Below are 115,343 nucleotides of genomic sequence, written 5' to 3'. Positions count from 1 at the left end.
GAGCGGGAGATGCGAAAGCTCTCCTTTGCGGACTTCCACGTTGGAAAAATCCTTGAGTCGCTTACGAGCGGACTGCAACATGGTCGACGAGCCATCGACCGCAAACACCTTCCGCACCCAAGGAGCCACGAAATGGGAGAAGGCGCCCGTGCCGCATCCCAAATCACCAACGATCAGATCCGGATTGGCTAGAGAGGCGAGAACGAATGCGTCCAACCGGGTTCCGAACAAGTCGCTGCGCATTCGGTCCCACTTTTCGGCGCTGGAGGAGAAGAACGCCTGGGAACGTGAACGCCTCGCTTCGATAACCTGCTCCAATCGTGCATCGTCTTGTTCTGCCGTGGACTCCAGAACACTCTGTAGTTTCACGACTTGCCAGAGTTTCTTTTGTCCCGCGTCAATTTCGGAATTTCGCATGCGGTAGAGGTTGCTGGTCCCATCCCGGCGAGAGGATATCCACGCTTCATCTACCAGGACTTTCAAGTGCCGGCTCACCGTGCTTTGCGGCAGTTGCAATGTGGTGCACAATTCCGCCACGGTTAACTCCGATCGGTCCAGCAACCTCAGCAGGCGGGCGCGGATCGGATCCGAGAGGCTTTGCATCCAAGTAATCATTGGCGGTGTATTCATCCAGGCAATATACCAGCCGCCTATCCGGATGCAACGATGCACAGTGTTCGGATCAAGGGAGGAGTTTTTGGCGAACTCGGTCGATGCACCGCAAGAGCTCGGGATCGCTGGCAATAGCATCCTCGATTTTCTTGCACGCATGCATGACGGTCGTATGGTCTCGGTCTCCGAATAAACCGCCGATCGCTTGGTAGGAGGCGTCTGTCCACTCCCGGATCAAATGCATGGCTAGCCCTCGAGCCCGAACCACGCTTGCTTTGCGGCTTGGGCCTCTCATTGCTTCCATGGTTTGTCGCATTTCCCTCGCGACCGACTTTGCAATCTCGAGGGGAGTTTTCGGAGAGGGGGTTTGCGACTCCACCAACGATTCGATGACTTTTGACTTGTTCGGCTTCACACGTCCCTCGTGGGCTCGATGGTGATGCCGCCAACGGAGCAATAACCCTTGGAGTTGATGAAGAGATTGATTGTCACCCAGCTGGGAGTTGATTTCATTTCTCTCTTCTTCCGAAATAGGAAGCGACTGTGCATCGCTCAATCTTTTGATCAGTTCGGAACGGGTGGTTGCACCCGGGTGCTGCAATTCCAAACTGTAACCCGCGATCATTCTGCTAGCCAACGCATGGTTCCAACCGGGAATGAAGGCCGGCAAGGTGAGTGAGGTTAGAATCACCAATGAGTCCTGGCCCTCATGAGCGTTGAGGACCTCGATCAATTCGTTCTGCGAGCCCTCTTTTCCGCTGAGCTCGTGGGCATTGTCGATCACTAAACAAGAGACTTGGCGGTACTGTTCGCGGAAGCGGGGCATGTCATCGGATTCGATAGCGAGCACCATCGACCTTGCGAAGTCCAGGGCGGAGACGATCGCATAAGTTCGATTGGGGGCATCGTTGATCCAACGCGTCGCCAGGGTCATGGCGACCGCGGTTTTTCCAACACCCGAGGACCCCAACAGGAGCAATGGACTTCGTTCGTGAAGTTTGGCAATCGAAGTGGCTTGCGATAGCTCCCGCAAGGCCTCGTTTTCAGGTCCGATCAAAAAGCTGTCCAACAACGGTTTAAAACCGGGCAAGATCAGAGTGCTGTTTTTGCGCGGACGAGGCGAATGAATAGCCAGGGACGTGAGCGGATCAGCAGATGCTGGCATGGCCATCGATGGATTATTCCGCAGTATCGAGATAGGGGTCTTGTCCCATTTCTCTCTGAATCTTAGTCCGTTCCTTTTCGTGATAAAGGAGGGCCATCCGATCTCGGAAGTGTTTCTTCTCGACTTTTCTTTGAGCCCGTTTGAATTGGGAAGCGAATCGATTGAGTTTGTGGATCGCTCGAGGATTCTGAACCTCGGCGGCTCCGATCTTCTTCATCTTTTCGGATACTTTTGCGCCCAGCCCATTCCGGAGGATTTCATCGTCCATTCCGAGATATTGACGGTAGGAGCCAGGGTCGCCTTGCCGACCGCATCGTCCGATGAGCTGGCGGTCGATGCGCGCCGCATCGTGCAGCTCCGTACAGATAACGAACATCCCTCCAATCTCTCGGATCTCATCTTGTAATTTGATGTCGGTTCCCCGACCTGCCATGTTGGTCGCGACAGTGATTGCGCCTCGTTCTCCGGCGCGCGAAACAATTTCTGCTTCCCTTTCGACTTCATACGCATTCAGGACTTGAACGCCCAAACCTTCGTCGCGCAGAAGATTTGCCAAGATCGAGGATTTATCGATCGAACGGGTCCCAATCAATATCGGCCTCCCTTTGGCGTGAATGCCCTTTACCTCTTCGACAATGGCGTGGAATTTGGTCATCATGTCGGGGCAAACAATGTCTGGCAGTCGAATCCGTTTCGGGGGTCTATTCGTAGGAACTTGCACGACAGGCGTTTTATAGATGCGGCGCATCTCCCCCGCGCTGGTGGCTGCCGTCCCGGTCATTCCACCGAGACGCTTGTATCGCAAAAAGAGGTCTTGGACGGTGATCCTCGCTGCCTGGCCTGTGGGGACGGAGACATCAATGTTTTCTTTGGCCTCGATGGCTTGGTGAATACCGTCTCGCCATTTGCGCCCCTCGGCAAGTCGCCCGGTGAATTCATCGACGATCACAATTTCGCCATCTCGGACAACGTACTGCCGATCCAGCGAGAAGTCGCGATGAACTTTGATCGCCCGTTCAATATATTCGTAAAGGTCGACCAAGGCCGCGAGTCGAATGACTTCATCGCGTGGCAACGCCCGAACAAACTGCCGTCCCTTCCCTGTCAGCTCAATCTTTCGATTGTCCTCTTCGATGGTGAAATGCTCTTTCAATTCAAAGAGGGGAGCATGTTTGGCTGCCCATTTGTAAGTGGCAATCACCACTTCCCGGGCTTCATCACCGAGGGAGCCGATGATCAATGGAGTACGGGCCTCGTCGATCAGAATGCTGTCCGCCTCGTCGACCAGAACAAAATGCATGCCACGCTGAACCGGCTGTTCCCCCGAGGAAGACCACCGCTCGCTCGACCCTGCACCGAGGAAATCATCCACCGCGCGGCCCTGCGCACGCATCAACAAACGATCTCGCAGAAAATCGAAGCCAAACTCTTTCGCGGTTCCATAGGTGACGTCCGCGGAGTAGGCGCGGCGACGCTCGTCCTGATTGTGATTGGTGAGAACGATGCCGACGGATAATCCCAATGCGTCATAGAGAGGACGCATCCAATCGGCGTCCCGTTCCGCCAAATAATCATTCACGGTGGCCAAGTGAGCACCTTTACCTACCAAGGAATGGAGCACCATCGGTAGGGTGGCGGTGAGCGTTTTTCCTTCCCCTGTTTGCATTTCGGCAATGCAACCGTAGAACAGGCAGGTACCACCGAGAATCTGAACATCGTAATGACGCATGTTCATCGCACGGCGGCCCGCTTCTCGAACGAGCGAATAGGTCTCTGGGAGCAGATCTTCGAGCAGTTCTCCACTTTTGGCTCTGTAGATAAGCGAAAGCGCTTCCTTGCGGATCTGGCTATCGCTCAGCCCCCTGCGCTGCGATTCCCACGAATTGACCAAGCGGACTTGTCCCAGCCACTGATTGACTTTGTATTGGGCGACCCCGGGTAGTTTCCAACCTGCCGAAACGTGTGGCTTGTAGGGGAGGTGTAGTTTCTTTTCCGATGCGGCCTTCGTGGTCGGGGGAAGACCGGGCGTGGGTGGAACCGCTGCAGAAGTCTCTTTCGGATTTCGATTTCGCGTTGGCGGCGGGGGGGAACTCGCCGAGGGGATGGGAGGCGTGTTCATGAAGCTATCCCCGTTTGAATCCCCTGTTGCGTTTTGGCTGGATGGAATGCTGCTATTCATAACGGTTGGAGCTCGGACGCGAAGAGGGTAAATGCGAGTTCATCCTAGGATGCTGCGCGGTCTCGAAAAAGGGGAATGGATTCGATTTCAGCGCTCGGTGGGGCCGCCGCAAGATCTCCAGCCCGACATTCTAACGCTTCAACCGATCACATTCCCCCTCTTCGGGCGGTTTCTACCCCTGAAATCCCACGGATTGAGTCTGTTTGGTGGGATGGGGGGAATGGGCCGAGTTTGCGTGATGTAGCATTTTTGTCTTAGCTTCTGAGGATTCCGGCCGATCTGATTATTCGAACAATACGCAAGGCTCTGCTTAGCGAGAAGGAACAAATGAAAATCAATCGTAAGACCCTATCTTTGATTATTGCCTCTCTATGCGGAACGAGTGCGTCTGCGTATGCCGTAGGCCAAGACGTCCCGCAATCCTCCCCTCTCGCTAGCAGCGGTCGCATTGCAGACAACTCTGCTTCAGGCGAAGGGACCGTCGGTAGTGATCCTCGTATGGGGAACATCCGGTCGATGGAACCGTCCGTTCCATTCGCCCAAACGACGAACCATCCGGTCTCATTTCAGCCAGCTGAATTTCATGTTCCTGGCACTCTCGCCAGCCATCATGCCAGCAGTTCGCGAAGTTGCGAATCGGGCTCCGGATGCGAGTCGATGGCTAGCTGTGGTGATTTGGGAACCAGCTGGGTCGAAACCGAAGCGATCCTATGGTGGGGCAAGGGCTTTACCAACACACCATTGATCATGTCGGGCAACACTCCTGGCGGTCTCCCAGTCAACGTGCTGAGCGGTGGCGAAGACAATCCAGTCGGCAACGAAATGTTCGCCGGCATGCGTGTCACCGCTGGCAAGTGGCTCGATTGCGACAAGAACTATGGTCTGCAAGGCCGCGTTTATGGTCTCTTCGGAAGTGAAACGTCTCAAACGTTTGGCAACACCGGAGTTTCCAACGGTGTCGCTTACTTCGACGTGAACGCAGGACCATCCTTTTACTTGGTCAACCTGGACGCATCGCCCAACGGTGCGAACACCGGTACCATCACCGAATCGACCGACCTCAACTTCATCGGGGCGGACGCGTCGCTTCGCACATTGATGATCGGCGACTCCGCTCACCGCATCGATCTTCTAACCGGCTACACGTTCATGCGACTCGATAGCGGATACACGCTGGAGACCTCGGTAACCGATGGAATTACGAATCCGATCCAGAATGGTACCGTGATCGTAACCCGCGATAACTTTGGGACCAAAAACACGTTCCATGGGGGGCACATCGGATTTGCAAGCGATCTGACATCGGGTCGCTTCACCATGAGTCTCCTCGGGAAAGTCGCGTTGGGGAACATGGAGCAGAGAACCCAAACCTCAGGCTTCTACAGCGAAACGCCTCCCAACTCTCCGGCTGCTACCGAAGATCGTGGGCTCTTTGCTCAACCGCAAAACAGCGGAACAACCAGCCGCGATCGATTCACCTTCCTTCCTGAAGCAGGTGCGAAGCTGAAGTATCGACTGGGACGAGGTCAAATCGGTGTCGGATACACTCTGCTCGTGATGCCAAACGTTGCATTGGCTGCAGACCAAATCGATACCACCATCGACTTCGCCAATATCAATGGAGTCATGAGCCGACCGCTCCCGAGATTCCAAACCGATACCTACTTCCTGCATGGCCTGGATCTGGGATACACGGTCCAGTTCTAACTGAACGCGAACAGTAAACGAAAGGCCCGCGAGGGCCTTTCGGCCATTCTCGATCTCGTACTAAGAACACTGGATTCTCATGGTTCCAACGCTTCTTCACCAAATCGGACTGTGGCTGGATCGGTTTTCGGACGCCCTCCATCTGTGGGAGTCCAAACTGCAGGAGGTCGAAAAGGCGTACCTGCAATCCGATCTGGACTCCATGGCACTCGCCTGCACCGAAGCGGAATTGATCCACCTCGAGATCGCGGATTGCAAACGCGAAAGGCAAGAGCTACTGGATCAGGCGGCCGCGATGGGCCTTCATGCTCGCAATTTCAAAGAACTGTCCCGCCATATGGACGCCCAATGGCCAGCGCTTTGGACCCATCGCATCTCCCAATTGGAGCTGCAACTGAACCGAATCCAAAGACTGAGCATCACACTATGGATGAGCGCGTACCAGAGCAAGTCGCTGGTATCGGAAATGCTTCTCGTGCTGGCCACCGGTCGCGCTGATACCGCTACCTACGCACCTGGAGAAGCGCGGAGCATGGAAGGTGGATTCTTGATGAACGAAGCCGCCTAATCCCTTAGGATCATTCTACGATGAGTCTATTCAGCGCGATCCAAGGTTCTGCCAATGCACTTCGGGTGAATCAACTCGGTCTGCAAGTCGTCGGCAATAACATTGCCAACGTCAATACGCCTGGATATGTCCGCCAGGATCTCGTCGTCGCTCCCGCCCTGGGATACCGAGCTGGCGATTTGATTATCGGCCAGGGCGTCCAAGCTGTCGCGGTCGAACAAAAACTCGACAACTTTGTTCTCGAACGACTGCGACAGACGCAAAGTCAACTTAGCTATCAGGAAGTCCTCGAGTCAGCCAACGGCGAACTCGAATCATTTTTGAACGAGCTGACCGGGAACGATATCTCGACCCGGATGAGCAACCTCTCCTCCGCCTTTCAAGAGGTCGCGAATCAACCCGGAAGTGAATCGATCCGCGCCTTGGCGATCCAGCGTGGGCAAGAACTCGCGTCGCAGCTCCGATCCGTCTCCGATAGCGTGACCAAAGCGTCGCTCCGCAATCGGGATGAAGTAGGACAGGCCGTTCAACAAATCAACCGATTGGTGGATTCCATTGCCAAGCTAAATCTACGGATCGTAGAAATGGAAGGAGGCTCGATGTCCGATGCCGTCGGCCTGCGCGACGAACGACTCAAAGCGATGGACGAACTCTCCAACTACGTCGACATCACGACGCAAGAGCAACCTAACGGTGCGGTCACCGTGTTTGTCGGAGGGGACTATTTGGTCACCGATGCCATCCCTCGCAAAGTCAAAGCCGAATTGGTGGACGATGGCGAATTCTCGAATCTTGAGTTGCGGTTCGAAGACACCGACGCGCGTGTCAACGTATCAGGTGGAAAGATTCGCGGATTGTACGAAGCGGCCCAGATGGCAACCAGCCAAGGATTTCTCGGCAAATTGGACTCGCTGACCCGGGACATCATTCACGTTGTGAACCGAATCCACTCGCAAGGCCAAGGGTCCCAAGGATTTCGAAGTCTCCAGAGCGAGGTCATCGTTAACAAGACCGATGTACCATTGGAAGTTTCCAACCCTGACTTCAATATCGAGAACGGCTCGTTCACGATCACGCTGACCGACCGACGAACCAGTAGTTCCACCACTTACGAAATCCCTGTTCGCCAGCAGGGAATGACGACCGATACCACACCCGAACAGCTCGCGGCAGCCATCGACTCGATCGTAGGGCTATCCGCTTCCGTTACCAATAATGGTCGATTCGAAATCCGCTCCGAATCCGAAGCGTTAACGTTCAGCTTCTCGAACGACACCAGTGGTGCTCTGGCATCCCTGGGAATCAACACGTTCTTTACTGGAGATACCGCCAGTACCATTCAAGTCCGCTCGGAGATTACCCAAGACCCGACCAAGCTCGCGATCAGTACCAGCGGTGTCGGAAACGGTGCAGCGAACGCCATTCGATTGGCGGAAGCCTTCAATAGTCCCTCCTCCCTCTTGGGCGGTCGCAGCCTGAACGGTATCTATGATGCGATCATTTCGGATACCACCCGCGAGATCAATACTCAAAAAGGGATCGCCGATGGACTCCGTAACTTTCAACAGACTCTCGAGTCCAAGCACCTGGGGATCTCCGGGGTGAATCTCGATGAAGAAGCGGTCAAGATGATGCTCTTTCAGAGAGCTTTTCAAGCGCAATCGCGTCTCGTGTCGGTCGCTTCCGACCTCCTCGAAACTCTCGTTAACATCATCTAAACCATGCTAAGCTCCTTTTATCCCGTCGTAGCTGGACGAACTAGCGATGCCGCCAATCGCTATCGATCTCTCTATCAGGTCCAGATGGGAAAGATGGGACTTCAGGACTTGGAGTCGCAGCTCAGCAGCGGTATGCGTTACACGCTTCCGAGCCAAGATCCAACGTCTGCACTTCGGGTCATCAGTTTGCAACGTGAGCTCGAATTCCGAGATCAGACGATCAAGAATCTCGACTCTTCACAAAGTTACCTCAACGCAACGGAAGCAAACCTTTCGAATATCCAAGACCTTATGACGGAGCTTCGCGGCTTGGGTGTCGAAGCATCGACGAACGTTGCAGGCGTGGAGGAACGAACCGGCTGGATCAACCAGATCGAGGCTTCCATCACGCGATTGCAATCCTTGGCCAACGCAAAGCATATTGACCGCTACCTCTTTTCCGGTGGGTTGGTTGGGACTCCGACAGTGACGAATAGTCGCGAAGGAATCCAGTACAACGGAAACGATATGAGTTTGCTCACTCTGACCGACAGCGGTGACTATCTGGCACATAACGTGACCGGCCAAAAGGCATTAGGCCTCCTCTCCGATGCGATGATCGGACGCAACGATTTGAATCCCATTGCAACGGAAACAACTCGCATCGCCGATCTGAATCATGGGCAAGGCATCGCTCCGGGGGCAATCCGTCTGTCCGATGGCGTGAATCAAGTTACGATCGACCTCGCCAAGTCCGAGTTCGTCGGAGATATTCTCGATCGCGTCAACGGTAACGTTTCGTTGAACGGCCGAGAAGTGTCGGCGACCTTGGTCAACGGGAGGTTGGCGTTCCAGTATGCCGATGGAGACCCAGGAATCCTACGGATCCAAGAAGTTGCAACGGGACGGACCGCGAGCGACTTGGGGGTGGTTACGAACGAGCCCGCTCCGACATTACCGATTATCGGCCGACCCCTCGAACCCGCCATTCGATTGACGACCAAGCTTTCTCAATTGAACGATGGCGCAGGGTTGCCATGGGGTGATGGGCTTCGAATTTCGCAGGGTGGCAGGAATTTTGATGTCTTGTTCACCGGCGCTGAAACAATCGAAGACGCTATCAATCTGATCCATCGCTCGGAGGCTCCCGTCATCGCTTCCATTTCGCCCGACGGACGAGGGCTTCAGATCAAATCTCGGATCAGCGGAACCGACTTTTCGATCGGGGAATTGAATGGGAATCTGGCAGAATCACTGGGACTGCGCACCTTCCACGGTCAAACCCGAATCTCCGAGCTGAACTACGGCCAAGGAATGGAGACGATCCAAGGTGCGGATCTGATCATTCGCCGCAATGACGGAACCGAACTCGGGGTTGATCTAGACAATGCAACGACCATTCAGGACGTTCTCGATACGATCAACAACCATGTGGACAATCAAGTGATCGAGACCCGGATCACCGCTTCCCTAGCTTCCACCGGAAATGGAATTGTGCTGACGTCCGCCATACCGAGCGTCCCTTTGGATCCTGACCCAGGACCGATCCGGATCCGCTCGGCGGGAGGCAGCCAAGCTGCTTCGGTGCTGGGCTTAGTTCCGCGTGGCCAATCGGAGTCAACCGCACAACTGGTGGGGTCGGAGTTCGTCTACACAGGTTCCGATCCTAACCCACAAGAAGTTCGAGGAATCTTCAATTCCCTGACTCGTCTCCGGGACGCGATCGACCATCAAGATTTAGCCGAGATCGCGAGATCCGTCCAACTCATGGACCAAGACTTGGAAAGGCTTAGCCTCAGTCGAGGTTCTCTAGGTGTCGAGCAGCAACGCATCGATAACTTGAAAGCGATCAAAGAAGAATCTCGAGTCGCTCTGAAAGCGGACGAATCGAACCAGATCGAAGCGGATATGGTTTCGGTCATTTCGCAGTTGAATGCTCGGCAAGTCTCGTACGAAGCCAGTCTTCGACTATTGGCGAGCGCCAATCAGCTATCGCTTTTCAACTACTTGTGATGGACTTGGCATAGGTCGAGCTGTCTGTGGGTAGAGACAGCAGTTCGCTGGACAAAGATCGTGACTTGGCCCATAAGTGCCAACAAACGGCCTCGCCGTACCAGTCGCCAGTCGCTCTTCGATCAAGTCGACGATCATCGAAACGAACTCTGGGTGAATACCCACGGAATGGGCGCGCACAAATCCGATCCCTTTTTCCTTGCAAAGTTGTGCTGCCTCTTCATCTAAATCGTAGAGGACCTCCATGTGATCGGAAATAAACCCGAGCGGTACAAGAACCACGCTTTGGAGGCCTTCCTCGTTGGCGAGTTGCTCGATTCGGTCACACACATCGGGCTCGAGCCAAGGTTGCTGAGGAGGCCCAGAGCGACTTTGGAACACCAGCTCCCAATTTCCGTGCCCCACGGCCTCGGAAACTAGTCGAGCCGCTTCACGCAACTGTTCCACATACCGAGAGTATTGCGACATTCCCATTGGAATACTGTGGGCGCAATAAAGCAATTTGGTCGTGGCGAGCTCGGGTGCAGGGATTTGTTCCAAACCTGCACGGACACAGTCTGCTTGGGCGGCGATGAACTTGGGATGGTTGAATCCCATACGCACCTTCTCGACCAAAGGGGCATTCTCTCCGACCGCAGTCTGAGCATCGGCGATGTTTTCGCGATATTGTCGGCAGCCGCTATAGCAGCTAAACATCGATGTGAAAAAGGCGATCGCCCTTTTCTTTCCCTCGTTTGCCATCTCGCGAAGCGTGTCGGGCAGCAGGGGATGCCAATTGCGGTTACCCCAGTAAATGGGCAAATCGATGCCGCGCGCTTGGCACTCCCCGCGTATCGCCTTCAAAAGATCACGGCATTGCTGATTGATCGGGCTGATGCCACCAAAGTGTCTATAGTGATCCGCTACCTCCAGCATGCGTTCCTTCGGGACATTCTTACCGCGGAGAACATTTTCCAGAAACGGTATCACATCATCCATCCCTTCCGGCCCCCCGAAGGAGACGAGAAGAATCGAATCAATGGGGACGGCGTCCAGAGAGGGCAACGGCCCGGTCGGAGCGGCGGGACGGGTCGGTACTGGCGGGGCAGAAGCGTCGGACAACTCAATTCTCCAAGCAATCGTGGCTACAAACTGGGGACACCGAAGGATACCCGAATATCGGTCGATTTAGTATGCCACGCGATCAAGTCCCCAAAGGTCTGAGGAGCCAGGCGCTTCGGGGCTGAGATTTCTCGCAGGAGAGGTCAGGCCAGGATTTCTTGGATGACTCGCGCACTGGGGTTTTCGACCAACGATAGTTTTTGCGCTCCCACTTCGAAATGAAGCGACTGGGCGTCGAGCCCAAATCGATCGAGAACGGTGGTGAGCCAATCGTGATGGGTGACGAGGTCCTTTACCGCATAGTGCGAGAACTCGTCGGTCTCTCCATGCACGTATCCGCTCTTGATTCCAGCACCGGCGACCCACATGCTAAAACCGTATGTGTTATGGTCGCGGCCCACTTTCTTGAGTTCGGTGTCCCCGACTGGGACTTGGATGGTCGGCAGTCGGCCCATCTCTCCGCCCCAGTGAACCAACGTGCTGTCGAGCAAACCCCGCTGCTTCAAATCCTTTACCAACGCCGCAGCTGGTTGATCGATCTCCCGACATCGTGCGGGAAGTTCGGTGGCGATCGACGAATGGTGGTCCCAGGATTGACCATTATTAAAGATCTGCACGAAACGTACCCCTCGTTCCACCAGCCGACGGGCGATCAAACAACGTGTTCCGTAGTCGCGGGTCGTGTCGTTGTTTATTCCATACATTTCCAAAGTCTCGGCTGTTTCCCCAGAAATGTCGAACGCTTCTCGCGCTGACAATTGCATCTTGGCCGCGAGCTGGTAGCTGGCGATCCGAGCCTCCAAATCATGATTGCCAGGGTACTGTTCCAAGTGTTGACGGTTGAACTCCTCTAGAAACCGCAATTGCTCAACCTGAGCCGCACCTCGCAGATGGGGGGGAGGATTCAAGTTGAACATGCGAGGCTCGGTCGGTCGAACCACCGTCCCTTGGTAGATGGATGGCAACCCACCGTTGGTCCAGCTGTCACCGCCACAGATGGGCAATCCAGAGGGATGCGTCAATGCGACATAAGCCGGCAGCTCCTGAGTTTCACTTCCGAGGGCATAGCTTAACCAGCTACCTAACGTGGCCCGTCCTCCCACAATCCCTCCCGTGTTCATGGCAAAGAACCCAGGGAAATGATTGTTCACCGCCGAATGCATGGAGCGAATCAAGGTGATATCGTCGGCGATGCCAGCGGTGTGGGGGAGGAGCTCCGAAATCTCCATGCCGCACTCCCCACGCGGTTTGAACTCCCATCGAGGGGCCATGATCTGACGGCTTGCTTGCGCAGCGTTATCAAAACGAATATCCCCTTCGAATTGCTGCCCGTCCCGTTTGACCAGCTCTGGCTTAGGATCGAACAGATCGATCTGGCTGGGGCCTCCCATCATAAACATGGAGATCATCGCTTTCGCCTTGGCGGGCCGCGGCGGCTGCTTGGGCGATAGATCGTATACAGGTTTCTCCAACGGAGGTTTCTTGAGCGCTCCCTCTTGTGCGAGCAAACCATCCTGTTCGAGCAACATGGCGGCAGCCACCGAACCCAATCCGTATGCTGAGGATTGTAGCCAATGGCGCCGTGAACAAAGTTTTCCCATGCCAGAACTCGTGATTCGGGTGTGGGGCGTATGATTGACTGGATTGCGCATCGATAAAGTCCCCTACTCCAAATACAAGAATCGATTGGAAGCGATCAACATCTGACAAAGGCTGGCGAGCCCCCGACGGTCCGGTGCATCCGGTTGTTCAGCGATTTTCTTTTGCCACTTCTCGTCGGTGTCTTTTCGGAACAAGTCGCTCTGGTGCAGAACGAACTCAAGGCATCCCGCCAACTCCGTCGGCTTGGGAGCCACACCTAGGGCCAGCTCAAAAGCCGTTTGAGCGCGAGCCTCTGGAGCCCCCCCCTCCGACCAAATACGCTCGGACATCTGCTCGGCTGCTTGGACCACCCAAGCGTCATTCATCAATAGAAGCGCCTGCGGTGTCACGGTCGAAACCGTTCTTTGCTGGCAATTCGGTTTCATTTCAGGAAAATCGAACGTTTGCAACAAACTCAATTGCATCGATCGCTGCGAGCTTAAATAGATACTGCGACGTTTGCCGTTTTCACCTGGATCCTTGATTCCCGCGAACAACCCATCCCGGAGAATACGCGATCCAATCACGGCCTTCCCTTCGTCGTCTTCTGCCACCGGAATGCTCGGCCCACCCAGCTCCGGATTCAATTGCCCGCTGACTGCGAGAACGGCGTCGCGAACCGCTTCCGCATCCAATCGTCGAAGGGACATGCGAGCCAGAAAACGATTCTCTGGGTCGTCGTGCCAGCTGTCGCGAGCGGGTGCGACACCCCCCGGTGCATCCTGCGGGTGCGCTGACGCCTGCCGAAAGGTTTGGGAGTGAACGATTTGACGGTGCAACCATTTGAGGCTCCAACCATGGGCCATGAACTCATAGGCTAAGTAATCGAGCAATTCGGGATGCGTAGGAGGTTGTCCATTCAAACCGAAATCACCCGGCGACCGAACCAATCCTGCACCGAAGTGGTGCATCCACACTCGATTGACAATCACGCGCGCAACAAGCGGATGATTGCCATCGGTCAACATCTCCGCGTACGCGAGCCTTCGTTTCTCCCCTGATATCGTTCTGCTTGCGTCGGCAGGTCGGTTTTGCAAGAGGACCTCCAGTTCGCTGGGTTCCACTTCTTGCTGCGGCGACTCCGGGTTGCCGCGGAAAAAGACGTGACTCTTCACGCTCTTGTCCCGGTCCTGCGCAGACATGACCAATCGAGCGAGCGGTTTGCTATCCCGGATCTCTTGGACTTTCTTTTCCTCTTCTTGGAATTTGCGGTGAGAAGGGCCATCGTATTCCACCAATTGACCGACAATCCAATCGACCGTTCGAACCTTGGGGTACGACTCCAGGAGAGCTTTTTGTTCCGGAGTCTGATCCTTAGCCGCTGTTTGAACGGCCGTTCGTAGCGTCTCGCGGACTTCCTCGGGAGCTGCGTTGATTTCTCGATCTTGAATGGTCTGGCAATGAGCTCTGCGACGCGCGTTAATGTCTTCTTGCAATGCTACCGCTTGCTCCTCAATCTTCGCTCTTTCGGATTTGGTCGCATCGTTGGTGAGATCGATCAGACGCTGCGTGGGTGCCTTCCATTGATGAAGCGGTAACGCCGGGTCAAAAATCGCTCGCAGCTTGTAATAGTCAGCGATAGAAATGGGATCGTAGCGATGGTCGTGACATTGGGCACACGCCACAGTCAGGCCCAAAACCGATGAGGTCACAGTCTGAATCGTGTCGGCGACGGTCTGATTTCGATTGAGAATCGTGTTCTCGGTTTCGGAAAGATCGGGAGCCATCTGCAAGAATCCCGTTGCTGCCATCAATCGGGCATGCTCGTCATTGTTGGGATCGATCGTTCCCTCCACCATCTGATCTCCGGCGATCTGCTCCCTCAAAAACTGACTGTACGGGAGATCTCGATTCAACGCGTCAACCACATAATCGCGATACCTCCAAGCATGCGGTCTGGCTCGATCACCCAAAATCTGACCATCGCTTTCCGCATATCCGGCCACATCGAGCCAGTGCCTGCCCCATCGCACGCCATAATTCGGCGATGCCAATAAGCGATCGACCACCTTCGCGTATGCCTCGTCACTTTCGTCCGCTAAAAAGCTTTGTAGCTCCTCACGGGTCGGAGGGAGTCCGGTCAAGTTGAAACTCAATCGCCGAAGCAGCACATGGCGGTCTGCAGGAGGAGCAAGTTGGAAGCCGTTTGCTTCCGCTGTTCGGGATACCCATTGATCAATCCCCTGCGCCACGATTCGTTGCGCCGAAGCTTCATCGCCCGACGCGGGGGCCATCGATTCCGGACGACGAATGGGTTGAAAAGCCCAGTGGCTTAGCTCTTCGTCGGTGAATCGAACATCTTTGGGATTCTCGGGTTCTGGGCGTCGAGTCTTCGCCCCTCCCTGCAACCACTCTCGTATCAACTCCTTCTCGTTGGTCGTCAGCTTCTTGGGGCCCGGCGGCATCTCATCGGCGAGGATGCGTTGCAGAAGCAGCGATTCTGCCGGATTACTCACATCGATCGCAGGCCCGGATTCTCCCCCCTGCTGCATGAGGCGAACCAGTCGCAGATCCAGTTCCCCACCCTTCTCCGCTTCTTCACCATGGCAAAGGAAGCAATGGGCTTTGAGGATTGGCCGAACTTGCTTTTCGAAAACGAGACTGGCAGGGGGATCGTTCGATTGGGCTTCCGTCGCGACGACTGGCTTTTGCGATTCCTGTTGGGACAAACCAGGGATTGGAAAAGTGCCCAGCGCGGAGACGAAAAACGAGACGAACAACAAGTGCCTTGTTGCAATACGTGCCATCGGAGGGACCTTGAAAGGCGGGGCAGGGAAGGCGGGGGGGAGGGCGTAGGTCAAATCAATCTTCAGTCAGCAAGGGGCGAGCCCCCTACGAGAGGCTCGCCACCACACAACTCTATTCTAAACCAAAATCACGGCCCTTGGTGAGGGATGCGCGATCGAAACAAGTCGGAATTTCCGGCTGACTACTCCGCTTGGGTGTAAACCGAACGTGTCACCGTTTCGCCATTGCTCCCGATCGAGGTGGTGCTGGAGATCTCGCCCAACGCCTCGACCGTACTCCAAAGACTCAAAAGATCGTTTGCAGTGAGTGTGTACTCTTGGAGCATCGGATCTGGTGCGTCGAGGAGAGACGCGTCCGTATCGGGAATGGTTTGGGTGAACGCGTAGCGCGCCCAAGGCCGAAACATCGCGAAGAGTTTTCCAAAGTGAACGTAAGACGCATTCGCAAGTGGCTTCGAAGCGTCGATCACACCCTTTCCAACGGCTAACGAAGTCGATTTCGCGAGGGTTTCGGTCTGCACGTCGGAATACGAGATGATGAGGTAACCGTCGTGGATCAAGGCTTGGGGCATCATGGTCTTCGGAACCGGGCAGTCCTCGGGAATGGGATAGCCGTACTTTTCTCCTACCGTGGAGGCAACCTCGGTCGGTCGTGGAACGCGGTAGTCGCTCGGAATCGCGTCGGGATTTGTTTCTCGAGCGAGTGCGACAACCTCATCGAAGACATCAAAGACCTCCAGAAAACCTTCCTTCAATTTTTCCGAATCGGTAACCTTCGTGATGGTGGCTATCTCGGGCAATGGAAGGGGAACATCGGACGGTGGCATATCCTGCATCCACTGTTTCGCAGCCAGATTGCCATAGGAGAGAACCAAACCGCTTTCACCATCGAGGGATGGAGCAAACGAGTTCTCCCAAGCGTTGGAGAGGCGAACCACCAACGGCCAAGCCTTGTCGAGGGCTTCTTTTGATTCCCGAAGCTTCGCTTGGTCGTCTCCCTCCAAAAGCTCGAGCTCCACGAATTGATCCAAGTACTTTTTCCCTTTGGACACAATCGTTTTCACCAGTTCAAAGTGCTCGGGGTGCTTTTGGACACGCGTCACGACCATCACGATGGGAGAGCCACCGACATGGTTCAACCCGCTCAATGCTGCGGTTCCATCGAGCAAGAGGTTCTTGGTCCGTGTATGTGTGACTTGCTCCCAACCCTTAGGCGTAAGGAAAGAATAGGAGGTCGCTCCTTTGGATGGCGGAATCAGTTTCGCCATTTCCGTGTCGAGCCACGCCAGATCGCTTCGAACGTCCTTCAAAATATTCGCAATCCCAGGGGATTCGCTTTGGATTCGTTCGAGCTGCATCGTTACCGCCGCGAAGTTCTTGGTGAAGAGATCCTTCACCTGGGCCTCGTAGTTTGCCATGGCAAATGCATCGGAAACATAACTGATCGAAGTGATGGGATTGGAGCCAGCATTGCGAACGGGGCTCAAATCGGGATGGCTGGCCAAGCTTTCGGCCTTCCCCAGATTGAGAAGATCTTTGCTGCGTTCCGAGAAGGCAACGATGAAGTACTTGTCGAGCGTTCCGATCGTCAGCGCCACCGTTCTCGAAGCGAGCGCTTTTTGAAGTTGTGCCTTGGTCTCTTCGTCGAACCCTTCATTGGTGGGGATGGTGTCCCACGGAATCTGCTTGCCACTTAGTTCAACGGTCAATCGGGAACCGCGATCGTCGTCGACTCGTTTGACAAATCGTCCAAAGGGGGCCGTCTCCGGGTTGAATTGAGTTCCCAGTTGGATGAGCGCTTCCAGCTGATCCACCTTGGTCATCGCCAAATCTTCGTCATCGCACTTGGCGCCCATCACCATCGTAGGAATTTGAACGCTTTCGATGCGGCTCACCCAAATCTTGAATAGTTTCTTTGCTGTTTCTTCTGGTGGTGCATCGGGTTGTTCGGCAAGTTTACGGATTTCATCGTTGAGCTCCCCGCTTACCTTGAGCCAGGCTGAAAGATTTTTGTCGATGAAGAAGAACGATTCCTCGGATGCGAGTTTCGACATGAATTCGATGGCGTCTTTTGCGTTGGGGTTCTCCAACACCATGCGTGCGGTCGCCATTTGACCATCGCGTTCATTCCATTGGGAAAGAAACGTCTTCCAGTTTTCTTGCACCACGGGCAAGCTCAAAAACTTCTTTGCAACCGGGCCATTGACGAATGCCTGCCATTGTTGCGATTGCTTGTACGAGCCTACATAGAGATCCGCGTCTCGCGGGACAAATCGAAGAGAGGTATTCTCGGCGAATTCTTGGGCATGCGAGTGGGTCGCGCCCACCGCCATCGCACTTTGTGCGATCAATCCACAAGCCAACCATTTTTGCAGTCCACGCATGAGCGACACTCCTTTTTCTAAGTGGGTAGAACAGATCTAGATGAGAGGAAGAGAATTGTAGGGCTAAGTGAGGGTGGTCAGAGATCGAATTCGTCGAGCTCTCGAACCAACGAATCGATGTTCGGAAAGTCCTCATCCATCTTGGAAACCACCGGCGTGTTTGTCTTGGCCGCGGGAGGGGCTACGGAAAAGGCACCTATTGGCGCGGCGGGGGGGATCTGACTCGGTTCCCTTTGTGGAGTCAAGACAGATTGCACGACCCGAACGGCTGGATTGTCCAACTCCTGCGTCGGAGTCGGAACCGCTGTCGTTTTTACTCCTGCTCCTCCGCGCGCACCAGGAGCAAGTGACTGAAGCTGAAATACTGGAGTGGACAGGGATGACAGCAATCCTCGGAGCTCTCGAACCCCCGCGTCGATCGACCGCTGGAGATCGAGGTGCATGTAGTAAACTCGCTTTGAAGAAGGAGTTTCACGAAGCAATGCCAGCGTGGGAGGGGACTCGGATTGCGATGGCTCCATCGCGATCGCGATTTTCGGACCCCCTCCAACCGGGATGAGATCGATTGGTACGATTCCTAGTCGCTGCAAGTGCTCGGCGACGGATTCTGCAGACTGCCACGACAACAAAAGAAAACCACCCTTGAATCCCTCCAAACAAAGTTGATCGGTCGAGTCACGCGGGATGGTTCCCAAATCGGCGATCAGGGTCGCATCGAGTCGCTCTTCGAAAAGGAGTCGCGTGATCCAGGTTTCCTCGTGCTCCGAGTGGGCCCCTGATCGTCGGGGGTGCTGGCAGAGTACAACAGGCAGGCGAACGGCCATAGATTGCTCGGTAAGGCGATCGGGATAAGGGATTACAGGGATCCGTACGAGGTTTCAAAAAGCTTCATCATCCCTTGGAGATCCCCGGTCTCAATCCCTTTTCTAAGATAGTTGACCCGCTGTTCGGACGTACCGTGTGTGAAGGATTCTTCGGAGACGTAGCCTTTGGCTCGTTTTTGTAGGAAGTCATCGCCGATGCGACTGGCTGCATGGAGGGCCTCCTCCAAGTCACCTTTTTCCAAGATCCGTTTGTTCATCTGGGCGTGATGCACCCATACGCCAGCCAAATAATCCGCTTGCAATTCGAGGCGAACGCTGAGTTGATTGGCTTCTTCTTTACTCCCCCGAGCTTCCAACTGCCGAACCTTGTTCGAAATACCAAGCTGGTTTTGAACGTGGTGAGCGACTTCGTGGGCGATGACATAGGCCATGGCGAAATCACCCGGTGCTCCCAGCTCGTTTTTGAGCTGTCGAAAGAAATCAAAATCCAAATAGACGTTATTGTCCCCGGGGCAATAGAAGGGTCCGACTTGCGAGGAAGCGACGCCGCAAGCCGATCGAACAGCACCGGTGAAGAGGACGAGCTTGGGCTCCTGATAGCGTGCCCCCAACTGTTCCTTAAAGAGTTTGTTCCACACATCCTCGGTATCTTTCATGACGACCGAGACGAACCGCTTCAGATCGGCATCTTTGTCCGATTCGGGTGAGAGCGGGGGCGCTGTATTGTCTTGGAATGCAGGTCGGTCGCCGGCTTGCTCGATGATCTGCTGCGGATTGGCTCCGAGCAACATGAGGATAATCAGCAGGACCACCGATCCGAGACCTCCACCCAATGCCATCCCGCCGGCAGGCAATGCCATGCCCCTACGGTCTTCGATATTGCTCGATTCTTCCCGGCCTTCCCATCGCATAGTTGTACTCTCACAATTGGCCACTATTGGCAAATGAATTGGAACATCGCAATATAGCAGAAGTTGTCGGCGATGCGACTTACGATGGGCCTAGCAGTATTTGCTTTCCCATTGGGTGCGTTCTTCCGCAAGTTCACCATCGTTGGGAATCTGATGGAGTTCGCGCCCCTCGATGAAACGGCGCTCCAGTTTAGCGATATCCTCGATCAGAGGGCGAAGGGTTTCGTCCGCCAATCGGTCGATGAAGAGCATGCCGTCGAGATGATCGAGTTCATGCTGAATGATTCGAGCGAGAAACCCATCGACTTCTCCTGCGATCTCGTTGCCGGAGAGATCATACGCATTGACCTGCAAGGATTTACTGCGCTTGACCTGCGCGTTGATGCCGGGGAGCGACAGGCATCCCTCTTCGGCTTCGACACTCCCTTTTGGTTTGTTGATCACCGGATTGATGAATACCATCTCCTGATCTTTTTCATCGGGATCCCCGGTCGGATTCGCGATGAAAACTCGGATGGGCAAGTTCACTTGGTTGGCGGCTAGACCAACGCCTTTGAACTCATACATGATTTCGAACATCTGCTCGATCAGATCTTTAAACTGAGCATCCACCCGTTGAATCGGTTTCGAGCGGTGCCGAAGGATCGGATGCGGATAAGTGACGAGCTGTAGTTTCGACATACGGTGTAGTGAAAGGAGTTAGGATCAGGTAGGCTAAAGATTGTTTTCGGAATCGGCCAACTCGTAAACCTATGATGCTCCGAGTTTCACCTTTCTTTTTGAGTTTCCTCGTCGCCTTGGCGGGGATCCCTTTCCGCGGGTCTGACGCACGGGCTCAAGAATCCACGAGTCCCAAAAATCAAGTTTTGGAGTCGCGGGGGGAAGATTCTACGGCTCTCGATTCCAGCGAGTTGTACCGTCAAGCCGTTGCTCGTTTCCAAGGACCGAGCACCATTCATCGTATCGAATCGCTCGACTCGTCGCTGAAACAGTGGAATTCTCCAGACGTGACGGTCGAAAACGCCGTGGTGCTCGATTGGAACGACAAAGATCTCATCGTCGTGCGACGCGATTCGTTAGATAAAGTCGTTCTGCCCTCTCCCAATGTCGTGCGAATCGAACCGAAATGGGAAAATGACCTTGCCGCGACCCTACACGCTGACTTTATGGCCGGCCGGTTCGCGGACGCGATCGCGAAGGGAGGGCGTCTGCTAGGGCAGAAATCGGAGCAACCGGGAACCCCGCGCTGGCAACAACGGGTCTTGATCGCCGAGCTGGTAGAGTGCTCTATCGCCATGAATCGTTGGGAAAGGGCTTGTTTGCTATACGCAGCCTTGGCAAAGGACCAGCCTCCTCCGCTGCTCCTGACTGCTATGCCAATTCCTTGGACAGCGACTTCGGCGGAGATCAAGGACCGCGCGAAAGTGCAGGAACTGGCGGTGGGATGGCTCGAGGACGCTCGGCCCCCGTTACAACTGATGGGTGCGGCGTGGCTGCTCGATTCGGATCGACGCGATGAGGCGGTAAGAACCCTGCAACGCCTATCGCAGTCTCCTGATAAAAGTGTCCTCGGAAACTACGCCGCGGCACAGCTTTGGAAAACGTACGCGCCCAAAGAGCTCTCCGCCGAGCGACTAGGGCAATGGACCGGACTTCGCGATTCGATGCCTCTCCCCTTTCAAGCCGGTCCCACTTTTTTGATGGCAGAGAAACTATTGCGATCTGGGGATTCGCCAAGAGCATTGGAGGAGTTCCTCCGCGTCGGCATTTTGCATCCCGAAAAGCCTTATCTCGCTAAGCCGGCTCTCGCTCAAGCCCAACAATTAGTACAATCCACCAACCGATCGCAAGACGCAGAACGCATCCAAGACCTAAGCAGGAAATTAGGACCGTGAATTTCAAACCGCAGCCATCTCTTTCGTCTAGTTCCTTGCTGCGGTTTGTATTCCTTCTGCGCTGGGGCACCTATGTCTTGGCTGCCTTGACAGTGCTGCTGTGTGTGTTGGTATTCAAAACGCCTCTCTTCGGACAAACGTCAGCGACCGCCACGAATCCCCCCTCCACGAATCTCCCAACCGGGGCGACGCCAGCTAGCAACGCTCCGACTCCAGCGGGTGCAAGTTCTCCGTCCAAGCCCAATGCGGCCGACGACAGCTTGATGGAGATCATCTTCAGCGGCGGGATCATGGGAATCACGATCATGGTGATCCTGATCGTTCTTTCGGTCGTTTCGGTCTATCTCGTCGTCGATCAAGCGCTCGGGCTTCGTCGCAAGGATTTGATTCCTGCCGATTTAACGGAATCCGTTCGAACACTGCTCGCGCAAGGGAAACTGAAAGAGGCCGATCAACTTTGTCGCGAACGACCTTGTCCCCTGTCGTTTGTCTTGCTTAACGGGATTGCTGAAATCGAATTCGGGTGGCCCGCCGTGGAAAAAGCGTTGGAGGACTCGACGGCCGAGCAAGCCGCTCGCTTGTATCGCAAGCTCGAGTACTTGACCGTCATCGGAAACTTAGCACCCATGCTCGGGTTGCTCGGCACGGTCACAGGGATGATTCTCGCGTTTCGGGAAGTCGCTATTTCCGCAGGTTCGGCTGGGGCTGCAGATTTGGCGAGCGGTATTTACTCCGCGCTGGTGACGACTGTCGCGGGACTCTCCATTGCGATTCCCGCGATGGGGGCCTTTGCTATTTTTAGAAACAAGATCGATGAGATCATCTCGGAGCTTGCCTACTCCGCCCAGCATGTATTCGCGTCGGTGCGACGCCGGTTGCCAGGTGCGGCCCCTCGACCTGTTTCGCCTCCTCGCGCCCCCTGATTCGATGCCGATCTTTTCGGTTCAATCGTTGCAAACCCACCTTTTCTCTTTTTTTGAAGTGGTGCAGGGGCTCAAGTCGATGTCGACGATGTGAAATTGTCGACCTGCTGCATGGATGTAGCGACTCACTTCTATGAGGATCCATGCGCTATGAGCCGAAAGAAATCACCCCCAGCACCACCTCATGTAGATGTCCCGCCGCGCAAGCCTTGGACGCTCGGCATACTTATTGTGGCTGCCGGTTCGTTCAGTACTTGGTATTGGTATAAGCCTCTTCCCCCGGATGCAGGCCAAGCGGCTTACTCGAACTGGGATCACACACCCTCTCCAGATGTATGGGATGAAGCCGAGTTGGTCAGGCCAGCGCTGGATGTCGACACGACCTTGCAGGGAACAGGTAACACCTTATCCAATGCGTCGGGTGAATTAATCCCGTCGGCGAGGAACGGACTTCTGCCCGTCCCTTCCTACAAAAAGAACTTGGGCGAACTGGCGGCAACGGAACCAATTCCATCTCTTCCCACGATCGCTCCGATCGGAGGGGATTTGAGTCGCGACCTCTCTCGTCCTCCTGAACCGTGGGTCAGCGGAAAAGAAAATCGATCGGGAACCGGAATGCTAACGTCTTCCCCCCAACCCAGCCGTGGGACATCGCAGGCCGGCCAATGGCCAGACCATGCGTATGAACCCCCGCGTCTGGACATGCGAGAAGAAAGAGGAGCTGGGATTCCCTCGTTATTGAGCTCCACTATTCCGACCGAGCCCGCTTCGATTCGCACCCGAGAGGAGTCCGAAAGGCGAGGGGGACCCGAGACCCATTCCTCGCGCAGCGGAACCCTTTCGGTCGAAGCGATACGAGAGGAAGCAGCCCGCAAACCGATGTTCATTCGGCAACCAAAACGGGAAGAATAAAGGGGGGGAGACCGCAATAGTCCGTCTCGATGCGGAACAAGCATTCGGATGAAACCGAGCGCAAAAAATGGTGTATGATTTGCAAATCGTCCCTCTTTCTCGATCACTTTTCGCCTTGAAAGCCCGTGAGAAACCAATGAGTTCAAACCCCTACGCTGTGCAATCCACCGAATACATGACCGGCCCGACTGTCGGGGATGCCGAGAGCGTGCGCCGAATGTATCTGAATCATGAAGCCTCCGTGAAATCGATCGGGACCTTGTACTACTTAGGTGGCTTCTTTGGTTTGTTGGCTGGCGTTCTCTATCTGGGGATAGGATTCGTTGCACTCACCGGCGGATTGTCAGGACAGCAAGCTGGCGAAAATGAACGGATGATCTTCGCTGTCACCATGTGGGTGTTCAGTCTCTTCGTACTCACGCTGACGGGTGTGCAACTGTGGACCGCCTATGGATTGCGAAGGCTACGTCCTTACAGCCGGATCGCAGCAAGCGTGATCGCGGGAATTGGATTGCTCGGCTTTCCGCTTGGAACCCTGATCGGTGGATACGTCCTCTACCTAATGCTTTCCGCCAAAGGGGAGTTTGTTTTCTCGCCCCAATACCGAGCCGTGATCGAACAAACGCCGCATATCAAATACAAGTCATCGATCATTGTCCGCATTCTCGTAGGTATACTGATCTTCTTCTTGCTGTTAGGCTTGTTTGGAGCCGTCCTGTCGCTTATCGGGCGATAAGGAACAGAGCCACAAAATAGTCGCATCTCACTTGTAAAGGTTAAGTTGAATGTCCAATCGGTTCCTCTCCGATCAGGTCTTGCTCTTGAGCCGGACGTCAAGCTTGATGGTGTGCGCGTTGCGTGCTACGGGATTTGTTGGAGCTTTCGTAGCGCTCTGCGCGGTCTCGTTCGGTCAAGAGTCGTTGGCTTTTGACAATCCACAGGAAGGAAAGCTGTATCAATGGAAAGTTCGGTCGAGCGAGGTCGACCCGGAGGCGAAAGCCCATCCGGAAATCGATCACTTCTTTGAAAAGGATGGGAAGCCAGCCGATTTCGAGAATGCATCGGTCGACACACGTGTGAAGCCGACCGGCAAATTGGTGATTTGGTTGATGGGCTACAATGCTCCGTTGTTTGAGCGTCTCAATAGTTATGGTCATCACGCGATCCAAGTTCATTACGCCAATGGCTGGTTCAAACGACTCAATCGTGAACCGCCGCCCGATGACAAATACCTGGGTCGGATTCGCTTGGAAGCCGCCATCGGCGAGGATGTGAGCGAAACGGTATCGATTCCGAAACCCGATAGCATTATGGGGCGGACGCGATCTATGCTGCGATGGTTGGATCAAAAGAATCCCGAGGGGAAGTGGGGATACTTCTTGGATAAATCCACGGGGGATGTTCGTTGGGATCGAGTGATCCTCGCGGGAGCTTCCCACGGATCGACGACCGCGTGTCGATTTGCTCTTCATCAAAAGGTAAACCGAGTCGTCATGCTCTCCGGGCCAAGAGACCAAAATGAGAATTGGTACGCGCTCCCATCCGCGACTCCCAAGGATCGTTTCTTTGGGTTCACTCACGTCTTGGACACAGGTTGGACAGGAAATCACTATCCGAGATCTTGGAAAATGTTAGGCTTGGATGCATTCGGACCGATCACGGATGTCGATCAGGTTCCCCCGCCTTTCGGAGGATCGCACCAACTGGTCACCAACGCGGATGTCAAAGGGGACAAAGATCGTGCTCACGGGGTTTCCGCACCAGGAAAATCTGCGATCAAGAACCCGGATGGCACCTTCGCCCATGAAGCGGTCTGGCGTTATTTGTTTGTCGAGTAACCTTCGCTTCACCCCTTTTCTGCAACACGTTTTTAGCAAGTCAGGTCTCAAATGATTGTCGTAATGGAGAACTCGTGCACGGATGAGCAAATCGAAAGAATTGCCAACCGCGTCACGGAACTCGGGATGAAGTCTCATGTGATTCGAGGGACGGAACGCACCGTCATCGCAGCGGTTGGCGATGAACGGAAGATTAAAGTCGAGTCGTTTGAGAGTTATCCTGGTGTTTCGGAAGTCCTCCCAATTCTGGCTCCTTACAAGATGGCATCAAAGGAAGTTCGTCCTGAGATGTCGCAAATCCAGGTCCTTGATTTCAAGGCAGGGAGAGGAGCAGTTGGCGCAATCGGGGGGCCTTGCTCCGTCGAAAGCGAAGAGCAGATTATGGCCTGCGCACGCGCTGTGAAGGCAGCGGGCGCAACGGGGCTTCGAGGGGGCGCATTCAAACCGCGCACCAGCCCATATTCCTTCCAAGGGATGAAGGAAGAAGGTCTGAAGCTCCTCGCCTTGGCCCGGCAAGAAACGGGATTGGCGATCTTCACCGAAGTCATGAGCACGGAAGATGTCGACCTCGTTGCCAAGTACGCCGATGTGCTGCAAATCGGGGCTCGCAACATGCAGAACTATCGTCTGCTTGAAGCGGTCGGTCGGTCAGGCCGCGCCGTTCTCCTCAAACGAGGGCCCAGCGCGTCGATGGAAGAATGGCTCCTCGCGGCGGAGTACATTCTCAATGAAGGAAACCCCAATGTCATGCTCTGTGAACGGGGAATCCGAACGTTTGAAACGCACACGCGATTCACGCTGCCCTTGGCGACCATTCCTTACCTCCACCGGAAAACGCACTTGCCTGTGATCATGGACCCATCCCATGGTACGGGACACTCCTACATGGTTACCGACATGGCGGTCGCCTGCGTAGCAGCCGGGGCGGATGGACTCATTGTCGAGATGCATCCGAATCCGGAGAAAGCCATGAGCGATGGGTACCAATCCCTCGATTTCCCCCAGTTCGAAGACATGATGCAACGCTGCCGAGTCGTTGCGAATGCTTTGGGCAAACAGTTTGGTTAAACGGTTAGCCGGCGGGCGATTGAATGCCATCATGCGCCGGCCAACGTTTTTGCTTTTCGCGCTGGGACGCAATCCATGGATGCATCGGTGACAGTCGGATCCCATCGGGTTGCGTCAGGCGACGAGGCGGATCGCTATTGGATGGGGCTCGCTATCGAGTTAGCGAAGAAGGGGCGAGGGTTCGTCGAGCCAAACCCGATGGTTGGCTGCATCGCCGTCGCGAATGGGCATGCCATTGCGCAGGGATTTCATCAGAGGTATGGTGGCCATCATGCTGAAGTCGAAGCCTTAGCGGGGCTAGGTCCTGCAGATCTCCGAGAGGCAACCGTTTATGTCACCTTGGAACCATGCAGCCACTTTGGAAAGACGCCCCCCTGCGCCCCCTTTGTGCTGGAACGACGTCCTAAGCGAGTGGTCGTCGCCATGCCCGATCCCTTCCCCGCCGTATCCGGGCGCGGTATCGCCTTGCTTCGTGAAGCCGGCATAGAAGTGGATGTGGGAGTCCATCGCTCCGAAGCCGAACAACTCAATGCACCCTATCTCAAGCTGCTGCATTTTAAAAGGCCCTGGGTGACCGCCAAATGGGCCATGAGCCTCGATGGTGCGATCGCGACGAAGTCCGGCGACTCGAAATGGATATCGAGCGATCGGTCGCGCGAGCGCGTACACCAAACGCGCGCGAAAATGGACGCCATGATAACGGGCATTGGAACCGTGCTGGCCGATAACCCAATGCTGACGGCGCGACCTAAGCAATACAACGGTCCGGTTCGAAACCCGATTCGCGTTGTCCTCGATCGAAATCTTCGCATACCACTCGAATGCCAGTTGGTGGCATCTGCGAATGAACATCCAACCATCGTTGTCACCCTCCAGCGTTCCTCTTCTCGAAAAATCGAAACTCTGCGATCAACGGGAGTGGACGTCCTCGTGCTAGAAGAAGGGGAGACTCGGAGCACCTTGGAGTTTGCCCTGGATCACCTGGGGACCCATCGTTGCACCCATGCAATGCTCGAGTGCGGTCCCGCACTGATGGGGCATGCGATGGACCGAAATTGTGTCGACGAAATCGAGTGCTTTGTCGCGCCGATTGTTTTAGGCGGAAATTCCATTCGACCTGTGGGCGGCAGCGGTATTGAGAAGTTGTGCGATGCCCAGCATTGGGTTTTGTCCTCCTCCACCCCTTTTGGCGATGATATCCTGCTCACCTATCGCCTCGCGAATTCCTGACAATCATTCCCGTTGCGTCTGAGACTCTATCGTCCTGCGACGTCGAGCCAAGTTGTATGACGCTTCAAAAGGCGCAGCGCTACATATTGCGATACCCCGACTGCCGCGATCGCAATCCAGATGGGCTCCATAACAAATCGATGCTCAATCACGAGATGCTCAGCGATTTCGACAATAACGAAACCGATACAAATCTGCCCCAATGCGGTGTATTCGCGTTTCAACACGTTTCGAAGCGAAAAGGGCAACGCAGGACGTTGCCAGCCCCAGAGGCGAGGAAGGAATGCGGGGGTTCGCGACGCCCAGTCCCGGTATCGCGCTCCGAATTGCTCCGTTAAAAATGCCTCCTCCGCAATCATTATCCGCTCGTAATAAACCGTGAACGCGAGGATATAGAGAATGGGTAACCACCAAATAAGCGGCAGCATCATGGGCCCCAGGCCAATCAGGAAGTTGCCAAGATAGAGTGGATGCCTCACCACCGAATAGATTCCGGTGGTATTGAGTTGCCAAGCCGATTGCTGTGTGGTGTTGCGGCCCGAAGTCCCTCGAGGAGTATGTCCTATCGTGATGATTCGCACCGCCAAACCTGATAGCGATACGAGCATACAAACGGCTTCGGCGACTTCATGGTAAGCGTGACTTCCCAACGGCCAAGCCATATTCATGACGGCGATCGTCAGCGGAATCATCATGATGACAGGAAGATAACTCCGCCAGCGAAAGAGAAAGTTGCCTTGTTCCTTAAGAAGCTCATTCATCCTGAATTCCCAACCTTTCAAACACTCTGTGGATCCTAGATCGACGATGCAACATAGCGATGAAGATGCTGCTTGGTCAATCGCATGCGAGGGGGACGAAAAAGAATTAACATACGACCAATCTGTAAGCGAATAATTGCATGGTGTGCAAGAAAATGCAGAGGTCCGGAGAAGTTCGATTTCCGATAACCTTCCCCTTGCATCGTGGACCGTCTCACGACTATCGTCGCGTCTTTACTGCTGGTTAGAAAGATTGGCAATTGGGCCAGACGGTCACTCGCACTTCATGAACCCCTCCTGTTGTCTGTCCCCTCTCCGATCTGTTGCGAGTGTCTTGATTTCACTATTGTTTTTGACGGGATGTAGAGCTCCACTCCCGTTTCAACCCAGCGGCCGAGAAACACAGGGAGTCGCGCGCGGAAATGAATTGAATCGCGTGAGTGCCGAGTTTCAGACACATCGCGGCGAGCGTTTGCCTGTCCAAAGAGTCGCTTTGATCTCCTCTGTATCTCTGGTGCACCCGTGGGAGTGGAGAGAGGACTTTGAGGAGGGTTGGCTGGAGCGGGAAGTGGAGGGGACTTCGAGCCCGACTCCTTCAGAGTCCCTTTGGGTGCGGCTTTGGAGCGATCAAAAGAATTTTTATTCGCCCGAGTCTCTAACACTGCTGGGGAGCGGATTTGTAGTGGGTGGGGCGATGGCGAATACATCGATGGACGAAGGAATCCAGCGGCATTTTCAAAGCAGCGTTCGCGGGGCGACGTCCGACGAGTGGTTTGAGTCACTCCATGCAAGCAAGGAGCTTGGGAATGGTATGGTGACGCTTCCTGTCTTTGCATCGGCATGGGGGCTCGGTGAGGTGTTTCCCAACAACGCGATGGCAGCATGGGGAGGTCGCTGGGGAGAACGATCGTTACGAGGATTTGCGGTTGGGGCGGCTCCCTTGGTTGCGTTGCAACAGATTACAGGTGGATCGAGGCCAACCGAAAGTGTGGAAAACTCGGAGTGGCATCCCTTTCACGACAACAACGGCGTCAGTGGTCACTCGTTCATGGGTTCACTCCCATTTATCACCGCGGCGAAATTGACCGATAATCCAGCTTACAAAACACTCTTCTATGCAGGTTCGGCCATCGAACCGCTTTCGCGAGTGAACGACAACGCGCATTATCCATCGCAAGTCGCTTTAGGGTGGTGGGTAGCCTACCTGGCGGCGAGTGCCATCGACGCAACCGATAACCCCAATGCTCGATGGAAGTTCTCGCCGCTCATCACGAGGGAAGGTTCAGGGGTCCAAGCTGAAATCCGTTTCTGACCCCTTATTTCCCCGCTGCAGGATGCAGAAATCAGCATGCACGTGCAATTCCTTGCAGTGCCGCCCGGTTAGAATGGGGCAACTGAAAAAATCGGAATCACTTGGACGGGGCGCAGACTCAGGAATCTCCTGCGTTTTCTCCTAGTGCGTGCAAAGAAACAGTGGCCGGCGCGCACCCGATTCGATTGGTACGAGTTATGCGATAGAGTTTCGTTTTGTCGATGAACCTCGCGAACAGCGGCGGGTGAGGAAATGCAGAGCGAAACAAGCCTGGAAAAGGTTGGGACGAGGATGGAACGAGCGGGACGATTCGGCGTATTGATTGTGGATGATGAACCGAACATCCGTTCAGGGTTCGCCAAGGGGTTAGCGACGGAAGCCGACGTGGTGGACACAGCAGGGAGCGCGATCGAGGCACTGGAGAAATTCCAAACGCACGAACATGCTCTCGTGATCGTCGACGTCCGGCTGAACTGTGAGATGACAGGGCTCGAGCTGCTCCGAAAAATCATTCATTTGCGACCGCAGACGGCTGTCATTGTGATCACTGCCCACGGAACGGTCGAAACCGCAGTGGACGCCATGCGATCGGGGGCTTTCGACTTCATTCTGAAGCCCGTCGATTTGAATTTGGTTCGTCAGCAAGTCCGCAAAGCGCGATTGCACTTTGAACTCCTTACCGAGAACGCGCTGCTGCGCCACCAATTGGCGGAGTCGGGCGAAATATCTCGAATCGTCGCGGGTGGGGCGGCCATGGAGGAGGTTTTTCGACAGATTCGTCAGGTTGCGGCAACCGAAGCGACGGTCATGATCCATGGTGAAAGTGGAACAGGCAAGGAGCTTATCGCGCGTGCGCTCCATGATCTCAGCGATCGAAGCAACGGTCCTTTCATCGCTGTGAATCTCGGAGCACTCCCTGAAACACTTCTGGAGAGTGAGTTGTTCGGCCATGAAAAAGGGGCCTTCAGCGGGGCCATCCGTCAAAAACCGGGCTGTTTCGAGCAAGCGATCGGGGGGACTTTGTTTCTCGACGAAGTCACCGAGATGTCACCGAAGAGTCAAGTCGATTTGCTCCGCGTGCTGGAGACAGGGGAGTTCAATCGCATTGGCGGTGAGAACCGGTTGCAGTCCGACGCGCGCATCATCTCTGCTACCAATCGCTCCGTACAAGACCTCATCGATGACGGAACGTTTCGCGAGGATCTCTTTTATCGATTGAATATCATTCCGATCGAAGTCCCTCCGTTGCGACAGCGACGAGAAGACATCCCACTGCTCGTGCAACATTTTCTCGAGCATTTCTGCAGCCGTCACAGGAAGGATCTCAAGACGATCTCCTCCGAGGCCATGCAGATCCTCACGTCGTCCCCGTGGCCAGGGAACGTGCGCCAACTTCGCAACGTGATCGAACGGATGGTCATCGTCGGTGCCGGCAACGTGATCGATGTACCGGACTTGCCCTCCGACTTGCGCAAAGCCTCTCGTCCTAATCCCACGCAACCCACGTCGCTCGCGGAAGCATTGGATGAATGCGAAAAGGTCACGATCCAAGCCGCTTTGGAAGCATGCCAAATGCACCGCGAGCATACCGCGAAGCTGCTAGGTGTCAGCGTTCGCACGTTGCATTACAAGATGAGCCGACATGGTATGCACTAAAAGATGCTACCATGCCTGTCGCTACTGTTGATAGCGCTGCCGTTCTCAGCGCTACCATTCTCAGCGTTGCCGTCTTCAATACTACCATGCACAACCAGGGTTTCGGTTCCGCACTAGCCTTCTCGAAGCTCGTGTCCCATCTGACGCTGCGCGTCGAGCTTGATTCTCAGGTTTTCACATTCTTCTTCGCTGCACTGCAATGGACCTGCCGTGGTATCCTGCCGTGCACTTTGGCTTCGCAAAGTAACGCTTGGTTGCGTCCATTCCGAACCTAGCATTGCGGTTAAAAAGGAAATTAGGATCGAAGCGCGAAACTTAAACATATTGCTCTCCCTGTTCATCGAATAAATCGTACCGACCGTCCCGCCGACCATCCATTCTGAAGACCGACGGGCAAGTCGAACTCAAATCGAATCGCCTATTCCGATCTCCGTGGGATTTGTACTGAGAAGCAGGTGGCGTGCCACATGGAGTAGAAACAGGAAGAACGTCAGGAACTCGCTCCTTCGCTGGAAATTGCAATCGCGCGGGACATGCCACCAGCGCAAGAAAGGTACCTGTCGTCCTCTGGCGACGCCGTGTCTGCAACGAACGACTGCAGGTTCTGCAATCGTTTTCCTATAGCTCCCCTTGAAATTTGTATGGGCCCGAGCAGCTTGCTGTCCGTACAGGTATGATTCGTCGGGCCCACGGATCGCCCCGTGGGATCCGCTTCGCAACTATTCCCTCATTCCCCGACCAGCCTTTTGACTGCTTATGTTTGAGACCAACAGCAGCCGGAGCGTTAAAGCGTTTGCGTTTGTGCTCGGGCTTTTAAGCTTGTTTGCGCTGATCGTCACCGCTTGGGTGCTCCTCAATGTTCGACATGAGCAAGCGATTGTGGCTCGACTCGTCAGTCATTTGCAAGGAAGCGATCTCGAGGTGGCAGGGGAATTATCCAGTGAACTTGGATTACAACGAAGCCTTTCCTTTCTCTTGGTCTTGAATGTCATCGCGGCCGGAATCGCCTTTTCCTTGGTCCTCCGCGGTTATTTCAGCAGCGAACGCAATCTTCAAGACGTAAAGGTTTTGTCAACGGATATCTTGGCCAGTATGGATGCGGGAGTCATGACCACGGACATGGAGGGACGCATCACTAGCTTGAATATTCGCGGTGAGGAATTGCTGGGAAGCAGCTACACGGGGCTCATCCAGACGATTGAAGGACTCGGTTCGGAACACGCCTTGCTAGCATCCATCTGCCGTGAGCTTCTTGAACATCATCAACCCATTCGAGACCGAGACTATCAGATCCTTCGCCAAGGCCATCGAAAAACGTACCGGGCCGGCTGTACAATCCTTCGCAACCGACAAAAGGAGGAAGTTGGGATGGTGATCCACGTGCGCGATGTCACGGAAAAGGCATTTATGGAAGAGCGATTGAGGCGAATGGAACGCTATGTCGGTCTCGGTTCCTTGGCAGCCGGTCTCCAGCACGAAATCAAGAATCCCCTCAACGCCCTTTCACTTCATATTCAACTCCTTTGCGAGTCTCTGCCTCAAGAATTTCGAACGGCGGATATCAACGAGACCCTCGAAATTTTGAATACGGAGGTGAAGCGAATTAGCGAGGTGCTCGACGGATTCCGAAACTACGCATCCATCGACGAAATTCGTCACGCGCCTGTCGATGTCGCTAATCTGATTGAAAAGCTAATCCGTCTTCTGCGCCCCGATGCGGAGAACAAGAAGGTCACGATCGAATTTCAATGCGATGAGAATTCCACGACACAGATCATCGCAGATGGTGCAAAGCTGGAACAGGTTTTGCTGAATCTAGCCTTGAACGCCGTGGCGGCGATGCCCGATGGGGGGACCCTCCGATTCCATCTAGCCTGCGACTTGGAAATGTTGGAAATCCAAATTAGCGACACTGGAAACGGAATCCCCCCTGAGATCCGAAACCAGATCTTCAATCCCTATTTCACCACGCGCAAGGACGGTATCGGAATGGGGCTCGCCATCTGTGAAAAGATCGTTCGACAGCACGACGGTCGAATCGATTTTCAAACCGAAACGACCGGCACGACTTTCACCATCCAACTTCCCGTGGACCAAGGTCACTAAGATCGCTTGCCCTGCCATTGTTTGCACGGGAAGTGCAATTCTTTGCATGAGCCTTGAAGGTTTTTTTCGATGTTCACGGGATTTGTCAAAAAAGAGGATGAATTCATCGACTGCGATGCTTGGGAGACCGAAACGAATGGCATCCCGAAATGGCAAGAATTGCAGGGAATAACAGCAATTCATCGCGATGGATCCATCTGGCGTCGCGATGCAAATCGAGCTGCGAGCCCTGGGAGCCTGCTATTGGTCCGAAGGTTGCATACCAGAGTTTGCATCACCTGCAGACCGGGGTGTCTCCAGTATTCCATCGACTCGCTGGTCCCGCTGCACCTAGAAAACCAATCGCTCCGTTACCATGCGACGATCCTTGAAACGTCTCCTGCTTCTGTTCCTTGTCTTCATTGCACTCCCCGGCTGCGACGCGGTTAAAAACCAGCTCGCTGGCGATTCCGGTCGCCACGCGAAACAAGGTGAACATCGAGACGACGATGACGATGATGACGACGATGACGATGATGACGATGATGACGACGATGACGACGACGACGATCATGAACACCCTTCGAAGGGGCATGCTTCGGCGACTGGGGGGGCATCGGAACACGGCCCTTCTTCCCACGGGGCAGCCGGGCACGGGGCAGCGGAACACGGGGAGGCCGCGCATGGTCATCACACCCACAAAATCGTAGCGACCACTTCAGTATCGCGCGATGTTGTTAGCACGCAATCCTATGTCTGCCAGATCCACTCGTGCCGACATATCGAAGTTCGAGCGTTGGAGCGTGGCTATCTCGAGGAGATCTTCATCCGAGAGGGGCAACAGGTTCAACAGGGAGATGTGCTCTTTCGGATCCTCCCTCCTGTGTTCCAGGCGAAGTTGGAAACAGATATTGCGGAAGCCAAGCTGGTGCAGATCGAATTCGACAACGCCAAACGGCTTTTCGAGCAGAAGGTGGTATCGGCTCAAGAAGTCGCGTTGGCGGAGGCCAAGCTTGCGAAGGCTCAAGCTCAAGTGAAGCTGGCACAAGCCGAGTTGAACTTCACGATCATCCGTGCGTCGTTTCCAGGGATCGTCGATCGCTTGAGAAACCAGCAAGGTAGTTTGGTATCCGAAGGGGACGTTCTTACTACCCTTTCCGACAACAGCACCATGTGGGTCTACTTCAACGTCCCTGAAGCACGCTATTTGGAATACCGCGCGCAAGTTGCTCAGCACGATCCTGAAATGTCCGTCGAGCTCGTGTTGGCAAATCACTCCAAATTCAATCAGCCAGGAAAAATTGGAGCTATCGAGGCGGACTTCAATAACGAGACCGGGAACATCGCGTTTCGGGCGGACTTTCCCAATCCAGAAGGACTTTTGCGTCACGGCCAAACGGGGAATGTTCTTATCCATCGCCAATTGCTCAATGCGACGGTGATCCCTCAGCGTGCGACCTTTGAAATTCTCGCGAATCGCTATGTCTATGTGATCGACGAAAACAACGTCGTCCAGCAAAAGCAAATTACGATCAAAACCGAATTGGAAGATATCTTCGTCATCGAGAGTGGGATCGACAGCGGGACGAAGATCGTTCTCGAAGGGGTTCGAGATGTGAAGGTCGGGGACAAGGTGGAATACGAGCTCCGCGACCCCAGCGAAGTGCTTCGTAACCTCAAGAACAGAGCAGAATAGGAGAGAGCGAACATGTTTGTACGATTTCTCCACCGCCCTGCGTTGGCTATTGTTATTTCTCTGCTCATCCTGTTTATGGGCGGACTTTCCATCCAATCGCTACCGATTTCACAATTCCCATCGGTAGCACCACCTAGCGTCGTCGTATCCGTTTCCTATCCTGGTGCCAGCGCCAACGTGCTGGTTGACTCGGTGATGGTGATCCTGGAACAAGCCATCAATGGTGTCCAGGACATGCGTTACATGATCGGTGACGCGACGAGTGCAGGGGAGGGGACGATTCAGGTCATCTTTGAACCGGGCACCGATCCCAACGTCGCCGTCTTGAATGTGAACAATCGGATTCAAGCGGTTCGTAACAATTTGCCACCCATCGTCGACCGCGAAGGCATCATCGTCATGCAAAACATGTCGAGTATGCTCATGTATGTCAACGTTTACAGTACCGAGCCCGGTGTCGATCAAAACTTTCTCTATAACTACGCGACCGTCAACATTCTGCCCGAGATCAAACGGATTCAAGGGGTGGGCCGTGCGAGCATCTTAGGTAACCGTGCCTACGCCATGCGCGTGGAATTGAACTTAGATCGTATGCGGGCCTATAGCCTGTCGTCGGATGACGTCATGAAGGCCATCGCAGAGCAGAGTATGATCGGCTCACCCGGCCGGCTTGGACAAGCCACGGGTCGAACTTCGCAAACTGTTGAATACGTTCTGACATGGGTTGGCCGGTACAACAAGCCGGAGCAATACGAGAACATCATCTTGCGTGCCAATCCAAATGGAGAGATCGTTCGGATCAAAGATGTCGCCACCGTTTCGCTGGGGTCATCATTCTACGATTTGTACTCGGATATCGATGGGCATCCTTCGGCGGCGATTGTGCTGAAACAGACACCAGGCTCTAACGCAACTGTCGTTATTGAAAAGGTAAAGGAGCGGCTCGAGCAAATCAAAAAGGATTCGTTCCCACCTGGTATGGACTTTGAAGTCAGCTATGACGTTTCAAAATTCCTTGAGGCATCGATCGAAAAAGTTCTTCACACCTTGGTCGAAGCCTTTATTCTCGTGTCGCTGGTAGTGTTCCTCTTCTTAGGTGACTTCCGAAGCACGCTGATTCCTACCCTTGCGGTTCCCGTCTCCTTGATCGGTACCTTCTTCTTTCTGCTGATGTTCGGGATGTCCATTAATCTCATCACGCTCTTCGCCTTGGTGCTAGCGATCGGGGTCGTGGTGGATGATGCGATCGTGGTCGTCGAGGCGGTCCACGCAAAGATGCATGAGAAGCATCTTTCTCCCTACGCTGCCACTAAAGAGGTTGTTCATGAAATCAGCGGCGCCATTATTGCGATCACGTTGGTCATGACCGCCGTTTTTATTCCAGTCACCTTCATGACAGGCCCGGTCGGAGTCTTCTATCGGCAGTTCGGTTTGACCATGGCGATGTCGATCGTGCTCTCGGGGGTCGTAGCGTTGACGCTGACGCCTGTGTTGTGCGCAATCATTCTCAAGCCGCATGGACATGGGGATGCCCCCAAGGGACTTATCCCTCGATTCTTCGTCTACATGGATAAGCTCCTGGGCGGTATAGGTGGAACAGCTGGATTCGTCGCCCGCTGGATCTGGATCCTGCTCTTGAGTGCGGCATGTGGTTACGGCATGGTCCGATTCCTTAGTCTGGAGTCGATCATCCATGCGACGCATGACATGTTTATGCTCACACCTATCCGAATCCAATTGATTGGGATCGCGACCACAATCTGGATGATGTTGACGATTCGATCTGTTATGTCACGCGGACGCCCCGCTGAGAAAATTGCTCTCGGTCCGATGGCCATCTTCATCGCGGGAATCAATCAGATCATCGAAGGCATCACCAATGCCTATGCTGCGATTCTCCGGAGAATCGTCACGTTTCGGACCTTGACCATGCTGGTGATCACCGCCTTTTCCATAGGTATTTATATGGTGAATCATGTTCTTCCATCCGGGTTCATCCCGCTGGAGGATCAAGGCATCATTTATGGGGTGATCCAAACGCCTCCCGGCTCGACCTTGGAGTACACCAATTCCAAAGCGAGGGAACTACAAGCAATCTGCGAAGAGTTGGATGAAATCTCGTCGGTCTCCTCGCTTGCAGGCTATGAAGTGCTCACGGAAGGTCGTGGATCGAACGCGGGTACGTGTATTATCAACTTGAAGTCGTGGGCGGACCGAAAGAGAACTTCGAAACAGATCATTGAGGCTTTGGAGGAAAAAGGACGAGAGATTTCTAATATCAAATTGGAGTTCTTCGAACCACCGGCCGTTCCAGGGTTTGGTGCAGCGGGGGGATTTGCCTTGAATCTGCTCGATAAGACGAATTCGGGAGACTATGAAGCTCTCGGGGGGGTCACCGACAAATTCATGGCGGCCCTCGCGAAGAGAAAGGAATTAAAAGGTCTCTTTACCTTCTTCGCAGGAAACTATCCCCAGTACGAGATCATCATCGACAATGATATCGCGATGCAAAAAGGGGTATCGATCGGGGAGGCAATGAATAACCTGTCGATCGTGATCGGCAGCACGTGGGAGCAAGGATTCGTTCGCTTCGGCCAATTCTACAAGGTGTATGTGCAAGCGGCGCCAGAGTTTCGACGCTACCCCGAAGACTTCGCAAACATGTTTGTGAAGAACGACCAAGGGGAAATGGTTCCCTACTCGGCCTTTATGCGACTGAAAAAGAAGCAAGGCCTCAATGAAATCAGTCGATACAACCTTTATCCGTCGGCACCGATTCAAGGTTCTCCGGCGGCCGGCTACAGTAGCGGGCAAGCTATTGCTGCCATTCGAGAAGTCGCGGCGGAAACCCTTCCTCGCGGTTACGCAATCGACTGGCAAGGCTTGTCCTACGATGAAGCCAAGAGCGGAAACACAGCGGTGTACATATTTATCATCGTTGTGGTCTTCGTGTACATGGTTTTGGTGGGGCAATACGAGAGCTTTATCCTCCCATTGGCGGTCATTGTTTCCCTACCTGTTGGGATCTTCGGCTCGTTCTTGTTTTTGCAAGCGATGGGACTGGCGAATGATGTCTATTGCCAAATTGGATTGGTGATGTTGGTAGGTTTGCTAGGTAAGAATGCAATCTTGATTATCGAGTTTGCGATCCAGCGAAACCGAGAAGGAGTTCCTATCAAGGACGCCGCCATCGAAGGGGGGAAACTTCGCTTTCGCCCTATCTTGATGACGTCGTTCGCATTCATCGCAGGGTTGGTACCTCTGGTGAGGGCGACCGGCCCGGGTGCAATTGGAAACCGAACCATCGGTACCACCGCGGTGGGGGGAATGCTTTTAGGTACGGTCATCGGAGTCCTTGTGATTCCGGGACTTTATTACCTCTTCGCTAAGATGGCGGAGGGGCGGAAGTTAATCAAGGATGAACATGATGAGCCGTTATTCGAAATCTTGGAACGGACGAATTAAGCGAAACGCCTTCGCTGCATTGATTGCGGGAACGACATTGATTCCCGGGTGCAAGATTCCCGAAATCTGCCGGCCCGAATCGATGCGTCCCCTGCCACAGACCTTCGACCGCAATAACGATCCAGCTCAAGGAATGGTGAGCGATCAAAACTCCGCATGCTTGGGTTGGCGGGAATTTTTCAATGACCCCACCCTGCATCAATTGATCGCCGATTCGCTCGCGGGCAACCAAGAGCTTAAGATTCTCGCTCAGGACATCCGCATCGCCAACAATGAATATCGAGCCAGGCGAGGCCTGCTGTTCCCCTTTGCTTCGATCGGAACCTCCGCTGGCATCGAGAAATCAAGCCGCTTCACACGCGACGGTGCTGTGGAGGACCAGCTCCAAGCAGCCCCTGGGAAAGGTTTTCCCGAGCCTCTCCCCAATTTCTTGATTGCCGCCGATGTTACTTGGGAGATCGACATCTGGCGCAGGCTGCGCAATGCCCGCGATGCTCAGGCCCTGCGATTCCTGGGAACGCAAGCCGGGCGAAACTATGTGGTCACTCGCGTCGTGGCGGAAGTTGCCGAAAACTACTACGAATTGCTCGCTCTCGACAATCGACTCGAAACACTCGATCGAACGATCGCCATCCAACAACAAAGCTTGGATACCGCCAAAGCCCTGAAGGATGCGGCGCGAGGTACAGAGCTTGCCGTCCAACGCTTTCAGGCGGAAGTGCAAAAGAATCAAAGCGAGAAGCTGATCATCCAACAGGAGATCACGGAGACGGAGAATAGAATCAATTACTTGGCTGGTCGGTTCCCGCAAAAGATCGATCGCCCCAGTGTTGAATTCCTTTCCCTCTACCTGCCTGCGATCGGAGTCGGATTTCCATCTCAGCAACTGCTCAACCGATCGGATATCCGTCAGGCAGAAAGGGAAGTCGCTGCCTCGGGGCTCGATGTCCGCGTTGCCCGCGCTCAATTCTTCCCCTCACTCATCCTATCGGCGGGTGTGGGTTACGAAGCGTTCAACACCAAGTATCTCTTCTCAAGTCCCGAATCGCTGATCTACAACGCAGCCGGTGGACTTGTCGCCCCTCTCATCAACCGCTCCGCGATCAAAGCAGACTATCTCAATGCGAACGCTCGCCAGTTGCAAGCGGTCTACGAGTACCAACAGACCGTTCTCAATGCCCACATCGAAGTCATTAATCAACTCTCCTTGGTCGAGAACTATACGCGAAGCCTCGAGGTCAAGACCCAGCAACTGCAGTCGTTGGAATCGTCGGTCGACAATGCAACCAAACTCTTCCAGAATGCACGGGGGGAATACATCGAAGTCCTGCTGGCTCAGCGGGACATGATGGAAACGCGATTGGTATTGATCAATACAAAGCAGAAGCAACTCGGAGCGGTTATCAAAGCCTATCAGGCGCTCGGGGGTGGTGGTCGTCCCGGAGACTTCGTCGTCGACGAACTGGAATCGTTGGAGGATCCAATGATCGATACCGACACAACGCAAACCACGGAATCGGTTCCAATCCAGATCCACTCGGCACCTGGCAAACAAGCCTTCGGTCGATCGGAGCCAGCTCCCATTGCGATGGTCCAAGAAGCCCAGTCCGCAACGTTTGATATCCCAGCAAACCGTTAGCCAAAATGCCAAAAGTGGGGATCAGACCAGGGCCTGTCTGAAGACTATTTCCTGCCAGGCTCTGCGTTAGCCGGATCATCAGGCCACGAGTGTTTCGGGTATCGACGTTTAAGCTCCTTCTTGACTTCGGGGTAACCATTTGCCCAAAACGAAGCGAGGTCATCGGTGATCTGTTGGGGACGCATCGCAGGGGAGAGTAGATGTAGCAATAGCGGCACTCTTCCTCTCGCGATGCGGGGTGTTGCTCGCCAGGAAAAGACCTCCTGAATTTTCACTGCCAACACCGGCGGCTTGCCCTGTTCGTACTCGATCTTGATTTGGCTCCCACTGGGAACTTGGATTCGCGCTGGCGCCTCTCTCTCGATCGCCTGCAATTGCTCGGGTGTGAGTTTGGCACGCAGCCAGTCCAGCCAAGGCGCATTCCGGATTTCCGACAGCGATCTTCTACCATCGCAAAGCTCTTCCGCTACCTCCTCGAGTAGAGGCAACCCGATCTCAGGTAATTCCAACTCAGGCATCCACTCCCGCAGACATCGTACGCGTTCAATGAATCCGCAAAGACTCTCGTCATCCTTCGGGTAGGCCTGATCCCAATACTGACGTACCCCTTGCATCAAGATCGCTTTGGCTTTCGCGTTATCAGAAATGGCAGTCGGCGTTTCTTGCAGGACCAAATCCAACCAACGCGTCTGCTTGCGTGCAACGACCTGTTTCTGGCTTGGGTGAAAGAAGCACTCTTCGGATGTCACCAGTTTGTCCAGAATCCAGTCGACCTCGACGCCGCTCGCCTGTCGAACGATCGCGTCGCTTCCCTTCCCACCATCCATTTCAATGCACAGGAAAAACTCGGGTTCTAAGACCCCGCTCTGCGGATGCAGTGATACACCCTTTCCCCCTACCATCAATCCGTTGCTTTTACCCGCTTGCCTGCGGCGAGCCAAACGATCGGGGAAGCCCGCCAAGAGTGACTGCAGAATCGCCTCGGGTGCAGTGTTTTGATCGCAGTCATGCGCTCGATCTCTTTCCAGGAGAGATCTTGTTTGCGTCGAGATCTGTTCGGCTGCGCTGGCGATCGTTCTCAGTGCGCTAAAGTTGAGCTCGCCAAAAGGTGATTCAAATGGCTGCCGATGGAGAGCACTTTCTAGAATCAGCAATCGCTCCATACAGTCGCTGAACCACTTGGACGTATGTTTGGTGTGAATCGAAGGCGACCGGTCCCGCTGCTCGCGGCGATCGAAAGGATCGCGTTCCGCGAGCATCGCAGCGAGCAACGCGCTGCGTGACAAACAACCTCGCTCAGCCGCATCGAGCACCATCCTCGCCAATCGTGGATGGATCGGCAGTTGGGACATCTGGATTCCGATGGGCGTGATTTTGCCATGAGATATCGCTCCAAGACATTCCAATAGCTTTTTGGCCGCAGCCCAAGCATCCTCCCTGGGCTTTTCGAGCCACGGAAAGTCCTCCGACTCCCCCTCACCCCATGCGTACAATTGCAACGCGGCCGAACAGAGGTCTAACCGGCGAATCTCTGGTTCCAAATGCGCAGCTTTAGCGCGGTCGGCCGCTTCCGACCACAGACGGATACACGTCCCCGGAGCGACGCGACCTGCGCGACCGGCTCGTTGCGTCGCCGACGCTTGACTGATGCTCTCCAAACAAAGACGGTCCAAGCCTACATCCGGAGTGAATCGCATCACTCGGGCTTGCCCGCTGTCGACTACGACCCGAACCCCTTCGATGGTGAGCGATGTTTCAGCAATGTTGGTCGCGAGCACCACTTTGCGGCGAGGCCCGGTTTGCACGACGCGAGACTGCTCTTCCAGCGTCATCGCACCGTAGAGGGGCAGCACATCACAATCGCGCGCCACAGAGGTCCTGTTCAGTTCCTCGGCGGCGCGATGTATTTCGCCAGCTCCCGGCAGGAAAGCGAGGATATCACCTTCGTACTGCTGGACGGAGTCGCTGACAACCCGAACTAGATGATCGACCATACGGTCCCTTGGGTTCATCGGCTTGTAAAGATTCCGAACCGGAAAGGTCCTGCTCTCAATTCGAATGATCGGAATCTCGCCCAGCGATTCTCGGATGAGATCGATGTCCAAGGTAGCAGACATGATGACGATCCGCAGATCCTCCCGCACTGTATCTTGGACGCGACGAAGCATTCCTAGTAGTAGATCGGCATCGAGTGAACGTTCGTGAAACTCATCGAGCAGAACTATGGAGACGTCTTCCAACGCAGGATCGGATTGAAGACGCCTCAGGAGTATCCCTTCGGTTGCCACAATCAGTTGGGTATTGCGGCTGATTTGGTGATCGAATCGAACTTGATACCCAATCCTCTCACCGATCGTAGACGCACTCTCTTGCGCGATTCGTTCGGCAACCGAACGGGCTGCCAATCGACGCGGTTGCAGCAGATAGATCCGCCCACTAGTTCCCGATTGAGAAATCATCTCGAGAAGCGATGGCGCAACTCGCGTCGTTTTCCCCGAACCCGGAGGAGCTTCGACCACGACGATTGGATGGCCGCGCACGGCGTCGAGGATCTCATGCAGATAGGAATCGATCGGTAGTGGTTGCATAGCAAATAGTTAGAGGGCAAGTATCTTGGTTGCCGCTCGCAGACCGCTTTGCACAGCACCTTCGATGCTACCGCTTACGCAGTAATCTCCACATCGATAAATCCCATCCGAGACGAGCGGATCCGGAGTCTCATCTATCGCTTCGCGGGTCTGATTCGGCAGCGCGTAGGGGATACGGTAGGTTCGGAGATGCCGCCACGTCGCCACCGACGATCCAAACCAATCGGTGAGTTGTTCTCGTACCGATGTTTCCAGCGGCATGTCGAATTCTTCCGCGTTGCCGATCGTGTTCACACTGACCAGCGACAGGCCTTTCGGTGCATAGGATGGCTGCGCGAAACTTACAAAGGACAAATGATTCACAGGACCAACGCCGTCGCCGTTGAGCAGCAACATGGAATCGTGCAACGGAGGTCTCTCGACCGCATAGTAAAGGGTGCATGTCGAACGGGGAGGGAAGTGGCACGAGGATTGTAGCCCGAGCAGTCGATCGGCAGCGGGTTGCTCTACTGCAACGAGAACAGCATCCCCCTCTAGCTTCGTACCATCGCAAAGTGTGACGCGTCCCTTTTCAACATGCTGCACCGTCGTGTTCGTGTGCAGGGAACCGGAGGGGAGGTCTTGCGCGATCGACTCAGGAATGGCACCCATTCCCTGTTGCGGTAATGCAGCAAATCCCAATGAAAATGTCCTGAATACGAAGTCCATCCTATCGGACGAAACCGCCAATTCGGGCTCCAAGAATATCCCGCCGAAGAAAGGTTTGAAAAAGCTATGGATGATTCGATCGGAGAAGCCCAATTGGCGCAACCGATCCCTCGCTGGGACCCTCGCGTCATGGCTGATGTCGAGATTCGACTGGTTTTGCATCAAGCTTCTGTACCGGAGCATCTGCAGTTTGTCCCGCAGTCCACCGATCGGCGCCAACGCGGTGGAGATGCAATCCCGTACGATCGCCCCCATCGAGCAACGAAGTGGATCGCCGACACGATACCGCTTGCCTCCCAGCTGAATCCATGCTCCAGCGGGTAAACATCGCAATCTTAAACTCGACAGGTCCAACTCCTGTCCGGCTGTTTCGTAAGCGGTCAAGTAGACTTGGAAGCCATGGTCTAGAAGGAATCCGTCTATCGCATCGGTTTGGATTCGGCCGCCAATCCTATCGCGAGCTTCGAGGATACTCACGCGCCAACCTGCACGATGCAATTTCCTCGCCGCGGTCAAACCGGCAATCCCAGCGCCGATGACGATTGCATGTTTGCCGTGCGATGAGTCCCCAGTCGATTCCTTCGGATTCATGATGCAATACTCAAGCGTCCGTCGGAAAAGATTCCGCGTTGCTATTCGCACGCCCGCGGAGTTTGGGGTTTTCAATGTAAGCCAACACCAAACTGATATCCGCGGGGGTGATTCCGCTGATCCGACTCGCCTGGTCGAGGTTGATCGGGCGAATCCGACATAGCTTTTGTCTCGCTTCCGCTCTCAAGCTGATTATTGCTTCGTAGTTGAAGTCCACGGGGATCGCTTTATCCGCCATCCGGTTTTGACGTTCGACCTGCACTTGCTGGCGAGCGATGTATCCGGAGTACTTGATGTCATTCTCGACTTGCTCGGCAATTTCTTTCGAGAAGTCCCCCAGGGTTTCTGGAAACTGCTCGACCATGTCGGACCAAGTCACCTCGGGACGTCGCAAGTACTTATCGCCAGGAACGTCTCCGATCCGGAGGCTGCGCACAGCTTCATTCGCACGCTGAATGTCCGCGAGCTTTTTCTGATAAACGGTGTAGCGCATTTCGTCGACCAAACCGATCTGGTACCCCAACTCCGTCAGTCTTCGATCTGCGTTGTCTTGCCGAAGCATCATCCGATATTCCGCGCGGCTCGTGAACATGCGATAAGGCTCATCGACACCGCAGGTCACCAAATCATCTACCAATACACCCATATAGGCGGCATCTCGAGTGATGGTGAATCCGTCCTTTCCCTGCGTGCGAAGAGCCGCGCTGGCCCCAGCGATCAACCCTTGTGCGGCCGCTTCTTCGTATCCCGTCGTTCCGTTGAGCTGACCCGCGAAGAAAAGACCTTCGACCGCCTTGGTTTCTAGCCAAGGATTGAGCTGATCCGGTGGGCAAAAGTCGTACTCCACCGCGTATCCATATCGCATGATCTGAGCTTTCTCCAAGCCTGGAATCATGCGCAACATTTTGTCTTGAACATCTCGGGGTAGCGACGTTGAGATGCCGTTCACGTAGACTTCGCACGTATTCCTGCCTTCGGGCTCTAGGAATAATTGGTGGCGGTCTCGATCGGCGAATCGCACTACTTTGTCTTCGATGGAGGGACAGTAGCGCGGGCCCGTTGACTGGATCTGCCCCGAATACATCGGCGCTCGATGGAGATTAGCTCGGATGAGCTCATGCACTTCATGGTTGGTGTAAGTAATCCAGCATGGGACCTGGGGTTCAGGGAGGCTTTCTGTCAGATACGAAAAGGGTTGGGGGGATTCATCGCCTGGTTGAATCTCCGTCTTGGAGTAGTCGATGGTGCGGCTGTTCAATCGAGCGGGCGTTCCCGTTTTGAATCGCTCGATCCGGAAACCAAGCGATGCGAGGGTATGACTGATACCCGACGTCGTTCCTTCACCGGCTCGGCCTCCGGGAGTCTTCGCTTCTCCTGTGTGCATTATGGCTTGTAAAAATGTCCCGGTGGTGAGAACGACCGACCGAGCATAATAGAAAGCGTCTCCTCGAACTCGGACACCCAAGATACGTCGGTTGCCGTTTGTACCCGAGGCTGAATCTTCTGTCAGAAGCTCTTCGACCAGTTCCTGTCGCAAATCCAGACCGGACGTCTCCTCAATCACCCGTTTGATTTCGAACTGGTAGGCTTTCTTGTCAGCCTGCGCGCGCGGGGAGTGCATCGCCGGACCCTTGCGACTGTTCAGCAATCGGAACTGGATGCCGGTCTTATCGATGGCGGATCCCATCAATCCCCCGAGGGCATCGATCTCCCGTACAATCTGTCCTTTAGCCACACCGCCGATGGCAGGGTTGCAACTCATTTGCCCGACGGTGTCCAAATTCCCCGTCAGCAGAACCACGCGTGCTCCGAGGCGTGCAGCCGCCGCAGCTGCCTCGGTTCCGGCATGCCCTGCACCCACAACGATTACATCGTATTCGTAACGATTCATCCCAACTCTCGGTAGAACTTTTTCAACATTCCTGGGTTTTCATAGACTTCTGAATCCGTATCGTACCTCCACTTCCCTGATTTGACGAGGAACAGCTCATGCAGGAAACATTCATGAACACAAAACTTCGGTCAAAAGTCCGAGTCGCCCTCCTTTCGAGCCTCGCCTACCTGGTCATGACCCCTTTCTCGCCAAGCTCGATCGGGGAAGAGCGAGATTGGCCCAATTGGCGCGGACCGCTCGGAAATGGTGCATCCCTCGATGCCACACCTCCTACGTCCTGGGGGCGTGACAAGAACATCGCTTGGAAAACCCCCCTCGATGGCATGGGGAGCTCGACCCCTATCGTTTGGGGGAATCAAATCTTCATTCTCACTGCGATCAGAACCGACAAAACAGAAGTGATTCAAACATCACGCCCTTTTGTGGAACGCGATCTGGAATTCCAAACGGTTGAACCACCCAAACAGCTTCCACCCCGTGCCAACGACGGCAAACCCGCCCAACCATCGAATCCACCCGGGGGTGCTGATCGCCCCGGACCTCCCCGCCCTCGAGTTGCAACCGCCGGGGTTTACGATCCTGAGACGGCAAATACCGAATCTCGACCCAACAACCGCGGCTCCGCCCTTCCAGGAGGAGGACGGCTATCCAAACCTCGTCCGAACAATGTTTATCAATTCTTGGTCTCTTCCTACGACCTCGAATCCGGAAAGAAGCTTTGGCAAACAACCGTGACCGAAGAACTGCCTCATGAAGGTGGGCACGGCACCAACAACTTCGCATCCGCATCACCTGTGACCGACGGAAAGCACTTGTACATATTCTTCGGTTCGCGAGGGATTTTTTGCCTCGATCTGCAAGGAAAAGTGATCTGGAACGCCGATCTGGGTGAACAAGTCACTCGCAATGAATTCGGTGAAGGGGCATCCGCAGCTCTCTATAAAGACTACCTTATCGTTCCCTGGGACCACGAAGCAGACTCGTTCATCGCTGCACTCGATCCAAAGTCCGGCGACTTGAAATGGAAAACGGCGCGTGCGGAACGAACAAACTGGTGCACCCCCATCGTGGTGGAACACCGCGGCGTCGAGCAAGTCATCATGAACGGGAGAACGGTCCGAAGCTACAACCTCCGAGATGGAAGCTTGATCTGGGAATGCGGCGGACAAACAGAAAATCCGATCCCCACCCCGTTTATCCACGAAGGAAAGGTCATTGCGACCACCGGCTTCCGGGGCGCTGCATGCTACGCAATTTCGCTGGACGCAAAGGGTGATGTTTCCCAAAGCAAGGACTTCGTGAAGTGGACCTACCACCAGAACACTCCCTACGTCCCGTCGGCCACGCTCTATAAGGGCCAAGTCTACTTTCTCTCGGAAAACAAAAACATCTTGACCTCGTTGGACGCCTCGACTGGAATGCCTGTGTTCGCCCGTAGCCGGATCAATGGCCTCGATACGATCTATTCCTCGATCGGTGCCGCGGCGGACAAACTCTATGTGACCGGACGAAACGGTACGACGGTGGTGATGAAAGCAGGCGCGGAACCTGAGATCTTGGCGACCAACGAACTCGGCGAAGAAATCGACGCGTCCCCGGTTTTCATCGGCAAACGTTTGCTGCTTCGCAGCGCTGGACACCTTTACTGCATCCAGGAATAACACCCCACACGGTGCTTCGTTCGTTTTCATCGCTCGTGCGCTGGCTTACGAGCCAGTTCGCTAGCTTACGAGCCCTAACCTAGCGCACGGCGATCTTTCGCCATACTCAGGCTCACTTTGCCTTTTGCAGCGTCGTGAGGTACTCGACGAGATCCACGAGTCCTTGATCCGAAACCAGTTCATGAAGGTTTTCGGGCATGAGCGACTTGTCTTGCTTCTTGAATTCATCAACATTAGGCCGCGCGACCGTGTGCTCGATCCCCTTTGCGTCCTTCAGGGTGATCGATTGCGCGGTTTCCGATACGAGCAACCCCGTGATCACTTCATCCTCGTCCGTCCGGAGGGCGTAGGCTTCGTACGCGTGACTTATCCCCGCGCTGGGGGCCAAAATGGACAAGTACATCGCGTCCTTCGAAAGTTTGCTCCCAATCTCACTCAAGTTCGGGCCGACATTCTTCCCATCGTTTCCAACGATATGGCATTGTGAACAGGTCGCTGCACCAAAGTAGATCCCTTTTCCTCGATCCGCATTTCCTCTTCGCTTCACCAATTGGTCGATCGAAGGTAATTCTTTCTGGGACCCTTCGGCCTTGGGAAATAGCTTTTGAGCTTCCTCTCGTATCGACGCTTCGCTCGAGCTTCTCAGGGTGCTCGCAACCAATCCCAGTGCTTCCGACGGAATGGCCTGCTTTTTCGCCAGCTCTAAGATAAAGGGTTGCGTGCTCTTGTTACGAGCCAATGCGATGGCCGCCTCCGCCTTCACTCCTTTGGTCGCGGTATCGGACTCCAAGAGCGATCGTTGCAGTTCCAGCCATTCACGCTTTGTTCCCAAGGAAACGATTCGGGCAATCGACAAATCCAGTTCGGTCGGCTTGTCGGAAGCAAGCCGATTCAATAGGGACTGGCGATTCTTGGCATCCGTCGCGTAAATTTCGAGCGCTTGCAATCCCTGGGAAGTGGCCCCCCAAGCGGCCGCTCGTTCCAGAATCAACGCGTCTAAACGCGGGACTCGTACCTTCCGCAAAACCCGCAATTGAGCAGGATCATCCCCCATCCGTTCGACATACCGTGCGACACTCGCGAGAAGGAGAGGATCCAGATCGTTCGCAACGCGATCGGTTCGCAAAAGACCCTCGACAACCAGTGAATCGGTTCGTTCGCTCGCCGGCGAAGCTTTCATCGCGTTCAAAAGAGATTCGATGCCCTTTTCGCGAGCGCTTTTCTCTTGGAAGTCCAGAGTGCGGAGCATCGGCGAGATTTGTGAATCGGGAAGGCTCGGTGATTGCAGGGCTGCAATTTGCAGTCCTGCTCCTTTGCTACCGCGCGCCCGCCACACGATACCACGAGACGATGCGGAGGCCATATCCGGTTTGGTGGCCAACCAAGCATCGATGCACTCGTCCCATCGATCCATCGCAGCGATCCCCAAGGCCTCTAAATACCATCGGTCCTTGCCATCGAATCGAGCCGCCAATTTTGACCAGTAGCTGGGTCCCTCTTTCGATTTGTCTTCGCGCAATGCAACACATAGTTCGCGAAGAACCGCTGTATCGGAATCGTCCAACAAAGTTGGAACGAATTCGTTCGTTGGCAAGCGATGCTGTCTAGCGATACGAATACCGGTGATCCTCACATTCGGATCGGTGTCACTCGCCGCTTGATCGACAATCTGCTTGGGAGACTGGATGCGAGCCAGAATCCAAAGTGCACGAGCGCGATAGCGAGGGTTGGGATCCTTTGCCATCGATTGCAACGATGGGACGGCTTGCTGTGCCATGCCGGTCAAGGCTTTGAAGGCCATATACCTAGCCGAATTGTTGGGACTCTTCAACGCCTCGATGGCTCCCTCGGCCGTGCGAAAGTCATAGGTAGGAACTCGGTAAGGTGTCTTCGGAGGAGCTACACGGAACAATCTTCCTCGCTCCATGTCCTCCATATTGTGTCCGCCTACTCCTGGGTCATACCAATCGGATACGAAGAGTGATCCGTCGGGCGCGACCGATACGTCCGCAGGCCGAAACCATCGATCGAACTCGCCGACAATGATGTCCTCAATCGTAGCCGAGTAACCCGCCCCTTCTTTTTGAGCGACATAAGCTCTCACCACATTCGGCCCCGCATCGGTGTGAATGACCTGATTGCGATAGCGTTCAGGAAGCAGCGAGCCCTCGTATACGGTTATCCCGGTTGGCGATCCCGCCCCGGTGATCAACATGGTCGGAACCACGCCGGGATCGTTGAGGTGCCAATGCCGTTGTGGGATCTCTGACTCCCAGTTGGTTCGCTCTGCCTGCCAGCCGGCACCCGTGGCCTCGTCCACATAGCCGTAATTGCCAAACTCCATCACGAAATTGATCCGCGTCGCACGGTTTCCATCGTCGTCGTTATCCGATTGCCACAGCGAACCGAACGAGTCGACGGCAACTTCGTAGTTATTTCGAAAGTTATGCCCGAGAACTTCCATGTCGCTCAAATCTTCATTGCATCGGAATACCATCCCTTGGCGATAGGGGGTACCGGAGTCGTTAATCTTCCTTCCCCATCGATCCAAGATCGGGTTTCCCGCGGAATCGCAAAGTTGTTGACCGGTGTTCCCAAAATTGAAATAGAGCTTCCCGTCGGGCCCAAAAACAAAGGAGTGCACCGAGTGATCGTGCTGGGGTTGCCCCGTTTTGGTCAAGATCTGAGACTTTCGATCGGGCACGTCATCTCCGTTTTCATCGATGAACTCCAGTACGTAAGGTGCCGCACTCACGAGGATTCGATTACCGAGGACACACAATCCGAGGGCGGAGTCGATATCGCGTCCCTGATAAAAGACCTTGGTCGTATCCACGACACCGTCGTGATCGGTGTCTTCCAAAATAAGAATTCGATCTCCTTCCGGTCGATCGTTTTGGTGGCGGCGATAATTCACCACTTCGCAAACCCAAATTCGTCCGCGATGGTCGATGTCAATATTCGTGAGGCTCTTTAGCATGGGCTCCGATGCAGCCAAGGATGCTTGGAGCCCATCGGCTACTTGTAACCCCGCGACGGCTTTGTCGGGCGTTCGATCCACAGCCTGCACCGATCCGTTCCTGCCCCAATCATTGATTCCATCGGGAACCCCTTCCGCTGCAACATGAAACCGCACCGAAGTTGTCTGCCCGTTCTGCTGCGAAACGCCCCCGTCGTCGAGCGCGCAACCCGCTTTGAAGGTCTCGTAACCAGCAGGAAGATCGAATCCGATCACGCTGAACGCGTGCGTTCCGATGCCGGAAACGATTCGGCCCCCGACCTGCATTGCCCCTCCTTCCGCGTTCGCATTCTTGCGCGGCTCTCCCCATTCTGCCGACCCCGTAAACCAATTCAGGTCGAGCAATGACTTTTCGCCAGAAGGACCGGCCAACTTCGGTTCCACCCAGTTCGACCAGTCGCATGCCATTCCATCGCGTCCCGATGACACGATCAAATAAAGCTTTTTGACGCCTCGAATGTCGACCGCTGCATCGACGCGATGTCCAGGTGTTTTGCTGGTCAAGGTATCCGTTGAGAAGAGAAGCTTTGCGACCGAAGCCTTGTCGGATCCAGCAACCGGTGCGGACGTCAATCGAAATGATTCCGCGATCTTTTTCGGATCGAAGCCTCCCGGAACCGTCTCGTCCTGATTCTCTTTGAGTTGCTCCACCGACTTCGGTGCAACCACCGCCCCCTCATCAGGGATCTTTGCTTTTGCCGTCCAGAGAATGGCGTTGGCAACCAGTTTGGTCTGTTCGGTGCGGCCCCAATTCCAGTGGAAATGTCCGCCGGTGAACCCGAACGAACGACCGCCATCGGGACGCTCTGTAGCCCACGCGACATGCTGCGGCACTTTCATCGCGACCTCTTTGCGGACGTCTGGATTTCCGCTGTGAGGACCATCGGGCCTCGACATGGTGTGCTCGGGAGCAACGGCGGAAAGGATCGGTGTGACTCCCTTCATGCCCTCGGGGAATCGCATGTGGAAGTACCATTCATCTCGGGTTTCGAAAGGCTTCACTCCTGTGGTGATCGGATGCTTGGGTAACGTGTCGAACTTCGCATCCCAATGGGGATTCACAGACCAGTTCGTTTCAAAATACCCACCCAGCCACTTGAGAAACTCGGGCCCGCCGCGATCCTTGGGAACCTCGACTGCATAATGAATACAGACGAACCCCGCTCCCCGTTCCATCTGCTTTTGAAGCCGCGGCAGGTGCGGCAAAGAGGGATGTCCGCCCCCGCCATCGGAGTAGATCACAATGGCGTCGGCTTGATCGAGCAACCTGTCGTCTTCAGGCCAACCGTTTCGCATGACGGTACAGCGGACATTGGAATCCGAGTTCTCGACCACCTCCGCGAGAATCTTGGAACCTGCAAAATGCTCATGCGACCCGTAGTCATGGCTCTGACGGCCGGCGATGAAGACCACATGCTTCTTACCGTCTTGAGCATAGCCTGCTGAACGAAGGCCCGCGGTGTGAATGCAAAGGGTTGCGACAACCGACAGGACAAAAGCGGGGATTCGTATTCGCATCGTACACAGGACTCTATTGGGAGGGCTCGGGGTTCGGGAAGGGACTGCGAGGTGGCGGAGGAAAAGGCCGGCGGAAATCGGATAGACCAACGGCCAACCCCTCAATCTGCATCGATTAGGGTATCTGGAGAAGGGGAAAATCCCAAACCACTAATGACGCGTTAACGCAAAATTGTCCTCCAACCCTGCGGCTTTCGCAACAGGTCTCATAAAAGTTGCCTGTTTGGATCGCTCCTGAGCAATTGCCCTGGATTCGAGCGATTGAGGTTTGCTAATGTCCGCGATCAAACGGTTTGTTTCCCATCTCCCCACGGGGCTTGCGTACGTGGAATTCTTAGCTTCCCAACGAAAACGGGTTTCCTCCGCCATCGCGAGCGGCTTATTGCTCGCGATCATCGGATGTACCGACGGCCCGTTTTACGAACTTAAGAAGCTGAACCCGGTCATTCAGGATCAATGGAGAAAGGATCGCGCTCGGCGGCCGGTCTACCATCAACGGGTGGAAGAGTTCCAGCTGCTTCGTACGGCGATAGCAAAATACCCGGTCGAAGAGCAGCGCCGATATATCGAGCTCCTAGCCAATACAGCCAAAGCGGAAACCAGCCCCGATATTCGTCGGCACATCGTTCTGGTGTTGTCTGAAGTGCTGGAACGGCCAGACGCTATGATGGTCGTGACGGAACTATCGAAGGACAAAGAAAGCAAGGTTCGGCTCGAGGTCGCCAAGGCGCTTCGAAATAGCAGTGATCCGATTGCCACCCAAGCTCTCTTGTCCATGGCTGCATCGGATAAGAGCGATGTGGTGCGAAACATGGCGGCGGAGTCGTTGGGAAATCATAAAACCGAGGATGTGAAAAGCTTCCTCGCCAAACAATTGGACTCGAAGCAACCCGGGGCTCAATACGCTGCGTATCTCGCTCTCAAAGAGCAGACCGGAAAAAGCTTCGGTGGCGATGCGGCCAAAATGCGAGCCTATCTCCAGGGGGAACCGGTCGACGAAGACTCTCCGAGCTTTCTCGCTTCCCCCATCGACTTCTTCTTGGGGCGATAAGGCCCACGGTGTGTCCTGGGTCTGCTGTTCGAACGCGCCAGTAACCGTTTCATCTTGGCTCCCGCTTCCAGCCGAGGAGTCGATGTGCCCATTCCTGGTATACTTCACTGCGAGTGAGATCTTTCAGGGGATGAACGCCGTGCGCAATCCAAGGACTTAAAATATGCAGTGCAAATTCTATGCGATCGCGAACGTCTTGCTGGTTTCTGTTCTCGGCTTGCGATTCGCAGGCGCGGACGACGGGCCTACGAGTCCGTCGATCGATCGAGCGACGAAGATGGAAGTCATTCAAGTTTCGAAAGACAAAAAGGGTTTTGTGTTGCACCCTTCTGGCGAGAGGTTTGTTCCTTGGGGGCACAATTACGCTTCCGTGGATATTCTCAAGCGGCTGGAGGAGGACCCGGCTCGCGTCCAGCGCGAGTTCGAGGAGATGAAGCAGTCAGGCACAACAGTCGCGCGCATCCATCCCGAATTGCCACGCATTCTCGACAAGCCCGATGTTGCCAGCGAAAAGGGGATCGCCGGAATTCAGCAGTTGCTGGCCATCGCGGAAAAGACAGGCATCTACCTCAAGATAACCGGGCTTGCTAACTACACGATCGCGGACCGTCCGGAGTGGTACGACAAACTTACTGACGACGATCGCTGGCGGGCTCAAGCGTTCTTCTGGGAAACGATCGCTCGAACTTGTAAAGATAGTCCTGCTGTCTTCGCCTACGATTTGGTGAACGAACCGGCGGCAGCGGGCAAGCCTGAAGATGGCTGGTATTCGGGGCGCATGGGGGACGTGGAATTTTGTCAGCGATTGAGTTTGAACGCCGGCAAGCGAACGGGGGACGAGATCTTTCGCGCGTGGATCGCACGTATGGTTCAGTCGATTCGCGCGCAGGATTCGTCTCACATGATCACAATGGGGTTGCTCCCGTTTCCAACTGCTTACCAATCGTCTGCCGAGGAACTCGACTTTGTTTCGCCCCACCTCTATCCCAAAACCGGCAAGGTTGCTGAGGAACTGGCGCTGCTCAAGAAATTTGCGTGGGACAAGCCGATTGTGATCGGTGAGACATTTCCACTGAGTTGCAGTCCTGAGGACTTGCGAGAGTTTCTGCTGAAAAGTCGAGGGGTTGCTGCAGGTTGGATAGGGCATTGGCCAGACGAATCTCCGGCGGCATTAATGGAGCTAAAGCAATCCGGAAAAGCAACCATTCAGAACGCTATCTGGCTAGCCTGGGTAGAGCTCTTTCGCGAGCTTGGGCCATCCATGCAGTCCGAATGAGTGGAGATCGGGGGGGGCTTTAGAAACGAAGCTTGAGTGACCGACGGGGGTTTGTTGAAACGATGGAAAGCATGGCAGTTTGGAAAACGGGGCTCGCGTTGGCGCTGGCGATGTGGATTTGCGATCTGTGTTTCCTGTTCGGGCTCGCCGTTTTGCAAGCCACTTCCTCGATGCGCATCCCAGTTCCCGGTTGGATTGGGTTGCTCATTGTCTTGCCTGTGGTGGAGATTTGCTTCTTGATCGCCGTCGTTCTCGCCGGAAGAAGCTGCTCGCGAAAGAGCGCTTGAGAGAGGCGAAGTTCTCGAATTGGATTGGGATCAACGGCGGCCGTAGTAGCCGCCAGTCGAGGGGGGGATGGTTTGCGTGGCGGGGTTGGTCCATCCACCTGGTCCCTGTGTGGGGGGCGCGGGATAGGTGGGCTGTGTCTGCCGCTGCTGGAGAACATTCGATGTGCTTCCTGCGGGCACGAACGACCCAGGGTTCGCTAATGTTTGGTAGTTGGAGGAATATCCTCGAACGAGGTTCGGGGACGGAGCACCCGCGGCGGGGCTTGCAGGTGCGTTCAAGTAGGACGCTCCGCTAGGAAGTTGCGCCGAATACGTGGCCCCCGAGGTTGAGGGTAGGGGTGCGGCGTAGGGCTGTGAGTAATTTGGCGGCGGAACGGTGGAAGGTGTCCCTGTCGAAGGGAGGCCCGCGGACGGTTGGTTCAATTGCCAGCCCCCTGCATAGCCATTCGATGCACCGAACTGCGTTGAAGATTGGTACTGGTAATTCGGGTAGCTCGCTGCGTATGGATTTGCCAGCCCGGCCGTCGAGGGGCGGAGGTCGGGAGTTGCAGATGGAGTCTGTTGGCTACCCCACCATTGCGATGCTGAGCCGGAAAGATACTCTCCGACCCGAGATGCCAAGAGTTGGATATCGGGTTGAGAAATCAACCCCCCTGCAGTTTGCGGATTCGCGTAAGAGGACTGAGGGAAGTAGGCAGTGGGTTGGTAGTTGGGGGTCGCTCCGTGCCAACCATTGTCCGTGTATGGATTACCCGGATACGCGCCGTAAGGAGCCGAAGTTGGCGGAGGATAACCATACAGTGGCTGCGAAGGGATGTTCTGAGGAACGGGAACCGTGGAGCCGATTAGGAGGTCGGTTAATAATGAAGGATTGAGTCCAACAAGTCCGAGCGCTAAGAACCCCAGCTCGGCCCAATAGAACCGGGAATTCTTCTTACGAGTTTTGTTGATACTCATCGCTCCATGTCCTTGCCAACATTCTTTGGGTATAGCGAGTCCGAAAAGGGGAACGTTCCAGGCAGGCTGCGCTATTGCCGCGCGATAGTACAGAATGCCATGTCGCGAATCCTAGACCAATCTGAACGGTGTTGGTCAAAATGGAGAGAAAAGCGGGTTCCAACGGAAGGGAAACGAGACCGTAATCCTGTTTCCAAGCGTTCTGCATCCCCAACGTTCCCTTTGCATTCCGAATTCATCCGACTTACGATGGTGCGCGTTCGTTCACGCAGGTCGGCACGAGTGGAATGATTTCCTTTTGTGTTGCCCTCTAGCCTTTCCAGATCCCCCAATTTCTCTCCGTGAGGCCACTATGCAACGTTGCTCAGACAAACTTCGTTCCGTTTCAAAACAATTTGGAGCGCTCGCCGCCCTCTTCGCTCCTTGCCAAATGGTGACTGCACAGGAATACATCAACGGGATTGAATGGAAGGAACCGTCTCTCGTCACGCCTGGAGCGACGAACGATTTACCACCTTCCGATGCCGTCGTTCTATTCGACGGAAAGGATCTTTCGCACTGGAAAAACGCATCGGGTTGGAAAGTGGATGCGGGATCGATGGTCGCAGGCAAAGGAGCCGTGACCAGTGTCGAAGAGTTTGGAGATTGCCAAGTGCACATCGAATGGTCTGCCCCAACACCTCCCAAAGGGGACGGACAAGGGCGGGGCAACTCCGGGGTATTCCTGATGGGAATTTACGAGTTGCAGGTCCTCGATTCGTACCAGAATAAAACCTACTCCGATGGCCAAGCGGGTGCGATCTACAAGCAAACGCCACCGATGGCCAACGCCATGCGCAAACCGGGCGAATGGAACACCTACGACATCTTCTGGACCGCACCTCGGTTCAAAGAGGATGGTTCGCTTCAATCTCCCGCTTACATCACCGCCATGCACAACGGCGTCTTGATCCTCAATCACTTCGAATTGAAAGGCGATACTCCCTTCAATCGTCCGCCCGCCTACAAAAAGCATAAAGACAAAGGACCTATCACCCTACAAGATCACGGCAATCCCGTTCGCTTTCGCAATATCTGGGTCCGAAACCTGGAACCGGTCGAAGGTAAACAAACTCGCAAGCCGTTCTTGCGAAATGGCAACAAGGAAACCGAAATCGAATAGTTATTTCGCGTAAGCGCTACGGGAATGGGTGAACGGCTTCGTCCCACGACGAGAGCCCAATCACTTTGAGATAGGGCATCGACACGTTTTCTTGCGTGTCGGTGCCCAACGATCGATACAAATGCCAAATCGGTTTTTTGCCCAAGGGTCCCTCGGGATCATTCGGTAGCTTTCTCAATCCGATTTTGAGTCCCCCTTCGTCGGGATGGTCCACCCAGTTGTGATAATGCCAGACTTGAATGGCAGGCAATCGCTGGATCTTGTGCCAAGCCAATGCCATCCCAGCCGCTTGATTCGCTAGGTCCGAGTCGGAATAGCTCCGGGAATTGAATCCGTTTTCGCTCAAATGGATCTTCCGTACTGCACCCTCAAATCGCATCGTGTCGCGACGCATGAAGGCATCGAGGACTTCTAGATTTTTCGGCGTAATCTTGGCCGTGTTCCAATCCCAAGTGGCTTGGCTGTCTTGCCAAGTCTTCGGCTCAAACAAGTCCTGCGGGTAGGGATGGAATGCGAGCCCCCATTTAAATTCTCCCTCCGCCTCCTCAAAGAGATCGAGAAGTTCCAGCATGCGTCGAGAACCATACGCATAGGGCTCACCCGGAATCGACCAGTGATGGGTGAGAGAGATGAATGCGTCCCCGTGCGGATCGTATTGGCGCGTGGCAAGGTGCATCAGTCGCATGGAACGTTGGTAAAGATCCATGTACGCAAGATCGGACTTCTTACCAGCGTTGGTCCATACCCATCCGAAATCGACTTCATTGTGCATGATCCAGTGGTGGACACGTCCAAATTTGCCATCGGTACGCGACCATCGCTCCGCGATTAAATTGTAGAGCGCGGCGACGTAGTTTTCTCCTTCCGGCGTTGCGACATTCGGCATCGCATAGGTTCCATCGGCGGTCGCATCGGGATGCGCGAGCAGACTTCCTTCCGCTTGATTCGGATCGCGAATGTTATTGATCAAGAGGATAGCGGAGACCATCACGTTGTTCTGCTGCGCTAGTTGAAAAGTCCGGTCGTAATCGTGCAGAACCGACTCTCGGAGGTGATAGGTTTTACCATCCCAAATATAGGGCACCGTATCGGACGCCGGTTCCAGTCGCAGTGCGTTATGGAGTCCAGCCACATTAACGGTAACAGATCCGATCCCCAATTCTTTTAACTCATTCTCCAGTCCCGGGCCGCGATTCGGAGTCCACCCACCGAGCCCCTTTTGCGTAGTCGGTCTTGCCGCAGGCAAATCCGGAGCGCGGCAATCGATCTCGTCCGCATATCGGCCTCGCGAAGCGATCGACCATTGTTCTCCCTTTTGCTTTACAACATGCCAACGACGAAATAGTCGATCCCGTCGATGGGCAGGATCCCCCTCCAAACGCTTGACTTTCCATTCGAAAGCGCCTTGAGCATCGAAGCGGATCGGCTCAACATTCGCATCGAGCGGGAGATCGATCCGCGATGCGTGCAGTGGAAGTGCTGCGAGCCCGTAAGCAGTCGCATCCGGCTCGATTGCAATACTCCCCCGGACCGAGATCGAGTCCGAAGCTACTGCAATCCGATCGATCTTCCCATCAAACTCTCGCTTCATAGATTCGAGGATCGCTGGGTCTGAATCCGTCCAAGCGTGCGCTGTGATACATGGCAACCACAGAATTAACAAAAAGATGCACCGAAAAGCTTGCGGCATTATTGGCTTTCTTCTCGATACTTGTCGAGCTTGCGGTAAAGGGTGCGAGCGCCGATACCGAGGATTTTGGCTGCCTCTTCTCGGTTACCTGCAGTGATTTTCAGCGTTTCTTCGATGGCCCATTGTTCGATTTCATCCATCGTCTTCCCCACCAACTCCGAATTACCAATCGCCAGCGGCATGTTAGGCATTTCGATCGTGTTCGTCGCGCCTAGCGTATTGAGCGAAGAATCACTGTCGTCCATCAACTCGGGAGGCAAGTCGTCGATGTCGAGTTTTCCGTCGGTATCGAGGACAACCATGGTTTCGACAAAGTTGCGTAGCTGACGAATGTTTCCCGGCCAGGCATACGCAAAGAATTTTTTCGTCACTGCGGGCGTGAAGTTGCATGGCGCGTGATTGTGCCGACGAACGAATGTCTTTCGGAAGTGATCCATGAGTGGGATGATGTCGTCACGCCGATCTCGCAGTGGAGGCAGATGCACTGTGACTACTTTTAGACGATAGAAAAGATCATTGCGGAATTGCCCCTCTTCGATCATCGCCTCGAGGGGCCGGTTGGTTGCAGAAATCAATCGCACGTTGACCTTGATCGGTTTGTTATCTCCGACGCGCGTGATTTGATGCTCTTCGAGCACACGCAGCAGTTTGATCTGCGTGCTCATCGGCATATCACCTACTTCATCGAGAAACAACGTACCGCCGTCGGCGTATTGAAAGGCTCCTTCGCGATCGGTCACCGCGTCGGTAAACGATCCACGAACGTGACCGAACATTTCGCTCTCGACCAAGTTTTCGGAGACGGCGCGCACATTCAATGCGACCATGCGCTTCCCTTTACGAGGACTATTTTGATGGATCGCGCGGGCGATCAATTCTTTCCCCGTACCGCTTTCCCCGGTGATCAGCACCGTGGCGTCAGTGGGGGCAATTCGCTTCAATCGATCGATGAGTTGCTGCATTTGCGGGCCGGCGTAGACGATCCCTTCGAAGCCGAATTTCTCATCCAGGCGCCGCCGGAGCTCCACGTTCGTTTGTTTGAGCTGTACCGCTTCGATCGCTTTCGCCACGATCGCTCGAAGTCGATTCGGGGTGATTGGTTTTTCCAGGAAATTGAAAGCACCCAGTTGCATCGCCTCCACCGCTTTGGAAACGGTCGCGTGCCCCGTAACCATGATGACTTGGCTCTCGGGAAGCAGTTGTCGGGCCATGGCCAGCACCTGCATGCCGTCAAAGTCGTTCATCATCAAATCGGTGATGATGACATCGAAGGTGTTTTGTTCGAGATGCCGCTTCCCCTCGGGGCCGCTCGTCGCGACGGTGCATCGATAGCCTGTCTTTTCCAAGCTCTCGAACATGGCTTGGGCGAGCGCAGGATCATTGTCGACCACCAGGATCGAGAAGGACTTGGGATCGAGTTCGGCGAGCGTTCCGGATTCGTTCGGACCGGATTGCGTAGTTTCGTCGATTTGCATGGCAAGTTGACTTTGCAGGGCGACTGAAAGGTTGTACTTTGACGAGATTGAATTTTCGTCAATTGCAGGGATTTGAAAAGGACAAACGGATGGACGGGGGCAAGCTTTGTCGCGGCGTACGCGGGGCAACGACTGTCGAGAGCAACTCCAAAGAAGCGATTCTCAAAGGAACGCGTCAGTTGCTGGCACTCATGATTCGCCGAAACGAAATTGCCCAAGAAGACGTAGCGAGCGCAATTTTTACCGTCACTCGAGACCTCAATGCAGAGTTTCCCGCCCTCGCGGCGAGGCAAATGGGCTGGATCGATATCCCCCTTCTATGCGGGTACGAAGTCGACGTTCCCGGTTCGCTCGGGGCATGCGTCCGAATTCTATTGCATTGGAACACGTCGAAGTCCCAAAAGGAAATCCACCACGTTTATATTCATGACGCGATCGCACTTCGCCCGGATCTCAACAAACTACCACCCGTCGATTGGAACGAACTGGAGGAGTGGATCGCCAGCCAACTCTCCACCGGGAAGTCTGGCAAACCTTAGTCGATAGGGTCGGACTTTCCAAGAGCCCATTTTCCAATCGTCCAGCTCCGTACAGGAGCCCTCAGTAGGGGGCCTGCCCGGTAACAAGACTCGCGAGTGCCTTCCAGACCGAGGTGACGGCATCGCAAATCAATTTGGAGGTACCCCACTGACCTCCCCAAGCGGGCATGATCAAGATCGAAAGCAGAATCGTCCCCAAAAAGACGACGGCAAGCGTCCCGTCCAAGGGGGTCGTCGAGGCGAGCGGCGTCGATCGGCCGAACCATCCATCCTTTTGAATCTTGGGCGCCGTCAATTCTCGAAGCGGTTCAAATTCCAAGTCAACAAGTTCGTTCTGGCTGATCCATTTGTGCTTGCACAATACCGACCACAACATGTCTTGATAGAAAAATCGAAACTCGCCGCCTACTCTTACTTTTTGTGCGAGGGATCGTGATACGCGAACCGTAAACATGTCGCGGCTCTGCTCCACCACCTGAACAGGCTTCTTCCTCGAACCTAGCTTGAGCCATGCACCCGATTGCGTGTCCGCAATCTTGCATCGATAAGCAGGCGAATGATCGATCATGGTAAAGCTCCATAAGGCAACTCGATTCAAGCAGTGAAACCTGCAACCGTCCTCCTAACCTTGGGTTTCCCAGCACGCGAGGACGTAGCTTCGGGACAAAAACAGGTGAATTTTCCTGCTTTGATTGGAAAGCTTTGCCGGATATAGAACTTGGGGTAGTTGAGGGACCCCTGTCGCTTTTTCCTGTCGTGCTTCATGTAGTAGGAATTCTGTGGATAACGGGTTTGGCGGTCGATCGAATTGAACGGATCGTGTGCCCCTTCGACCTCCCGGATAGCCGATGACCGCAATGCCCCTGCCCCTTCGAACTGTTCCATTCGCCTTGTTGCTGGCTTGGCAGCTCGCATCGTGCAGCTGGGCACAAGTGCCTGGGATTTGTACTTCGCCAGACAGGAACGCTTGGACCGCCGACGAACAGGTCCTGAGGAAATGGCTGGAACAGCGAAAAGATCCTGCAAAAGCCTCGGGGCCCGCTATGATCGTTCAAACTCCGGCACCGCAGTCCTCGCCGTTTGCTCCACCTACTTTTGCACCACCTACTTTTGCTCCGCCAACGTTTGCTCCGCCAACGTTTGGCCAAGCGACGGCGGTCGGCCAAACGCCCATTCACCCCTCGGGGACGATGGTCGCACCCCACTCGATCGCACCCCACTCGATCGGGGCCCACTCGATCGGGGCCCGAAGCATTTCGTATTCAACGGGGCAAGACGACGATTTGCTCGTGACTCCGACTCCACAGGCCGACGCGGACCCGCTATCAGGTCTTGGTCCCGATGCCAAACAAGAGATGGAACGGGCTCAGTCCGCCGGCAGCGCACCGAACACACCGGACGGAGTGGATCCTCACTGGGAAATCTTCGCCAAAGAACGTTACCCCTCTGCCATCCAGTGCGCCAAATGCCACCAGAAGATCTACGACGAGTGGCGTGTGAGCGGACACGCCTATGCGGCGGTTTCGCCCATGTTCACGCGGTTTGAACAGAAAGTTGCAGAACTGACCCGCGGGACTTCAGGTACGTTTTGCCTTCGCTGTCACGCGCCCGTCGCAACCCAAACCGATTTCCCACGCGATGCGGCAATCTTCGATGGCCCTGCCGTCTTTCGTGAAGGAATCACCTGCATCGCATGCCACCGCGTCGTCGAACGCTACGGACGAGTCAACGGTGAACGACGAATTGAAACCGGGAGCGAGGTCGACCCCGTTGTCGGAAATCTCGGTGGAGACGGAGTGCAAGCAGTCATCGCAGACAAGGACCATTTCAAAGTCAAAACGACCCTCGAGGACAAGCGATCGCTCCAACCCATTCACAATGGGGCGATTCAGTTTGAACAACTCTCCGATAGCTCGTTCTGCGCTGGCTGCCACCAAGTCGTCGTGCAACCCGGTATCGGTCTGGAAATTGTTTACCAGCAGTACCGACAAGGACCCGCGTGCAAAAAAGGTGTTTCTTGCCAGGACTGCCACATGGGTGCAGTCCCTGGTAAAGCGATGGGGTATACCTACGGCCCGGCTGCAGAAGTCGACAAGAAAACAATTCATCCGCAGCGTAAGCATGCGAACCACGTTTTCTATGGCCCCGCCTATCCCTTAGCCCATCCAGGCCTGTTCCCGCACAACGAGAAATCGTTTCGTTGGAAACCAGATCAATGGTTGCAATTTGATCATCGCCAAGGCTGGGGGACCAAGGACTTTGAGGAGTGGGTCGCGCGCAATCCTTCATCCTACGCTTTCCCCGATGCTTGGAAATTGGCGCAGGAACGCATTGATGCTCGCAAAGTCATCGACGAGAACCAAAAGCTTCTCGACTACAAGCGACAGACGGCAGTGGAGATCCTGGAGAATGGATCGCAAATCAATGGACCCTTCTTCAGCGGGTCACCCATGGCAGGTAAAAGTCTCGACTTCCATTACGTAGTGTGCAATACAAGCGAAGGCCACAACATGCCGAGCGGCTCCCTCGGTGCACAACCTCAACTTTGGCTCAATGTGGTCTTGATCGGTCCTCAAGGAAACAGGATCTGGGAATCAGGTGACCTCGATAGCAACGGCGATCTCCGCGATCTCCATTCTCTGGATGTTCGGGCGGGACGTATTCCACGCGATCCCCAGCTCAAGAACTTCCAAACCAAGTTCCTGATCACCAATATCAAAGGGACCGAACGCGAGATGTATTTGCCGGTCAATGTGGACATCGATCCGTTGCCATTCTTTCGGCCCGGCACGGTTCCATACACGGTTCTCAATCACCCACCGTTTATTCGGATGGAAGCGCATAGCATTCCACCGCTTGACTCGCGAACCGCCAAATACTCGGTGCCAGCGGACCTGCTCACGCAAAAAGGTACCTATCGTTTGAGCGTTCGCCTGCGAAGCCGTGTGGAACCTCCCTACTTCTTGCTCTTTTGCGATGGAACGCCCGATATGCTCACGTCGCTCAACGAGGCCATCTTGGACGTACATCCTTATTCCACGGAATTCACCATCCGGTAAAGGAACGAGGATCCCAACGTGCCACCACTATCGATTCAACATAAAATCGCAGAGATGCACCGAAGTATTTCCTGCGGTGCAATGCGGTCTTGGATTGTCGCAGGTCTAGCCTGGGCTATTGCGTCAACACCGGCCACGGCGCAGAACTCTGCCGCGGATCCTTATGGATCGATACAAACGGATCTTCCGATCAAGCCACCTTCTGGTCAGACGCTGCCGTGGAAATCAAAGGATTCGAATTCGTTGCCGAGTGCCTCGTTTCCCTCTTTGTTGAATGGTTCCGACACATCATTGGTCGGAGCCCCAAGCAATTTGCAGGAAGGGGAACTGCTCGAAGAGGGCGACGCGAAACCGGTGCCGGCAAGCATTCCGAGACTCGACGAGCCCATGCTGTTCACATTGCCTGAACAACGGGTGGCGACGATGTCGCAGCGTGCGAACGCTGTTCCTTATCAGGCTTGGGACTTCACTCCCAATCGGCATGTCCCGCAGCCGTTGGATCCTGGACGCGAAATTGAGACGTATTACGGAAAGTCGCTCGTGGAAACCCAGAGGCCTTGGGTGGAGTGGTGGAGGCCATTTTATACGGGCGGCATGTATGACCCTGGGAAGGAAGTCTTCAGCGATGTCAATCTGCTGACTCCGTCCTTCTTGGTCTACGGCGACTACCGGACGGGCGTTGGGGCGCACCGGGTAGGGGGGCAAGACGTTCAAAACTGGGCCCACCGATTGAACTTGGACATGGATCTTCGGTTCACGGGGACCGAGCGATTTCATATGTTCACGGGGCCGCTTGATCATAATGGTCGGTTTACCCGTTTGGATTTCAGCAATGGAGATATCGAGTTCGAGGAGGAACTTGACTTCCAGCCCGACACGGCGTTCTTTGAAGGGGATTTGGGAGCGATCACAGGTGGAATCATAGGCGACGATGCGCCTTTTGATTTGCCATTTACTGTAGGGCTTGTCCCGCTCCTGTTTCAAAATGGGATCTGGATGGAAGATGCTATCGCAGGGGTCGCCGTCGCACTTCCTTGGCGACACTCCCGGGCGCTGAATTGGTCGAACTTCGACGCCACATTCTTTGCTGGGTTCAATCAAGTCACCAGTCCTGCCTTTCAGAACGACAACAGCGCCGCTGCCGTATTCGGTACGGCATGGTTTGTGGAGGCCTACGATGGCTATATCGAGATGGACTATGCCTATTTGGACGATCAAGACGAATTAGGCCGTTCGTACCACAATGCGGCAATCGCCTACACGCGCCGTTATTTTGGTCGTATCTCGAATACCGTGCGTCTGATTGGGAACGCAGGGCAATCCGGACCGGTCGCGGATCGTACGGCGGATGGTGGACTGCTGATATTTGAAAACAGTTTGGTTTCCTCCCAGCCCAGCCACTTCGTCCCCTATTGGAATTTCTTTGTTGGCAATGGTCGGCCGCAAAGTGTTGCCAGGGCGGCCAATGCAGGGGGAATTCTTCGAAATGTAGGGATCAATTTCGAAACCGATGCGTTGACCGGCTATCCTACGCTAGCGTCTGATGGTGCGAACGCTTACGGGGGCGCGGTTGGATTCAATTTGCTGTCAGCCGATTTTTATCGTCAATGGATTGTCGAGTTTGCTGCGGCAGACCGATATGGCGATCCCGCGATCAGTTCGTTTGCCGGCCCGCAATACGGGCTGGGGACTCGTTACCAACAAGCGATCAACAATCGAAGTCTCTGGCGTGTCGATTTCATGAACGGGTGGTTTGACGACGCACCTAATATTTATGGCACGCGGGCTGAGTTTCGTTGGAAGTTTTGAGCGAGTCGGAATGTTTGGTATCAAAGCGGGGTATTGGCAGGCCGTTTGCGCGTATGCGCTTTGGGGAATCTTTCCTCTTTACTGGAAGGCACTCCGGCATGTGAATCCGGTGGAGGTCATCTGCCATCGGATCGTTTGGTCCCTGCTGACCCTCGTTCTGTTCGTCACCGTGCTTCGGCAATGGTCAAGCATCCGCGAAGTGCTCCTCGACGCACGACGCATGCTCCTTTGCAGTCTCGCCGCCGTACTCATCAGCATCAACTGGCTCGTGTTCATCTGGGCCGTGAGCAACGATTTTGTCATCGACAGTAGTTTAGGATATTTCATCAATCCGTTGCTCACGGTCATGTTGGCCGTACTCCTCTTCCGCGAGCGGATCACGGGACTGCAATGGAGCGCGATTCTTCTCGCGTTTGCAGGAGTAGCCATCATGACCATCGATGGAGGACGTTTCCCATGGGTCGCCTTCCTCTTGTCCACCTCGTTCGCTAGTTACGCTGCGGTAAAAAAGAAGACCACTCTTCCCGCTATCTCCGGGCTGGGAATGGAGACTGCGATTCTGGCTCCCGTTGCGATTGGGTTGATCGGGTACTTTCAGTTGTCTCAAGGCACGGCTGCGGAGCGTTCGAACTGGGATTGGGCACTTTTGGTGCTGGGGGGACCCGTCACGACTTTACCATTGGTGCTGTTTGCGTCGGCCGCCAAATCGGTTCCGTTGGTCGCGATGGGGATGCTACAGTACGTGGGGCCGACCTTGCAGTTTTTGATTGCCAAGATCCTCTTCGGCGAGGACCTGAGCTTGGGGAAATGGGTTGGGTTCGTATTGGTTTGGTTGGCTCTACTGCTATTCACCTGGGGAACGATCCTTTTAGAGAAACGGAAAGCGGCGAACGCAGCGATGGGTTAGAATGCCTCGGTCCCTTTCATGAAGGAAGATACGATGCCTGATTCCCACCTGCGACAGGTCTGTCGCTCCCACCCCGCCCTTTCGAAATCCCTGCCGTTTGCTCTGTCGATCTTGCTGCTAGCGATTTCATTCCCGATTCCCGCTGTGACCGCAGCGGAGAAGTGGCTTGCCGGTGCTGCCAAGGAAGAGATCACTCCAACCGAACCGGTCCGCTTGAGCGGTTACGCAGTCCGCACTCAGTCGACGTCCGCTGTGGCGGATCCCTTACACGTCCGAGCTCTCTATCTCGAACACTCCGGTAGCAAGCCGCTTATGTTGGTTTCCTTGGACGCGATCGGAATCGCTCCAGCAATGACCGATCAAATCACGGCGTACGCCGAACGAGAATTCAAAATAGCCAGAGCCGAAATCGCGATCTGCACAACCCATTCGCACTCCGCCCCTCACTTGGATGGCGCGATTACGAACCTTTACACCGTCCCGCAAACTCCCGATGAAGTCGAGGCGACCAAACGTTACACGGCGATGGTCGTAGAGAAAACCAAAGCCGCCATGAAAGGGGCTTGGGAGCGTCGAGCTGCCGCGATCGTGCAGCATGGAGACGATCACGCAGGTTTTGCGAAGAATCGCCGCAACGTGAAGTCTGCCTCGGTCGTAGGATCCACCGAATCCAACGACGGGCCAGTGGACCAAACGGTGCGAATTCTCAAGGTTACGAGAGAGGATGGAAGCCCGCTCGCCGTTGCATTTCAATATGCATGCCATTGCACCACGATTTCACCGGATTTGAACCAAGTCAGCGCGGATTGGGCAGGGCTCGCAGCCACTGCAATCGAAACGGATTGGAAAGGGGCCATCGCCCTCCCCATTATCGGTACAGGTGCCGATGCAAATCCCAATCCACGAGGCAGCTATGAAAACGCAAAAGCCCACGGCAAGGAACTGGCGGACTCCGTTCTGCGTGGTCTTCAAAGCGAATTAAAACAAGTCCCTGCACCGACGACGGTCACCTTTGCCTACACAGGGCTTGAGTTTGAACGGCCCAGTCGCAACAAGCTTCAGGAGATGCTGGAGAGCAAAACCTATCAAGAAAGAAATTTTGCGAAGTCGATGCAGGACATTCTGAAAAAGAAGGATCGCATCCCGGAATCGTATCCAGCGCCAGCCCATCTCTGGACCTTTGGCAACGAATTGGCTTGGATCTTCCTCGGCGGCGAAGTCGTGGTGGATTTTCAAATTCGCTTTGAACGGGAATTGAATCAATTTGCGAATGTTTGGGTAGCCGCCTACACCGACGACGTCTTCGCTTACGTTGCTTCGGAGCGAGTGCGTTCCGAAGGGGGCTACGAAGTGGACAGTTCCATGTTGTATTACAACCAACCGGGTCGCTGGGTATCGGGAACAGAAGATAAATGGGTCCGAGCAGTGCTCGATCTGCAGCGTCAAAAGCGGTCGATGGAGCAACCGCTTTCCGCAGAAGAAGGCCTCAGAAATATTCAGGTTCCAACAGGATGGCGAGTGGATCAGCTAGCCGCCGAACCGCTGGTTGAAGATCCGATCAACGTGAGCTTCGGACCCGATGGTCGCGTTTGGATCGTGGAAATGGGGGATTATCCCAGCGGGGGCGAGAGACGCGGACGCGTGAAGTGGCTGCGCGACAATGACGGGGATGGAACGCTCGATGAAAGCCATGTCTTCTTGGATAATCTGGACTTCCCAGCGGGCGTGCAAGCCTGGAGAGATGGGGTGATCGTTGCGTGCGCACCGGAAGTCTTCTTCGCACGCGATCGGGATGGCGATGGGAAAGCAGACGAACGTGATGTCATTCTATCCGGCTTTCCGGAAACTAATCCGCAACACCGTGTATACGGGTTTACCTATGGTTTGGACCATCGACTTTACTTTGGAGCCGGGGATGGAGCACGGGAAGTTCTCCTCCACAAATTGGACGGATCGACAGAAACCGTTTCCGTGGAAGGAGTGGATCTGGCACTGGATCCCGATCGACGGACCTTGACGCAAGAATCGGGAGAGACACAGTTCATTCGCAGCCAAGACGCTTGGGGCAATTGGTTTGGCAATAACAACAGTCATCCCATCTACCACTTCACCATCGACCGATTTTGGAAAGAAGGGAACACACCCCTCCCCAGATCCCTTTATCAATACGTCACCAATCCTCCTAGCACCCCCCAAGTCTTTCCGCTTAGTCTGCCTCTCGATCGTTTCAATGACCCCTACACGGCGAATCGATTCACATCGGCATGCAGCACCATATTCAACTCGAGCCCTGGTTCGGGGGACGGCATGCAAGGAGCCGCAATCGTTTGTGAAAGCGTCCATAATCTCGTGGCACGATTTCAAATGAAACCGGACGGCGTGAGTTTCAAAGCGACTCGTTTCCCCGAAGATGCACAATCCGAATGGGTACGCAGCGATGATCCCTGGTTCCGGCCCGTTCGCGTTGTCAACGCGCCGGATGGAACGGTGTGGGTCGTCGACATGTACCGCCGTGTCATCGAACATCCCACTTGGATTCCCGAGGAATGGCTTGCTCGACTCGATGTGCGTGCCGGTCAAGACCGTGGGCGTCTGTATCGAGTCTACCGCGAAGATTTCAAGCCCGCTCCGCTCCAGAATTTCCATGGAATGAAGCGATCGACATCCGAATGGATCGGCCTTCTCGGGAACGACAATCAGACCGTGGCGGAAATGGCCCAGCAACAGATGCTGTGGTATGCCGAAGAACGTCCTGAGTTAAAGGACCAATTGAAAATGGAGCTGCGGTCGGCGGCCAACGCCAAGGCGCGACTTCGAATTTTCAACATGCTGCACTATCTCGGCGCTTTGAATGATGACGATTGGGCAACCGTTTTATCTGCTCCTGAGGCGGGCCTTGTCGACTATGCGTTGCGAACGGTCGCGAGAGAAAAACTCTCCAGGCCGGGAATCGATGCGTCCTTGGGACTCCTATGCAGACGGGAAGATGTGGTGAGTTCGCCCGCTCACACCAAACACTTGTTCCTCGCTTCGCTCCATAGCCCAGCGGTCCAACCGGCCCAGTTAGCAGAATTGCTGGCGTTGCATACGAAGGTCGCTGGTTGGGATACATTGGCGATCTTCGTGCCCGATGCTCGGGTCGATACTCTCACGCAAGCCTTGCTCAATCGATCCGACGTCTTGCTCACGAAGATCGTGGATAGGTTGATGCCCCGTATCTCAACCCGCATGCAGTCGGAGCTTGTGGATACCATACGCAACTATCGCGGAGATCGTCCCGCCTGGCACTATCTCATTGCACAGCGGAACCGTTCGAATCAAAAGAATGCCAAACAAGAAGAACTGGATCTGTATGCTCGATTGAAAGTGGATGCCAAAAGTGCCTTGCATTCGGCCACAGCAAATCGGGATACTCGGTTGGCCGCTCTCGATTTCTATTGGAACTCCCTATCAGAGGCTGAAACCAAAGAACGGGAATCGCTTCTCGAGTTAGCTTCGACGCAATCAGACCAATCGTTCTCCGATGAAATATTGAGTCGGCTACTGGAGCAAGGGAAAGGCTATTGGAGTTCGATGATTCAACAATCGAGCCCCCAAAGCGATTGGAACCAGCGTGTCGCGGCGACTTTCCTGTCGCGGCCGAAATCAGCGCTCTGGTGGCTGGATCGAGCGATCGCTCGAGAGATTTCGATCGACCAAATTCTTCCAAGTCAAATTGAGAGTCTTCGAGAACAACCGGATCCTGAGATCAAGAAACGTGTTCTCACCTTGTTTGGCCCCGATGACCGGACCAATCGACAAGAGATCATCGCCTCCCTCATCGGGAACTGGCCAAAGGAAACCGATCGCGAGTCAGGCAAAGCTCTCTTTCTGCAGCACTGCGCTGCCTGTCACGCAGAACGAGAATTAGGAGGGGAGAAGATCCCAGCGATTGGTCCCCCTCTAACGGGCTTGAACCATTGGACCAATGACGCATGGGTCACGTCGATTATCGATCCAAGCCGTTCGGTGGATACCAAATACAAACGAGTCAGCTACCGAACGGAGGACGACGAGATCCTATCAGGATTGAAAGTCCGCGAGACGGACCAATCTATTGAGATCATTGGAACCGACGGTCGTATTCGAGCGATTGAGCGAAGCCGAATCGCGGAGGAAAAGGAATCGAACCTGTCACTCATGCCGGATGGTTTCGAAAAATCCCTCGATGCCCAGCAAATCGCGAATTTGATCAAGTATTTACGCAGCTCGGAATAGAATCTGTTACCGGGACAAGGGTTACCATCTGGCATTTCGATCCCGGAAATGCGATATATTGCTCCGCGCCCCAGCATCCTCACCTGTTGAAGAGTCTTTTTATGTCCAAGCCGGCAATCTCGGTCACACCACACGATCAACCTTGGGACTGGAATCTTTTCAAACTGTTCATTCGTCGCTGTCGCGAGAAAGGAGCCAAGAAGAAGATTTCCGATTCCACGGGGATCTCCTTGTCTGGAAATGATTTGCTCCTACGGACATTGGTCCTCAAACGGGTATTGGAACGGGAGGCGCTGGCGCGCGACGAGAAGTTTGTCGGAGTTCTTTTTCCTCCGACTGTCCCAGGAGCGGTCGTGAACCTTGCCCTGGGATTGGGACGCCGAGTAGCCGTCAATTTGAACTACACCGTTTCCGAAGCGACGATCAATAACTGCATCGAGCAAGCTGGGATTAAAACGGTTCTCACCAGTACCAAAGTCATTGAGAAATTCGGGATCAAACCAAACGCGAAACTGATTTACCTCGAAGACATTCGAGAGAAAGCGAACATGGGGGACAAGCTTTCGGCACTCCTCTATGCACGCGCGTTACCCTCGTTCATGCTGTATCGCAAACTCAAGCTCGATGAATGCAAACCGGATGATTTGCTAACCGTCATTTTTACTTCAGGTTCGACGGGAAACCCGAAAGGCGTTCCCTTGACTTTGCTGAATGTTGCTTCGAATGTCCAAGGCTTCGACAAGTACATTCGCGTACTGGAAAGCGATGATTTTCTAGGCATTCTCCCCTTCTTTCATTCGTTCGGTTTCACCGTAACCCTCTGGGGGGCGTTGACGCTCCCGTCGTCCGCTTCTTACCACTTCAACCCATTGGAACCTAGGCAGATTGGAAAACTCGTCCAATCCAATCGCTCGACTGTATTGCTCGGAACGCCGACCTTCTTACGCAGTTACATTCGACGCGTCGAACCGGAGCAGTTCAAGTCGTTGGAAGTTGTCGTCGTGGGGGCTGAGAAGATGCCGGCCGATTTGTTCGGAGCGTTCGAGAAGGTGTTTGGGATTCGGCCTACCGAAGGCTACGGTGCAACCGAAACGAGCCCCGTGGCTTGCGTCAATCTGCCTCGCGGACGAGCGCAGACCAACGACCGCGATGGTGGACTCCGCGAGGGCTCGGTGGGACGCCCGATCCCTGGAGTATCTGCTCGCGTTGTCTCGCTCGATGATGGACACCCCCTGCAAACCATGGAAACAGGAATGATCCAGATCAAGGGGCCGAACATCATGAGCGGCTATCTTCATCAACCGGAACTGACGGAAAAGGTTCTCCACGACGGTTGGTACACCACGGGTGACGTGGGATACATCGACGAAGATGGATTTGTGTTCATCACCGGTCGCCAAAGCCGCTTTTCGAAGATCGGCGGAGAAATGGTTCCACATATTCAAGTCGAGGAAGCGATTCTCCAAATCGTTGGAGACAACGAAGGAGTTTTGAATGTCGGCGTTGCTGGGGTCCCCGATGAAAAGAAGGGGGAACGCTTGGTTGTTCTACATACCGAGATCTCCAAGACACCCGCCGAGATTTGCAAAGAACTGTCCAGTATGGGACTTCCGAATCTGTTCATCCCTTCCCCTGATAGTTTTATCCGCGTCGACGCGATTCCCATTTTGGGGACAGGCAAACTCGATCTCCGAGGTCTCCAACAACTCGCCCGCGACAAAGCGGATAGTTAAATGAGGTCGAGAGGGATTTGGCAAGTCAGTCTAGGATCGTAACCTCGTCGAAACAGATATCCTCCATGTGAGCCCACCATCATGCCCGAAGCATTGCATTGTTCGTTACCAGGCGTTACACCGATGTTCGCGCACGGAGGAGACCCCTCATGAGCGATGCAATGCTTAACCAGGACGCGCTGACTGAATCGGAACCGAGTTCGAGCTCCGATTCTATTCTGTCGTCTTGGGTGACCGGCGTCAGTTGCTTGATTTGTGTTGGGGTCTTTCTTGGACTTGGGGCTGCGGAAGACGCGAACACGTGGGACCGTCTTTCCCAATTTGGCTACCTGCCCGCGCACGCGATTTGGGACGGTCAGTATTGGGCACTGATAACGTCCGCCTTTGTGCACATTGAGATCTGGCATCTGGCTCTCAACGTTTACTGGCTTTGGGTCCTCGGCAGTCGGCTGGAACGATCGATTGGATCGCTGCTTTTTCTTTTGTTTTTCGCGATATCCGCTTTCGTGAGCTCGTCATTCGAATTGGCGCTGTCGGATTCGACCGGTATTGGTGCTTCGGGGGTCGTCTACGCGTTTTTCGGGTTTATGTGGGTGGCGCGAGGGAAGTACACGCTGTTCGAGGAAGTACTTCCCGCCAATACCATATGGTTGTTTGTCGGATGGCTTTTTGTTTGCCTTTCTTTGAGCCTGGCAGATATTTGGGAGGTTGGCAATGCTTCCCATTTCTCTGGCATCTTTTTCGGTGCGAGCATCGCTGCGGCATGCACGCTCCGACCTTATCGCGTTTTGGCGGTCATAACGGCAGGAACTCTCTTGGCAGCGTCGCTAATGTTCTGCGTTTGGTGTCCATGGTCTGTTACATGGCTCAGTAACCGAGCTTACAAAGCTCATGTTGCGGGTCGGTATCTAGATGCGATTGAGGCTTACTCACAGCTCATTCAACGAGAACCCGAGTACGCGTGGGCATTCCAAAATCGCAGCTATGCCTATCAAGCGGTGGGGGATAACGATCAAGCGGAAAGAGACATGGAAACGGCGATTCAATTGGATCCATCCCTCAAGCCGATGGAATAGTCTCGCCCTGATAAAGGTTCCAAAGCAAATCGCGTTCAAGGCTTCAAGTGTTGCCGAAGGAACTCGAATGTTCCTTTTCCGTGGATCGTATGGGGACCTGGGAACCATTCGATTCGAGCTCGGTCCGGGTGCTTCAGCAAGGCTGAGTAAATGTGATTGACCTTCGCAAACTCGGCACCGACGCGATCATCGGGTGCGACGCCATCAAAATGCCCTCGCTCCACCATAAACGGGCGCGGTGCGATGAGCGTTGCCATCTCGGCGTAATTGAACTTGGGTCCAAGATCAAATTCGAAGATCTCGTACTCTTTGGTCCACACGTAGCTGTAGGGGCTGTTCGTCGAAGTGTTTTTCCATACCCAATCGTTGAAATCCGCAGAGCAAATCGAAAGGCAATAACCAGGGATAAGCGCGGGGATACGCATCGCACTCTTGCCGCCATACGAAAGTCCATAAAACGCGATTCGTTCGGAATCGAGAATCGGAATCGTTTTTAACCAGTCCACGATTACCTCGTGTTGAGAAACCATCGTCGAAAAAAGCGTCTTCCCCAACGGATTGCTCTTGCGCTGCAACTCGCGGAACCGGTCTTCAAATAGATATAGGTTTTGGGGTGCAAAAACAATGTAACCCTGGCGTGCGAGCTGCATCGATACATCGTGATAGGCGGGATGATCCCCTGTGATCGTGTCATCGGGACGACCCTCCAGCCCGTGCTGAAACACGACGCATGGACGCTTTGTCTTCGTGATGGTTCCCGAGTCGGCAGCGGTCCATGCCTCCAGCGGTTCGGTGGGAATGAGCAACTTGCCGTAAGCAAAAACGTTTTCGAAGAGGTCGAGAACCACTTCATACTCGGCAATACCATCGATGCTCTTCACGTATCGGCTTCGAGGGCGGGGAGTTAGTTTGGAAATCTCCCATGCTCCGATGACCTCGTTCCGAAAGTCCTCGCGATAGGGTCTGACAGTGGATTCGAACTCTGCAAGAGACTTGGTCCGAAGATTCTTCCAGTACTCGGCTCGCTCTAAGTGGACAAGTTCTAGGACACGTTGTTGATGGCGATCCCATGTCGCGAGAGTTCGCTTTCGTCTCTCTTCCGCGGTATGAAAAGGCTGCTGGAGAGGGGGCGCTTCAACGAGAGCGTGGGGTTGCATGTTGAGAAGTTCCAGGAATCGATTGAGAGCATCTTGGGATGGCTGACCAACTCGATTCGATGTTGGCCTCGGTGGATGCGAGGGTTCGATTCTCTCAAGCGAGTCCTTTAATCCCCAAGCGTCAACCAAAGCTTCTGCACGTATCCATTCTTCTTTGACCTTCTCGGTGACTGGCCCTTTCAATGAACCAGGTGCCGCACCTTGACCTGAAACCACGACAGTCGGGCCAGGGATTGCGTCGACGAGGAGGTGACGAGGAGCAACGAGAGCAGCTAGCTCTGCGTCCCCATGCTGGCGCAATAGCCCCTGCACGTTGCGATGAATCGGCTCCTGCCAGATTCCTTCTCGCGACTGAAAGTGGCCTGAAACGACTACCGATTGGACTCGATCATCCAATGCCGCCGCATGCAGCGCAATCCAACCGCCTTCTCCCCAGCCGGTCAAGCCGATACGGGCTTCCGGGAACTTTTGTCGAACACCATCGATAAGGGACTGTATGGTCTGGACTTGGTAACCGAGCGGATGACGCCCCAGTACGAAGGAGGATCGATAGAGAAACTCTTGATCCGTTAAGACAGATCGCTTTTGCCGAGGCTCAGCGATTCGTTGGATAACTTCGGGCACAAAAACGTGAACGCCTGCTCGCGCCAAATCGAGTGCGTACGCACTCGAATCAGGCCCGTGCCCACAAAGCTGTTCCGGGGATTGCTCCGCATCGGGGATGGCGATCACGATCGCCTGCGAGGAGGGGGCTTTTGGGGAAGGGGGGGTGATGCAAATCCCATGGACAATGACATCTTCGAAGACGTTCCAACAAACAGACGAGAAACGAAAACCAGAGTCAGTGCGATCGTTCGGTGGCACAGGCCACGGACCTTCAACTCTTAACTGGGGCTCGGCGGAACGCGGTTCCCGAATTCCAATCCGATAGGCGAGCGACTCACGCAGCGGCTTGGTCGCGGCGAGATACTCCGACTGCAACTCAAGTGGAGTAGAAGTTGGCGAACTCGGTTTGGGCCATGACCGCAATCGATTCGCTCGCTGTTCCGCGAGCTGCCGATCGAGGAAGGTGTGAATCCCTGTGATCATCTGATCGGCGATATCTCCGTCCATGGAAAGGGCGGATGTATTGGGGAGCGGATTCGGCGGGGCCGCCGAAGCGAATCCAGAGTGAAACGCGATAACGGAGAGGGCGAGTATGGACAGAGTGCGATGCATGGTGGAATGGGTGGGGGATTGCGGGAGATGAAGAAGGGAGGGAAGAGCGTGAGTTCGGAATGGTTAAATTTTAACGGCAAGGAAGTTTGTTTTGTTTGAAGTGGGTTTGCCCAAAATTCCGATCAATCGGATTGAAGCGAGCTGCGCAAAGGGCTTGCAGTCCATTCAAACGAAGGAAACGGCACGTGAAAAAGAGATTCCTCCTGAGATTTGCTAGCTACTCCGTCGCGATTCTGGCGTCCGCTACGGTTGTAACTCGCTCGACCGCCCAAACGAATCCCAGCAATCGGATTGCCCAAACCGGCGCGGGCGCGGCCTCCAATCTACCAGGTGCCAACGGAGTTGTGGCATCTGCGAACAGCGACGGCAAGCTCCAGATCTATGATGTACCGCCCGAAACGTCCGGGTCCCTCGCGGCTCAGCTTCAGTTGCAATATGCCGCCGAGAAGCGAATTCGAATCAGCACCGAACCCGGTTCGGGCCGGTTGATGGTGTTGGCCCCTGAGGGTGTGCAGCAGCAGATCGCGCAAACAATCGCTTCGATCAAGTCCCAATCTCCGACCGCTTCCGGCGGTGCCAAACTGCCTCCTACGATTCAGCAGTCGAATTTCCGACTTCAGAAGATCAATGCGAAGCAGTTGGAAGATGCCATCAATCGATTGGCAGGAAATAAGTTAAACGTCGTTGAAGTTGGAAACGGGGTCGCCAGCCTTCGTTTGCTGACCGCCAATGGGCCCCAGGAACTGATGCAGATCGAGCGAAATACCAATACGGTGAAGCTCGCTGGAACGCCCGCCAACGTCATGGCTTGGAACCAGGTCATCGCTGCCATCGATTTGGGACAGGCCGATCCCAATCGGCCCACTCAAATCATCCCCATCAATCCTGCGACGCCTGAGAGGATTGAACGCGCTGTCCAACTCGTTCGCTTTGCAAGCTACCAGCAAGATGGACAGCCTCCCCAAGAAGATGAAACTGGCGTTGCCCAACTGCCAGGGCGAGGCCAGAACGATCAAGCGACGGTGATCGGTTCGCCCGATGCGCTTAGCTCAGGAACGGGCTTGATCGGTGATGTCGATATCTCGTTCGTGAACGAGATGGGATTGGTGATCGTCAAAGGGAGCAAGAAAGACGTTGAACGCGTCTTGGAAGTGATCGAGAAGATCAAGAATCAGAGCAAAGAAACTCAGCCAGACATTGAGTTGGTTCCGCTGCAGCACGTGAACAGCCAAGCCTTGTCGGTGATCATCAACGACATCAATACGACCGTGTTTGCACCTCGACAAGGTCAAGTTAGCATCACCCCGCTGGGACAGCCGAATTCGCTGCTTCTGATCGGTCGAAAAGATGCGATGACTGGCTTGATCGATTTGATCACTAAGCTGGACCAACCGCTTGATCCCAATAGTCAGTTGAAGGTCTACAAACTGCTGCACACCTCATCTGTGGATGCCGAGTTGCTCATTCGAAACTTCTTTAGCGAAACGGGGACCGGAGCTACGGGGGGCGGTGGAGCTGCCGCAACGACAGGTCTAGCACCTCGCATCAAAGTAGTCGCCGACTACCGCACCAACGCACTGATTGTGCAGGCATCTCCTCGTGATCAAACCGAAGTGAGCAAGTTGATCGGTGAGATCGACGTCGAAACGTCGCCGGCAGAAAGTCAAATCCGCGTTTTCCCAATCAAGAACGCTGTCGCATCAGAACTGCAACCTATTCTCTCGACCGCCATCAGTGGTCAAGCGACCGGTGGAACTGGCGGACAAGGTGGAGGTCAGGGGGGCGGCAATCAAGGGGGCGCTACCTCCTCTAGGGCATCGACTCCGAGCGGAAAGATCTCGATCTCGCCTCGTGAAGGGAAAGGTCCCGATATCGAATCGGGCATTCTGGCCGGTGTGGTGATCACCACCAGTCCCAGCATTAACGCGTTGGTCGTTCGGGCACCGGCGAAGAGCATGCCTCTCGTCGCTGCTTTGATCGAACAATTGGATCAACTACCGAGTGCCGATGCGAGGATCAAAGTTTTTCCCGTGATGAACGGTGATGCGACCAGTCTCGCGTTGACCCTGCAACAAGTTTTCGGGCTCCCTGCAACGGCAGGCACCGCGACAACGAACGCAGCAACCGTCGGTTTGCAAAACTTGGCCGCACTGACCAGCGGTGGCGACAGCTCATTGATTCCACTTCGCGTCACGACGGACGCGAGAACCAACTCGATCATCGCTTCCGGTTCCGCCTCGGACTTGGAAGTCATCGAAGCGTTGTTGTACCGACTCGACGATCAAAGCGGTCAACAGCGATCGAACGAAGTGATTTGGTTGCGAAATAGTTCCGCCAATGACGTTGTGACGGCGTTGAATCAGCTCTTGAACACGCAACGGCAGGTGATCACGCAACAGTTAATCTCCGGGCAAGCGATCAGTTTGTTTGAGCGAGTGGACCGTGAAGTGTTCATCGTTTCCGAGCCTGCGACCAACAGTTTGATCATCAGCGCGACTCCGCGCTACCTACAGCAAATTCGCGATGTTGTCACGCGATTGGACCGACAGCAACCGATGATCGCAGTCGAAATGCTGGTCGCCGAAGTAACGCTCGATGATAACTTTGAAATGGGGAACGAATTCGGTATCCAAGACTCGCTCATATTCGATCGTGGAAGTGCATCGGGTGGAACGCTGGGAACCCCCGGGTTCAACACCGGTACACCTTTAAACAATACGGTGACCCGAGGTCGTCCCCAAAATGTAGCGGGGCAAGGTCTGACAAACTTCTCACTTGGACGCACGAACTCCCAATTGGGGTACGGCGGCCTCGTCTTGGCGGCAGGGAGTGAGTCTGTCAGCATTTTGTTCCGAGCGTTGCAGGATGCGAACCGAGTGCAGGTTCTGTCCCGCCCCAATCTACTTACCATTGATAACAACATCTCGGTTGTGCAAGTGGGACAATCGGTTCCGCGAATTGTAGGAACGACAGCAAACCAATTCGGACAACAGCAAAACCAGATCACCGATACGCCTGTCGGTTTGATCATGCAGATCCAGCCTCGAACGAATCAAGACGGTTTGATCAACATGATCGTGGCTGTCAATCGATCGAGTCTGGGGAATATTGACGATGGTGTTCCGATCGGATTTGGTCCCAACGGTGAAGCGATCCTCTCACCGATCATCAACCAGACTCTTGCACAAACACGCGTCACTGCTTACGACGGTCAGACAGTGGTCCTCGGCGGTCTGATTTCCAAATTGCGATCAAGCCGATCCCGTCGGATTCCTTGGTTGGCGAGCATTCCCGTCGCGGGCGCCCTATTCCGCTTCGAATCGGAGGCGGAGTCTCGCTCGGAACTGCTCATTGTGATGACTCCCCGCGTGATCAATTCCAACGACTCTGCCAAGATCGACATGATCAAGCAAGTAGAATCGTCGCGGATGAGTTGGTGCATGGCTGACATTCTCAACATCCATGGCGATGTTGGTCTTTCGCCAGGAAATGGACTTTGGGGGCCCGCTGCCTCTCCGGTGATCTTTCCTGACTTGACGCCCGCCGTCGAATTCGATCCAACCATGAACCCCAATGTCATGATGGGTGAAGCCGAAGGAGTGATTATGGAAGAACAGCCACCGGTGATGCTCGATCCTCAAACCGGAAGATCGATCCTCAAGGACGTTCCCGCCTCGAACGGGAATGGGGCGGTAACTCCCGCTGCACCCCTTCAGAACACCTCCTATCAGTTGCCCCAAGCCGGCGGGATGCAGCCAGGGGCCATCGCTCCGGCCAGCTATCAACCCATGGGACCCGATGCGAGGATCGCATCCCCCACATCCCGGTAAAAGACCAATGTTCCATAACAGAGGCCGTTAGAACGACGCAGGGACGCGGGTCATCGCATTCGCGTTCCGTTGGACGAACACCCTCCCCATTTTCATCAGCTCCAGCCACTAGAAAACATAGCAGGGATGCAAATGCTTTCGAAAAGTACGCTCACTCCAACCGCGTGGATCGCTCTTGGAATCGCTGCTTCCTTTACCGGTTGCGCGTCGCTAACGAACGACTCGAAATCGACAAAAAAGAAGGACGACGACAAGAGTTGGTTTTCGTTCAAGAAGAAGGAATATCAGATCCCCCAAGCGATGAACGTCGTTTGGACCTACGATATTCTGACAATTCCTGGAAAGGCTCCCACCCGCGGTTTTGGCGGTCGCTTCTATTTCTACAACGAAAAGACACAAGCGATCCCGGTGGACGGCGAGTTGATGGTCTACGGATTTGACGATAGCTTTGGGGTACAAGAACGTCCAGAGTTAAGTTCGGCTACCAAACGGTACAAGTTTACAGCCGAGCAATTGACTTCCCATTTCTCCGAAGGACAGCTGGGAGCATCGTACAGCGTTTGGATTCCATGGGATGCCGCTCCTGGGGAGGAAAAGAAGATCATGCTCATACCCACCTTCGTGGCGAAAGACGGGAAGATGGTGCGAGGTGCAGCAGCCACCGTCAATCTGCCTGGAAAGACTCGGGTGCAGCCAGATGTTAAGACCATTATGCAGGTGAACGCTCAACTGCCTGTAGGCGCTCCAACGGCCACCACTCAAGCAGTCCCCGCTGCCTCGCAGCAATCGTCCCCATCGCAACAATCGTTTGGTGGGACGCCTCTAGGGCATGGTGTTACAACGATCAATCTGCCACACCGTTCGGCTCAACGACAATTGAACACGCCTGACCTGGTCGCGGTTTACGAACAGTTGCAACAATCGGGGATGGGATTCGAACAAGGGGCTGAAACGTCGCTAGCTTCAAATCAAGAATTGATTTCTTCCCGAATGGCAGCGGCCGATCAAGCGATTGCTGAAATAGCCAAAGCAACTCAACCTGCAGCGCAAACGACGATGCAAGTTTCTTCGTTCTTCACTCCTCCCACTCAGATGCCAATTCCCTCGACTGGGAACAACTCCAATGTGGTCAATCCACCTGGAACCGCAGTTCCCGGGGGACCCGCTAACGGTTGGGCGTTGCCTCAATTGTCTCAGCCGGCTTGGACTGGACTGACACCTCATTTTGGACCTGCGTCACCCCAGGCTCCAGCATCACCAACTTCTCCACCATCCTCTTATCCGACTCGGTAAGCGCGGTGCCTCGCAGTACTACGACGCCCGATTCGACGGTTGCGGAGATATTCCGCAGCCGTTCCGGCAATGGCAAGCGAGCCATCCGCTCTGGGATCGTATTGAAGGACTCGTTGCGTGCGCTCTGATTGAATTCGATGTCGGGACGAACTACCGCTCGAATCTGACCTTTTCCGTTGGCATTTCGTCCGCCTCCGAGCTGGTTGCGGTTTCGACTGCCTCCGAGTCCGCCCAAGCCTCCAATACCTCCAAGTCCGCCGAGGCCTCCACCGAATCCGCCTCCCAATCCTCCAAGCCCGCCGCCTAGGCCACCCATCCCTCCTCCGAGACCTCCCAGTCCGGACGCCCCGCCACCGAAGGCGTTCGCTCCAAAGGGAGAACCACCAGCTGCACCACCGAACCCAGTCGTCGCTCCGCCGATTCCACCAGCACCGCCAATTCCGCCCGCGCCCCCGCTGGGAGCTCCCGATTGAGACGGAATTCCAAACTGTGCAGCGGCATTGATTCGGCTGTACTCAAGGACCGGAGTGCCAGTCACGCCTAGCCCTCCAAAAGAGCCCGGGAGACGGGATTGAGACGACGCTCCACCCGCAGATGTTCCACCTACGGCTCCACCACCGAATCCCCCTGTCTGGCCGCCGCCGAAACCACCCGTCTGGAATTGAGCGTGCGAAGCCTTCGCGCTGCAAAAGGCTACGGAAAAACTCAACGCGAGAAATGTCCAACGCATGGTTCGCTTCATCTTGCGACTCCCCCGTGAAAACGTCGTAAAACCGTCTTTCCGCTATTATCTCTGAGCCAACGCGCTCTGTGCAATGCTTGCATTGCAACTTTGGTAACGGATTTCAGGATTGCTATCTGTGTATCGAAAACAACGCCCGCACGCTCGACAAAGCTGTGGAAGTTGCATGACACACGGATCAGTAAACACGTAAGACTTGATCCGGTTTTGCGGATAACGCCGATATTGGGTTCAGATTTCCTGACCTTACGGTTTAGACACGTACTCGAAATCGAACGTATTAGCTACCGCCTCGTTCGTCACCTTGCCGTGGCAAACATTTAGGGCGTCCCGAAGAGGCTTGGAATTTTCGATCGCCCAAAGGATGCCTTTGTCCGCCAAGGTGCAGACCCAGGGCAATGTAACGTTGCAAAGGGCAAAGGTGCTGGTTCGGCCCACCGCTCCCGGCATGTTGGTCACGCAGTAGTGGAGAACATCGTCGACCATATAAGTCGGATTCTGGTGCGTCGTCGGCCGACTGGTCTCCACACACCCGCCCTGATCGATGGCTACATCAATGATAACGCTCCCTGGCTTCATCAGCCGAAGGTCCTCTTTACGTACCAAGTGAGGGGCCTTAGCGCCTGGTATGAGTACGGAACCAATAACGAGATCGGCCAGCTTCAGTTCTTCGCGAATCGTGTGACGATCACTGAAAAGGGCATTCACATTGGGAGGCATGACGTCATCCAAGTAACGAAGTCGGTCCAAGTTGACATCGAGAATGGCTACGTCGGCTTGAAAGCCCGCCGCGATGCGGGCCGCATTGGCTCCCACAATCCCACCTCCCAGAATGGTGATATGGGCCGGAGCGACGCCCGGAACGCCCCCTAGCAATATTCCGCGTCCCATCTGCGGACGCTCCAAGTACTTTGCCCCCTCTTGAATACTCATCCGTCCCGCCACCTCGCTCATCGGCGTCAAAAGTGACAGTCGCCCCTGCGAATCGCGAAGGGTCTCGTAAGCGAAGCAAACCGACATGGATTGAACCATAGCCTCGGTGAGCTTCTTGTCCGCGGCGAAGTGAAAGTAGGTGAAAAGGGCCTGCCCCTTCCTAATGTAATCCCACTCCGACTGCATCGGCTCCTTGACCTTCACAATCAAATCGGCTTGCTGATAGACGTCGCTCCCAGATGCGACCAACTCGGCCCCTGCCTGCAAATAGGCGTGATCGGCCAATCCAGAACCGAGACCAGCCCCGGCTTGAACGACCACCTTGTGGCCACGCGACACGAGCTCTTCAACACCGACGGGGAGCATCGCAACGCGGTACTCATCCTGCTTCACTTCCTTAGGAACGCCTACGATCATGGAACGAAAAATCCTGCGATTAGAGAATGTCGTCGAAACGACTTCGTGAGTGAGAGGACAAGTCGATCAAGGCCACCAGTTTAGGGGACTTACGTGGGGATGACTATCGGCCGGAAGGAAGGAAGAACAAAAAAAGCCCGCGGCAAATGGAATTGCCACGGGCTTGAAAGCCTCAAGGTCGAAAAGCCTCGCTCCCGATTGCGAGAGGACGCATGCTATTTGATTTCCACCTTGCGCGGTTGCACTTCCGGTCGCTTGGCGATCTGGACGTGCAGCACACCATCGGTGAAGCTCGCTTCGATCGTTTCAGGTGCGTAGGATTCGCCCACAGCAATTTTTTGTTTGTATAGGCCATAATGCAGACTGTTGTGCCAAGATTTGTGTTCACCAAGCTCCGGAGCCTTTCGCTCGGCTTCCAAGACCAATGTTCCGTTTTCAAAGGTCAACGAAATGGCGTCTTTCCCCACGCCAGGGAGATCCACCGCAATATGCAATCGATCCTCTTTTTCCCAAACGTGGGTTGGAACACGCAGAGTTCGTACGAAGCCCTCGGGACGGCTACTTTCACTATCCCGTCCACGTTGGGCTCCGAAAAACTGGTCAAACAATCCGTCGAAGTCCCTGCCAACAACCGCCAGTGTCTCGGGCGAAATCGAACGAGCCAAACCACCATTGAAAAAATTCGACATGACTTGCTTCTCCTCGTTAGACGGATGGACTACATACCGGAACTCTTGACGCCCCCGCATGTCAGGGAGTGGCAGTCAAGACCGACGAGACCCCTGCTCATGCAACGAGCGTGCCAATTGAAACGAGTGCGCCCGATTGAATGGTCAGAGCAAACGGCTTCACCGAAGAAAGAAGGATGAAGGACCAGGAGCGACTAGACTCGGCGGACGCAGACGACGCTCAAGTCGTCCGGCTTGGACGGTTCGTCGGAATCGGTCCGCATTCGAATTCGCGCGTCGGAGATTAAGGAATGGAGCGATCCGGCCAATCTTCCTTTTCGCATCCTCTCGACGACTTCATCAACCTTTAGATTGTCGAACAAGCCATCGCTTGCAATGACCAATGTGTCTTTGACTCCCATCTCAATCCGAGGCCCCATCTCGATCCGCATTCGCGGGTCTCCGACAACGTTCGAAACAAGGTGACGGTCTTCATGGTGCATCGCTTGGTTCGGTTCCAAGAACCCGGCTTCAACGGCAAAACCTACCGGCGAGTGGCAGATCGACTGGTAGCGTACACGCCCGCGGTTGGTGGCAAGCAAAATGGTCGAGTCGCCAACGTGATAAGTTCGGATCCAACCTTGATGAAACTCTGCGACGGCAATGGTGCAAGCAGCTCCGATTTTAAGATCCTGCACGGTGTGATTGGCTAACTCAATTCCGTCCAGGATCGCGGTGCGAAGCTGTTGGGGATTGTCGCGACATAAAGCTACGGAATCGGCCAGACAACGCAGCGCAAGGGAGGCTGCCACCTCCCCGCCTCGCATTCCACCGCACCCATCGGCAATGGCGAACACTGCGGTCTCCTCGTCGAAAGGAATTATCGCTACGGCATCTTCATTGGGGGTGATCTTGTTGGGAGACCGCTCGGAGAACGCGGACGCAATCCAACACGAGCGGGCCAGCGTTGTCACCTCGCCGCTCTCTTGCTCGAATAGAAAATGGGAATCGCGTGCAATCATCGTTTCCGAGAACCTTCGTGATGGGGTCGTTGGCCTCAAATGTAACGGTCCGAACCGAACAGACGACCGATTCTTGAACATTTCCAGCCAAAGGCCTTTCGATCCGTTCCAATACCAACCGTTTTTACCGATTATAACACCATGCTTCCTCCTGTGCTTGCGGGAAACCGCATGTGGAGGTGTTTCTCGGAATGGCTTGGCTTTCTGAATCCGTCCTGTTTCTCGCAACGGCGCCAAGGCGCAAAGGGTAGAAGATAAGTGGGAGTTGAAACCTGGATTCTTGCCGACTTTGCGAGCTTCGCGCCGTGGCGCGCCCCTTCTTCCAGCACGTTGTTTCTCGCAACGGCGCCAAGGCGCAAAGGGGAGAAGATAAGTGGGAGTTGAAACGTGGATCCATGCCGACTTTGCGAGCTCTGCGCCGTGGCGCGCCCCTTCTTTCAACACGTTGTTTCTCGCGACGGCGCCAAGGCGCAACGGGGAGAAGGCAAGTAGGAGTTGAAACGTGGACCCTTGATGACTTTGCGAGCTTTGCGCCGTAGCGCGCCCCTTCTTCCAGCACGTTGTTTCTCGCGACGGCGCCAAGGCGCAACGGGGAGAAGGCAAGTAGGAGTTGAAACGTGGACCCTTGATGACTTTGCGAGCTTTGCGCCGTAGCGCGCCCCTTCTTCCAGCACGTTGTTTCTCGCAACGGCGCCAAGGCGCAAAGGGGAGAAGGCAAGTAGGAGTTGAAACGTGGATCCATGCCGACTTTGCGAGCTTCGCGCCGTGGCGCGCCCCTTCTTCCCCTCCCACTCGACTATTTCGCTGATTTCAATGGCCAAGGGGCGACATTGGCTCGCTTCGCGTAGGTCTCGTAAAGGGCACGTAATTCGGCAACTTTGGCCGGTTGCTCCGCTGCAAGATCATGGGCTTCTATTCGATCCGCGTCGATGTCGTAAAGTTCCCAAGGCTTTCCATGCTTGGCTACTAGCTTCCACTTCCCCGAACGAACGGCTCGATTTCCCTCGTGTTCCCAGTAAATCGCTTCTCTCTCTAATCGATTGCCGTCGAATACTGGTCGCAGCGAAAGGCCCTCAAGTGGAGTTGATTCTGACGGGTACTTCGCGCCCGATAGATCGACAAGTGTCGCAGCGATATCGATGAGATGGCCTGGATCGTTGGCAAGAGAGCCTGCTTTCTTTATACCCTTTGGCCAAAACGCAATCAACGGCGTGCTGATCCCCCCTTCATGTACCCAGTGCTTGTATTCGCGGAAGGGCGTATTGCTAACGTTCGCCCAACCTTCGCCATAAGCAACGTACGTATCAGCAGGTCCTGGCATTGCCTTGGGACCCATTCGAACCGGATATCCGTCGCGTGTTTGGTCAGGGACGCTTCCCGCAGCTGCGAAGTCGGTCGGCTTCATCGGAGAGAGTGTGGGCGAAGCGGGACGGGCAATGTTGGGATGTTTCGGATTGCCGACTCGCCCCATCCCTTCGGCACACCCTCCATTATCTTGCAAATAAAAAATCACAGTGTCGTCCAAGAGTCCTTGGGCCTCCAACTCCGCTCGAATGCGACCGATGCCTTGATCCATCCGATCGACCATCGCTGCATAGACCTCCATGCAAGCGATCTCCCAGTCGCGATGCTGAACCGAAGCCCAATCCTTCGCGGTCGGTGCAAGCCCTTGTTCGGCATTCATGACACCGATCTGGCTTCCTTTCTGCAGTCGCTTCTTACGGATTGCATCATACCCTTCGTCATACACGCCCCGATACTTTTGAATGTCCTCTGGGAGCGCGTGCATCGGCCAATGAGCTGCCGTGTAGGCGACATACAAGAAAAACGGCTTGTCCTGCTTCTCCTCCGTATGTTCTCGAATGTAACGAATGGCATGGTCCGAAATGGCGTCGGTGTAGTAATATGTCTCAGGCTGGTACTCTTCATCGGCGAAGGGGGAAATCATCGTGTTATCGCGAACCAGTGAGGACGGATCGAAGAAGCTTCCTGCACCGTGAATCGTTCCGTAAAAGCGATCAAAGCCTCGATGGATGGGCCAATTGTTCTTGGGCCCCTCCGCCCCCGCGTGTCTGGTCACATGCCATTTCCCTACCGCATAATTTGCATAGCCAGCGGGTTGAAGCATCTCCGCGATGGTTCGGCATTGGTCATTCAAGTTCCCTTGGTAGCCAGGCAATCCACGGTCGTCCATCATATGCCCAATGCCTGCCTGGTGTGGGTAAAGGCCTGTCAACAAACTTGCGCGGGTCGGACAGCAACGGGCGGTGTTGTAGAATTGCGTAAACCGAATTCCGTCCCGAGCCAGAGAATCGAGATGGGGGGTTCGAATCTCACCGCCGTAGCACCCCAGATCGCTATATCCCATATCGTCTGCGAGAATCACGACGAAATTGGGACGCTTGCCGGGCGCATCCTCGGCCAAGACTGCGACAGCCGACGAGAGAATAAATCCAATGGTTAAACAAAGATAGTTGCAAACCGATGCACCGGAGAGAAGGTGTCGAATCATGGTGGAGTTGGCTGGTGTGTAGGCAAGGATCGTAGAGACTCGCCTACCCATTGTAACCAAATGTCATCGACAGATTTGGTCGGAAGGATCTTCAGCAACCTCAGGCGTGATAACGCAGTCGGCCGCCTACGAAGGTGTGGGTCACTGCGCCATAAAGGTCAGCGCCATCGAGGGGGGTGTTGTAGGATCGGCTTTTCAAATTGGATGCATTGACTCGCCAAAGGCGATCTGGCTGGATGATGACCGCATCGGCTGGTTTGCCGATTTCCAAAGTCCCGCCCGGTAGACCGAGCAGCTTGGAGGGATTCCAGCTCATCTTCGCGAGCGCTTGGGGCCAACTCAGGATGCCAGGGCGAATCAAGAACGTCACCACTTCCGCGAGAGCCGTTTCCAAGGCAATCATTCCGAACGGCGCATCGTTGATTTCAAGCATCTTCTTTTCGAGCGAGCAAGGTTTGTGGCCGCTGCTGATAATGTCGATGGTGCCGTCCGCTAGCCCTTCCAAACAAGCTTCGACGTGATCGCGGGATCGGAAAGGAGGATTGACTTTGCAATTGGCATCGAAGGAACGGAGCGCTTCATCGGTGAAGTGAAGGTTGGCAACGTAGCTTCCCGCCGTGAATTGAATACCTCGCGACTTGGCCCGTCGACACAACTCCACGCTTCCAGAAGTACTGATGCTAGTAAGGTGGAGCCGACCACCGGTTGCTTCGATCAGTCGCAAATCGCGCGAGGTGGCTAAGTCCTCCGCTTCGGCAGGCATAGGTGCGAGTCCTAGCTTGAGTTGCTCTAATCCTTCATGCATCACGCCGCCACGAGAGATCGAGGCGATTTCAGGGTGATCGAATACGACGCGATCGAACATCAAGCAGTACTCGAGAGCGCGTCGCAGCAACCCGGTGTTCTCAATAGGGTTTGGACCATCGTAAAGTGCGACAGCTCCAGCATCGACCAGGGAGCCGATCTCCGCAAGCGATTCGCCTTTTCGCTCCTTGCTTACACAGCCGAGGGCATATACGCGACAGTGATCGGCTCGGCTCGCCTTTTGATGAATGAACTCGACGCTCGCTGCGGTGTCGATCGGTGGTAGGGTATTGGAGGAAAGGGCAACTGACGTGTAACCGCCAGCGAGCGCCGCGAGAGTCCCGGACTGGATCGTCTCATCTTCCTCGCGGCCCGGCTCTCCGAACTCTGTCCCTAAATCGACTAAGCCTGGAGCGACGATGCAATCTCGAGCATCGAGTCGCTCGACATGGGTAGGAACATCACCATCCAAAGTGTCGACGCCAGCGAAACGACCATCCAGGATCAAAAGCCTTCCCACCCGATCCATCCCATTGCTGGGGTCGATCAAGCGTGCGTTCTCAATGAGCCAAGAAGAATCCATGGGGTTGTTGCTCGAAGGTGGAGGGAATGGTTTTGAAAGCGGCGCGGAAATTAGGCCGCATCATGCTTCACGGCCGTGTTAAGGCCTCCGAGGAGAAGCCAAAGAGTAGCCATGCGAACGGCGATACCGTTGGTGACTTGTTCCAGGATCACCGAATGCGGACCATCGGCGACTTCGGGGGTCAATTCAACCCCTCGATTGATGGGCCCTGGCGCCATGATGAGGATATCCTCCTTGCTGCGCTGAATGCGTTCCTTGTTCATCGCGTACAGCAACATGTATTCATGTACCGAAGGGAATGGACGTATGGCTTGGCGCTCAAACTGTATGCGCAGCAGGTTGAGAACGTCGCATCGGGGCAATATCTTGTCCAAGTCGTAGGCGACCTCCACTCCTAGCTTTTCCCAGTTCTTCGATACCAATGTTGCAGGTCCGCAAACAATCACCTTGGCTCCGAGTTTCAGCAGACCCCAAATATTGGACCGCGCCGTGCGAGAATGCGCAATATCGCCAACGAGCGCTACGGTGAGACCGGCGAGCGACCCGCGGTGCTGCCGGATTGTGAGCAAATCCAAGAGGCCTTGGGTGGGGTGTTCGTGGGGGCCGTCCCCGGCATTCACGATGCTGCACTTCAAATGGTTCGCGAGCATGTGGGGAGTTCCCGGAGAACTATGCCGTACGACGACGGCGTCGACCAGCATGGCTTCGATCGTCTTGGCCGTGTCGATGAATGTCTCTCCTTTGGCGACGCTCGAGCCGCTCGAGGAAAACTCGACCGTATCGGCCCCCAAGCGTTTAGCGGCGAGAGAAAAGCTGTTTCGGGTGCGAGTACTGTTTTCGAAGAACAAGTTCGCAACGGTTCGACCTTTTAATAGATCGAGCTTCGTCCGCCCTTGATGGGTCGCTCCGTGCAAGGCCTCGGCGAAATCGAGAATGAGCGTGATTTCATCGGCCGTCAGATGTTCCAGCCCCAGCAAGTGCTTGTGAGACCAGTGGGGAGGAATTTTCGGCAGAGCAAGCGATCGAGGGGGAGGGAGAGTCAATGCGGATTCGCTCGACATGGAGAGAGTTCCAATCGTGACGCTGGGGCTAGGCGGAAGGTAACCGATACCAACCCATCTTCCGCCCCGATTGTATGCTGGATGCAACCGCTTGAACACGCCTTTCGTCATCTGGTCGGATGGTTGCATCCCCGCATCGCCTCGGATAGGATGCAATCGCAAGATTTGCAGTGTTTTGTGCCTGATTGGCTCGATCTGCCCCCTGTCAAATCGCTCTGAACTACTTGCCTTAGGCAAAGGTAATCAACAGCCATGGATGCTCGATTGCGGCTCGCATTTCTTTTCGGTCTGACGACTTGGATTGGCGGGGTTCTGGTTTGCAACGTCAGCTTCGCCCAATTTGCGCGCCCCAGATCCCAGCAAGTTGATTCGACTTGGATGCCCCCCTCCCGAGAGGTACTCACTCTCTTGGAGGATGCTCGCGAGCATGTGGCTGCATCGCGGTGGTCGGAAGCGACATTGGCGATCGGTCAACTGTTGGGAATCGAATCGGATGCATCCAACGAGGAATTCGGTATCGACTATTTCCTCGAATCGGAATCGCCACCGAGCCAACCCCGCGACCCCCGCTTCGGGCGGATTGTTCAAGGAAACTTGTTCGCGATTCTTTATGAATTAGTCGATCAGTTACCTGACGAAGCGATGGAGATCTTAGACGTTCGACACGGCGTAGAAGCAAAAAAGGTATTGGATGATGCCGTTGCCACTGGCGATTGGGATCGCATCGAACGGCTTTCGACTCGACTCGGTTTTCTCCCAGTAGGTCAAGACGCCACATTGCTCATGGCGCAGCGAGCTTTGGGGCAAGGAGATGCGAGCCAAGGTGCGTTCATGCTGTCGCAGCTCCTCAAGCAGCGTCGTGCTATCGCTCGCTTCGGTGCAGCCCTTGGTATTCTCGGCGCCGAAGCGCAATTGCTTGCCGGGAACCGTGAAGAAGCGGAACGCCTGTTGCGATTGGTCGCTGCCCAGAACCCCTCCTTCCGCGTGGATTGGTTCGGTACAGCTTTGAATTGGGACGCGGCGACGTTGGATAACGACATTTCGAAGATTCTCGAGAGGCTCTCCGCCAAAGCGGCATCTCAATCGCTGAAAAAAGTGGATCTCGTTGTTGCTCAACCGTCGATCGTCGGGGGCAACAGCCGTCGAAATAGCGATACGCGAGCAGGCGTCCCGCTTCCTATCCTGCAATGGCATGCCGAACTGCATGAGTCGAGCCAACAAAAGGAAGAACTGTTGTCGACGCTAAAGAGCCAAGCCGGGATGCCAATCGAACAGGCCGGTACGACGATTCCCTCGAGGATGCCGATTTGCGTTGGGCGATCGATTATTGCTTCGACGTTTGACCAGCGGATCGTCGCCCTGGATTTGCAGACCGGTCTGCTGCAGTGGGAATGCGTTTACACGGGCATGCCCTTGGGGTTTTCCATGGAGAATATCCCGACGCGTGGATCCATCGGATCGGAATATGGGGTTCCCGAATACCTTGCCAAACGGGTTTGGGGAGAAGCGACCATCGGCCATTTGGCGAGCGACGGAGAGCGTGTGTATGGCGTGAGTGAATTACCCAGCGTCGATGTGTCCGAGGCCTATGCATTAGGTCCCAACGCCCGATTCGCCAGGCAGCTGGGGATCAAGACCTACAACGTGTTGCAATGCTGGAGTGTACCGGAAGAGGGCAAACTTCTTTGGGAGGTGGGAGGAGTTAAGAGCGAGACGGAACCCGCGCTGGTCAATATTCTCTTCTTAGGGCCACCATTGCCCTATCGAGGGGAGCTGCTGATTCTAGGGGAGCTGAACGGTGAAGTAGCTTTGTTTTCGCTCGCTCCTGATTCCGGAAAAGTCCTCTGGCGCCAGCCTCTTGTGGTGAACAACGGTGCGGTCGTTGCGAACGACACGATGCGCCGAAGTATCGGTGCAACCCCATCTGCGGACGGTAACCTGATTGTTTGCCCGACTTTGTCGGGGCATTTGGTTGCGTTCGATCTTCACACCCGATCTCTGCAATGGGGACTCGCCTATCGCTCGAAAGTAAGCACGGCAGGAGCGATGACGGGAACCTTTGGCGGGATGGAACTGGGGATATTCGAACCCTTCGATTCTCGATCGGTCGACCTGGCCCCTGTGATTGCCGAAGGCGTCGCGCTCTATGCTCCGCCCGACGGATTCGGTGTCTATGCGGTGGAGCTTCAGACGGGGGAACGCAGATGGCACGCGTTGGATTCTCAAGACCGAAAAATTCGATATGTCGGTTGCGTCGCCGGGCAAACAGCGATCATTGTTTGTCAGAATGCGATTTACGGACTGGATTTGCAAACTGGTGAGCCGAAATGGGAGCCCATCGGACTTCCCGAAGGATCACAAGTGGTCGGTCGCGGGGTGCGCAATGGCAACCGTTTTTATGTGCCTACTTCGTCTCAAACCATCGAGGGCCTCGATATTGTCACGGGCAAGTGGGTGTCGAGCACTCGGCTCGAGCAGATGCCAGGAAATTTGGTAAACGTCAACAATAAACTCCTCTCCCTATCACCTACCGAACTCGACTGCTATTCGATCCAGGACTTGCTCCGAGAAGAGGTCAAGCAAGAGCTTTCGCAGGCTGCGATTTCGTTGGAATCGTTGATGAAACAAGGGGAATTGGCCTTGGCCGACGGGCGCGTGGAGGAGGCGATGGATTTGCTCGAAAAAGCCTACCAGATGGATCCGGAGGACCAAGACGTTTGGTTGCGACTTCGCAAAGCTTCAACAACGGCGTTGATGAGCGATTTTGAAAAGTACTCGTCGAGGGTTTCTGCATACAAAATCGGTTTGGAGTATGACTTTGTCTTTCTTCGCACGCTTGTCCAAGGCCTCCAGCAGAAAGGCCTGTACGATCAAGTTCTACTAAAGCTGATCGAACTTTCCGATGCGAGAACAAGTCGAAGGCACGATCAATCGGGTGGGAACGAGTTCTTTCAGCCGACTCCGCAATTGTCCGTCCAAGAAGATTGTTGGATCGAAACCCAAGTCGAGCGAGCTTTGAACGAAATCGGGAATTGGCAAGCGAAGCCAGAACTTGTTGCGGCGCTCGATGCCCAGGTCGCAAAGATTCCAAAGCTTCAACCCAATCTGCAACGCGTGAAACTCAAACATTTTCGGTCCGTCGATCGGGTCTCCAGCGTGCGTGTGCGATTGGCGGAAGAATTGCTCGAAGAAGGGAACTTGCTCGACGCCGAGGAGCTTGCCATCGAAGCATTTGGAAACGATCCGATTGCAAATTGGATGAAGATCGATGCCGGAGCTGCAGAGGTACTCGCCAAAGTCTATGCAGCATCGTTTCGCATGGATCTAGTAGAAAAGATCCTTCCCTCGACGGCGAATGATGGAATGGATAAGGTTCGCGCGCGAGTCGAAGAATGGTATCGGGTTTGGGCGGAACGCGGAAATGAAGTATACCCCCAAGCAATTGCGAACCGGTTTTTCAAAGCAATTCCGACCAGCGATTGGCCGAAAGGGAAAGTGGAGGGGAATGTCAACGCGTCGCAAGAGATGATGCAGCTTCAAGGATTCGCTGACTCTACTATTCCGTGCCGAGTGCAAGGGGTGGTTGGAGAGACTCTGCAGAATTGGGACTTCACTTACTCCACGAGTAGCGGCAACGTCATTTTGCGCAACCGTTTGAATGGGTTTAGCAGCGCTGCGAGGACACAGTCCTTTACTCTGGCGCAGGGAGTAGTTCAAGTATTTGCAATCGATGGAAAGTTGATACTTGAAAACAATAGAACCCTGGTCGCTGTGGATGCCTTAAAGAGACCGGCGATCGATAGCGAGAATGAAATTTGGCATCGCTATTTCGAAGGAGCAGTGCCAGTTGTCGAGCGAGGGCGGGCTCGACAAGCGGTCGAAGCGACCTACTGGGGATTGCCTGTCGCGAACAAGTCGTTTCGAGTGATTGGAGGTGGACGGTTTGGATTGTTGGTGATCGATGAAGATCAATTGATGTGTCTAGATCCCAAGACAGGCGAAACGATTTGGAAGCAAGTCGGGTTTCAAGGGGCCCATTTTGCAATGGACGGGGAGGTGCTATACGGAGCTTTACCGACCCGAAAACTTCTCAAGATGGACGTGCGAAGCGGTCAAACGCTGAAGAGCGAGAATTTCACAGGAGCCCATCCCTACACACTGGCGGTTGGAAAACATCTTCTTTATGCAAACGAGCAAAAGCGGCAAGTGACACTGGTGGATCCAAAGGATGGAACAACGGTATTGGATCGAACATTCTCGGCCGACACGGCCATCGCCTTAGCGCCAAACGGACTTGGGTTGGTCACCCTCGACAATGCCGGAACCGTTTTTTATTGGAATTTCCAGACAGGCAAGGAGCACCAGCACCGAATTGAAAAACAGGATGATCTGCTCGATTTGAGAGAATCTTTCGATGCAAAAGGTACGACGCTGTCGGTACATTCATTTGAAGATAAGCTAATTGTCTTGCCCTACAACAAGATCTATACCTATGCCCGACCCGAGATTTATCCCTCTGAAGGAGACAGCGCATTTGCTCGCGTGAGTGGTTCCGTGTTCGCAATCGATGCTTCCGATGGAAAGCCGGTTTGGGAGAAAGCTGTCCCAGTGATGCAATACGGTTTCCCGTTGCATCAAGCGAAGAATAATTGTCCGGGTCTGTTTTTTGTCCGACGAATCGTTCTGCCTCGAGTGAACGACGGTAGGGCTGCTGAGATGGTCTGCGTGGCAATCATCGATGTTAGGAATGGGAATATACTTTTCGAACAGGACGACGTTCTGGGAGCCCATCAGCCTCAGTTCTCGCAGACTGTCGTTCCGGAGCTCAGAATGGTTCGCTGTACATATGGTGGTGTGGAGTTTATGTTCAAGTGGACAGACCAGGAACAAGAGTCATCACCGGATCGCATCGGCCAAAAGAACATGTCGGAGTACGCGTCCAAGATCGAGGAAATGCTCAAGTCGCGAAAAGATGAGAAGCGCGTTCCTGCACCTAGGATCGAAGCACAGCCCGTCCCTAATCCTTAATACATGCGACTTACCTCCTTACCACGCTACTATCGCAATCTGCGTCGTTGGCAAGAGATCATCGTCGTGCTGCGGCGCTACGGGTTAGCCGATTGGCTCAGCCGGTTGCGAGTAGATTTTATTCGCGATTGGTTAAAGGATGACGACGGAGTACCTCTGTCCAGTTATTCTCGATCGGCCCGGGTACGTATGGCTCTCACTGATTTGGGGCCGACGTTTATTAAACTTGGACAAGTTCTATCGCTTCGCCCCGATTTGGTCGGTTCCGATCTTGCCAAGGAGCTTACGTTGCTTCAAACGCAAGTCCCGGCAGATCCTTTCAATGTGGTTCGTCAGATCGTCGAAAAGGAACTTGGACAACCGCTTGAAGAGGTATTTCTCCGTTTTGAGGAAACCTCGATTGCTTCGGCCTCCATTGGTCAAGTGCACGAAGCGGTTCTGCGCGACGGGACGCGTGTCGTTGTCAAAGTGCAGCATGCGGATATTCAAAGGACCGTGAGCGAAGACTTGGAGGTCCTTTGCGGGTTGGCGGTGATGGCAGAGAAAATCCCTGAGTTGGCTGCATGGCAACCGCGTACGATCGTGGAGCAGTTGTCTCGATCATTGCGTCGTGAATTGAGTTTTCAGAGGGAATTGCTCAATCTGCAAGTCTTCCAACGTCTTCTTTCCGACAAACCGGGGATTCGAGTTCCGAGAGGTTTTCCCAAGCAATCCTCTTCGATGGTTCTCACGATGGAGAAGTTGGAAGGGGAGTCGATACACTCGATCGCCGTGGATACAGAAGAGGGGGTCGGGCAACGAGTAGAAATCGCAAGGCGTGTTGCGAGTTTGTACGTCGATAGCATATTTGTGATGGGCCTTTACCATGCCGATCCCCATCCTGGAAACATCCTCATTTTGGCCAATGGCGATGTCGGACTTCTCGATTTCGGAATGGTGGGGAGGATCGATGATACGTTGCGAGGAAATATCGAAGAGATGCTCTTCGCTGTGGTGAGTCAAGATTCCGCGCTGCTGACGTCGCTGATCAAGCGTGCGGGAAAGATTCCTGCGAGTATCGATGAATCGCTTTTATCCAACGATGTTGCGGATTTGATCGCCAATTATGCGACACAGCCCATTGAAACGCTCGACTTTGCTGCGGCCCTGCACGACGCGACGGACGTTTTGCACCGCCATCGCATTACTCTGCCGAGCCAAATGAGTATTCTGATCAAGACCCTCATTACGTTACAGGGAACCATTAGCCAATTGAGTCCTGGATTCAGTATTTTGGAAACTGTGCAACCGAAGCTTGGTTCCCTTCGTCGCAATCGTTATTCACCATGGCGACAGGCGAGAAGGATGAGGCGATTGTATGTTGAGATCGAGGGGCTCGTGGAGAGGATGCCCTCTCAAATCAGTGCCCTCATGGAATTGATTCAAGAGGGGAAGCTCGATGTGCAGTTGTCCCATCGCGGCTTGAGCCCTTCGATCAATCGCCTCGTGCTGGGCCTGTTGACGAGTTCGCTTCTTTTGGGGTCATCGATTCTCATGGCCTCGAAAGTTCCTCCGTTGCTATTCACCCAACGCGGACCTCTGGGGCTCCAGGATCTGTCATTGCTCGGACTGATCGGCTTTCTTGTCTCTTCTCTCGTCGCGTTTCGAATCTTGTTGGCCATCAACAAATCGGGCCATCTCGATGCGGAATCCGATGAACACTACGATCAATACAAGTAGTAAGGGCGTCTCTTCGAGGGTACCGAGATAGGGGTTTTTAAAGAGTCGTGTGGGAGGGAGCGATGGGAGCCACGTCGACGCTCACTTCGAGTCGGGTAAGACCTCCCCCGATGAGAAGTCCCGCAATGGGAGCGACATCCGCGTAATCGGCTCCCCAAGCCAGCGTGATGTGTTCGTTTCTTGGAATGGCATTATTGGTAGGATCGAAATCGATCCAGCCAAAGTCCCCGAAATAAACGCTCAGCCATGCGTGGGAGGCATCCGCGCCCACCAATTTAGGTTGGCCTGGAGCCGGGTGGGTGAGTAGATATCCGCTTACATACCTGGCTGCCAAGCCGATTGAACGGAGACAAGCGATTTGAAAATGCGCAAAGTCTTGACAGACTCCTTGTTTGGTTCGCAGTACTTCACGCGGTGTCGTCGAGACGAGAGTGGAGTTAGGAACGTATTGGAAATCGTCGAAGATCCTTTGAGTCAGATTGGTAACCGCATCTAAAAGTGAGTTGTGCGAGTGGAAGCTTTCCCACGCGAAATCGGAGAAAGCGGATTCGGATTGAATGTATGAGGAGTCGAAACAGAACTCTTGGGCTCGTCGATCCTCATCGGTTTGGGGTTGGTGAAGCCGATTGCGAACGGATGGGAAGGAAACAGACTCTGCTCCTTCCCAGCACGGCACGGAGCGAGTGACAACGGATTCCGCTTCGACCAGCATGGATTGATGCTGCGATTCGATGCTGAAGAATTCCGTTTGATTACCGTAAGGATCTTGCCTAGGACGACGTATGGAAGGAGCAGGGGAGATTTCGATGTGAGATCGTTCAACGGACTGATAAGAAACTTCGCGAGGGCTCAGGTGCATCGTGTTGTGACAAAGCAATGCAGGGCTCGAATACTCGTACAAGGTTCGATGTAAGATACTATAGCGGATTGGTTCGATCATGATTGGAACTATTGATTGGCGGCATCTTCCAAATGGCGAACCGACACGGTGTGAGTTAAAAACCGTTGCGAAAGGAAATCAACGAGCTCGTTGAGACTGTTGGTGAGCTGATTCAAAAGTTCTTGCAGGTGCATGCGTTTGGGGTAGGGGCCATCGGGCGTCGAGACTTCGACGGAGAGTGAATCAGCATCGAAGAGTCGCATCATTCCACGGGCATCCATCATGGCCCTTCGCATGCGTGTGATGTCGACCTTGCTAGCGCTGGTTAGGCCTTCCAAGTTTTCGACGAGCTTTACAAACTGAAAAGCGATACTGCGAGGGTTGGACGGATCGAATAAAAGCAAGTCCAACGTGGGAGCGACTTCATAGTTCATAAGATATCGATATCGATACGTCATGGAGCTATCGCAAATCTCTAGCAGTGACTCGATAAGAGGACTGATCGGACGTCCACCGGGAACCAATAGAAGTTCCAGTAACCGAATCAGACCATACGCACGTTCAATACGCCGACCAATTTCGAGAAAGAGCCAGCCGGGGCCTCGTGTCATATTCTCCGATATCAGGCCGGCGAAGGCTGATAGGAGAGTCGTCATTTGGTTTAGGAATACGCCCGCATCTCCCAGTTTTTCCCGGCGATCCACCCAAGGCATCAAATAATCCATGTCCAACTTGCTAAGAAGTTGCCATGAATCGAAGCTTAACCGGTCGCGAATGATTTCTGCGTTCTGTCGGATTCCAAGCATGGCTCCGTGGAGTGACATGGGTCGTTCTGCTTGGTAGAGAAACTGCACGACTTCTCGTCTCATTTCTTCGACATGGCTGCTCGCGTCCGGGGGTGGGATTTCGGACAACGTCCCTTCACTGGACGAAAGAGCATAAACAACCTGCCAATGAAAACCGAGCAATTCAGGCTCGATTTCTCCAGCGAGTTGAGAAACGCATAGCCGTGCATGTCTCGCCATCCCTTCAGTCCGTTCGGTTCCACGTCCGAGCCAGAACAAGTGTTCTGCGACGCGGCTCGGGAGGTCCATCGCGCTTCGTCGTACTTCCGTGACGCTCCGATTGGATGAAAGGAGCGTGACTGGTTTCACTTTATTGGAAGTAATAACCCAGACATCCTTGCTCATCAACCCGGCGATAAGGCTTTCCGATACCTTGTCTTCTCGATCGGCGACACGAGCGATACCACCTGGCATCACATCGAAACCGGATTTTGTTGCCGATGCAAAGAGCCGAAGAACAGTGGGCCAAGCGACGACGCGGTTGCCGTGCCAAGTCGGAGCGTAGCTTGGGCGTGGAGCTTCGACGGCCACGTAGCTCCAAGGCTTCGATTGCAGCATTTCTTGGAACCGCTTTCGTTCCGTATCGCCGGCGCGATGAAAGTACCAATCGGAGCTCGAGTGTCTAACAAACGCATCTCGGAATGCAAACCGTTCGATGTCCTGCAGTACAAACTCTAAGTTTTTTGGATCACCACACCAGTGCATTGGTGTGTTTTGAAGAAGAAGTTCCTCGCCTAAGATCGTTTGGCATAACCCGGGTAAAAGTGCAGTCAATGCTGGCGATTCCGCCCAACCACTTCCCAGCTGATTGGCCACACGCACTTGTTTGTCACGGATGGCTTGACACAATCCAGCGATACCGGCTGAACTTTGCGAGTTGAGTTCCAAAGGATCGCAATCGATATCGGGGATTCGTCGGAGGATGGAATCGACGCTTACCAGGCCACCAAGTGTTTTTAGGTAGACATCGCCTCCGCGAACGGTCAAGTCGCTGGATTGGGTGAGTGTATATCCGAGATAGCGAGCCAAGTAAGCGTCTTCAAAGAATGTTTGGCTGGCGACGCCGGGGCTGAGCAGAACGTTCCGAGCCGACTTTGGTGTTTTGAAGTACTCGGGGGCATTAAGTTGTTCTCGTAGGGCGGCGAAGAAGCTGGCCAGTCGCATGACGTTCATCGACCGGAAGTCAGATTCTAGGACTCGTGAGATAGCAAGTCGGTTTTCGACGGCTAGCCCCCCTCCGCTGGGGCCTTGGGTGCGGTCAGCCAAAACCCGCCAGACGCCGTCCGGCTCGCGAACGACTTGGCATGCGTACAAGTACAGCATGCGTTCGCCAGGGGTCGCATTGCGCATCGCTCGAAGGTAGCTCTTCGTTCCGAACACAACTTCGGGCGGAATGGCTCCGCTGGCAAGTAGTTGTTGATCTCCGTAGACATCTTGCAAGATATGATCGAGCAGTCTTACACGTTGTTCGACTCCTCTTGCGAGCGTTTGCCACTGGGCCTCGGGGATGACATAGGGGATCGGATCCAATTCCCATATTCGGGAAGCGTCGGTCTTAGTCAATTGGCCTGTGGACGCAGAAGGGTTGTCCCGAAGCGAGCGTTTGATGGTTTGCCAGCGGAGATAGAGTTCTGCGCCGTTCAGCCGAGGTTCGATGCCCAGCAGAGATTGGTAGTGCTCCTGCACGAAACCACCTTGGAGCAATTCGTCGTATCGCGCGCCAGGGCAACGGTACGAAGGGAAGAGTTCGGTGATCGGGTGCGGTGCAAGTTGTATTGGATCTGGCATTCTGTCCTTTGTCGCCGAGGCAAATTCCCTTTCGGAAACCCAATCGTAATGCGGAAACCTTGCGTCGGAAAGGCATTGGCCCCCCAATTTGCGGCCCATCCCCACGCATGCCGATTGTTGAGCCCCTTGCCGTCAAAGGCGTTGCAAACCATCCGTCCCTCCGCAGGCTTGGGCAATTAACCGGCATTTATGAGAGTACGAATTCCACTTGGCGCGGAAGCTTAAGCTACGGTTCTCGAAAAGGGGATTGAGAACATGGCTAATGTCGTCAATTTTGTCGGTGGATTGTTGGAGGGATTATGGAAGGGAATCTCCTACAGTGTCGAGCATATGTCCGTAACGCAATGGGGGATTTTGGGTACCGCTTCCGTCGTCGTCGGGTTCATGCTTCTGCGCACCCAGCGTTTTTAGGAGATCAGGGCGTTCAGCATTGATCCCAGAGCCGATAACTTGCGACTGTCTGGCCCGTGCGAAAGCCGTTTGGGCAATTTCCAGAACGAGTCCAACGTCCGCACCAAGCCATGGCAACGATCGCCATTCCTACCTCACCGTGGACCATCGCGATGCGTTCCTGAGCCTGGCAAATCACCCTGCTACCTCGTCGGTCTCGAAACCCACCGGCACTCCCAGCTTGCCTCGGAACCCACCGATACTCCAGGTCTGCCTTGGTCGCCATTCCTACCTCACCGTGTACCAACCCGATACGTTTCTGAGCCTGGCAAATCACCGTGCTCCGTCGAGGGTTTCAATACCTACCGACACTCCAGACCGCCTCGGAACCCACCGATACTGCAGGTCTGCCTCGGAACATACGGATACTCTTAATCGGTATATGAATTTTTTGATTCTCTCAGATGGTCCAGTAAATGATTCTGCTCCGTCGTCGGTATTCGGAACTACGTATGAATCGGCCGGCCTCGGACACTACTGCTACCGTCCCCTAGGGCGGCCCTTTCAAACGCCACTGGATTTCCGCGAATAATCCCTACCCCTCGCCTCCTCCGTTCTGGGGACACTCTTCATTTCCTTCCAACCGCCAGGGACACTCACCTCCAACTAGGGACGCTCACCATTTTTGGGAGACACTGGGGACACTCACCAACACTGGGGACACTCACCATTTTTTGACCCAAAGACACTGGGGACACTCACCAGGGGTGCTCACCAGGGGTGGGGAGGTGGGGAGTGGCCCCCCGAAGGTGGGGGGAGAGAGGGGGTGGTTCGAGGGGAATGGGGGCCGAGGGGCGGTCAAAGACGGGTTTTTGGACCGTTTGACTCTCGAGGCGCGCAGCGGCGAACCCAGTGCCGCTCCAAGGGTCACTCTCAAAGAAGAAGATGCTCGCGGCCTGTACGGCTACAAGCTCTTAAGAAGGTCGCTGGAATCGCGGACAGTAGATCTGCCGCTGGGTGACCAGCGTTCGAGCCTCCTTCATACTGCGCACACTTCCAGCCGCCAATGAGAACATTCGACTGAAATGGGTCGTGTAGTCGATCCAACGCTCGGGATCCAATCCCAACCGCTCCAACACCGGAGGCACCTCCTCGGGTGTAAACCCTTTCTTGCCTTCCCGGATAATCCTCGCCGTCGCATCCAATAGCTGGATATAGTTCATCGATGACAACGGTACCACGCCCTTGTCACTGCAACGCTTCTTCGTCTTGCTCGGTTTGCTCCCCTGGCTTCCTCTCTCATCGATCAGCTCTATCGGGGCTAAATACGCGTCTGGTAACAGACGCTGTGGCAAGGCAGGATCTTCGCTGGGCGCTGGGAACTGCGGCGATTCCGTTTGAGTTCCCTCCGGGGGCGGTTCTGACTTGGCGAGCTCCTGCTTCAGGGCTGCGATTCGCTGGGCTACCGACGTGTACTGGGATGCCTCGAGCGTCTGGACTACCTGGGCGCGGATGGGATTCAAATCCACATAGCTCACGCAGGCCAAGATGGCTTCGTCATCGAGCAACCGCACCGCCTTGAACCGGCCATTGAAGAGACGGCCCGTCTCTTGGAGCTCCAGGTTGGCGCGCTTGGCGACTCGCTGGCAAAGGATGCGCATCCACCACGAGATATCGCTCAGCCGCAAACGGATCTCTTTCAACTTCTCGGGCTTGGTGCGGATCGCATCGAGCTCCTTTTCGTTGGGCTCCGCTGGAGTCTTGTCTTTGTTCTTCCTCTTGGGGCACATCAACATCCAGCGCCTGGCCACTTCGGTATCGTCCCACTCTTGGACAATGTCGGGGCGAGACCGCAAGACCGAGTGGAAGTGGTTGCTCATGATGGCATGACCTAGGACGTCGATGCCAAAGTACTGGGCTTGCTCCTCGATCTGCTTGGTGATCCAGAGACCGCGATGGCTGTGATCTTTGCGGGTGAGAGCATCATCGCCGAGCAAGAAGTACTTGCGAACAATGGTGGCGATGGTGTGGACCGTAGCGACTTCGTCGGGACGGTAGATATCGGCGCGGGCGCTGCGCATGATCTGAATTCCTTGGGCGAAAGGGAAAACATCGGCAAAACAAGGGACGATTCGTTCGGGTTGCCGGGCACGATCCTGTGCATAGAAGTGATTGGAGCGTCTCGAGACCCCAGATACAAGAGTGGGGAAGGGGGCGCCAAAAAGATTTTTCAGGACACCGGAAATGGGGACACTCACGAGCACTGGGGACACTCACGAGCACTGGGGACACTCACGAGGACGGGGGACACTTGTGGGGGCTAGGCGGGGTCGGACATTTCCTCTCGGAGGGTCCGCAGACCTCGTTTGAGCAAACCGGCCACCGCCATCTCCGATTTAGACATGCGATCCGAAATCTGTTTCAACGACAAACCTTCGAGATAACGCAACCGAATGGCTTGCCGTTGTGTCTCGGGGATCTTTTCCAAATGTAGCGCTAGGACAGCGGCCGCTTCATTTCTCATCACTCGCTGGCTTGGCGTGGAAGTTTCCGATGGAACTATATCGGCCATACCGAGGGAACTACCCCCCGACTCCGACGAGATTGCGATGCGTGTCTCCAAACGTGCCGACCGCTTCTGGGTGGCCAAATGCTGTTGGTGTGCGGTATGCACGTTGTTTCGAAGAATATTTCGCAGCCACGCTAGCAAGGAATCTACATTTTCGCCTCGGAAAGCACCAAAGTCGCGAGATGCCTCGAGAAACGTCGTCTGCACGACGTCAGCGAAATCCAATCGACCACGAAGTCGGTCGTCCAAATGACGCTGAGCAATGACGTTGAGATAGGGGCGAAACTGCTCTAACAGTTCCCCCTTTGCTTTCTCGTCTCCGTCACGAGCTCGATTCAACATGTCTTGTGCGCTGAACAACATAGTAGACCCATTGTAGCGAATCGCTGGGACGGCTCGAAGACAAATTCCTTTCAGCCAGTTTCACTCACCCCGATACCACATTCCGTGCTGTTTGGGTTACTATACGTCCTCTCCTCTCACGATGGGATTCGAGACGCAAGGTACTGGACGAAGGGATCGATATGTCGACGGAAGATAAGAACGAGATTTTTGGCCATCCGCCTGGATTGTTCCTCCTGTTCTTCACCGAGATGTGGGAACGATTTAGTTACTACGGAATGCGTGCCTTGCTAGTTCTTTTCTTGGTAAGCCAGGTCGCTGACGGCGGATGGGCTTGGTCGCGCCAAGATTCTCTCAACCTCTACGCACTCTACACCGGTCTCGTTTACTTGACTCCGATTCTGGGTGGGTTGATCGCTGATAAACTCCTCGGGTATCGAATGGCCGTCGTCCTCGGAGCGTTGCTGATGACACTTGGCCATGCTTCGATGGCATTGGAAACGGCTGCTACTTTCTACACAGGTCTCGGACTCCTGATTGTCGGAAACGGATTGTTCAAACCCAACATCTCGTCCATCGTCGGACAACTCTACACCGACCGCCAAGAGAAAAAGGACGGTGCTTATACGATCTTCTACATGGGGATCAATTCGGGTGCATTCCTGGGTATCCTTCTCTGCGGCTATACCGGGGAGAAGGTCGGATGGTCGTATGGCTTCGGATTGGCCGGCATCTTTATGGGACTCGGCATGATCATGTTTTACCTCGGGGCGAAACTCTTCGGTGAAATCGGCAAGCGAGCTAATGCCGCCTCAAAGATTGCACAACAAGCTGCCGAGGATACGCCGACCAATGTCGTAACAGATCGATTGATTGTTATTGGGATCCTCTCCTTCTTTACCATCTTCTTTTGGATGGCATTTGAGCAAGCGGGCGGTTCGATGACAATCTTTGCCAAAGACTACACGGCTCGCATCCTGAGTGGTGGATACGCTACCGCCTTTTTTTGGTCGAACACGGCCCTCACCGTGATTCCCCTAGCCATCGTGACGTTCGTTTTGGCAAAGTTGATTCGAGCAACCTTTCATAGAATTCCCGGTTCGAATATCAGCATCGCGATCAGTTTTGTGATCGTGTGGGGAATCGCGCTTTGGATGTTGAACAAAGAGTTCAACATGAAGGCTTATGTCGTGTCGTTTGATGTCCCTGTTGCCGCGGAAAATGCCGCGGACGGTGCAGCTCCTGCTATGAAAACGGTCGAGCGAACGATTCAGTGGGATATGCCGCTCGAAGCCGAACAGACGATCTATCTACTTGACCGGGAAGCCAAGGGTGGCGACGGAAAGCTCAAGGTCATCACCGCAGAAGAGGCTGACAAGTTCGATGGCGAGTTGATCGGAAAAGTTCTTCGCGAAAAACAAAACGAAACCGAAGTTCCCGCTTCCTGGTTCGGTATTCTCAACTCGTTCTTCATCATCACTTTCGCACCATTGCTCAGCCGCATTTGGGAAAGCCCGCTCAATCCATCTGCACCCGTAAAATTCGGTCTCGGCTTGGTCTTGCTAGGGCTCGGGTTCGGAGTGTTGGCGTTGGGGAGTATGGGGATCGAGCGCGAAGCCAAGACGGCTTCCATCAGCATGTGGTGGTTGATTTTCGCTTACTTGCTCCACACGCTTGGCGAGCTTTGCGTCTCACCGGTCGGCCTCTCCTATGTCAGCAAGTTGGCACCTGCAAAATTGGTGGGCTTGATGTTTGGTATTTGGTTCATCGCGACCGCCGTTGCTAACTATCTGGCTGGGTGGACCGGGGGCTACATCGATCCAATCTCGGAAAAGTACGGTTTAACGGTCTTCTTTTTGATCTACACACTTATCCCCATATTGTCGGGGCTGATCATCTGGGGATTGACTCCGAAGATCAAGAAGATGATGCACGGTATCGACTGATCGGTTTTGGGATCCACTTCCAGAGTACTCCGGCGATTTCACTATGAGCAATGCGAACGAGAAGCCGTTCAAACCCTTCATTGGTGACGAAGAGCAAATCCCCGAATTGACTTGGTTCCCGGTTATCATGGGAGCGTTGCTCGGGATTGTGTTCGGTGCTTCGTCGATGTACTTGGTGCTCAAGGTCGGATTGACTGTATCGGCCTCGATCCCGGTAGCTGTCCTTTCGATCACGTTGTTCCGCGGCCTATCCAAGTGGACCGGGCTTCGTCCTGCGACCATCTTGGAGAATAACATCGTTCAAACGACGGGATCTGCGGGTGAATCGCTCGCCTTTGCCGTCGGTTTGATCATGCCTGCTTTGCTTCTGCTCGGATTCGATATCGACGCGATCCGTGTGATGACGGTGAGCGTCTTCGGCGGCCTGCTTGGGATTCTTATGATGATCCCGCTTCGTCAAGCATTTATCGTTAAGCAGCACGGTACGCTTACTTTTCCTGAGGGGAAAGCCTGCGCTGAAGTTCTCTTAGCCGGCGAAAAAGGTGGTGCCACCGCCTCGATGGTCTTTTCTGGATTCGGGCTGGGATTCCTGTACCAGATCGGCATGCAAGCGCTTCATCTTTGGCGCGACGTCGCCAGCGTTGCACTGCATAGTGTCGATGCTGCTGGGAAAGCTGTGGGACTTAAAGGTGCAACGCTGAGCATGGAGTTGTCCCCCTCTCTTCTGGGGGTCGGATACATCATCGGACCGAAGATTGCCAACATCATGGTGGCAGGCGGCGTTTTGGCTTACCTCGTGATCAGTCCTCTCATCGTCTTCTTCGGCAGCGGTCTTGAACAACCCCTTGCGCCGGGGACCATCCCGATCAGTCAAATGAAGGATGGTGATGTTCGAAACGCGTACATCCTCTATATCGGGGCAGGCGCAGTCGCTGCGGGGGGGATCATCAGTATGATGAAGGCATTGCCGGTGATCTTCGGCGCCATCATCACCAGTTTCCGCGATCTTACTTCATCCCAAGGTGCGAATTCGGCTGGAACCCGTCGAACGGATCGAGATCTTCCGTTGCCAATGGTTTTACTGGGTAGCCTGCTCTTGGTTATAGGTTTGATGGCCATCCCGCAATTGGGGCTGGGTTTCGGATTCACGGGTATCGCCGGCGCGTTCATGATCGTTGTTTTCAGTTTCTTATTCGTCACCGTTTCGTCGAGATTGACTGGTGAGATCGGTTCGTCTTCCAATCCTATTTCAGGAATGACGGTCGCCACGCTGCTCTTAACGTGCTTGATCTTGCTCGTGATGGATTCAGCGGGGCTCGCATCGGTCAACAAAGAAATCAAGCTTACCGCGCTGACCATTGCAGGAGTGGTTTGCGTCGCGGCTTCGAACGGCGGAAGCACTGCGCAAGCACTGAAGGTGGGGCATTTGCTCGGTGCAACGCCTCGTTCTCAGCAAATTGGTATTTTGGTTGGCGCTCTCACATCCGCGATGGTCGTCGGATTGGTTCTCATCGCCATGAACGAAGCGAATTCCACCTATAGCAAGAAGTCGGTGGAGCGTTTTTCGGAAGTGCGAATCGATACCGCGCGGCTTGCAAAAGATCGCGTTCGTTCTGGTTCCTATGCGGACGATGTCAACGAGTACTACGTTTTGAACGTTGGGCGTGCCGAGGTGGATAAGCCGCTTCCACCGGGCCGGTACTTGATCGATGAAAGCGGGCGCCCCGTCTACCTAGTCGATCCAGCCATCAATGGCGCGTTGGAGGAAACGGACGCGGGGGACAGGACTAGTAAATTCGAGGCGCCCAAGACGGTCCTCATGCAGCTTATCATCGATGGGATTCTGGATCGTCGTCTCCCCTGGGGCTTGGTCATGATCGGTGTACTGATCGCGGTGACACTGGAGCTCAGCGGTGTACCTAGCCTCCCGTTCGCTGTTGGCGTTTATCTTCCGCTCGAAGCTTCGACGCCGATCTTTGTAGGAGGACTGGTCCGGCTGGCGGTGGATCGCTGGCAAGGCAATCGAGCAGGCTCGGAAGACGACTCGGGCCCGGCTGTCCTGTTAAGCTCCGGCTATATCGCCGGTGGAGCTATCGCGGCCGTGTTGATTTCGTTTCTGAATTTCTACGAAGGCTTTCTGAATGCGATCAACTTGCAAGCACGCGTTCCGGACGGTCCTTTGCCTGCTTTGGTGGCCTTTTGTATTCTCGTGGTCATCCTCTTGGCGGTCGGTGCCAAGAAACGTTCGCCAAGTTCTGGGGCGGCGGCTGAAGCACCCAAGTAAGGGATAAAGTTGCTCGGTGCAGCGCTGGCGCGGCACCGGTGCGTCCCAGGCGGCGGGTGCCTTGCGTCCACTTCGACATCCCAACGAAGTGCGATCAAGAATCGCCGCGGGCAAAAAAAAAGCCCTGGGAATATTCCCAAGGCTTTCTTTGTAAGCGAGGTCGACGGGTCTCGAACCCGCAACCTCCGGATCGACAGTCGGGAATTTCTTACATGCGGCAAATTGCAGGCTAAAGTGTTGCAGCCGCCCGAATATGGGCGGCCGCACATACTCACTTGCAGAAAGTTTTTCAAATGCTCTTGGCAACTGTAGTTGACCAAGTTGCGATGGAGTGTGACTTGGCTTTGGTCACCGTCAAACAGTACGAACTTGCCGTTAAACGCTTTTCGGAATTCTTGGGAAAGCAAGCGACGAAAGACGATTTGACAACCGAAAACCTAAACGGATTCGTCTGCTCATTACAAAAGTTCCTGACTGGGACGACGGCAAGAAACTACCGCGTAAGCATCACTAGATTGTGGAACCACCTTACCGAATTTTACGGTCTTGAGCCTTATAACGTCCGCCGCCTCCGACGCCCGAAAATCGAGGAAAAACCAGTCTACGCTTGGTCAGCTCAACAGGTCCAGCAACTCATGCAGGGCTGTGAAAACCTGATCGGCATCATGCGATGCGGCGCAAGAGAGTACGAATTCATGAAAGCGTGGTTGCTGCTTGGCTACGATACTGGGCTCCGGCCGATCGACCTGCGAGGAATCGAATGGGACGATCTCGATTTCGAATCTCGACGATTCGCCATAGTCCAGCACAAAACCGGAATTGCCCACCACGGAATGATGCGGCCGCAAACCATAGTTGCACTGGAAATTCTTCAGCAAAGATTACCAAACTCTACCAAGGTCTTCCCGTTGTCCAAGGGAGGCGTAAGACGCTTGGAACTGGCTCTCTACAAAGAGGCAGCCACCTTTGGATTCAAGAGGCGAAGAGGCCAAGGGATCGGAACGCTTCGGAAAACGCACGCAACAGGCGTTTACACGCTTGCAGGCGAACACGCGGCCGCAGAGTCCCTTGGGCACGTAGGAGGCGTCAGGACGGCTCGTAAGAGCTATATCGACCATCGTGCAGTCCAGAAAGGGAGACTCCCTCCGGAGTTTTAAATTGGTGCGCCCTGTTGCGGCGCGCACTCAGCCAAACTAGGATTCGAGAAACTACCCGAATCCTAGGAGTGAAGAAGAGTGAACAAAGATCAGTACTACGGAAACGCCGCATGGATCTTGGTTAGCGGACTAGTTTGCTTGTGTCTTACCGTTGTGGCAATTTATCTAGTAGCACAACGAAAGACGACTCAAATCGACCAGCCAATGCCCGCCTTTTTCGAACACAAGTTTGGAGAAAAGCTAGACACGTCCGGAATGAAAGAATGGCTTGGCGGAAAGGATCCGGTATACGAAGAGGCTGTAAAAAACGAGTCGTACTCTGGATCTGCAAAGTACTTCACCGTCGGGGGGGTTTTGTACAGTGCGGAACTTACCGTTGATTCTCCGTATTACGTCGACTTGTCTACTCCATTACGAGAAAAGTTTGGATACCCAACAAAGTACGAAGACAAAACCAAGACGTGGCAATTCACTGATGGTAGCGTAGATCTGAAAGACAATGTGTTGACGTATCGATCCGACTGCATGAACAAGTATTTCTCAGAACAGTTCAAGCAGCAAACGGACAAAACAAAAAACGTTCTGCCATGAAGCCCCTCGATCGCTTCCTGTTCGCTTTCGCTATCTTGCTAATCGGCGGCGCAGTCGCACTAGTCGCCGCCGCTATCGAGCAGATGAAACGCTAGGTACTCAAGACAGCGTGATAGTAACCCTTCCACATGAAGGACTTCGAAAGACCGTAGTTCGTTAAAAACAGATCTAGCGTCCTGCGTGTGTGGTTATAGTGCGTACCTGGATCCGTCCGGCTCTGATTTGTCCAGTACGTAACAAGCACCTTTGGTGCATACTGAATGAGATTTGCAAAGACTGATTGCGTCTTTGGTACCCAAAGTTCTGGCAGGTGCAAGTGATGAACGCCACGACAGAACACCCAATCGAATGCATTGTTCCAATCTGGATTGTGCTTCTCTAGGTTCCAAGGAACACCACCTGCAAGCCTTGCACCGACTGTGCTGACGTCCGTCGCCGTAACATTGCACCCTGATTTTCTAAGAAGATTTGACCAAAAGCCATCGCCGCACGGCGCATCTAAAACGCGACCGCTGACGCCTATTTTCTTTATCGCAATCTCTTTGATGTAACGCATGCTTGGTTTCGTTTTGTACCGAAAGCCACCGCGTGCGTAAAAGTCGTCATAGTGCCCCATAAACCTGTTCCCAAAGCGGTCGTTCAAAATCAGCACATCGCCAGCAGTTTCTACGCCCACCATTTCCTCCGTGTGATATTGTCGAGTGCTCTGCTATGTGCTGGACTGGAGAAGGATCGACGAAGTACATAGCCAGCCCAATCTTGTTGATGATCATCCCGATAGCAGTGTCGGAGTTTGCGATCAGATGCGGGTTTTCTTTTCGGTTTTGGTAGACGGCAGGATTCCCCGATTTTGGTTTTGCTCCAATCCATGTGTTGGCCCTTGGATGACTGACCACTTGCGACAACGTGGTCCTTGTCCAAAGCAAAGCGCAAGCACCCCAAAGCGATCGAGTCCGTATCCGGTTGACGCCTGTCGTCTTTTCCTGTCCCTTGATGATGGAGTAATGTTTCGGAGTGTAGAAAGAAACGAATGCGGCGTTCGATGGAAACTCCAACCGGTCAATAAAGCTACCGCTGTCTGGATGGAATAGCGAGTCGTCTTGAACTGTCATGATGTAATCAAAGCTTGTGTTGAGTAGCATGTACTTTGCGGAATTCAGCCAGTTATGCCAAACGCCTAGACGCTTTTCGTTTTGTACAGTGCAGTAGTCTGTTCGCGTGGATCCAGGCTCTGCAAACACGACAGGATCCAATCCGCACGATGCGATTGACGCCAAGCAGTACTCTAGGGTGCAATCTGTGCGTGGTGCTGTCGTTACCGCCACCCCTACGTTTTTACGCAGCATCCGTTTCGCCTTTCTTCGTTGATCGCCGACTGCACGACGAGCTTGACAGCCGCCTTGAAAAATGGAATGCCTCGCTTATTAGCAGAATGCTTCAGCCAGACAAGAATCGTTTCCATATTTCTCTCGCACCCTTCAGGGCCCCACTCGTTCATTTTTGAAACTCGATACCTGCATATCTTGCACGGATCGTCAGTTCGATGAAACCAAGAAAGTTTTCTAGCTAGAACGGATCCAACTCCACATGACTTAACAACGCCTACCGTGAAGACCTCTTTCGGGCAGTTTGATTTCGCAATATCAAGAAGATGACGATGCGAAACTTGATCGAATAGGTTATTGTTTCGCAGTGCAGCGATCGCGACCGAAACAGTAACCTCGTTTATCGTCATGGCGTTTTGGATATTTTTGCAATGGTCGCAAGCCTCCTTTGTGACCGCAACCAAGGATACTGGCATGCAAGCCAGATCAGAGGCGATTGCACAGGATCCGTTATTGAGATATTCGCATTCCATAGATTTCCTACGTGCAATTAGTTGCTATCAACGTCCAGGAAGCCGTTCCATCATTCCATTGCCAAGAACAATCGCAAGTATAGAACGGTTCATCGCTTGCGCAAAGCTGACCAACAATCTGACCGTCGAATGCACCATTAAATCCAGGAGGAGTCACACAGCACCCAATAAAGATGGGGGTAGAGGAACTACTACTAGAACTGCTGGATGAAGACGAACTAGATGAACTACTAGAAGACGAAGAAGAGCTTGAGGAAGATGACGAAGAGCTAGACGAACTAGATGAACTCGAACTACTAGAGCTAGAGCTAGAGCTTGAACTGGAACTTGACGAAGAAGAACTTCCTATAAGACAACAGCAAGGCATTCCAGCCATTGATTACGGACAGCTTGTGCCATCCCCTCCATACGATCCATTCAGGAAATCGCAAATAGCCTCTGTTGTTTGATAACACACAAGCCCTGTTGATTCATCGTAAACCTGACAGGATCCAATAGGCTCATCCGGTGGAATATCAGTCTGGTCACATCGAGCCTGTATGACGTAATGCCGTCCATATCTAGTCCGTATAGACAAGCCTTCGTTCCACGGTCCAAGTATGTCAAAGAATATTCCAAGCGGGTCCTCGACTATTCCTCCACTGGCTGGAATAGATGGTTCGCTAAGGTTCGTGAAGGTAGCAAGTGCACTGCCACCAACCCAACTAGATCGCATTATGAAACGTTCTAGCGTATCTCCAAGGCTCGATGTTCCTCGTTCGTCAACTATAATCCGAACGCAATTCGTTGCAATCAAGTCATCGCCTGCCATCGTGAACGGACCGTCGACGCCAGTGGAGATAGTAAAAAAACCGGGTATAGGTTTCCATCTCGTGCCAGCAGTTGCAGTTCCTGTTTGCTTTATAGCTCGAACTATCCGACTTGGTTGCGCAACTCCTATAGACCCCGCTGGTATTACTTCGTGCGACGCAAAAACGAACCCGCCAGATGCGCCAGTTGTGTCAGATGGAACATCCACGTCGAGAATATTCCTGTCGCCAAGTTCATGAGTTGCGACTATCTGCAAACAACCGTATCGGGGTATTTCGACACCAGAAACGTTGCGGACAAGCAGTTCGTCTTGTGGTGCTGTTGGTAATCGTCCGTAAATGGAGTCAACTCGACCGCTTGTCAACATTCCGGAATTGCGTATTTCCCAAAAAGTACGCAGCATTTCCTCGGCTATTTGTGTAGGTATAAGCGCGTACTCTTTATCAACCATTTGTTAGCTCTCGAATGCGTAAACAAGCATTTTGCACGCTGCCGTGTTAGCGATCATATACAGAGTCGTTCCTGGCTCCAATCGAAATGGTCCAGCCGTTTCTCCTGCCCTAATTCGACCACCGTAAACGCCAGTTGAGAACCCCCAACGAACGTAGTTTGCTGAGTCTAGGTTCTTCATCCAAAACCATCCAACAGTCGACAACTCCGACAAAGCAATCGATTCTTCAGTCGTGCCGAGGGTGACATACCCAGGAGTGGGACCTCCTGTTCCAGTCATGTCGTCTTGGTATGCAACAGCAGGAACAGAAAAGTACAAGTTTCCCTTCAATACACTGATGCCGCTTAGAATTGTGATTTCGTCCGCCATTACAAAAGCCCCAATGCTGAATAGGGAAGTGACTGGTATCGCTTGAACTCTAAAAAGTGTGCGTTAGCTGGGTTTGTTTCGAGTGTTCCGTCAGACTTCAAAAGCACTGGAGTAGTGACAGGAACCTGGAACTTGTCAACAGCTCGCACGATGTCGCTGCCGATCTTGACTCGAAACCCTTCGTGCCTTGTGCGGTAGTACCAAGCCTTGTCTGGAGTCGTGTTGTACGGAAAGCGAAACTGAATTCTAGCGTTGACCTTCCAATAGATGAAACTCGTGGAAGATTGCTGGAACGTAGCAGAGAAACCGACAAGCCTTGCGGTTCCAGGTGGATACCCTGCAAACGTGTCGCTGTTCACGCTGTGGCGATATTGATGCGTCAACCAAGGGCTGAATGCAGCATAGTTTCTGCTCACAGATAGAGTCTGGTCGGCGATCTCCATCGTAGCGCCTTTTATCGGTTCACCGTTCGCAGTGACAATAGGATTCCCGTCCCAGTCTACGTCGATGGGTTCATTGCTTACCGTATCCCCCCATTCGATTTCTGGTAGTTGATTCACTGGACTATCCGCAACTCCAAATTGTCCTGCCTCACCTTCCCACTGTGCAACAACAATGTGCATCAATGGACCGACTTTGGTTGCGTCTACATCTCTACAAGTTGCGAATGTCCCCGGGTAAAAGCTACCTTTGGTTGGTATTCCTGTAGCGTTCAGCACCTCCAGGATTGTTGTGTCGTATGTGTGGACGACTTGGTATCCCTCGGTGAAGCTGGTGTTTGTATCAAGTCCGTTCGTCGTTGACGCACTACCACCTGAACGACTCCACATTTGCGTCACGCTAAGCACACTCATTGCGAAACCTCCCGAAAGCGAATGTCTTGCGTTTTGGATGGTCTTGGTGCACGAGCCTCTCTGGCCTCACGTTCAGCAGTTAGTCGTGCGATAAACGCTAGGTGCATCTCTGCTGCCTTTGTTGAGTTCGCCACTTGCTGCTGGAGGTCTCCATCGCCTCTCGTAATCAATCGCATTTCGGTTGTTTGCAAAGGACCTGTCGGAGAGTTCAATCGCTCGCGGTTGCGTTTCTCCTCTTCCATCCGATCCAATTCGGCTTCGCGTGCGGCTAGGCGTTTTGCGTTCCATTCAGAGATACCTTTCTGTTGCAGGTTGAAGACCTTAGCGGCTTCTGTTCCTTTCGTAATTGCAACAAACCGCTCCTGCAACGCTGCGTTTTCAGACGCTAGCAAGTCTATGACTTTCTTTCTGTTCGACTTCTCCCTCTCTTCGTCTTGTCTCTTTTGCTCTATCGCTTTGCGTGCTGCCTCCTGCCGTTTCTTTTCGGCTTCTGCTTCTTTCATCAACGCAACTGCACGTTTAGCAAGATCGTTCGTTAAACCAGCGTACTCTGCGCGAAGTTCGAAAACTGTGTCACCCTGCGCGGCTAGGATGTTATTCTCTCTTTGCAACGACTCGATAAAAGCGAGATCTGACTTGTTCTTTTGAGCTTCTGCCAACAACTCTTGTGCCTTGGCATTTTCGACTATCTTCCCTCGTCTCGCCTCAAGTTCCATGAATTGCTTGCGGTACGAATCAGACAGTTCGCCATTCAGTTTTATTTGTTCTTCAAGTGCGTTTCGCTCTTTTTCCACTGCCAGTTCAAAACCAAGACCTCCAATCCACATTTCGTCTTGCGTGGCGGTAAGTGCGTTGCGCTGCTTCTGCATGTCCGCAGTGTTTCTATTCGTCTGCAACTGCTGCTTCTTCAGCGACTCAATAAGGATGTCGATTGATTCGATTTGTGATTCTGTATCACCTAGTTTTTCGATGTCAGAAACTTGCTCCCCGAACCGCACTTGTGATAGAGAAATAAGCTCTTGGTTCAGACGCCTGGAATTCGCAATCGCGTCTTCCAGTTCCTTATTCCATCGATCGGTCTCGAACCACCAATCCCCAATGGTCTTGCCAAGGTTGAACGAAAGAACGCCAACGAGACCTACCAAGCCAGCTTTGAAAGCCAGAGCACCCGCGCCGCCTAGTTTCGATACCTCAGCGAATTGGCTAACCTTCTCGGTGAGTCCAGCGAATTGACCAGCGAACGAGGCGAACTGAGTGCCGCCGAGCTGGTTGGCAAGCTGCCCGATAAACTCGGTGGACGCCTTTGCCTTGCCTCCTACATCCTTAATGTTTTTGACATTGGCTTCGATAGCCTTAGATGTAGCAGCAATTTTGGCGCTCGCCTGGTCTTCGGCTTCAATCAGAATCTTGACCGATTCACTCGCCATAATCTTCCGCCTTCAGTTCTGCTTCGTCGCTTCTGAGTATCGCCATCGCATCTAGAAACCAAGCCGATTGGTCTAGTGCCCCTCCTGCTACCGGAGGCATCCCTTTGTCAAACAAGTCCGCCAGCTTGACCACGAATGCAATGTCTCCACATTGCTGGTTCGGGCATCCATCGATTCGCAAGTACCCTTCGTTGCATTGGTCACATCCTTGACCGTTGCAGGTTGGGCACTCGATTTCGATTGGCTCCTCCGCTGTACCTTTGTCTTTACATTGCTTGACCGTGCAGTGTCGGCAGAGTTTCCCCTGCCTAATCATTGCTGCCAGCCTTAGCTTTTTTTTTCTTCGTGCTGCACCGCTTGGTTGTGTGCAACCATCATCAGCAGTTCACGGGCTTCTCGGAACGAAAGGACGTCCTCCAGTGCATCGCGACTAAAATCACGTTCCCCCATGTTCCGCCATCCAACGAGCACTCTTTCGAGTTCGTCGAGGACGATTTTGAACATGAGTT

79 protein-coding genes (2 of these 79 running past the window's edge) are annotated in these 115,343 nt (G+C 54.2%); 39 read left to right on the top strand and 40 right to left on the bottom strand.

From position 1 onward, the window contains the following. The 3 genes in view from VN12_RS02500 to VN12_RS02490 are tightly spaced (at most 52 nt apart) and all read right to left on the bottom strand, a layout consistent with a single transcriptional unit that may run on beyond the window. Window positions 1-630, bottom strand: partial view of an ArsR/SmtB family transcription factor gene (locus tag VN12_RS02500; RefSeq protein WP_168164165.1) — the 5' portion only. The gene continues 312 nt to the left of window position 1, outside the view; the window shows 630 of its 942 coding nt (coding positions 1-630); it begins with the start codon at window positions 628-630; its stop codon lies beyond the left edge, outside the window. A 52-nt stretch (window positions 631-682) separates the two neighbouring features. Then, entirely contained in the window at window positions 683-1,777 is a 1,095-nt protein-coding gene (locus VN12_RS02495) for a DnaA ATPase domain-containing protein (RefSeq protein ID WP_168164164.1), read from the bottom strand. Between the two features lie 13 nt (window positions 1,778-1,790). Then, the gene (locus VN12_RS02490; RefSeq protein WP_146675352.1) at window positions 1,791-3,956 is read right to left on the bottom strand and encodes a preprotein translocase subunit SecA; all 2,166 of its coding nucleotides are present in this window, start codon (window positions 3,954-3,956) and stop codon (window positions 1,791-1,793) included. A 31-nt stretch (window positions 3,957-3,987) separates the two neighbouring features. On the opposite strand from VN12_RS02490, the gene VN12_RS02485 reads away from it, so the two are divergent. The 5 genes from VN12_RS02485 to VN12_RS02465 all read left to right on the top strand — a co-directional run bounded on the left by VN12_RS02485 (window position 3,988) and on the right by VN12_RS02465 (window position 9,941). Beyond that, window positions 3,988-4,200 (top strand): hypothetical protein, encoded by a 213-nt coding sequence (locus VN12_RS02485; RefSeq protein ID WP_146675351.1) that lies wholly within the window; start codon window positions 3,988-3,990, stop codon window positions 4,198-4,200. Window positions 4,201-4,283: 83 nt separating this feature from the next. After that, window positions 4,284-5,663: a BBP7 family outer membrane beta-barrel protein gene (locus VN12_RS02480; protein ID WP_146675350.1), complete on the top strand. Its 1,380-nt coding sequence runs from the start codon at window positions 4,284-4,286 to the stop codon at window positions 5,661-5,663. 79 nt (window positions 5,664-5,742) lie between these two features. Next, window positions 5,743-6,231, top strand: coding sequence for a hypothetical protein (locus tag VN12_RS02475; protein ID WP_146675349.1), 489 nt, complete (start codon window positions 5,743-5,745; stop codon window positions 6,229-6,231). 20 nt (window positions 6,232-6,251) lie between these two features. Next, a complete protein-coding gene (flgK, locus tag VN12_RS02470) occupies window positions 6,252-7,949 on the top strand; it encodes a flagellar hook-associated protein FlgK (RefSeq protein WP_146675348.1) in 1,698 nt (565 codons plus the stop codon). Between the two features lie 3 nt (window positions 7,950-7,952). Further along, window positions 7,953-9,941: a flagellin gene (locus VN12_RS02465; RefSeq protein WP_146675347.1), complete on the top strand. Its 1,989-nt coding sequence runs from the start codon at window positions 7,953-7,955 to the stop codon at window positions 9,939-9,941. Here the strand turns inward: VN12_RS02465 and VN12_RS02460 are convergent. From VN12_RS02460 to def, 7 genes are all read right to left on the bottom strand, one after another. Next, window positions 9,918-10,976, bottom strand: coding sequence for a ferrochelatase (locus VN12_RS02460; protein WP_256388154.1), 1,059 nt, complete (start codon window positions 10,974-10,976; stop codon window positions 9,918-9,920). The two genes, VN12_RS02465 and VN12_RS02460, sit on opposite strands and share 24 nt — an antisense overlap. Window positions 10,977-11,185: 209 nt before the next feature. Further along, window positions 11,186-12,643: a DUF1501 domain-containing protein gene (locus tag VN12_RS02455; RefSeq protein ID WP_146675346.1), complete on the bottom strand. Its 1,458-nt coding sequence runs from the start codon at window positions 12,641-12,643 to the stop codon at window positions 11,186-11,188. Between the two features lie 63 nt (window positions 12,644-12,706). Beyond that, window positions 12,707-15,430, bottom strand: a complete 2,724-nt coding sequence (locus VN12_RS02450) for a PSD1 and planctomycete cytochrome C domain-containing protein (protein ID WP_146675345.1) — start codon at window positions 15,428-15,430, stop codon at window positions 12,707-12,709. Window positions 15,431-15,612: 182 nt separating this feature from the next. Continuing rightward, entirely contained in the window at window positions 15,613-17,814 is a 2,202-nt protein-coding gene (locus VN12_RS25625; RefSeq protein ID WP_168164163.1) for a hypothetical protein, read from the bottom strand. Between the two features lie 77 nt (window positions 17,815-17,891). Next, entirely contained in the window at window positions 17,892-18,638 is a 747-nt protein-coding gene (locus VN12_RS02440) for a hypothetical protein (protein WP_146675344.1), read from the bottom strand. A gap of 32 nt (window positions 18,639-18,670) precedes the next feature. Then, the gene (locus tag VN12_RS02435) at window positions 18,671-19,549 is read right to left on the bottom strand and encodes a neutral zinc metallopeptidase (RefSeq protein ID WP_146675343.1); all 879 of its coding nucleotides are present in this window, start codon (window positions 19,547-19,549) and stop codon (window positions 18,671-18,673) included. A 90-nt stretch (window positions 19,550-19,639) separates the two neighbouring features. Beyond that, window positions 19,640-20,230, bottom strand: a complete 591-nt coding sequence (gene def / locus VN12_RS02430; RefSeq protein WP_146675342.1) for a peptide deformylase — start codon at window positions 20,228-20,230, stop codon at window positions 19,640-19,642. A gap of 71 nt (window positions 20,231-20,301) precedes the next feature. Here def and VN12_RS02425 point away from each other — a divergent pair, with 71 nt between their 5' ends. The 7 genes from VN12_RS02425 (at window position 20,302) to ribD (ending at window position 27,415) form a co-directional block, all read left to right on the top strand. After that, entirely contained in the window at window positions 20,302-21,444 is a 1,143-nt protein-coding gene (locus VN12_RS02425) for a hypothetical protein (protein WP_146675341.1), read from the top strand. Continuing rightward, entirely contained in the window at window positions 21,441-22,367 is a 927-nt protein-coding gene (locus tag VN12_RS02420; RefSeq protein WP_240491296.1) for a MotA/TolQ/ExbB proton channel family protein, read from the top strand. The genes VN12_RS02425 and VN12_RS02420 overlap by 4 nt, the downstream gene beginning before the upstream one ends. A 150-nt stretch (window positions 22,368-22,517) precedes the next feature. Then, window positions 22,518-23,279 carry a hypothetical protein gene (locus VN12_RS02415; RefSeq protein WP_146675340.1) on the top strand — a complete coding sequence of 254 codons (762 nt, stop codon included), beginning with the start codon at window positions 22,518-22,520 and terminating at the stop codon, window positions 23,277-23,279. Between the two features lie 136 nt (window positions 23,280-23,415). After that, window positions 23,416-24,015 (top strand): hypothetical protein, encoded by a 600-nt coding sequence (locus VN12_RS02410; RefSeq protein WP_146675339.1) that lies wholly within the window; start codon window positions 23,416-23,418, stop codon window positions 24,013-24,015. A 49-nt stretch (window positions 24,016-24,064) separates the two neighbouring features. Then, the gene (locus tag VN12_RS02405; RefSeq protein ID WP_146675338.1) at window positions 24,065-25,117 is read left to right on the top strand and encodes a BPSS1187 family protein; all 1,053 of its coding nucleotides are present in this window, start codon (window positions 24,065-24,067) and stop codon (window positions 25,115-25,117) included. Between the two features lie 51 nt (window positions 25,118-25,168). Beyond that, on the top strand, window positions 25,169-26,185 hold the full coding sequence (gene aroF, locus VN12_RS02400) for a 3-deoxy-7-phosphoheptulonate synthase (RefSeq protein WP_146675337.1): 1,017 nt from the start codon (window positions 25,169-25,171) through the stop codon (window positions 26,183-26,185). An 87-nt stretch (window positions 26,186-26,272) separates the two neighbouring features. Next, entirely contained in the window at window positions 26,273-27,415 is a 1,143-nt protein-coding gene (gene ribD, locus VN12_RS02395) for a bifunctional diaminohydroxyphosphoribosylaminopyrimidine deaminase/5-amino-6-(5-phosphoribosylamino)uracil reductase RibD (protein ID WP_168164162.1), read from the top strand. Between the two features lie 26 nt (window positions 27,416-27,441). Here ribD and VN12_RS02390 read toward each other — a convergent pair whose 3' ends face one another. Beyond that, the gene (locus VN12_RS02390; protein ID WP_146675335.1) at window positions 27,442-28,176 is read right to left on the bottom strand and encodes a methyltransferase family protein; all 735 of its coding nucleotides are present in this window, start codon (window positions 28,174-28,176) and stop codon (window positions 27,442-27,444) included. Between the two features lie 436 nt (window positions 28,177-28,612). Between VN12_RS02390 and VN12_RS02385 the strand changes: the two genes are divergently transcribed. Continuing rightward, the gene (locus VN12_RS02385) at window positions 28,613-29,488 is read left to right on the top strand and encodes a phosphatase PAP2 family protein (protein WP_168164161.1); all 876 of its coding nucleotides are present in this window, start codon (window positions 28,613-28,615) and stop codon (window positions 29,486-29,488) included. Window positions 29,489-29,779: 291 nt separating this feature from the next. Further along, the gene (locus tag VN12_RS02380) at window positions 29,780-31,144 is read left to right on the top strand and encodes a sigma-54-dependent transcriptional regulator (protein WP_146675333.1); all 1,365 of its coding nucleotides are present in this window, start codon (window positions 29,780-29,782) and stop codon (window positions 31,142-31,144) included. Window positions 31,145-31,257: 113 nt separating this feature from the next. On the opposite strand, the gene VN12_RS02375 is transcribed toward VN12_RS02380, so the two are convergent. Continuing rightward, window positions 31,258-31,467, bottom strand: a complete 210-nt coding sequence (locus VN12_RS02375; protein ID WP_146675332.1) for a hypothetical protein — start codon at window positions 31,465-31,467, stop codon at window positions 31,258-31,260. Between the two features lie 433 nt (window positions 31,468-31,900). Here VN12_RS02375 and VN12_RS02370 point away from each other — a divergent pair, with 433 nt between their 5' ends. From VN12_RS02370 to VN12_RS02355, 4 genes are all read left to right on the top strand, one after another. Beyond that, window positions 31,901-33,250 carry a two-component system sensor histidine kinase NtrB gene (locus VN12_RS02370; RefSeq protein ID WP_146675331.1) on the top strand — a complete coding sequence of 450 codons (1,350 nt, stop codon included), beginning with the start codon at window positions 31,901-31,903 and terminating at the stop codon, window positions 33,248-33,250. A gap of 355 nt (window positions 33,251-33,605) precedes the next feature. Then, on the top strand, window positions 33,606-34,925 hold the full coding sequence (locus tag VN12_RS02365; RefSeq protein ID WP_205855169.1) for an efflux RND transporter periplasmic adaptor subunit: 1,320 nt from the start codon (window positions 33,606-33,608) through the stop codon (window positions 34,923-34,925). A 12-nt stretch (window positions 34,926-34,937) separates the two neighbouring features. Continuing rightward, entirely contained in the window at window positions 34,938-38,390 is a 3,453-nt protein-coding gene (locus VN12_RS02360) for an efflux RND transporter permease subunit (protein WP_146675330.1), read from the top strand. Further along, window positions 38,350-40,029 (top strand): TolC family protein, encoded by a 1,680-nt coding sequence (locus tag VN12_RS02355; protein WP_240491295.1) that lies wholly within the window; start codon window positions 38,350-38,352, stop codon window positions 40,027-40,029. The genes VN12_RS02360 and VN12_RS02355 overlap by 41 nt, the downstream gene beginning before the upstream one ends. Before the next feature lie 44 nt (window positions 40,030-40,073). Here VN12_RS02355 and hrpB read toward each other — a convergent pair whose 3' ends face one another. From hrpB to mnmG, 3 genes are read right to left on the bottom strand one after another with little or no spacing between them, the layout of a single operon-like run. Then, window positions 40,074-42,617, bottom strand: coding sequence for an ATP-dependent helicase HrpB (hrpB, locus tag VN12_RS02350; RefSeq protein WP_146675328.1), 2,544 nt, complete (start codon window positions 42,615-42,617; stop codon window positions 40,074-40,076). 9 nt (window positions 42,618-42,626) lie between these two features. Next, window positions 42,627-43,916 (bottom strand): NAD(P)/FAD-dependent oxidoreductase, encoded by a 1,290-nt coding sequence (locus VN12_RS02345; RefSeq protein ID WP_146675327.1) that lies wholly within the window; start codon window positions 43,914-43,916, stop codon window positions 42,627-42,629. Window positions 43,917-43,926: 10 nt separating this feature from the next. Beyond that, window positions 43,927-45,807: a tRNA uridine-5-carboxymethylaminomethyl(34) synthesis enzyme MnmG gene (gene mnmG, locus VN12_RS02340; RefSeq protein ID WP_146675326.1), complete on the bottom strand. Its 1,881-nt coding sequence runs from the start codon at window positions 45,805-45,807 to the stop codon at window positions 43,927-43,929. Between the two features lie 113 nt (window positions 45,808-45,920). Here mnmG and VN12_RS02335 point away from each other — a divergent pair, with 113 nt between their 5' ends. After that, window positions 45,921-47,471 carry a PQQ-binding-like beta-propeller repeat protein gene (locus VN12_RS02335; RefSeq protein ID WP_240491294.1) on the top strand — a complete coding sequence of 517 codons (1,551 nt, stop codon included), beginning with the start codon at window positions 45,921-45,923 and terminating at the stop codon, window positions 47,469-47,471. A 112-nt stretch (window positions 47,472-47,583) separates the two neighbouring features. Here VN12_RS02335 and VN12_RS02330 read toward each other — a convergent pair whose 3' ends face one another. Next, complete coding sequence (locus VN12_RS02330; RefSeq protein ID WP_146675325.1) at window positions 47,584-52,008, bottom strand: PVC-type heme-binding CxxCH protein; 4,425 nt, start codon at window positions 52,006-52,008, stop codon at window positions 47,584-47,586. Window positions 52,009-52,282: 274 nt separating this feature from the next. Here VN12_RS02330 and VN12_RS02325 point away from each other — a divergent pair, with 274 nt between their 5' ends. The 3 genes from VN12_RS02325 (at window position 52,283) to VN12_RS02315 (ending at window position 54,622) form a co-directional block, all read left to right on the top strand. Further along, window positions 52,283-53,059, top strand: coding sequence for a HEAT repeat domain-containing protein (locus VN12_RS02325; RefSeq protein ID WP_146675324.1), 777 nt, complete (start codon window positions 52,283-52,285; stop codon window positions 53,057-53,059). Between the two features lie 163 nt (window positions 53,060-53,222). Next, window positions 53,223-54,335, top strand: a complete 1,113-nt coding sequence (locus VN12_RS02320; protein ID WP_146675323.1) for a cellulase family glycosylhydrolase — start codon at window positions 53,223-53,225, stop codon at window positions 54,333-54,335. A 71-nt stretch (window positions 54,336-54,406) separates the two neighbouring features. Further along, window positions 54,407-54,622 (top strand): hypothetical protein, encoded by a 216-nt coding sequence (locus VN12_RS02315; RefSeq protein WP_146675322.1) that lies wholly within the window; start codon window positions 54,407-54,409, stop codon window positions 54,620-54,622. Window positions 54,623-54,652: 30 nt separating this feature from the next. Here VN12_RS02315 and VN12_RS02310 read toward each other — a convergent pair whose 3' ends face one another. After that, a complete protein-coding gene (locus tag VN12_RS02310; protein ID WP_146675321.1) occupies window positions 54,653-55,579 on the bottom strand; it encodes a hypothetical protein in 927 nt (308 codons plus the stop codon). A 352-nt stretch (window positions 55,580-55,931) separates the two neighbouring features. On the opposite strand from VN12_RS02310, the gene VN12_RS02305 reads away from it, so the two are divergent. Beyond that, a complete protein-coding gene (locus VN12_RS02305) occupies window positions 55,932-56,741 on the top strand; it encodes a DUF1080 domain-containing protein (protein WP_240491293.1) in 810 nt (269 codons plus the stop codon). Between the two features lie 16 nt (window positions 56,742-56,757). Here VN12_RS02305 and VN12_RS02300 read toward each other — a convergent pair whose 3' ends face one another. Together VN12_RS02300 and VN12_RS02295 are read right to left on the bottom strand one after the other, a co-directional pair. Further along, entirely contained in the window at window positions 56,758-58,431 is a 1,674-nt protein-coding gene (locus VN12_RS02300; protein WP_205855168.1) for a DUF5722 domain-containing protein, read from the bottom strand. Beyond that, a complete protein-coding gene (locus VN12_RS02295; RefSeq protein ID WP_409994294.1) occupies window positions 58,431-59,789 on the bottom strand; it encodes a sigma-54-dependent transcriptional regulator in 1,359 nt (452 codons plus the stop codon). The genes VN12_RS02300 and VN12_RS02295 overlap by 1 nt, the downstream gene beginning before the upstream one ends. A 206-nt stretch (window positions 59,790-59,995) precedes the next feature. Here VN12_RS02295 and aroH point away from each other — a divergent pair, with 206 nt between their 5' ends. Next, window positions 59,996-60,445, top strand: coding sequence for a chorismate mutase (aroH, locus tag VN12_RS02290; protein ID WP_146679758.1), 450 nt, complete (start codon window positions 59,996-59,998; stop codon window positions 60,443-60,445). 61 nt (window positions 60,446-60,506) lie between these two features. Here the strand turns inward: aroH and VN12_RS02285 are convergent, their stop codons facing one another. Next, window positions 60,507-61,013 carry a hypothetical protein gene (locus VN12_RS02285; protein WP_146675318.1) on the bottom strand — a complete coding sequence of 169 codons (507 nt, stop codon included), beginning with the start codon at window positions 61,011-61,013 and terminating at the stop codon, window positions 60,507-60,509. Between the two features lie 280 nt (window positions 61,014-61,293). Between VN12_RS02285 and VN12_RS02280 the strand changes: the two genes are divergently transcribed. The 6 genes from VN12_RS02280 to VN12_RS02255 all read left to right on the top strand — a co-directional run bounded on the left by VN12_RS02280 (window position 61,294) and on the right by VN12_RS02255 (window position 73,286). Next, window positions 61,294-63,504 (top strand): multiheme c-type cytochrome, encoded by a 2,211-nt coding sequence (locus VN12_RS02280; protein WP_146675317.1) that lies wholly within the window; start codon window positions 61,294-61,296, stop codon window positions 63,502-63,504. Window positions 63,505-63,522: 18 nt separating this feature from the next. Continuing rightward, window positions 63,523-65,313 (top strand): hypothetical protein, encoded by a 1,791-nt coding sequence (locus tag VN12_RS02275; RefSeq protein WP_146675316.1) that lies wholly within the window; start codon window positions 63,523-63,525, stop codon window positions 65,311-65,313. Between the two features lie 10 nt (window positions 65,314-65,323). Next, a complete protein-coding gene (gene rarD / locus VN12_RS02270; protein WP_168164160.1) occupies window positions 65,324-66,220 on the top strand; it encodes an EamA family transporter RarD in 897 nt (298 codons plus the stop codon). Between the two features lie 33 nt (window positions 66,221-66,253). Further along, the gene (locus tag VN12_RS02265; protein WP_168164159.1) at window positions 66,254-70,477 is read left to right on the top strand and encodes a neutral/alkaline non-lysosomal ceramidase N-terminal domain-containing protein; all 4,224 of its coding nucleotides are present in this window, start codon (window positions 66,254-66,256) and stop codon (window positions 70,475-70,477) included. Window positions 70,478-70,578: 101 nt separating this feature from the next. Then, window positions 70,579-72,210, top strand: coding sequence for an AMP-binding protein (locus VN12_RS02260; protein ID WP_146675313.1), 1,632 nt, complete (start codon window positions 70,579-70,581; stop codon window positions 72,208-72,210). 149 nt (window positions 72,211-72,359) lie between these two features. After that, window positions 72,360-73,286, top strand: coding sequence for a rhomboid family intramembrane serine protease (locus VN12_RS02255; protein WP_146675312.1), 927 nt, complete (start codon window positions 72,360-72,362; stop codon window positions 73,284-73,286). Between the two features lie 35 nt (window positions 73,287-73,321). On the opposite strand, the gene VN12_RS02250 is transcribed toward VN12_RS02255, so the two are convergent. Further along, window positions 73,322-75,661: a dienelactone hydrolase family protein gene (locus VN12_RS02250; RefSeq protein ID WP_146675311.1), complete on the bottom strand. Its 2,340-nt coding sequence runs from the start codon at window positions 75,659-75,661 to the stop codon at window positions 73,322-73,324. A gap of 185 nt (window positions 75,662-75,846) precedes the next feature. Here VN12_RS02250 and VN12_RS02245 point away from each other — a divergent pair, with 185 nt between their 5' ends. Continuing rightward, window positions 75,847-79,491, top strand: a complete 3,645-nt coding sequence (locus VN12_RS02245; RefSeq protein ID WP_146675310.1) for a secretin N-terminal domain-containing protein — start codon at window positions 75,847-75,849, stop codon at window positions 79,489-79,491. A 1,165-nt stretch (window positions 79,492-80,656) separates the two neighbouring features. Here the strand turns inward: VN12_RS02245 and VN12_RS26570 are convergent. The 7 genes from VN12_RS26570 to VN12_RS02210 all read right to left on the bottom strand — a co-directional run bounded on the left by VN12_RS26570 (window position 80,657) and on the right by VN12_RS02210 (window position 89,526). After that, window positions 80,657-81,514, bottom strand: a complete 858-nt coding sequence (locus VN12_RS26570; RefSeq protein WP_146675309.1) for a BON domain-containing protein — start codon at window positions 81,512-81,514, stop codon at window positions 80,657-80,659. A 258-nt stretch (window positions 81,515-81,772) separates the two neighbouring features. Next, entirely contained in the window at window positions 81,773-82,876 is a 1,104-nt protein-coding gene (gene ald / locus VN12_RS02235; RefSeq protein WP_146675308.1) for an alanine dehydrogenase, read from the bottom strand. A 215-nt stretch (window positions 82,877-83,091) separates the two neighbouring features. Then, complete coding sequence (locus VN12_RS02230; RefSeq protein ID WP_168164158.1) at window positions 83,092-83,565, bottom strand: Hsp20/alpha crystallin family protein; 474 nt, start codon at window positions 83,563-83,565, stop codon at window positions 83,092-83,094. Between the two features lie 194 nt (window positions 83,566-83,759). Continuing rightward, entirely contained in the window at window positions 83,760-84,566 is an 807-nt protein-coding gene (locus tag VN12_RS02225; protein WP_168164157.1) for a PP2C family protein-serine/threonine phosphatase, read from the bottom strand. A gap of 796 nt (window positions 84,567-85,362) precedes the next feature. After that, complete coding sequence (locus VN12_RS02220) at window positions 85,363-87,078, bottom strand: arylsulfatase (RefSeq protein WP_146675305.1); 1,716 nt, start codon at window positions 87,076-87,078, stop codon at window positions 85,363-85,365. A 100-nt stretch (window positions 87,079-87,178) separates the two neighbouring features. Next, entirely contained in the window at window positions 87,179-88,465 is a 1,287-nt protein-coding gene (locus tag VN12_RS02215; RefSeq protein WP_146675304.1) for a dihydroorotase, read from the bottom strand. A 50-nt stretch (window positions 88,466-88,515) separates the two neighbouring features. Beyond that, complete coding sequence (locus VN12_RS02210; RefSeq protein WP_146675303.1) at window positions 88,516-89,526, bottom strand: aspartate carbamoyltransferase catalytic subunit; 1,011 nt, start codon at window positions 89,524-89,526, stop codon at window positions 88,516-88,518. Window positions 89,527-89,778: 252 nt separating this feature from the next. On the opposite strand from VN12_RS02210, the gene VN12_RS02205 reads away from it, so the two are divergent. After that, window positions 89,779-94,554 (top strand): PQQ-binding-like beta-propeller repeat protein, encoded by a 4,776-nt coding sequence (locus VN12_RS02205; protein WP_146675302.1) that lies wholly within the window; start codon window positions 89,779-89,781, stop codon window positions 94,552-94,554. A gap of 3 nt (window positions 94,555-94,557) precedes the next feature. Beyond that, on the top strand, window positions 94,558-96,273 hold the full coding sequence (locus tag VN12_RS02200; protein WP_146675301.1) for an ABC1 kinase family protein: 1,716 nt from the start codon (window positions 94,558-94,560) through the stop codon (window positions 96,271-96,273). Between the two features lie 37 nt (window positions 96,274-96,310). On the opposite strand, the gene VN12_RS02195 is transcribed toward VN12_RS02200, so the two are convergent. Together VN12_RS02195 and VN12_RS02190 are read right to left on the bottom strand one after the other, a co-directional pair. Then, on the bottom strand, window positions 96,311-97,213 hold the full coding sequence (locus VN12_RS02195; RefSeq protein WP_205855167.1) for a transglutaminase domain-containing protein: 903 nt from the start codon (window positions 97,211-97,213) through the stop codon (window positions 96,311-96,313). Between the two features lie 8 nt (window positions 97,214-97,221). Continuing rightward, window positions 97,222-99,786: a circularly permuted type 2 ATP-grasp protein gene (locus VN12_RS02190; RefSeq protein ID WP_168164156.1), complete on the bottom strand. Its 2,565-nt coding sequence runs from the start codon at window positions 99,784-99,786 to the stop codon at window positions 97,222-97,224. 255 nt (window positions 99,787-100,041) lie between these two features. Here VN12_RS02190 and VN12_RS25620 point away from each other — a divergent pair, with 255 nt between their 5' ends. Beyond that, window positions 100,042-100,197: a hypothetical protein gene (locus VN12_RS25620; RefSeq protein WP_168164155.1), complete on the top strand. Its 156-nt coding sequence runs from the start codon at window positions 100,042-100,044 to the stop codon at window positions 100,195-100,197. A 13-nt stretch (window positions 100,198-100,210) separates the two neighbouring features. On the opposite strand, the gene VN12_RS02185 is transcribed toward VN12_RS25620, so the two are convergent. The 3 genes from VN12_RS02185 to VN12_RS02175 all read right to left on the bottom strand — a co-directional run bounded on the left by VN12_RS02185 (window position 100,211) and on the right by VN12_RS02175 (window position 103,108). Beyond that, window positions 100,211-100,462: a hypothetical protein gene (locus VN12_RS02185; protein WP_168164154.1), complete on the bottom strand. Its 252-nt coding sequence runs from the start codon at window positions 100,460-100,462 to the stop codon at window positions 100,211-100,213. Between the two features lie 688 nt (window positions 100,463-101,150). Beyond that, window positions 101,151-102,257 carry a hypothetical protein gene (locus VN12_RS02180; protein ID WP_146675298.1) on the bottom strand — a complete coding sequence of 369 codons (1,107 nt, stop codon included), beginning with the start codon at window positions 102,255-102,257 and terminating at the stop codon, window positions 101,151-101,153. Between the two features lie 239 nt (window positions 102,258-102,496). Continuing rightward, window positions 102,497-103,108: a sigma-70 family RNA polymerase sigma factor gene (locus tag VN12_RS02175; protein ID WP_146675297.1), complete on the bottom strand. Its 612-nt coding sequence runs from the start codon at window positions 103,106-103,108 to the stop codon at window positions 102,497-102,499. Between the two features lie 161 nt (window positions 103,109-103,269). On the opposite strand from VN12_RS02175, the gene VN12_RS02170 reads away from it, so the two are divergent. From VN12_RS02170 to VN12_RS02155, 4 genes are all read left to right on the top strand, one after another. After that, a complete protein-coding gene (locus VN12_RS02170) occupies window positions 103,270-105,033 on the top strand; it encodes a peptide MFS transporter (protein ID WP_146675296.1) in 1,764 nt (587 codons plus the stop codon). A 43-nt stretch (window positions 105,034-105,076) separates the two neighbouring features. Further along, window positions 105,077-107,317: an OPT family oligopeptide transporter gene (locus VN12_RS02165; protein ID WP_146675295.1), complete on the top strand. Its 2,241-nt coding sequence runs from the start codon at window positions 105,077-105,079 to the stop codon at window positions 107,315-107,317. Window positions 107,318-107,616: 299 nt separating this feature from the next. After that, window positions 107,617-108,474 carry a tyrosine-type recombinase/integrase gene (locus VN12_RS02160; protein ID WP_168164153.1) on the top strand — a complete coding sequence of 286 codons (858 nt, stop codon included), beginning with the start codon at window positions 107,617-107,619 and terminating at the stop codon, window positions 108,472-108,474. Window positions 108,475-108,552: 78 nt separating this feature from the next. Further along, a complete protein-coding gene (locus tag VN12_RS02155) occupies window positions 108,553-109,065 on the top strand; it encodes a hypothetical protein (RefSeq protein WP_146675293.1) in 513 nt (170 codons plus the stop codon). Between the two features lie 91 nt (window positions 109,066-109,156). Here the strand turns inward: VN12_RS02155 and VN12_RS02150 are convergent, their stop codons facing one another. Both VN12_RS02150 and VN12_RS02145 read right to left on the bottom strand, forming a co-directional pair. Further along, window positions 109,157-109,681: a class I SAM-dependent methyltransferase gene (locus tag VN12_RS02150; RefSeq protein WP_146675292.1), complete on the bottom strand. Its 525-nt coding sequence runs from the start codon at window positions 109,679-109,681 to the stop codon at window positions 109,157-109,159. Then, window positions 109,668-110,177: a hypothetical protein gene (locus VN12_RS02145; RefSeq protein ID WP_146675291.1), complete on the bottom strand. Its 510-nt coding sequence runs from the start codon at window positions 110,175-110,177 to the stop codon at window positions 109,668-109,670. Before VN12_RS02145 ends, VN12_RS02150 begins: the two co-directional genes overlap by 14 nt. Before the next feature lie 919 nt (window positions 110,178-111,096). Between VN12_RS02145 and VN12_RS25615 the strand changes: the two genes are divergently transcribed. Then, window positions 111,097-111,372 (top strand): hypothetical protein, encoded by a 276-nt coding sequence (locus VN12_RS25615; protein WP_168164094.1) that lies wholly within the window; start codon window positions 111,097-111,099, stop codon window positions 111,370-111,372. 815 nt (window positions 111,373-112,187) lie between these two features. Here VN12_RS25615 and VN12_RS02135 read toward each other — a convergent pair. The 5 genes in view from VN12_RS02135 to VN12_RS02115 are tightly spaced (at most 11 nt apart) and all read right to left on the bottom strand, a layout consistent with a single transcriptional unit that may run on beyond the window. Further along, the gene (locus VN12_RS02135) at window positions 112,188-112,553 is read right to left on the bottom strand and encodes a hypothetical protein (protein ID WP_146675289.1); all 366 of its coding nucleotides are present in this window, start codon (window positions 112,551-112,553) and stop codon (window positions 112,188-112,190) included. After that, window positions 112,553-113,407, bottom strand: a complete 855-nt coding sequence (locus tag VN12_RS02130; protein WP_146675288.1) for a hypothetical protein — start codon at window positions 113,405-113,407, stop codon at window positions 112,553-112,555. Before VN12_RS02130 ends, VN12_RS02135 begins: the two co-directional genes overlap by 1 nt. After that, window positions 113,404-114,834: a hypothetical protein gene (locus tag VN12_RS02125; protein WP_146675287.1), complete on the bottom strand. Its 1,431-nt coding sequence runs from the start codon at window positions 114,832-114,834 to the stop codon at window positions 113,404-113,406. Before VN12_RS02125 ends, VN12_RS02130 begins: the two co-directional genes overlap by 4 nt. Then, window positions 114,824-115,150, bottom strand: coding sequence for a hypothetical protein (locus VN12_RS02120; RefSeq protein WP_146675286.1), 327 nt, complete (start codon window positions 115,148-115,150; stop codon window positions 114,824-114,826). The genes VN12_RS02125 and VN12_RS02120 overlap by 11 nt, the downstream gene beginning before the upstream one ends. Before the next feature lie 11 nt (window positions 115,151-115,161). Beyond that, window positions 115,162-115,343 carry the 3' portion of a hypothetical protein gene (locus VN12_RS02115; protein ID WP_146675285.1) on the bottom strand. 178 nt of this gene lie beyond the right edge of the window, so the window shows 182 of its 360 coding nt (coding positions 179-360); its start codon lies beyond the right edge, outside the window — the gene reads right to left on this strand; its stop codon occupies window positions 115,162-115,164.

The sequence above is a fragment of the Pirellula sp. SH-Sr6A genome (genome assembly GCF_001610875.1).
Lineage (GTDB): Bacteria > Planctomycetota > Planctomycetia > Pirellulales > Pirellulaceae > JBKCUI01.
Note: the sequence above shows the minus strand (reverse complement) of the source record. Positions and strands in the feature narration are given on the sequence as shown.

What these genes read in the sequence shown, in the direction of transcription:
- VN12_RS02480 (WP_146675350.1), top strand. Translation starts at nt 4,284, where the DNA reads ATGAAAATCAATCGTAAGACCCTATCTTTGATTATTGCCTCTCTATGC.
- VN12_RS02315 (WP_146675322.1), top strand. Translation starts at nt 54,407, where the DNA reads ATGGCAGTTTGGAAAACGGGGCTCGCGTTGGCGCTGGCGATGTGGATT.
- VN12_RS02250 (WP_146675311.1), bottom strand. Translation starts at nt 75,661, where the DNA reads ATGCATCGCACTCTGTCCATACTCGCCCTCTCCGTTATCGCGTTTCAC.
- VN12_RS02180 (WP_146675298.1), bottom strand. Translation starts at nt 102,257, where the DNA reads ATGCGCAGCGCCCGCGCCGATATCTACCGTCCCGACGAAGTCGCTACG.
- VN12_RS02490 (WP_146675352.1), bottom strand. Translation starts at nt 3,956, where the DNA reads ATGAATAGCAGCATTCCATCCAGCCAAAACGCAACAGGGGATTCAAAC.
- VN12_RS02435 (WP_146675343.1), bottom strand. Translation starts at nt 19,549, where the DNA reads ATGCGATGGGAAGGCCGGGAAGAATCGAGCAATATCGAAGACCGTAGG.
- VN12_RS02195 (WP_205855167.1), bottom strand. Translation starts at nt 97,213, where the DNA reads ATGATCGAACCAATCCGCTATAGTATCTTACATCGAACCTTGTACGAG.
- VN12_RS02320 (WP_146675323.1), top strand. Translation starts at nt 53,223, where the DNA reads ATGCAGTGCAAATTCTATGCGATCGCGAACGTCTTGCTGGTTTCTGTT.
- VN12_RS02300 (WP_205855168.1), bottom strand. Translation starts at nt 58,431, where the DNA reads ATGCCGCAAGCTTTTCGGTGCATCTTTTTGTTAATTCTGTGGTTGCCA.
- rarD (WP_168164160.1), top strand. Translation starts at nt 65,324, where the DNA reads ATGTTTGGTATCAAAGCGGGGTATTGGCAGGCCGTTTGCGCGTATGCG.
- VN12_RS02280 (WP_146675317.1), top strand. Translation starts at nt 61,294, where the DNA reads ATGACCGCAATGCCCCTGCCCCTTCGAACTGTTCCATTCGCCTTGTTG.
- VN12_RS02415 (WP_146675340.1), top strand. Translation starts at nt 22,518, where the DNA reads ATGAGCCGAAAGAAATCACCCCCAGCACCACCTCATGTAGATGTCCCG.
- VN12_RS02345 (WP_146675327.1), bottom strand. Translation starts at nt 43,916, where the DNA reads ATGAATCCGAAGGAATCGACTGGGGACTCATCGCACGGCAAACATGCA.
- mnmG (WP_146675326.1), bottom strand. Translation starts at nt 45,807, where the DNA reads ATGAATCGTTACGAATACGATGTAATCGTTGTGGGTGCAGGGCATGCC.
- def (WP_146675342.1), bottom strand. Translation starts at nt 20,230, where the DNA reads ATGTCGAAACTACAGCTCGTCACTTATCCGCATCCGATCCTTCGGCAC.
- VN12_RS25615 (WP_168164094.1), top strand. Translation starts at nt 111,097, where the DNA reads ATGGGGGTAGAGGAACTACTACTAGAACTGCTGGATGAAGACGAACTA.
- VN12_RS02390 (WP_146675335.1), bottom strand. Translation starts at nt 28,176, where the DNA reads ATGAATGAGCTTCTTAAGGAACAAGGCAACTTTCTCTTTCGCTGGCGG.
- VN12_RS02325 (WP_146675324.1), top strand. Translation starts at nt 52,283, where the DNA reads ATGTCCGCGATCAAACGGTTTGTTTCCCATCTCCCCACGGGGCTTGCG.
- VN12_RS02225 (WP_168164157.1), bottom strand. Translation starts at nt 84,566, where the DNA reads ATGATTGCACGCGATTCCCATTTTCTATTCGAGCAAGAGAGCGGCGAG.
- VN12_RS02220 (WP_146675305.1), bottom strand. Translation starts at nt 87,078, where the DNA reads ATGATTCGACACCTTCTCTCCGGTGCATCGGTTTGCAACTATCTTTGT.
- VN12_RS02375 (WP_146675332.1), bottom strand. Translation starts at nt 31,467, where the DNA reads ATGTTTAAGTTTCGCGCTTCGATCCTAATTTCCTTTTTAACCGCAATG.
- VN12_RS02165 (WP_146675295.1), top strand. Translation starts at nt 105,077, where the DNA reads ATGAGCAATGCGAACGAGAAGCCGTTCAAACCCTTCATTGGTGACGAA.
- VN12_RS02200 (WP_146675301.1), top strand. Translation starts at nt 94,558, where the DNA reads ATGCGACTTACCTCCTTACCACGCTACTATCGCAATCTGCGTCGTTGG.
- VN12_RS26570 (WP_146675309.1), bottom strand. Translation starts at nt 81,514, where the DNA reads ATGCGTTGGACATTTCTCGCGTTGAGTTTTTCCGTAGCCTTTTGCAGC.
- flgK (WP_146675348.1), top strand. Translation starts at nt 6,252, where the DNA reads ATGAGTCTATTCAGCGCGATCCAAGGTTCTGCCAATGCACTTCGGGTG.
- VN12_RS02485 (WP_146675351.1), top strand. Translation starts at nt 3,988, where the DNA reads ATGCGAGTTCATCCTAGGATGCTGCGCGGTCTCGAAAAAGGGGAATGG.
- VN12_RS02265 (WP_168164159.1), top strand. Translation starts at nt 66,254, where the DNA reads ATGCCTGATTCCCACCTGCGACAGGTCTGTCGCTCCCACCCCGCCCTT.
- aroF (WP_146675337.1), top strand. Translation starts at nt 25,169, where the DNA reads ATGATTGTCGTAATGGAGAACTCGTGCACGGATGAGCAAATCGAAAGA.
- VN12_RS02405 (WP_146675338.1), top strand. Translation starts at nt 24,065, where the DNA reads ATGTCCAATCGGTTCCTCTCCGATCAGGTCTTGCTCTTGAGCCGGACG.
- VN12_RS02170 (WP_146675296.1), top strand. Translation starts at nt 103,270, where the DNA reads ATGTCGACGGAAGATAAGAACGAGATTTTTGGCCATCCGCCTGGATTG.
- VN12_RS02145 (WP_146675291.1), bottom strand. Translation starts at nt 110,177, where the DNA reads ATGACAGTTCAAGACGACTCGCTATTCCATCCAGACAGCGGTAGCTTT.
- VN12_RS02230 (WP_168164158.1), bottom strand. Translation starts at nt 83,565, where the DNA reads ATGTCGAATTTTTTCAATGGTGGTTTGGCTCGTTCGATTTCGCCCGAG.
- VN12_RS02255 (WP_146675312.1), top strand. Translation starts at nt 72,360, where the DNA reads ATGAGCGATGCAATGCTTAACCAGGACGCGCTGACTGAATCGGAACCG.
- VN12_RS02215 (WP_146675304.1), bottom strand. Translation starts at nt 88,465, where the DNA reads ATGGATTCTTCTTGGCTCATTGAGAACGCACGCTTGATCGACCCCAGC.
- VN12_RS02190 (WP_168164156.1), bottom strand. Translation starts at nt 99,786, where the DNA reads ATGCCAGATCCAATACAACTTGCACCGCACCCGATCACCGAACTCTTC.
- VN12_RS02355 (WP_240491295.1), top strand. Translation starts at nt 38,350, where the DNA reads ATGATGAGCCGTTATTCGAAATCTTGGAACGGACGAATTAAGCGAAAC.
- VN12_RS02135 (WP_146675289.1), bottom strand. Translation starts at nt 112,553, where the DNA reads ATGGCGGACGAAATCACAATTCTAAGCGGCATCAGTGTATTGAAGGGA.
- VN12_RS02125 (WP_146675287.1), bottom strand. Translation starts at nt 114,834, where the DNA reads ATGGCGAGTGAATCGGTCAAGATTCTGATTGAAGCCGAAGACCAGGCG.
- hrpB (WP_146675328.1), bottom strand. Translation starts at nt 42,617, where the DNA reads ATGCAACCACTACCGATCGATTCCTATCTGCATGAGATCCTCGACGCC.
- VN12_RS02175 (WP_146675297.1), bottom strand. Translation starts at nt 103,108, where the DNA reads ATGTTGTTCAGCGCACAAGACATGTTGAATCGAGCTCGTGACGGAGAC.
- aroH (WP_146679758.1), top strand. Translation starts at nt 59,996, where the DNA reads ATGGACGGGGGCAAGCTTTGTCGCGGCGTACGCGGGGCAACGACTGTC.
- VN12_RS02425 (WP_146675341.1), top strand. Translation starts at nt 20,302, where the DNA reads ATGATGCTCCGAGTTTCACCTTTCTTTTTGAGTTTCCTCGTCGCCTTG.
- VN12_RS02150 (WP_146675292.1), bottom strand. Translation starts at nt 109,681, where the DNA reads ATGGGGCACTATGACGACTTTTACGCACGCGGTGGCTTTCGGTACAAA.
- VN12_RS02260 (WP_146675313.1), top strand. Translation starts at nt 70,579, where the DNA reads ATGTCCAAGCCGGCAATCTCGGTCACACCACACGATCAACCTTGGGAC.
- VN12_RS02310 (WP_146675321.1), bottom strand. Translation starts at nt 55,579, where the DNA reads ATGAGTATCAACAAAACTCGTAAGAAGAATTCCCGGTTCTATTGGGCC.
- VN12_RS02360 (WP_146675330.1), top strand. Translation starts at nt 34,938, where the DNA reads ATGTTTGTACGATTTCTCCACCGCCCTGCGTTGGCTATTGTTATTTCT.
- VN12_RS25620 (WP_168164155.1), top strand. Translation starts at nt 100,042, where the DNA reads ATGGCTAATGTCGTCAATTTTGTCGGTGGATTGTTGGAGGGATTATGG.
- VN12_RS02120 (WP_146675286.1), bottom strand. Translation starts at nt 115,150, where the DNA reads ATGATTAGGCAGGGGAAACTCTGCCGACACTGCACGGTCAAGCAATGT.
- VN12_RS02330 (WP_146675325.1), bottom strand. Translation starts at nt 52,008, where the DNA reads ATGCGAATACGAATCCCCGCTTTTGTCCTGTCGGTTGTCGCAACCCTT.
- VN12_RS02410 (WP_146675339.1), top strand. Translation starts at nt 23,416, where the DNA reads ATGAGTTCAAACCCCTACGCTGTGCAATCCACCGAATACATGACCGGC.
- VN12_RS02465 (WP_146675347.1), top strand. Translation starts at nt 7,953, where the DNA reads ATGCTAAGCTCCTTTTATCCCGTCGTAGCTGGACGAACTAGCGATGCC.
- VN12_RS02440 (WP_146675344.1), bottom strand. Translation starts at nt 18,638, where the DNA reads ATGGCCGTTCGCCTGCCTGTTGTACTCTGCCAGCACCCCCGACGATCA.
- VN12_RS02305 (WP_240491293.1), top strand. Translation starts at nt 55,932, where the DNA reads ATGCAACGTTGCTCAGACAAACTTCGTTCCGTTTCAAAACAATTTGGA.
- VN12_RS02495 (WP_168164164.1), bottom strand. Translation starts at nt 1,777, where the DNA reads ATGCCAGCATCTGCTGATCCGCTCACGTCCCTGGCTATTCATTCGCCT.
- VN12_RS02335 (WP_240491294.1), top strand. Translation starts at nt 45,921, where the DNA reads ATGAACACAAAACTTCGGTCAAAAGTCCGAGTCGCCCTCCTTTCGAGC.
- VN12_RS02365 (WP_205855169.1), top strand. Translation starts at nt 33,606, where the DNA reads ATGCGACGATCCTTGAAACGTCTCCTGCTTCTGTTCCTTGTCTTCATT.
- VN12_RS25625 (WP_168164163.1), bottom strand. Translation starts at nt 17,814, where the DNA reads ATGCGTGGACTGCAAAAATGGTTGGCTTGTGGATTGATCGCACAAAGT.
- VN12_RS02455 (WP_146675346.1), bottom strand. Translation starts at nt 12,643, where the DNA reads ATGGGAAAACTTTGTTCACGGCGCCATTGGCTACAATCCTCAGCATAC.
- VN12_RS02185 (WP_168164154.1), bottom strand. Translation starts at nt 100,462, where the DNA reads ATGGCGACCAAGGCAGACCTGGAGTATCGGTGGGTTCCGAGGCAAGCT.
- VN12_RS02285 (WP_146675318.1), bottom strand. Translation starts at nt 61,013, where the DNA reads ATGATCGATCATTCGCCTGCTTATCGATGCAAGATTGCGGACACGCAA.
- VN12_RS02295 (WP_409994294.1), bottom strand. Translation starts at nt 59,789, where the DNA reads ATGTTCGAGAGCTTGGAAAAGACAGGCTATCGATGCACCGTCGCGACG.
- VN12_RS02205 (WP_146675302.1), top strand. Translation starts at nt 89,779, where the DNA reads ATGGATGCTCGATTGCGGCTCGCATTTCTTTTCGGTCTGACGACTTGG.
- VN12_RS02370 (WP_146675331.1), top strand. Translation starts at nt 31,901, where the DNA reads ATGTTTGAGACCAACAGCAGCCGGAGCGTTAAAGCGTTTGCGTTTGTG.
- VN12_RS02475 (WP_146675349.1), top strand. Translation starts at nt 5,743, where the DNA reads ATGGTTCCAACGCTTCTTCACCAAATCGGACTGTGGCTGGATCGGTTT.
- VN12_RS02130 (WP_146675288.1), bottom strand. Translation starts at nt 113,407, where the DNA reads ATGAGTGTGCTTAGCGTGACGCAAATGTGGAGTCGTTCAGGTGGTAGT.
- VN12_RS02210 (WP_146675303.1), bottom strand. Translation starts at nt 89,526, where the DNA reads ATGTCGAGCGAATCCGCATTGACTCTCCCTCCCCCTCGATCGCTTGCT.
- VN12_RS02380 (WP_146675333.1), top strand. Translation starts at nt 29,780, where the DNA reads ATGGAACGAGCGGGACGATTCGGCGTATTGATTGTGGATGATGAACCG.
- ald (WP_146675308.1), bottom strand. Translation starts at nt 82,876, where the DNA reads ATGATCGTAGGCGTTCCTAAGGAAGTGAAGCAGGATGAGTACCGCGTT.
- VN12_RS02450 (WP_146675345.1), bottom strand. Translation starts at nt 15,430, where the DNA reads ATGGCACGTATTGCAACAAGGCACTTGTTGTTCGTCTCGTTTTTCGTC.